The sequence below is a fragment of the Silvibacterium sp. genome (genome assembly GCF_047605705.1).
Lineage (GTDB): Bacteria > Acidobacteriota > Terriglobia > Terriglobales > Acidobacteriaceae > Silvibacterium.
In genome coordinates this window covers 1-115,343 of the sequence record NZ_JASGFD010000002.1, presented here as the reverse complement: position 1 = coordinate 115,343, position 115,343 = coordinate 1, and the positions used below count along the sequence as shown (strand labels likewise).

86 protein-coding genes, 1 tRNA gene and 3 pseudogenes (1 of these 90 running past the window's edge) are annotated in these 115,343 nt (G+C 56.3%); 46 read left to right on the top strand and 44 right to left on the bottom strand.

Annotated elements, in window-relative coordinates:
- The 3 genes from QM649_RS01230 to QM649_RS01220 form a co-directional block, all read left to right on the top strand.
- Positions 1 to 1,928 carry the 3' portion of a two-component regulator propeller domain-containing protein gene (locus QM649_RS01230; protein WP_415197173.1) on the top strand. 952 nt of this gene lie to the left of the window's left edge, so only the last 1,928 of its 2,880 coding nucleotides appear in the window; its start codon lies beyond the left edge, outside the window; it ends in the stop codon at positions 1,926 to 1,928.
- On the top strand, positions 1,921 to 2,607 hold the full coding sequence (locus QM649_RS01225; protein ID WP_415197172.1) for a response regulator: 687 nt from the start codon (positions 1,921 to 1,923) through the stop codon (positions 2,605 to 2,607). Before QM649_RS01230 ends, QM649_RS01225 begins: the two co-directional genes overlap by 8 nt.
- A 530-nt stretch (positions 2,608 to 3,137) precedes the next feature.
- Complete coding sequence (locus QM649_RS01220) at positions 3,138 to 4,010, top strand: bifunctional helix-turn-helix transcriptional regulator/GNAT family N-acetyltransferase (protein ID WP_415197171.1); 873 nt, start codon at positions 3,138 to 3,140, stop codon at positions 4,008 to 4,010.
- Positions 4,011 to 4,154: 144 nt separating this feature from the next.
- Here QM649_RS01220 and QM649_RS01215 read toward each other — a convergent pair whose 3' ends face one another.
- From QM649_RS01215 to QM649_RS01205, 3 genes are all read right to left on the bottom strand, one after another.
- Positions 4,155 to 7,865, bottom strand: a complete 3,711-nt coding sequence (locus QM649_RS01215) for a carboxypeptidase regulatory-like domain-containing protein (protein WP_415197170.1) — start codon at positions 7,863 to 7,865, stop codon at positions 4,155 to 4,157.
- Between the two features lie 410 nt (positions 7,866 to 8,275).
- Positions 8,276 to 9,073 (bottom strand): FadR/GntR family transcriptional regulator, encoded by a 798-nt coding sequence (locus tag QM649_RS01210; RefSeq protein WP_415197169.1) that lies wholly within the window; start codon positions 9,071 to 9,073, stop codon positions 8,276 to 8,278.
- Between the two features lie 158 nt (positions 9,074 to 9,231).
- Entirely contained in the window at positions 9,232 to 10,506 is a 1,275-nt protein-coding gene (locus QM649_RS01205) for a glycoside hydrolase family 28 protein (protein ID WP_415197168.1), read from the bottom strand.
- Positions 10,507 to 10,791: 285 nt separating this feature from the next.
- Here QM649_RS01205 and QM649_RS01200 point away from each other — a divergent pair, with 285 nt between their 5' ends.
- A complete protein-coding gene (locus tag QM649_RS01200; protein WP_415197167.1) occupies positions 10,792 to 13,125 on the top strand; it encodes a pectinesterase family protein in 2,334 nt (777 codons plus the stop codon).
- A gap of 273 nt (positions 13,126 to 13,398) precedes the next feature.
- On the opposite strand, the gene QM649_RS01195 is transcribed toward QM649_RS01200, so the two are convergent.
- The 4 genes from QM649_RS01195 to QM649_RS01180 are packed head-to-tail and all read right to left on the bottom strand — an operon-like array spanning position 13,399 to position 16,478.
- Positions 13,399 to 13,803, bottom strand: a complete 405-nt coding sequence (locus QM649_RS01195) for a DoxX family protein (RefSeq protein WP_415197166.1) — start codon at positions 13,801 to 13,803, stop codon at positions 13,399 to 13,401.
- A gap of 14 nt (positions 13,804 to 13,817) precedes the next feature.
- Complete coding sequence (locus QM649_RS01190) at positions 13,818 to 15,293, bottom strand: alginate export family protein (protein ID WP_415197165.1); 1,476 nt, start codon at positions 15,291 to 15,293, stop codon at positions 13,818 to 13,820.
- On the bottom strand, positions 15,290 to 16,267 hold the full coding sequence (locus QM649_RS01185; RefSeq protein WP_415197164.1) for a quinone oxidoreductase family protein: 978 nt from the start codon (positions 16,265 to 16,267) through the stop codon (positions 15,290 to 15,292). Before QM649_RS01185 ends, QM649_RS01190 begins: the two co-directional genes overlap by 4 nt.
- Positions 16,254 to 16,478: a DUF1427 family protein gene (locus QM649_RS01180; RefSeq protein WP_415197163.1), complete on the bottom strand. Its 225-nt coding sequence runs from the start codon at positions 16,476 to 16,478 to the stop codon at positions 16,254 to 16,256. The genes QM649_RS01185 and QM649_RS01180 overlap by 14 nt, the downstream gene beginning before the upstream one ends.
- Positions 16,479 to 16,630: 152 nt before the next feature.
- On the opposite strand from QM649_RS01180, the gene QM649_RS01175 reads away from it, so the two are divergent.
- Positions 16,631 to 17,596 (top strand): LysR family transcriptional regulator, encoded by a 966-nt coding sequence (locus tag QM649_RS01175; protein ID WP_415197162.1) that lies wholly within the window; start codon positions 16,631 to 16,633, stop codon positions 17,594 to 17,596.
- Here QM649_RS01175 and QM649_RS01170 read toward each other — a convergent pair.
- The 4 genes from QM649_RS01170 to QM649_RS01155 form a co-directional block, all read right to left on the bottom strand.
- A complete protein-coding gene (locus tag QM649_RS01170; RefSeq protein ID WP_415197161.1) occupies positions 17,510 to 19,120 on the bottom strand; it encodes an MFS transporter in 1,611 nt (536 codons plus the stop codon). The genes QM649_RS01175 and QM649_RS01170 overlap by 87 nt on opposite strands.
- A gap of 11 nt (positions 19,121 to 19,131) precedes the next feature.
- The gene (locus QM649_RS01165; RefSeq protein ID WP_415197160.1) at positions 19,132 to 20,322 is read right to left on the bottom strand and encodes an HlyD family secretion protein; all 1,191 of its coding nucleotides are present in this window, start codon (positions 20,320 to 20,322) and stop codon (positions 19,132 to 19,134) included.
- A gap of 121 nt (positions 20,323 to 20,443) precedes the next feature.
- Entirely contained in the window at positions 20,444 to 21,844 is a 1,401-nt protein-coding gene (locus tag QM649_RS01160) for a TolC family protein (protein WP_415197159.1), read from the bottom strand.
- A gap of 846 nt (positions 21,845 to 22,690) precedes the next feature.
- Positions 22,691 to 23,764 (bottom strand): FAD-dependent monooxygenase, encoded by a 1,074-nt coding sequence (locus QM649_RS01155; RefSeq protein WP_415197217.1) that lies wholly within the window; start codon positions 23,762 to 23,764, stop codon positions 22,691 to 22,693.
- Positions 23,765 to 23,913: 149 nt separating this feature from the next.
- On the opposite strand from QM649_RS01155, the gene QM649_RS01150 reads away from it, so the two are divergent.
- Positions 23,914 to 24,555, top strand: a complete 642-nt coding sequence (locus QM649_RS01150; protein ID WP_415197158.1) for a TetR/AcrR family transcriptional regulator — start codon at positions 23,914 to 23,916, stop codon at positions 24,553 to 24,555.
- Positions 24,556 to 25,332: 777 nt separating this feature from the next.
- Here QM649_RS01150 and QM649_RS01145 read toward each other — a convergent pair.
- Positions 25,333 to 25,554, bottom strand: a complete 222-nt coding sequence (locus tag QM649_RS01145; protein WP_415197157.1) for a hypothetical protein — start codon at positions 25,552 to 25,554, stop codon at positions 25,333 to 25,335.
- Positions 25,555 to 26,070: 516 nt separating this feature from the next.
- On the opposite strand from QM649_RS01145, the gene QM649_RS01140 reads away from it, so the two are divergent.
- Together QM649_RS01140 and QM649_RS01135 are read left to right on the top strand one after the other, a co-directional pair.
- Entirely contained in the window at positions 26,071 to 28,800 is a 2,730-nt protein-coding gene (locus tag QM649_RS01140) for a TonB-dependent receptor (RefSeq protein WP_415197156.1), read from the top strand.
- A 763-nt stretch (positions 28,801 to 29,563) separates the two neighbouring features.
- A complete protein-coding gene (locus QM649_RS01135) occupies positions 29,564 to 32,128 on the top strand; it encodes a M16 family metallopeptidase (protein ID WP_415197155.1) in 2,565 nt (854 codons plus the stop codon).
- Between the two features lie 67 nt (positions 32,129 to 32,195).
- On the opposite strand, the pseudogene QM649_RS01130 reads toward QM649_RS01135, so the two are convergent.
- Positions 32,196 to 32,631 (bottom strand): annotated as a pseudogene (locus QM649_RS01130) (superoxide dismutase family protein).
- A 211-nt stretch (positions 32,632 to 32,842) separates the two neighbouring features.
- On the opposite strand from QM649_RS01130, the gene QM649_RS01125 reads away from it, so the two are divergent.
- The gene (locus QM649_RS01125; RefSeq protein WP_415197154.1) at positions 32,843 to 33,670 is read left to right on the top strand and encodes a ZIP family metal transporter; all 828 of its coding nucleotides are present in this window, start codon (positions 32,843 to 32,845) and stop codon (positions 33,668 to 33,670) included.
- A 54-nt stretch (positions 33,671 to 33,724) separates the two neighbouring features.
- Here the strand turns inward: QM649_RS01125 and QM649_RS01120 are convergent, their stop codons facing one another.
- The 3 genes from QM649_RS01120 to QM649_RS01110 all read right to left on the bottom strand — a co-directional run bounded on the left by QM649_RS01120 (position 33,725) and on the right by QM649_RS01110 (position 37,462).
- A complete protein-coding gene (locus tag QM649_RS01120) occupies positions 33,725 to 34,483 on the bottom strand; it encodes an ArsR/SmtB family transcription factor (protein ID WP_415197153.1) in 759 nt (252 codons plus the stop codon).
- A gap of 92 nt (positions 34,484 to 34,575) precedes the next feature.
- Positions 34,576 to 35,247 carry a cation transporter gene (locus tag QM649_RS01115; protein ID WP_415197152.1) on the bottom strand — a complete coding sequence of 224 codons (672 nt, stop codon included), beginning with the start codon at positions 35,245 to 35,247 and terminating at the stop codon, positions 34,576 to 34,578.
- Between the two features lie 955 nt (positions 35,248 to 36,202).
- Positions 36,203 to 37,462: a phospholipase D-like domain-containing protein gene (locus QM649_RS01110; protein ID WP_415197151.1), complete on the bottom strand. Its 1,260-nt coding sequence runs from the start codon at positions 37,460 to 37,462 to the stop codon at positions 36,203 to 36,205.
- A gap of 61 nt (positions 37,463 to 37,523) precedes the next feature.
- Here QM649_RS01110 and QM649_RS01105 point away from each other — a divergent pair, with 61 nt between their 5' ends.
- The 6 genes from QM649_RS01105 (at position 37,524) to QM649_RS01080 (ending at position 43,256) form a co-directional block, all read left to right on the top strand.
- Positions 37,524 to 37,997, top strand: coding sequence for a glycoside hydrolase domain-containing protein (locus QM649_RS01105; protein WP_415197216.1), 474 nt, complete (start codon positions 37,524 to 37,526; stop codon positions 37,995 to 37,997).
- A 572-nt stretch (positions 37,998 to 38,569) separates the two neighbouring features.
- Positions 38,570 to 40,027, top strand: coding sequence for a multicopper oxidase family protein (locus tag QM649_RS01100; RefSeq protein ID WP_415197150.1), 1,458 nt, complete (start codon positions 38,570 to 38,572; stop codon positions 40,025 to 40,027).
- Positions 40,024 to 41,517 (top strand): TolC family protein, encoded by a 1,494-nt coding sequence (locus QM649_RS01095; protein ID WP_415197149.1) that lies wholly within the window; start codon positions 40,024 to 40,026, stop codon positions 41,515 to 41,517. Before QM649_RS01100 ends, QM649_RS01095 begins: the two co-directional genes overlap by 4 nt.
- Positions 41,514 to 42,149: a c-type cytochrome gene (locus tag QM649_RS01090; protein WP_415197148.1), complete on the top strand. Its 636-nt coding sequence runs from the start codon at positions 41,514 to 41,516 to the stop codon at positions 42,147 to 42,149. The genes QM649_RS01095 and QM649_RS01090 overlap by 4 nt, the downstream gene beginning before the upstream one ends.
- Before the next feature lie 80 nt (positions 42,150 to 42,229).
- Positions 42,230 to 42,463 (top strand): DUF5666 domain-containing protein, encoded by a 234-nt coding sequence (locus QM649_RS01085; protein ID WP_415197147.1) that lies wholly within the window; start codon positions 42,230 to 42,232, stop codon positions 42,461 to 42,463.
- A 439-nt stretch (positions 42,464 to 42,902) separates the two neighbouring features.
- Positions 42,903 to 43,256 (top strand): Fur family transcriptional regulator, encoded by a 354-nt coding sequence (locus QM649_RS01080; protein WP_415197146.1) that lies wholly within the window; start codon positions 42,903 to 42,905, stop codon positions 43,254 to 43,256.
- Positions 43,257 to 43,505: 249 nt separating this feature from the next.
- Here the strand turns inward: QM649_RS01080 and QM649_RS01075 are convergent, their stop codons facing one another.
- Complete coding sequence (locus tag QM649_RS01075) at positions 43,506 to 44,213, bottom strand: DNA methyltransferase (protein ID WP_415197145.1); 708 nt, start codon at positions 44,211 to 44,213, stop codon at positions 43,506 to 43,508.
- 564 nt (positions 44,214 to 44,777) lie between these two features.
- A complete protein-coding gene (locus tag QM649_RS01070; RefSeq protein ID WP_415197144.1) occupies positions 44,778 to 45,527 on the bottom strand; it encodes a hypothetical protein in 750 nt (249 codons plus the stop codon).
- An 848-nt stretch (positions 45,528 to 46,375) separates the two neighbouring features.
- On the opposite strand from QM649_RS01070, the gene QM649_RS01065 reads away from it, so the two are divergent.
- Together QM649_RS01065 and QM649_RS01060 are read left to right on the top strand one after the other, a co-directional pair.
- Positions 46,376 to 47,299: a hypothetical protein gene (locus tag QM649_RS01065; protein ID WP_415197143.1), complete on the top strand. Its 924-nt coding sequence runs from the start codon at positions 46,376 to 46,378 to the stop codon at positions 47,297 to 47,299.
- Between the two features lie 78 nt (positions 47,300 to 47,377).
- Positions 47,378 to 47,683 (top strand): hypothetical protein, encoded by a 306-nt coding sequence (locus tag QM649_RS01060; RefSeq protein ID WP_415197142.1) that lies wholly within the window; start codon positions 47,378 to 47,380, stop codon positions 47,681 to 47,683.
- A gap of 1,065 nt (positions 47,684 to 48,748) precedes the next feature.
- Here the strand turns inward: QM649_RS01060 and QM649_RS01055 are convergent.
- Complete coding sequence (locus QM649_RS01055) at positions 48,749 to 52,384, bottom strand: carboxypeptidase regulatory-like domain-containing protein (protein WP_415197141.1); 3,636 nt, start codon at positions 52,382 to 52,384, stop codon at positions 48,749 to 48,751.
- A 582-nt stretch (positions 52,385 to 52,966) separates the two neighbouring features.
- On the opposite strand from QM649_RS01055, the gene QM649_RS01050 reads away from it, so the two are divergent.
- A complete protein-coding gene (locus tag QM649_RS01050) occupies positions 52,967 to 54,184 on the top strand; it encodes an ROK family transcriptional regulator (RefSeq protein WP_415197140.1) in 1,218 nt (405 codons plus the stop codon).
- 965 nt (positions 54,185 to 55,149) lie between these two features.
- On the opposite strand, the gene QM649_RS01045 is transcribed toward QM649_RS01050, so the two are convergent.
- Both QM649_RS01045 and QM649_RS01040 read right to left on the bottom strand, forming a co-directional pair.
- On the bottom strand, positions 55,150 to 56,874 hold the full coding sequence (locus QM649_RS01045; RefSeq protein WP_415197139.1) for a TIGR03435 family protein: 1,725 nt from the start codon (positions 56,872 to 56,874) through the stop codon (positions 55,150 to 55,152).
- Positions 56,871 to 57,257, bottom strand: coding sequence for a BlaI/MecI/CopY family transcriptional regulator (locus QM649_RS01040; RefSeq protein ID WP_415197138.1), 387 nt, complete (start codon positions 57,255 to 57,257; stop codon positions 56,871 to 56,873). Before QM649_RS01040 ends, QM649_RS01045 begins: the two co-directional genes overlap by 4 nt.
- A 969-nt stretch (positions 57,258 to 58,226) precedes the next feature.
- Between QM649_RS01040 and QM649_RS01035 the strand changes: the two genes are divergently transcribed.
- From QM649_RS01035 to QM649_RS01010, 6 genes are all read left to right on the top strand, one after another.
- Complete coding sequence (locus tag QM649_RS01035; RefSeq protein WP_415197137.1) at positions 58,227 to 58,379, top strand: hypothetical protein; 153 nt, start codon at positions 58,227 to 58,229, stop codon at positions 58,377 to 58,379.
- Between the two features lie 73 nt (positions 58,380 to 58,452).
- Entirely contained in the window at positions 58,453 to 60,027 is a 1,575-nt protein-coding gene (locus QM649_RS01030) for a hypothetical protein (RefSeq protein ID WP_415197136.1), read from the top strand.
- Positions 60,028 to 60,159: 132 nt separating this feature from the next.
- Positions 60,160 to 60,468 (top strand): PqqD family protein, encoded by a 309-nt coding sequence (locus QM649_RS01025; RefSeq protein WP_415197135.1) that lies wholly within the window; start codon positions 60,160 to 60,162, stop codon positions 60,466 to 60,468.
- Between the two features lie 16 nt (positions 60,469 to 60,484).
- Positions 60,485 to 61,921: a phosphotransferase gene (locus tag QM649_RS01020; RefSeq protein ID WP_415197134.1), complete on the top strand. Its 1,437-nt coding sequence runs from the start codon at positions 60,485 to 60,487 to the stop codon at positions 61,919 to 61,921.
- A complete protein-coding gene (locus QM649_RS01015; RefSeq protein WP_415197133.1) occupies positions 61,902 to 62,276 on the top strand; it encodes a lasso peptide biosynthesis B2 protein in 375 nt (124 codons plus the stop codon). The genes QM649_RS01020 and QM649_RS01015 overlap by 20 nt, the downstream gene beginning before the upstream one ends.
- 12 nt (positions 62,277 to 62,288) lie before the next feature.
- Positions 62,289 to 64,190: an asparagine synthase-related protein gene (locus QM649_RS01010; protein ID WP_415197132.1), complete on the top strand. Its 1,902-nt coding sequence runs from the start codon at positions 62,289 to 62,291 to the stop codon at positions 64,188 to 64,190.
- 276 nt (positions 64,191 to 64,466) lie between these two features.
- Here QM649_RS01010 and QM649_RS01005 read toward each other — a convergent pair whose 3' ends face one another.
- The 5 genes from QM649_RS01005 to QM649_RS00985 form a co-directional block, all read right to left on the bottom strand.
- Complete coding sequence (locus QM649_RS01005; protein WP_415197131.1) at positions 64,467 to 66,866, bottom strand: hypothetical protein; 2,400 nt, start codon at positions 66,864 to 66,866, stop codon at positions 64,467 to 64,469.
- 52 nt (positions 66,867 to 66,918) lie between these two features.
- Positions 66,919 to 70,029, bottom strand: coding sequence for a TonB-dependent receptor domain-containing protein (locus tag QM649_RS01000; RefSeq protein ID WP_415197130.1), 3,111 nt, complete (start codon positions 70,027 to 70,029; stop codon positions 66,919 to 66,921).
- An 88-nt stretch (positions 70,030 to 70,117) separates the two neighbouring features.
- On the bottom strand, positions 70,118 to 71,365 hold the full coding sequence (locus QM649_RS00995; RefSeq protein ID WP_415197129.1) for an anti-sigma factor domain-containing protein: 1,248 nt from the start codon (positions 71,363 to 71,365) through the stop codon (positions 70,118 to 70,120).
- Positions 71,366 to 71,409: 44 nt separating this feature from the next.
- Entirely contained in the window at positions 71,410 to 72,069 is a 660-nt protein-coding gene (locus QM649_RS00990; RefSeq protein WP_415197128.1) for an RNA polymerase sigma factor, read from the bottom strand.
- A gap of 318 nt (positions 72,070 to 72,387) precedes the next feature.
- Positions 72,388 to 72,648, bottom strand: coding sequence for a helix-turn-helix domain-containing protein (locus QM649_RS00985; protein WP_415197127.1), 261 nt, complete (start codon positions 72,646 to 72,648; stop codon positions 72,388 to 72,390).
- A gap of 178 nt (positions 72,649 to 72,826) precedes the next feature.
- Between QM649_RS00985 and QM649_RS00980 the strand changes: the two genes are divergently transcribed.
- Entirely contained in the window at positions 72,827 to 73,123 is a 297-nt protein-coding gene (locus QM649_RS00980) for a helix-turn-helix domain-containing protein (RefSeq protein ID WP_415197126.1), read from the top strand.
- A gap of 466 nt (positions 73,124 to 73,589) precedes the next feature.
- On the opposite strand, the gene QM649_RS00975 is transcribed toward QM649_RS00980, so the two are convergent.
- The 6 genes from QM649_RS00975 to QM649_RS00950 form a co-directional block, all read right to left on the bottom strand.
- Positions 73,590 to 73,859, bottom strand: coding sequence for a hypothetical protein (locus QM649_RS00975; RefSeq protein ID WP_415197125.1), 270 nt, complete (start codon positions 73,857 to 73,859; stop codon positions 73,590 to 73,592).
- A 113-nt stretch (positions 73,860 to 73,972) separates the two neighbouring features.
- Positions 73,973 to 74,272 carry a hypothetical protein gene (locus tag QM649_RS00970; protein ID WP_415197124.1) on the bottom strand — a complete coding sequence of 100 codons (300 nt, stop codon included), beginning with the start codon at positions 74,270 to 74,272 and terminating at the stop codon, positions 73,973 to 73,975.
- A 137-nt stretch (positions 74,273 to 74,409) separates the two neighbouring features.
- Positions 74,410 to 74,709, bottom strand: a complete 300-nt coding sequence (locus QM649_RS00965) for a hypothetical protein (RefSeq protein WP_415197123.1) — start codon at positions 74,707 to 74,709, stop codon at positions 74,410 to 74,412.
- A 321-nt stretch (positions 74,710 to 75,030) separates the two neighbouring features.
- Positions 75,031 to 76,863, bottom strand: coding sequence for a hypothetical protein (locus QM649_RS00960; protein ID WP_415197122.1), 1,833 nt, complete (start codon positions 76,861 to 76,863; stop codon positions 75,031 to 75,033).
- Between the two features lie 84 nt (positions 76,864 to 76,947).
- Complete coding sequence (araA, locus tag QM649_RS00955) at positions 76,948 to 78,432, bottom strand: L-arabinose isomerase (RefSeq protein WP_415197215.1); 1,485 nt, start codon at positions 78,430 to 78,432, stop codon at positions 76,948 to 76,950.
- Positions 78,433 to 78,512: 80 nt separating this feature from the next.
- Positions 78,513 to 79,592 carry a LacI family DNA-binding transcriptional regulator gene (locus tag QM649_RS00950; protein WP_415197121.1) on the bottom strand — a complete coding sequence of 360 codons (1,080 nt, stop codon included), beginning with the start codon at positions 79,590 to 79,592 and terminating at the stop codon, positions 78,513 to 78,515.
- A gap of 259 nt (positions 79,593 to 79,851) precedes the next feature.
- Here QM649_RS00950 and QM649_RS00945 point away from each other — a divergent pair, with 259 nt between their 5' ends.
- Genes QM649_RS00945 through QM649_RS00935 form a run of 3 tightly spaced genes read left to right on the top strand, consistent with a single transcriptional unit; the run spans position 79,852 to position 83,908 of the window.
- Positions 79,852 to 81,606 carry an alpha-L-arabinofuranosidase C-terminal domain-containing protein gene (locus QM649_RS00945; RefSeq protein ID WP_415197120.1) on the top strand — a complete coding sequence of 585 codons (1,755 nt, stop codon included), beginning with the start codon at positions 79,852 to 79,854 and terminating at the stop codon, positions 81,604 to 81,606.
- A gap of 8 nt (positions 81,607 to 81,614) precedes the next feature.
- On the top strand, positions 81,615 to 82,310 hold the full coding sequence (locus QM649_RS00940) for an L-ribulose-5-phosphate 4-epimerase (RefSeq protein WP_415197119.1): 696 nt from the start codon (positions 81,615 to 81,617) through the stop codon (positions 82,308 to 82,310).
- Positions 82,310 to 83,908, top strand: coding sequence for a ribulokinase (locus QM649_RS00935; RefSeq protein ID WP_415197118.1), 1,599 nt, complete (start codon positions 82,310 to 82,312; stop codon positions 83,906 to 83,908). Before QM649_RS00940 ends, QM649_RS00935 begins: the two co-directional genes overlap by 1 nt.
- A 104-nt stretch (positions 83,909 to 84,012) precedes the next feature.
- Here the strand turns inward: QM649_RS00935 and QM649_RS00930 are convergent, their stop codons facing one another.
- Positions 84,013 to 87,006, bottom strand: a complete 2,994-nt coding sequence (locus QM649_RS00930; RefSeq protein WP_415197117.1) for a glycoside hydrolase family 127 protein — start codon at positions 87,004 to 87,006, stop codon at positions 84,013 to 84,015.
- A 1,176-nt stretch (positions 87,007 to 88,182) separates the two neighbouring features.
- A pseudogene (locus tag QM649_RS00925) lies at positions 88,183 to 89,223 on the bottom strand (IS5 family transposase); the annotation flags it as partial.
- Between the two features lie 1,077 nt (positions 89,224 to 90,300).
- On the opposite strand from QM649_RS00925, the gene QM649_RS00920 reads away from it, so the two are divergent.
- A complete protein-coding gene (locus tag QM649_RS00920; RefSeq protein WP_415197116.1) occupies positions 90,301 to 90,768 on the top strand; it encodes a DUF6176 family protein in 468 nt (155 codons plus the stop codon).
- A 51-nt stretch (positions 90,769 to 90,819) separates the two neighbouring features.
- Positions 90,820 to 93,336, top strand: a complete 2,517-nt coding sequence (locus QM649_RS00915; protein WP_415197115.1) for a phosphocholine-specific phospholipase C — start codon at positions 90,820 to 90,822, stop codon at positions 93,334 to 93,336.
- Here the strand turns inward: QM649_RS00915 and QM649_RS00910 are convergent.
- From QM649_RS00910 to QM649_RS00895, 4 genes are read right to left on the bottom strand one after another with little or no spacing between them, the layout of a single operon-like run.
- The gene (locus QM649_RS00910; RefSeq protein WP_415197114.1) at positions 93,317 to 93,769 is read right to left on the bottom strand and encodes a Fur family transcriptional regulator; all 453 of its coding nucleotides are present in this window, start codon (positions 93,767 to 93,769) and stop codon (positions 93,317 to 93,319) included. The two genes, QM649_RS00915 and QM649_RS00910, sit on opposite strands and share 20 nt — an antisense overlap.
- A gap of 40 nt (positions 93,770 to 93,809) precedes the next feature.
- On the bottom strand, positions 93,810 to 94,853 hold the full coding sequence (locus tag QM649_RS00905) for a WD40 repeat domain-containing protein (protein ID WP_415197113.1): 1,044 nt from the start codon (positions 94,851 to 94,853) through the stop codon (positions 93,810 to 93,812).
- Positions 94,841 to 96,199 (bottom strand): CobW family GTP-binding protein, encoded by a 1,359-nt coding sequence (locus tag QM649_RS00900; protein WP_415197112.1) that lies wholly within the window; start codon positions 96,197 to 96,199, stop codon positions 94,841 to 94,843. Before QM649_RS00900 ends, QM649_RS00905 begins: the two co-directional genes overlap by 13 nt.
- A 15-nt stretch (positions 96,200 to 96,214) precedes the next feature.
- Positions 96,215 to 96,538 (bottom strand): hypothetical protein, encoded by a 324-nt coding sequence (locus QM649_RS00895; protein ID WP_415197111.1) that lies wholly within the window; start codon positions 96,536 to 96,538, stop codon positions 96,215 to 96,217.
- 66 nt (positions 96,539 to 96,604) lie between these two features.
- On the opposite strand from QM649_RS00895, the gene QM649_RS00890 reads away from it, so the two are divergent.
- The 6 genes from QM649_RS00890 (at position 96,605) to QM649_RS00865 (ending at position 100,160) form a co-directional block, all read left to right on the top strand.
- Positions 96,605 to 97,024, top strand: a complete 420-nt coding sequence (locus tag QM649_RS00890) for a hypothetical protein (protein ID WP_415197110.1) — start codon at positions 96,605 to 96,607, stop codon at positions 97,022 to 97,024.
- Complete coding sequence (locus QM649_RS00885) at positions 97,021 to 97,737, top strand: hypothetical protein (RefSeq protein ID WP_415197109.1); 717 nt, start codon at positions 97,021 to 97,023, stop codon at positions 97,735 to 97,737. Before QM649_RS00890 ends, QM649_RS00885 begins: the two co-directional genes overlap by 4 nt.
- Positions 97,738 to 97,750: 13 nt before the next feature.
- Positions 97,751 to 97,820: transfer RNA gene (locus tag QM649_RS00880), tRNA-Ser, on the top strand.
- 40 nt (positions 97,821 to 97,860) lie between these two features.
- Entirely contained in the window at positions 97,861 to 98,139 is a 279-nt protein-coding gene (locus QM649_RS00875; RefSeq protein WP_415197108.1) for a metal/formaldehyde-sensitive transcriptional repressor, read from the top strand.
- A 504-nt stretch (positions 98,140 to 98,643) separates the two neighbouring features.
- Entirely contained in the window at positions 98,644 to 99,321 is a 678-nt protein-coding gene (locus QM649_RS00870; RefSeq protein WP_415197107.1) for a cation transporter, read from the top strand.
- A 74-nt stretch (positions 99,322 to 99,395) separates the two neighbouring features.
- Positions 99,396 to 100,160 carry an ArsR/SmtB family transcription factor gene (locus tag QM649_RS00865; protein WP_415197106.1) on the top strand — a complete coding sequence of 255 codons (765 nt, stop codon included), beginning with the start codon at positions 99,396 to 99,398 and terminating at the stop codon, positions 100,158 to 100,160.
- Between the two features lie 53 nt (positions 100,161 to 100,213).
- Here the strand turns inward: QM649_RS00865 and QM649_RS00860 are convergent, their stop codons facing one another.
- The gene (locus tag QM649_RS00860) at positions 100,214 to 100,954 is read right to left on the bottom strand and encodes a ZIP family metal transporter (RefSeq protein WP_415197105.1); all 741 of its coding nucleotides are present in this window, start codon (positions 100,952 to 100,954) and stop codon (positions 100,214 to 100,216) included.
- A gap of 66 nt (positions 100,955 to 101,020) precedes the next feature.
- Positions 101,021 to 101,539, bottom strand: a complete 519-nt coding sequence (sodC, locus tag QM649_RS00855; RefSeq protein ID WP_415197104.1) for a superoxide dismutase[Cu-Zn] — start codon at positions 101,537 to 101,539, stop codon at positions 101,021 to 101,023.
- Between the two features lie 106 nt (positions 101,540 to 101,645).
- Here sodC and QM649_RS00850 point away from each other — a divergent pair, with 106 nt between their 5' ends.
- Positions 101,646 to 103,655 (top strand): S9 family peptidase, encoded by a 2,010-nt coding sequence (locus tag QM649_RS00850; RefSeq protein ID WP_415197103.1) that lies wholly within the window; start codon positions 101,646 to 101,648, stop codon positions 103,653 to 103,655.
- A gap of 7 nt (positions 103,656 to 103,662) precedes the next feature.
- On the opposite strand, the gene lgt is transcribed toward QM649_RS00850, so the two are convergent.
- Positions 103,663 to 104,502 carry a prolipoprotein diacylglyceryl transferase gene (lgt, locus tag QM649_RS00845; protein ID WP_415197102.1) on the bottom strand — a complete coding sequence of 280 codons (840 nt, stop codon included), beginning with the start codon at positions 104,500 to 104,502 and terminating at the stop codon, positions 103,663 to 103,665.
- Positions 104,503 to 104,637: 135 nt separating this feature from the next.
- Between lgt and QM649_RS00840 the strand changes: the two genes are divergently transcribed.
- Together QM649_RS00840 and QM649_RS00835 are read left to right on the top strand one after the other, a co-directional pair.
- Positions 104,638 to 105,024, top strand: a complete 387-nt coding sequence (locus QM649_RS00840) for a Fur family transcriptional regulator (RefSeq protein WP_415197101.1) — start codon at positions 104,638 to 104,640, stop codon at positions 105,022 to 105,024.
- 526 nt (positions 105,025 to 105,550) lie between these two features.
- A complete protein-coding gene (locus QM649_RS00835) occupies positions 105,551 to 106,123 on the top strand; it encodes a hypothetical protein (RefSeq protein ID WP_415197100.1) in 573 nt (190 codons plus the stop codon).
- Between the two features lie 90 nt (positions 106,124 to 106,213).
- On the opposite strand, the gene QM649_RS00830 is transcribed toward QM649_RS00835, so the two are convergent.
- Positions 106,214 to 106,645, bottom strand: a complete 432-nt coding sequence (locus QM649_RS00830; protein ID WP_415197099.1) for a winged helix-turn-helix transcriptional regulator — start codon at positions 106,643 to 106,645, stop codon at positions 106,214 to 106,216.
- A gap of 122 nt (positions 106,646 to 106,767) precedes the next feature.
- On the opposite strand from QM649_RS00830, the gene QM649_RS00825 reads away from it, so the two are divergent.
- From QM649_RS00825 to QM649_RS00795, 7 genes are all read left to right on the top strand, one after another.
- Complete coding sequence (locus tag QM649_RS00825; protein WP_415197098.1) at positions 106,768 to 107,868, top strand: NADH:flavin oxidoreductase/NADH oxidase; 1,101 nt, start codon at positions 106,768 to 106,770, stop codon at positions 107,866 to 107,868.
- A gap of 114 nt (positions 107,869 to 107,982) precedes the next feature.
- On the top strand, positions 107,983 to 108,678 hold the full coding sequence (locus QM649_RS00820) for a type 1 glutamine amidotransferase domain-containing protein (protein WP_415197097.1): 696 nt from the start codon (positions 107,983 to 107,985) through the stop codon (positions 108,676 to 108,678).
- A 50-nt stretch (positions 108,679 to 108,728) separates the two neighbouring features.
- The gene (locus tag QM649_RS00815) at positions 108,729 to 109,706 is read left to right on the top strand and encodes a zinc-binding dehydrogenase (protein ID WP_415197096.1); all 978 of its coding nucleotides are present in this window, start codon (positions 108,729 to 108,731) and stop codon (positions 109,704 to 109,706) included.
- A gap of 17 nt (positions 109,707 to 109,723) precedes the next feature.
- A complete protein-coding gene (locus QM649_RS00810; RefSeq protein WP_415197095.1) occupies positions 109,724 to 110,236 on the top strand; it encodes an SRPBCC domain-containing protein in 513 nt (170 codons plus the stop codon).
- Positions 110,237 to 110,252: 16 nt separating this feature from the next.
- Positions 110,253 to 110,525, top strand: coding sequence for an NAD(P)-binding domain-containing protein (locus QM649_RS00805; protein WP_415197214.1), 273 nt, complete (start codon positions 110,253 to 110,255; stop codon positions 110,523 to 110,525).
- Positions 110,489 to 111,124 carry an NAD(P)-dependent oxidoreductase gene (locus tag QM649_RS00800; RefSeq protein ID WP_415197094.1) on the top strand — a complete coding sequence of 212 codons (636 nt, stop codon included), beginning with the start codon at positions 110,489 to 110,491 and terminating at the stop codon, positions 111,122 to 111,124. The genes QM649_RS00805 and QM649_RS00800 overlap by 37 nt, the downstream gene beginning before the upstream one ends.
- A 498-nt stretch (positions 111,125 to 111,622) precedes the next feature.
- Entirely contained in the window at positions 111,623 to 112,126 is a 504-nt protein-coding gene (locus QM649_RS00795; protein WP_415197213.1) for an IS630 transposase-related protein, read from the top strand.
- On the opposite strand, the pseudogene QM649_RS00790 reads toward QM649_RS00795, so the two are convergent.
- Positions 112,118 to 112,276: pseudogene (locus QM649_RS00790) on the bottom strand (permease); the annotation flags it as partial. The gene QM649_RS00795 and the pseudogene QM649_RS00790 overlap by 9 nt on opposite strands.
- 56 nt (positions 112,277 to 112,332) lie before the next feature.
- A partial coding sequence (locus QM649_RS00785; RefSeq protein WP_415197093.1) for an efflux RND transporter permease subunit occupies positions 112,333 to 115,343 on the bottom strand: 3,011 nt, incomplete at its 5' end.

The following is a 115,343-nucleotide window of genomic DNA, read 5'->3' as shown; positions in this document are numbered from 1 at the left end:
TGTGGTTTGGCGTCTGGGAGCTCGGCATCAGCCGCATGAATGGGAAAGGGGTGCGCACTTACACCTTTGCAGATGGCCTGCACGATCTCCTCGTAACCTCTCTCTACGAGGATCGCGCTCAGCACATCTGGGCCGGCTCCCAGGGCGCGCTCTCGCAGCTGCAGGGAGATCGCTTCGTCCGGTATCCACTCCCTCTGCAACACGACTACACCGTGCAGGTGATTCGTGAAGACAGCCGCGGCACGCTCTGGGTGGGTACGACCGCGGGCCTGGTCGCTATCGCCGGCGGGAAGCAGGCTGTGTATACCGCTCACGATGGCCTGGCATCCGACGATGTGCGTGCAATCGTCGAAGCGCCGGACGGTGATCTCTGGATTGCAGGCTACGGCGGCCTGACGCGCATGCGCAACGGCCATTTCACGCGATGGACTGAGCGCGACGGTCTGCCCAGTAACAACATCCGTAGCCTCTATCTCGACGGTGAAAACGTTCTGTGGATCGGCACATATGACGGCGGGATCGGCAGGATGGCCGACGGCCATATCCGCAGCATCACCCGCAAGGATGGGCTCTTCGACAATGGCGCCTTCGCGATCCTCGAAGACGGTGAGCACAATCTCTGGTTCAGCTGCAATCGCGGCATCTACCGTGTGGCGCGTCGCGACCTGAGTGACTTTGCGGAGGGGAAGCGAAGCAGTGTCACTTCCATTGCCTATGGCCGCGCCGATGGCCTGCTGAATGTCGAGTGCAATGGCGGCGTCTCGCCGGCAGGTGTACGCACGACAGATGGCCGCCTCTGGTTTCCCACGCAGGAAGGTGTGGCCGTGATGGATCCGGCTGCGATGCATCAGAACCCGCGTCCTCCCGGCGTGGCAATTGAGTCCTATGCGATCGATCATCTCGATGTCGCGGGCTCCGGTCCTATCCTTCTACGGCCCGGAGCGGAAAATCTTACGATCGACTACACCGCGCTGAGCCTCATCGATTCCGCGCAGATTCATTTCCGTTATCGCCTCCAGGGCCTCGACTCCGACTGGGTCGACGCGGGTACACGCCGCAGTGCTTACTACTCGCACCTGCCGCCGGGCCGGTATCGGTTTCAGGTCATCGCAGCGAACAGCGACGGCGTGTGGAATAGGAGAGGCACAAGCGTGGACGTTGTCGTGCGCGCACGCTATTTCCAGACGTTATGGTTTCGTGGCCTCGTTGTTCTGTGCATCGCTGCAATACCGGCAAGCCTTTGGCTGCGCCGCGCCAAACGCGCCCGGGAGCGCGAGCGCGCCCAGCGGCTCTTCGCCGGGCAGCTCATCGCGTCGCAGGAATACGAACGCAAGCGCATCGCCTCGGAGCTGCACGATGCCATCGTGCAACGGCTCGTGGTCATTCGCAACCTCGGTTTCCGCCATCTTCAGGGACTGGAGAGCCATTCGAATCTCGTGGAGAGAATTACAGAGGAGGCTGCGATTGGAATCGAGGAGACCCGTGCGATCTCCTATAACCTTCGCCCGATTCAGCTCGACCGCCTGGGCCTCACGCGCGCCGTTACCGCCGCAATTCGGAATGCCGCCGAGGGCACGGTGCTGCTTGTCCATACGAAAATCGACAACATTGACGACGCCTTTGTCGAGGACCTGCGCATCAACTTCTATCGCATCGTGCAGGAGTCGTTTAACAACGTGTTGAAGCACTCCGGCGCATCCGAGGTCGAGGTGAATATTCTGCGCGAGGCGGCCTCGGTCTACCTTATGATTCGGGACAACGGGCATGGCTTCAGCAGCTCGCCGCCGCGCACGGGCTTCGGTTTCACCGGCATGTCGGAGCGGGCGCAGCTGCTCGGCGGCGAGCTGTCATACGATTCGGGCCCCTCCGGAACCACCATTACCGCAACCTTTCCGGTTTTACCCCGGCACATGGAGAAGCATGGCTGATCCGATCCGCATTCTCATCGCCGATGACCATCCCATCGTTCGTGATGGCCTGCGCACCGTGCTCGAGCGGAGCAGGGGAATTCATATTGTCGGAGAGGCGTCGGACGGACAACAGGCCCTGGCGCTCGCGATCGAACACGCCCCCGACATCGCACTGCTCGACATGGAAATGCCCGGCCATAGCGGCTTCGAGGTGGCCAGGGCCATCCGGCAGACGGGCCAGTCAACCCGCGTGATCTTTCTTACGCTCTACAAAGATCGCGATTTCTTTGAGGCGGCCCTCGAGGTGGGAGCCAACGGCTATTTGCTCAAAGAGGATCCGCCGGAGACCGTGCTCGACGCGATCCATGCCGTCGCATCGGGCCGCAGATACTTCAGTCCCGCCCTCACGCTCATGCTTGCGGCCATGGCCCCCGTCAACCAGGTTGGTATCGAAGAGAGGTTTGACGCGCTTACTCCTACCGAGAAGCGCATCCTGCGCCTCATCGGAATGGGAAAAACAAGCAAGGAGATCGGCGCGGAACTTTCGCTGCACTATCGCACCATCGAGAACAACCGGACGCAGATATGCAGGAAGCTGGATCTGGCCGGTCCGCACGCGCTTCTGCGTTTTGCGATGCAGCAGGCGCAGCTCCCTGAAATACCGTCCGAGGCGCATCTCAGGATAAGAAAGCACTGAGACAAAATCGTTGAGACCGTCCCTGGCACATGAGCCGACCACGGCACTAGATACCTGCGCGAAGGTAAGTGCGGAACCGCACGCATATTTCGTGTAGATATCAATCTTTTTTCATGGTGTGAAATCGGTAGACTCCAGCAGAGTACGTGCCTCAGTGGTTGGCCGGCGTAGCTTTTCGCGCCTGCCCGCACTGCTTTTCTTTGTTGTGATTTCTGCCTCGTGGCTCTTCGTGGAACCTCCGGTTCTCAAGAGCCGCGTGCTGCTCGCCGTAGCCGGAGGTTTCATGCCTGACTCACTGCTCGCAAGCATCCGTTCTCTCGTGTCTTTCTTCGCTCGAATCCCGGTAATCAGCCCGAGCGGCGGCGCAGATCCATACCTGCGCCGCTGGACGCAGTTCTGGACGTAATCCTCCAGGAGCGTTTCTGCGGATGGGAATCATGAATGGAATATAGTTGCTTTTAGCAACTATATTCGGATAATTTGATCCTATGGGCCAGGGCAGTTCCGGTTTTGCGGATCAGATTTTTGCAGTGCGTGAATTCAATCGCTTCTACACGGCAAGGCTTGGGCTCTTGCGCAGGCGTTACCTTGAAGGCGAATTTGCGCTCACGGAAGCGCGTATTCTCTTCGAGATCGGGGCGCAGCCGGGCATGCGGGCCTCCGACCTGTGCAGTGCGCTGGAGCTCGACGCTGGCTATGTGAGCCGTCTGCTCGCATCGCTCACAAAGCGCAGGCTCGTGCGCCAGCAATCCTCCGCGCGGGATCGAAGAGAGAAGCTGCTCGCGCTTACGGCTTCCGGAGAAAAGGCAGTGGCGCGCCTCAACGCCAGCTCGAACGCTCAGATCGAGACGCTGCTTGCGAAGTTAAGTGTCAAAGATCGCGAAGCGGTCGTCGCATCGCTCCTCAAAGTAAGAAGCTTGCTGGGTCCGCCGCAGGAGCCGGTGATCCGCATCGAGCGCTTGATGAAGATCACCCCGGAAGCGGTCGCCATCCTTCACGAGTATTACGAAGCGATCGAAGTCGTGGTGCGGGATAAGGCCGGCGACCTGCAGAAGCTGGTCGACGCTCCCGCGTCCGGCATCTGGATCGCCTATTTGGATGATGCTGTCGTCGGCTGCGTGGTCCTGCGCGAGTTGCCGTCGATCGCAAAGGCCGGCGAGTGCAAGCGCCTCTACGTCCGTCCTGCCGCGCGCGGCCATCGCATCGCGAGCCTGCTTCTCGATGCGATGGAGGAATTCGCCAGCGGCTGCGGCCTGCGCTGGATCTATCTCGATAGCCATGACGGCCTGAAGGCTGCAATCTCGCTCTATGAGAAGCGCGAATACAAGCGCTGCAAGCGGTATAACGACAACCCACAGGCCACCATCTTCATGCGCAGGCGGATCACCGCACAGGCTTCGTAGAGAGCGACACGAAAACGTAAACGGCCGGGAGCATTGCTCCCGGCCGTTTCTGTTTTGTTGTATCGATCAAGTGCTCATTTTCTTCTTACCGCGCCCTATCGATCGAGCGCGGCCTGGGGGCAAGAGCTTGTTGAGGCATTCCCGCTAGAAGACAATACGTCCGCCAATCTGGATCTGACGAGGTTTGCTGCTGCTGGCTACCGCGGTCACGTATCCGAACTCGCTCGATGTCGCGCTGGCGACGTAGGGCGCGGAAAAGACCGGGTGATTCAGCGTGTTGAAGGTCTCGAAGCGCAGTTGGAAGTAGGTGGTTCGCGTGAAGTTGAAATTCTTCAGGATGGAAGCGTCGAGGTTGTTGTAGCCGTCCTGACGCACCCAGGACATGGTCTGCGGCAGGGTGCGGTAGTGGTCCACATACTGGCCGTCGAGGTAGCCCGAACCATTGCAGGAGCCGGTCGTGGGGCAACTGGTGGAGTTGCCGGTAACGAAGGCCTTGGTGTTCAGGGCCGGATTGCCGGAGCCCACAGGTGAGGTGTTGCGCCCGTTGGCGTGAATGTCGCGGAGCGTATAACCGGGAGCGAGTGGAATGTCGGCCGAGAACTCAATGGGAGCGCCGCTCTGGAACTGATAGATCGAGTTGATGACGAAGCCGCCTGCAACCAGGTCCCACAGCCGGCTGCCGCCGAAGTTGAACTGCTTGTCCCGCCCGAAGGGCAGCTCGTAGGTGCCGCCAACGGTGAAGTGATGCGTGTGGTCGAAGGGAGAGATGCGGCGGGTAAGATGCGCGTCTTCGTCGTTCAGGAAGGTGTCGGCTTCGATCATCTTCGAGAAGCTGTAGTTGGCGGTGAGCGTGAGGCCGTGCGAGGCCCGCTGCTCGATGTGCAGGATCGCGTCCTCGAAGTTGGAGGAGCCGATGGTCATGTTCTCCTCCGTCACCGAATCGTCATAGAACTGCGGATAGGGATAGAGCAGATCGCCGAAGGCCGTCGTCTTCGAATCGTTGAGCGTCGTGGTGTTGGTGCTGCCCAGCGTGCCGTAGAAGGGGTTGGTCACGCTCTTGCCGTATGCGCTGGAAAGTGCCTGATTGCGATATGGCGTGTAGGAGAGGTATTGGGCCTCCATCGCGTTCAGATTGTGCGAGGCTACCGGCAGGTGCAGCGAGTGGTTGCCGACGTAGATAGCTTCCACCATGGTGGTCGGTGTGACGGAGCGTTGTATGTCGAAGTTCCAGCGTTCGGAGTAGGGATCGTGTTCGTAAGGCGCGAGAAAGCTGATCGTCTGTCCAAGGAAGGTGTTCGCACCCAGGCTCTTGCCTGCCGGCTGGTTGAAGCCGCTGGGGAAAGGGTTGCTGAGCGTGTTCGCGTACGTCAGGTAGTTATTGGTCGAGGCGACATAGGAGGTCGAGGCGCTGAAGCCTTCCTGATTGGAAAGCGGTGTCGAGGAGTAAGTGCCGGTGGCGGCAAGGGTCGCGAGCGTCTCCGGCTGCACGAAGATGCCGAAGCCGCCGCGGACCACCGTCTTGTTATCCGCCGCGAAGGAGAAGCCGAAGCGCGGGCTGAAGAAGCCGCTGTTGTTCTTGTAGACGGCGCCGTCCGTTGCGCTGGTGGGATAGGTGAGGCCGCCCAGCGTGTTGATGGAGGAGACGGTGAAGGTCTCGCCGTCGACGGTCTCGCTTGCGCCGCTGAAGTCTGGCGTGCTGGTGTAGTTGATGGCCGCCGTCGGATTGAAGCCGTTGACGGTGCGGCTCTGCTTCTCGCGGAAGGGCGTATCGATGTCGAAGCGTAGGCCGAGGTTGAGGGTGAGGCGGTTGTTGATATGCCAGTCATCCTGCACGAAAGTGCCGATGTAGTACTGGTAGTAGTCGCCGCGGGCTTCCAGGTCGTACTCGCCCGCCGTGGGCAGGCCGAACATGAAGCTGGCCATATCGCCGCCGAAGGTCTGGGTCGCGCCGGTGGTGCCGGAGGTGACGAAGTTTGAGGCAAAGGTAAAACTGCCCGAGGAGTCGCCGAAGCTCTGCACGCTCATCAGGTAGCGGCGGCCATCAAAGCCGATCTTGAGCGAATGGTTGCCGATCGTCTTCACCATGTCGGTAAAGAACTGGTAGCTGGTTGTCGGATCGAGCGCCGATGAGGTATCGCCGAAGCACTGGTAGCTGGTGAAGCTGCCGCAGCTGCCACCGGTATTGAAGTTGATGTAGGGCAGCTGGAGCAGCTTGCTGGCTGTGTTCATGTAGCCGGGGAAGCCGACGCTCTCCGGCGTGTATTTCTGCGCCTGCGAACCATGCACCTCGTTGAAGTGGACCCAGTTGACGCGCGTATCGATGAAGGTGGTGGGGTTCAGCGTGAAGACGTTATCGAGCGTGGCGCCGTGGTTCTCGCGCACCAGCGTTTCGCCGGTTGAGTCGTTGCCGAAATAGTTCTCTTCGATTTCGGTGCGGTAGTTGTGGCGGAAGTCGAAGAAGATGTGGTCGCGGGCGTTGAGGTTGTAGTCCAGGCGGCCGAACTCGTTGTTGTAGGTGTCCGTGGCGGGTGCTTCGCTGATGTAGTTGTTTTCGCCGTTGACGCCGACGCCGCTCTTGGCGTTGGGCGAGGGATAGAAGTTGAGGTAGTTCAGTGCGATGGGATTGAACGAGGAGACAGCGCTGGTCAGCTGGTTGTTCGCAATCGGCGCACGGGTGACGTTGCTGCCTGAAGTGGACGCCGTGAACGGATTGTAGAGCTGGTTCGCATCGTTCGCGCCTGTGCTGTCGCAGACGGCAACATTGCTGGCGTTCACGGTATAGGTGCCGCCGTTGCAGCCGCCCGTCAGTGTCTCGGAAAAGTCACCGGCCTTTTCCGCCGCGGTGGGCACGGTGGTGGTGGTCGTCGTCGGGGTGCTGTCCTTCAAGCCTTCCCAGGCAAAGAAGAAGAAGAGCTTGTCCTTGCCGTTGTAGGCCTTGGGAATGATGACCGGCCCTCCAAAGGTGAGGCCATACTGGTTGAAGTGGAAGACCGGTGTGGCGATGCTGTTGCGGTCGTTGAAGTACGTGTTGGCGTCGATGCCCGAGATCTGTCCGAACTCGTAGGCCGTACCGTGGAAGGCATTGGTGCCGCTCTTGGTGACCTGGTTGATGACGCCGCCGATGGTGTGGCCGAAGCTGGCATCGGTGTCGAAGGGACGGATGGATACTTCGGAGACCGAATCCTGCGTGGGTGCATAGGCCAGGGCGCCAAGCAGCGTGAGGTCGGGCGAGCCGTCGAGCAGGACTTCCGAGACCTGGTTGGGCGTGCCGCCCATCGACCAGGCATTGCCTGCGTTGTTATCGAAGGGGCGGACCATCTCGGGTGCAGCGGTAGTGATGACGCCGGCCGCCAGTTCGGTCAGTGTTGTCGGTGTGCGGCCGTTGAGAGGCAGCGTGGCGACGGATTCCGTCGAAATGACCTGCCCCACAGCGCCGTTCGCAAGGTTGAGCTGGGGAGGCGCGGCGGTGACCACCACGGTGTCCGTAGCCGAGCCCACCTGCAGCGTGAGGCTCACGACCGGATGGCCCTGGGCTTCAAGGCTGATGCCGGTCTGCTTCGTGTCCCGGAATCCGGGCGCCGTCACCGTGATGGTGTAGGTGCCGGGGAGCAGAAACGGGATGACGTACTGTCCGTCCTTGTCGCTGGTGGTGTGGGTGGCGGTGCCGGTGCTGTTCTCCGTTGCAATCACCTGGGCATTGGGCACGATCGCTCCCCGCGGGTCGGAGACGATGCCGGAGATCGTGCCGCGAAACTCCTGAGCGGTGGCTGCGAGGGCGGAAAGCGCCAGGCAGAGGAAAATGGCTGCGAGCCGGAAGGCGGGTACACGGCGGGCGCAAGGAGCAACCTTAGGCAAGTACCTCTCGGTAGGTGGTCCTACCAGTTTCGTTATGCATGTGCTGTTGCGGAGCATGTCACTGGCATCCTTTGAATTCAGCTATCGCGGATTCAATTGTCGCGAATGGGCGGAATTCTCTGGTGTCGGAGCGATAACTGTCAACTACGGAAAGTATGACTTTGCTGCGCTGCATGGTGGGATTCAGAAAGGAAATTGGTTCCCTTTTGGTTCGATAATTTGGCTTCTGGTATGACCACAATGCGCGGCAGCGCTCGCACTGGTTCGAGCGCAGGGAAAATGTTCGGAGGCACGGCCGGGCGGCAGAGAGACAGATACACCCGCGCTCCCATCCCGGCGGAATACGGGATGGGAGCGGCAGGGCTTCGGTCTTTCCTGGGGGTGGCTTTAGATCTGGCTCTAGGCTGGCTTTAGGGCTGGGGGGCTTTGGCTTTGCTGCCTGGCTTGCTGTCGCTGGATTTCGCTGCGCGCCGCGGCTGGCTTTTTGCCGGTGCGCGTCCCACGCCGTTGGCCCGCTCGGTGTCCTGGCTCGCGCGGGCATTTTCCAGATGCTTCTGCATGAGGCGGCTTGCCTCTTCTGGCTTGCGGCTGCGGATGGCGCGGTAGATCTCGCGATGCATCTCCGCCGATTCACGCAGATCGACCGCGTGCTCCACGGTATCGCGACGGGCATCGTACATCGACGAGCTGACCGTCTCCATGATGGCGGCGAGGATAGGATTGCCTGCGGCCTTCGCGATGATGCGATGAAAGAGCACATCGTGGATGAGGTATTCGGCGGGCATCTCGACCGAGGCGAACATCTCGGCAACCTCTTCGGCCAGGGCCGCATGATGCTGCTCGCTGGCGCGTTCGGCGGCCAGGGCGGCCAGCCCGCTTTCGAGCAGATTGCGAGCCTCGAAGAGATGCCACGTCTGGAAACCATGGAGCGCGCCGATGAGCGAGAGCTGCCCTTGAGCGAACTCCGGCGGCCCATCGGCGACAAAGGTGCCGACGCCGTGCTTGATCTTCATCACGCCGAGCGCGGCCAGGTAGCCGATGCCGGCGCGAAGGCTCACGCGTGAGATGCGCAGCGAGTGAGCCAGATCGCGTTCCGGCGGAATCTTGTCACCGGGTTTGAGCGTGCCGTTCTCGATCAGCGCCCGGATGTGGTTGACGACCTGCCGGGTGCGATCGTTTTCCGCGCTATGGATCGTAGGTTCGGTCATGGATATGGGTCCGTTTGTTGGCCGGTGTGAAGAACGCGGAGCAAAGGAGCTTATCGCCGCGCAGCGGAGGCTGAGGCAATCTTCGCCATGCCCGGGAACGGACTGCATCCCCACACCACACGCTCATCGTTCTCGTGTGGTGCGGGCATGCAGTCCTTCTATCGGAGCGTAACATGAGCCCCCGGGCCTTCGACGATGCCCTGTCCCTTCGGTGTGACCACCTGCACATTTGTGCCAGTGACGGTGGCATAGCCGATGGTGAGCGGCGTCTCGGCGGAGAGGTGAACGTTCTTTAACGTAAGGTTGAGCACGGGCGACTCCGGCAGGCCGACGAGGGCGCCTGCCGATTTTGTATCTGTTGCGGTTACGTTTTCAAGCGTAATGTCGTGAAAGTGCGGGGTCAGGTGGGTGACGGGCTGCGGGACTTCGACGCCGGCAGCGGGCAGCACGTTGGGGTAGTACTCGCTGACGATGATGGCGTTCTTCACGTGCTTCATATCGATATCGAGGAAGACGAGATCGCTGACGTCGTTGCCGCGATCGCGGTTGGCTTTGACGCGAATGCCATTGTCGGTGCCGTCGAAATGGATGCGCTCGGCGCGGATGCGCTGCGCGCCGCCCGCGATCTCGCTGCCGATCGACAGGCCGTGGCCGTGGAGAAAGGTCGAGTCGGTAATGGTGATGTCCTGGCTGGGGGAGTCCGGACCGGGAGAGTTAATCTCGCCGGACTTGATAGCGATGTCATCGTCGCCGACATCGGCCACCACGTGATCGATGACCACATGCGTCGACGAGAAGGGATCGATGGCATCTGTGTTCGGCGAGTGCTGCGGCGCAAGCACATGCACATTGCGGATCGTGATGTCGTCCGAGTAGTAAGGGACGACCTGCCACATCGGAGAATTCTGGATCGTGACGCCCTCGATGCGGATGTGCCAGCAGTGGTCAAAGACCACCAGGCGCGGGCGGGTGTGCTCGGCGCCCAGGATGCCGCTGTCCTTGTACTTGTGCGCCTCCTCCCACCAGCTCTCGCCATTGCCGTCGATGATGCCCTCGCCGGTGATGGCGAGATTGTCGGCATTGGTGGCGGAGACAAGCGATTGGATCCCGGGGGCGCGGAATTCGGTTTTCGCCGGATACGCGGTGTGGTCCGGGGTGCCCAGCAGCGTGGCGCCCTTGTCGAGCTGCAGGGTGATGTTGCTGCGCAGGACAATGGGCGCGGAAAGATAGGTTCCGGCAGTGAGCCGGACGGTGCCTCCGCCCGACTGTGCGCAGTGGTCGATGGCAGCCTGGATAGCGGCAGTGTCGAGGGTGGTGCCGTCGGCCTTGGCGCCGAATCCTCGGACATCGCAGACAGCAGGATCGGCCAGCGCGGCGGGCGCGAGGGCAAGAGTGGAGGCGAGGGCTAGCGCTGACAGAAACAAGGATGGCATCGATATCAACCTGGGCGGGATTGTAAGCCGATAGAGGTTAGACCACCAAGAGAGCAGAAAAAATCTTTTCATCGGACGAGGCGTGCACGCCTTGGCCGCCGAAGTTTCTCCGGGCCAAGGAACAGGCAGGTTTGCGCCTGGTGATGCGTAGATGAGCCGAAATTCACAGGCACGCAGGGGTTGATGCCAGAATGGTGGAGGATGGGGTAGGATGGCGGCGTGGTCTGTCCACTTCATTCTATGAAACTGCGAATCCTTCGGGCCGCTGCCCTCAACCTCCTCCTGATGGCAACCGCCTTCAGCCTCGTCCACGGGCAGGATAGCCGGAACGTAACCGAGCCGCGTATCCCCGCAACCTGCGCGGTGGTGCAGGCCGGGCTTGCTGCGCCGGGCGGCCTGATTGCGGAGGCCGACGAGGCGCGTCTGGACACGCAGCGCATCCAGGCGGCGATGGATGACTGTAAGGGTGGCGGCGCAGTGCTGCTCAAAGCCGACGGGGCGCGGAATATCTTTCTCTCCGGTCCATTGGAGCTGCGGTCGAAGGTATGGCTGGTGGTGCAGGCGGGCGTGGCGCTGGTAGCCTCACGCGATCCCCGCGTGTACGACCTGGCTCCGGGAAGCTGCGGAGTGGTCAACGAGAAGGGCCACGGATGCCGGCCGCTGATACACGGCGAAAACCTGGCCGACGCAGGCGTCGCGGGAGAAGGAGTGATCGAAGGGCGCGGCGGCGCGACGCTCCTGGGCGAAGCTCCCGGCGCGAAGACCAGCTGGTGGGACCTGGCACACCAGGCGAAGATCGAGGACAAGCAGCAGAGCGTGCCCTGGCTGATCGTAGTGAATGGGGCGCGCAACTTCACGCTGTATGGGATTACGCTGAGGAACTCGCCCGGCTTCCATGTAGCGGTGAATCAGGCCGATGGCTTCACGGCGTGGGGTGTGAAGATTGACACCCCGAAGACAGCGCGCAACACGGATGGAATCGACCCGGGCTCATCGCGCAATGTGACAATTGCGCACTGCTGGATCCATGCAGGCGACGACGATGTGGCGATCAAGGCAGGCAAGGCGGGTGCGACGGCGAACGTCTCGATCCTCGACAACCACTTCTTCACCGGGCACGGCATGTCGATCGGTAGCGAGACGAACGGCGGCGTGAGCCACGTGCTGGTGCGCGATCTCTCGATAGACGGTGCGGATAACGGCATCCGCATCAAGAGCGACCGCAGCCGCGGCGGACTGGTGCAGGACGTCACCTATGAGAATGTGTGTATCCGGAATACGAAGGACCCTCTGGTCTTTACGCCCGCATACACGAAGAAGAGTGGCGATCTGCTGCCGGTCTATCGTGGTATCACGCTGCGCGATGTGCATATCGAATCGCCCGGGCAGTATACCTTCGACGGACTTGACGACGCGCACCCCCTGGAGCTGCGCTTCGACAACGTATGGGCTGATGGGCTGGCGCAGTCGAAGTTCGAGATGCAGGCGGCGAAGATCGTGCGCGGGCCTCGGCTGGGAAACCTGACGTTATCTGGCGCGGATGGAACAACGAGCGATGACGCGAACAGCGTGGCGGGAACGCCGCCGCGCTGCACGGAGCGGTATGCGGAGTTTCCGCACACAAATGCGCCGGAGATCGCGGGCGTATCCGCTCCGGAAGAAGATCATGCGATCTATGTGGCGGCGGATGGCACCGGCGAGTACACCAGAGTAGAGCAGGCGGTGGAGGTCGCTCCGGATACAGGCGCCACGATACTAATTGCGCCGGGCGTGTATCGCGAGATCGTCACAGTGACGAAGCCGCATGTGACGCTGCGTGGCACCGGCGCGGACCCCGCGGCGGTTGTGATCGTGAACGACCACAACGCAGGCGAGAACGGTGGCACGCTGCACTCGGCGACGGTGAACGTGCGAGCGGACGACTTCACTGCCGAGAACCTGACCATGGAGAACGACTTCAATCGCACGCACCAGCAGGTTTCACAGGGGTCGCAGGCGCTGGCGCTGCTGGTGACGGGCGATCGCGCCATCTTCCGGCGTGTGCACCTGCTCGGCAACCAGGACACGGTGTACGCGGGGAGCCGCAACTGTTCGCCCGACGGGCCGGCGTGCGTGCCCTCGCGGCAGTACTTCTCCGATTGTGTGATCGCGGGCAATGTGGATTTCATCTTCGGCGATGGGAAGGCGGTCTTCGAGGGCTGCGAGATTCGCAGCACCGCACACAAAGGTGGCTTTCTGACTGCACAGGCAAAGCATTATCCGGACGAGGATTCGGGCTTTGTACTGGACCATTGCAAGCTGACGGCGGATGCTGGAGCCGAGGCGCCGATCTACCTGGGGCGGCCGTGGCGTCCCTATGCGACGGTGGTCTATCTGCATACGTGGATGGGCGCGCACATTGCACCGGATGGCTGGCGGGAGTGGAAGCCCGGCGAGACGCATTCCCTCGATACGGCCTACTACGCCGAGTATGACTCGTCCGGCCCGGGCGCGCGCATGAAAGAACGCGAACCGCAGGCGCACGCGTTGACCGCAGCGGAAGCCGCACGATGGGAGCCGCAGGCATTCCTTCATGGATCCGACGGCTGGAACCCGGTCGGCGCGAAGGATCAAAGATGAGGGGCTGAAGGTGGTTGCGGAAGAGGCCTCAGCAGAGGAAGAGAAAGATGCTGCGTTCTCTCCAGCCCACGATTGGATGAAGCTGGTTCGAAGCCCGACAAAACGCGGGCCCCTTCCGACCTCTTGACGTAGCCGATATAGCTGGAGGCGATCGGCTACACCACGTTCCACACTCGATTTTTGTGCAGGTGAATCCTTGCAGGACTTCTCGCAATTCGTCACCAGGGAATGGTCATATGTTTTCTGAGATGAGGGTTATGACGAGATCTTGTCTCAACCCTTTTGGTTCTGGAGGCCTCGGAAGCCTTTGCTGCAAGCCACCATCAGCAGTCCTCCAACAATCGAGACATTCTTGAAGAAGTTGATGAGCTGCACCTGATACATCGGCGACGGTGCAGACCAGACAGCATGTGCGATCAGGGTGGCAGGAATCAGGAACAGAATGAGTCCAATCGCACAAACCCTCGGGTAGATCCCCGCTACAAACCCAACGCCACAAAGAACGTCGATCACGCGGCCGGCAAGCGAGAGCAATATGGCTGTGTGCTCTGGGATTCCCTTCACCACCATGTCGTGGACAGCCATTGCGGGACTAACGATACCGATGCCGTTGATCAGAAAGACAAGCGCGATCAGAAGGCGCGCAGCAAAGAAGAGATACGGACGAGTTTTATGCATGACAAATTTCCTTTTCAGAAGCGATAGGTAACGCCGAGGTTTGCGGTGATCGGAGAACGATGATGAGGAGTGGTGTTCAGGAATCCACTTGGCGCGAAGCCTGCCACATTGAACGCCGTGACGATATGCGCCACCGGGGACCAGCGCAGCTCCATGTCGCCCTGCGACCCGAGAAAACGCGCATGGTTTGCGCTCGATGGAGCGAGCAAAGCCTCACTGCCGAAGGCGTAGACTCCGTCCTGTGTGGACTCGCGCCAGTACCAGCTTCCGCCCACCTCACCTGTCAGATTGGGCCGCAGGTGGAACTGCACCTGCGGGTGAAGATCGACAAGGTTCTGATTCCCGAGAAACGGAACGGCCTTTGGGCTGAAATAAGCTCCGCGTGGAAAGTAAGTGTTGTAGGTCCCCAACGATCGTCCAGCAGGGTTCTGATCCCCGCTATAGGCATCCACTCGGAGCAGAGGACGAGGGGAGAAGCGAAGGTTCGCGAAGGTATACCCGCTTTCGGTCGAGATACTCCAGGCGCGCACGCGATCCGAGCCGAAAGAGCCGAATTGATAGTTCCATTCCCAGTTGTAGTCGACGCCGGAGTGAGCATCGCGGAAGGCCCGTATTCCCACGGTGTGCCGCAGCTCGTTCGCGGAGCCACGGTTATACGAGGCATTCGCAGTTGCCAGGCCCAGGTAATAAAGATCAAGTCCATCTCTGCGAAGCACAGGTGAATGGGTGGTCAGATAGCTGCCCCAGGTCGTCTGAGCGTGGTTGGGCACGTCATCAAAGAATCCCGTATTGTTCTGCACGGGCTTTGCGATGAAGTTGTCCCAACGCATCTGCTCCGTTTGCGTGATCGAGCGAGCCCCGTCGAAGCTCAACTTTACGTTTGGTCCCTCGTTGTTATCGAACAGGCGCCCCGAACCCAACACGATCTCCTGACGACCGAGGCGAACACTCGAGCCGTCTTCGCGGCTGGTGTGTGGCCCGATTTCGAGAAAGCCCTGGTGGAAGTCTCCTTTGTCCTCGTCGAGATTCGGACGGGCACCACCATTTCGACCGGGCACGTAGTTGAAGGTCATCTCCGTGAACAATCGCAGATCTGGCCCGTCGTGTACGTCGAGGTGCGGCATCAGGCGAATAAGGCCGTAGCCATTGGGATCCTGTGGCCCTGCGCCGAACATCCAGTTGTCGAAGTACTCATACTCCTCGCGGGATTCGAAACCCAGCGAGACGTATTGCTGCTTGCTCGCACCCCATTGCAGATACTTCAGCTTGTCCAGTGGATCGGTCCGCATACTGCCATCCGCAAGGAAGCTCCAGTTCTGCTCCGCAGGGAAAGGATCGAGGTGAGGACGCAACGGAGAGGCCTGGACTCCGGGATAGCTGGGCTCGGGCGTCTGGGCCATGCAGCCAAGGGCTCCGAGCACCAGAAAGAAGAGTGCAAGAATGCAATCCCGCCGGCGCTCGGAGCGTGACGTTTTGGGCGTCGGGTTCACACATGCTCCATCGTTAGAACGGCACGACCGGCACAGCCCTGGCGCACGTGCTCGTACCCCTCCCAAACCTTCACATGGGGAAAGCTTCGGATGTCGGAGTGAGGACGCAAGTCGCCGGATTCAAACGCGGCCGAAAGTTCGCGCAGAATGCAGGCCGCATCAACCAGGTCGCGCTTCAACGAGTCGACGCCGAGTAACTGCGACTCGTTATGATAAAAATCCGCGAGGTCGAAGCTGACCCGGCGCTCTGCTCCGGCACTGATCTCCACGAGACGGCCTCGCCGCGCCAGCATATGCAGCGCCTTCTCGAACATCGTCGGTCCAGCCGTGTTGAGGACAACATCGGCGCCGCGGCCGCCCTGCAGGATGCGCAGCAGGCTGGCTACTTCCGGGTTAGCGGAATCGAGGATCTGATCCTCGCCATCGATCTCTTCCCGCGTAAGTACACCGTTCAGGCGGTTGACCCCGATGACGTACGCGCCGAGGTATTTGGCGATCTGCTTGGCTGCGCTCCCCACGCCACCGCGGCTGCCAATGATCGCGACGATCTCGCCCGGCTGGACCTTGGCATACTCCTTGACCGCGCACCACGCTGTCACAAACGTGACGCCGATGCTTGCAGCCTGCTCATGGGTGAGGCACTCCGGCTTGCGCACCAGGCTCGAACGCGGAACAGAGATGAACTCGGCGTGCGTCCCGTCGCGGGTAAAGCCCGCATCGCCGCCCGTGCCCCACACTTCCACCCCGATCCATTCTTCGGGGCCATCTACGACCACACCGGAATAGTCACGTCCGGGTACCCGAGGCAGGGTCGTCTGCTCCATCCGTCCGGCGACGTTCTTGACGTCACTCGGATTGATCGATGCTGCAACGATCCGCACGATGGCCGTCGATTCCGTGGCCTGACAATCCGGACGCTCTACAACTTCGAGCTGGTTTGGTTCACCGAAAGAACGAAATTCAATTGCGCGCATGTGCATCCTCCTGGTTGGAATGGAAGGGTTGTTGTGCGACCTGATTGCCGCTCAGGCGCTCCACGAAACGGTCGGCGGCGACGAAGCCAACGCTCATAGCAACCACGAGTAGCGAGCCGATGATCGCCTGAGGTGCCGGAGACGGAATCCGGCAAAGACGACAGAAGATACCGATCCCAAATGCGAGCAGAAATCCTGCGACTAATCTCATGAATCCTGGGCTCCTCTCTTCCCATGACTTGAGACTAGGTTCGTTAGCCTGTACTGAGTAGCCGGAAAAGCCGCAAGTCAGCTTTGCGGAATGTGCAAAGATGGAGGGGCTCGCGTGCAGAGGTCAGGCTACGTGGATGCGCAAGGCGGCTTATGGCAGATGAAGTCTCGGAATTGATGCTGTTCGTAAAGATCGTGCAGGCCGGAAACCTTTCGGCTGCAGCCCGCACGTTGAATGCCTCGACCGCAGCCATGAGTCGAACTCTGAGCTCGCTTGAGTCGAGGCTGGGAGTTCGCCTTGTCACCCGCACATCGCGAACATTTCAACTCACGGAGGAAGGCGATCGCTTTTATGAGCGCTGTCAACGGATTGTGGCGGACATCAAAGCCGCCGAAGCGGAAGCCTCTGAAAAGACGGAACGGGTGCGCGGTACGCTTCATGTCGGAGCACCCAGTGAAATCGGCCGGCGCCTCGTAGCTCCTCTCATCGGCGAGTTCACAAGCAAATTTCCGGAAGTGGAAGCGAGAATGATCCTGTCGGATGCCGGGCTTGACGTCATCGACGACGGCCTTGATGTCGCATTGCGCATCGGCCTGCCAAACGACACCAGCGTCATCGCTCGAAAGATCCTGACGGCCAAACGGATCGTCTGCGCATCGCCCGCGTACTTCAAGCGGCATGGCACACCGGCGCACCCGGATGATCTCAGGCGCCATAACTGCATCCGGCTCATGCGTGGCAAACGGGTGATGGACTCGTGGCTATTTCAGGAAGACGGCAAGCCATTCGAGGTGAAGGTCAACGGAACGCTCACCACATCAAGCGGCGAGGTGGTCCACGATTGGGTGCGGGCCGGGAGAGGCATCGCGCTCAAGGCGAATTGGGACCTGGGGCCGGAGTTGGAGGAAGGTTCAATTGTGCAGTGTCTGGAACAGTTTTGGTGCGATCCGATTGACCTCTTTGCCATCACGGCCAATCGGATGCACCAGCCTCATCGCATCCGGCTTTTCCTGGATTTCATCGCGAAGAAATTACCGCTTCGCGCGGTTCGAGAGGTTGGACGGCGCGATAAAGGGCGACATGACCGGGATCAGACACATCGCGATGACGCCAGCTAGGGCCATGAAGAGAAAGCAGTCCGCATAACTCAACACCTCGACCTGGTGCCTGCTGGAATGCGACAGAAGATCGACGGATGTCATATACGCCCCGGAAGGAGAAACACCAGCCTGCGACACCAGATACGCTCCCGTATGCTGCAAAGCTCCGCTGGTGGAGATATTCCCGGCATTCAGATGTTCGTAGAGGCGAGACGAATGGAGCGTCTGCCGGCGCTCGATCAGGATCGTGAGAAGCGCTACGCCTAGCGCTGCGCCGAGCTGACGAAAAGTCATGTAGAGGGACACGCCGTCGAGCAGATTCGCCTGATCGAGTTTTGCGACGGTTCCCGAGCCGACGGATGGAAGAAGCGCAGCCAGGCATCCGGCATACATCGCGAGCGGGAGAAAGAAATACCCGTCCGAGGTAGAAGTCGTCAGCCAGCGGTACAGGAGCAGCATCGCTCCAATCATCATGGTTAACGCCACAGCCATGAGTTTTCGCGGTCCGAAGCGTGCGATTAGCCATGTGATCGAAGGGCGAACTGTCGCCGCCGCAAGCGCATAGAAAGCAAGAATCCTCCCCGTTTGCGTAGCACTATGGGTCTGCGCGTCGACGTTTCTGAGAAATTCCGGAAGCACGAAGAGACTCCCCGAGAGAATCATTCCCAGAAAAATGCCGATCAGCATCGCGGCGACTACGTTCCTATTCTTGAGGAGGGCCAGATTGAACAGCGGATAGTGGTTATCGCTACTCGTTTGCCAATGAAGAAACGCGAGGAAAGCAGCAGCACTCACAAGGCTCAGTATGCGAATTCTCGGCGAGCTGAACCAGTCATCAATATGCCCGCGGCTGAGCACGATCTGTAGGCAAATGACTCCTGTTGCCAGAAGAATGAGTCCCCAGCGATCGGTGTGGCGAAGACGTGAGGATTCGGATTTCGGAAGCTCCGGGAAATTACGCCGAAGCAGCCATATTGCCCCGGTGGCCAGAAAGATATTCGGAATGCAGATGAGACGCCAGTTCAGGCGGTCCGTGAGAAAGCCGCTCAGCAATAATCCCATTGCACTGGCAAGGTAGAGCCCTACGGAGACACGCATGAGCGACGGACTTCTTCGTTGCTTTGGCATGAGGACATAAATCGACGCCCTCCACCAGACAGTAAGACCTGCCCCTGCAAGTCCAGACAGCGCCCGCCAAATGAGCATCGAGTCCAAAGTCGGGGAGAGCGCAGCCCCCACCGTCGCGAAGGCGAACAAAGCCGTCGTTCCGATGAGGAATCGCTTGTAGCCGAGGTGCCCTGCAAGCCAGATGGAAATCGGCACACCAAGGAAGAGCGCGCAGCTGTATACCGTCAGCAACCAGCTCGCCTCATCGAAGGACACGCCGAGTGTCCCGGTGATGTCGGGCAGCACGAGGTTCATGCTTTCGAATGTGTAGAACTCCATCCCGGTTGCAAAGGCTAGTCCGAGTAACAGAAGCCGGCTCTGCACGGGTGTCGGCCCGATGGACGCGTCATAGGTTGTGTTCAGCTCTGCTGGCATGGACGACTCTCTTAGAAGAACCACTTCGTTGTTCGGATCTTGGCTTCGACATTCATTCCGGGCCGTAGGATCTCCGAAGAGCCCTGCTTCTGGTGAACGAGAATCTTGACGGGAATGCGCTGCACCACTTTCACGAAGTTTCCAGTCGCGTTCTCCGGCGGAAGCAGTGCCTCTCGTGAACCTGTCGAACTGGCAATCGAGTCGACAACGCCATCGAAGGTTTTCCCGTCGTAGGCATCCACGCTGATCCGGACATGCTGGCCGGGGCGAACGTGCGCCAGTTGCGTTTCCTTGAAATTTGCCGTCACCCAGACGTTATCCAGCGGCACGAGTTGAAACATGGCCTGGCCGATGGCAAATTGCTGACCGGGCTCGACGGTGCGTCGAGTGACTACTCCGTGCATGGGCGCTCGCAGTGTGGTGTAGCTCAGATTCAGGGTCGCCTGTTCCAACTCTGCTTTCGCTTGCTGCACGTCGGCCAAGGCGGACTCGTAATCTGCTTTCCGCACGCCGGACTGCATTTCCTGCGCACGGCTCTCGCGCAATTGCGCCTTCGCCCGAAGGACGCTCGCGCTCGCTGTTTCTTCCGCGGCCTTCGCGGCGGAAGCGTCCTGGCGTACCGCTTCCAACCTTTGCTGCGCGGCAAGCCAGTCATTCCTGGTGACCTGGGCCGCGGCGACATAGGCATCATATTGCTGCCGGGAGATCTCCGATTGTTGTGCGAGAGAATCCGTCCTCTTCACATCCATCTCCGCTTTCTCCATCTCGGCTTTTCGCGCCGCCACGTTGGCCTCGGCGAACCCCAGCTCCGAAGTGGCCACCCTGTTGTAGGTCGTGGTCGCGCGATCCAGGTCGGCAGTAGCTCCGGCAACCTGAGCGTCAGCAGCAGCCGTCGCGCTCGTCGTTGTCCCGATGGTGAATGGAACCGTGATCTTCAACGATGCAGCGCGGGCCTCCGCGACCCCAAGCGCGGCGCGCGCCTGGTCAACACGTGCTTGATAATCTGCCGGGTCAAGCTGGATCATCACATCGCCGGGCGAGACCACGGTGTTGTCGTCGATATTCATCTTGGACACATATCCAGCGACGCGCGGCGACACCACGATCGAGTGTCCGTCCACCTGGGCGTCGTCCGTGGTGGGATTCAGGTCCTGCGTGAAAGCCCACAGTAGCGACACACCGACAACGACGATCAGCAACACCGCGTAAAACGCATTGCGCTTGTTCCACGAGAGGCCGAGTACGCTCTTTGGGCCTTCACTCGATGGGGCTACCGCTTCGACCGGCTTTTCCTGTCCTGTCATTTTCCTGATCCTTTCTGCTTTACTTTGCGTAGTCTTCCGCGATGCGTCCGCGCGCTTGAGACAGGTCTGCGTTGGCCTGTTGTAAGCGGTACATCGCGCCGATCTGGCTGTCCGTCGATTGCGCGAGAGAGTTCTGCGCCGTGATGACTTCAATGTTGTTGGTCACGCCCGCGGCAAAGCGGTCGCGGGATTCCTTCAGTTCGCGGGTGGAAAGAGCGACCGCGTCTGTCGAGAGTTGGAGTTCCTGCCGTGCAGCCTGGAGATTGGTTAGAGCTGTTCGCACTTCCTGGGTCACCACGTTTCGCCGATCATCGACAAGCCGGGACGATCTGTCCGCTGCAAGTGCCGACTCTTTGATCTCGGCGGATACTCTGCCGCCCGTAAAGATCGGGACACGCATCTCGGCTTGATAGGAATAGACCGGAAGGCCGCGGCCCGGCGCTCGTCCGCTTTCAGCCCAATAGCCGTCAAAGTGAAATTCAGGGAGTCGCTCCGCTCGCGCGGATTGATGATCGAACGTGGCGGCCCTTTGTCTCTCCTGCGCCGCAAGCAAATCTGGACGGGTCTTAAGCGCCTCTTGCAGGGAAGAATTTTCATCGGGCTGCGTTTCCGTCTCGCTGCTCAGCTCCTCAGTGGCGATTACCTGCTGATTAGCCGCGAATCCGAGTAGCTGTGCCAGGCCATAACCGTAAGCGCTGGTCTGCGCCTGGGCCTCCACGAGATTCTGCTGTTCGACCTTCAGCTCGACACTGGCGCGAAGGGCGTCCGTATTTGTACCCGTACCTTGCTGGAGGGCATCGGCGGCCAACTTCTGTAAACTCTCGGCAAGATCGATCCGGCTCTGTACAGCCTTCTCGGTGGCTTTTGAACGCTGCACGGATAGGTACTGCGCGACGACGAGTCCAACAATCCGTTCGCGAAAATCCTGATCGTCCGATGCCGCCGCGTTCGAGCGTTGCTTCGCTGCCTGGTACCCTTTCCAGGCTGAAACAGCAATGACAGGCACATCGAAGGTAGATCCCACCTGAAGATTGCCGTAAGGGCCCACCGAGTAGGGCGGGGCTTCTTGACCAATCAGGGTGGCAAGATTCAAGCGATTCATCTGCTCCTCCAGCTGCAAGCCAGACTTAGGCAGAAACGCGGAACGGGCAACGTTGACCTGCTGCTTGCTTTCGAGAGCTTCGAGACGGGAGGCAAACAGCAGGGGGTTTTGCTTGAGTGCTAGGCGTACCGCCTCATGCATGGAGAGCGGAACAGAACTAGCCAATGAACGATCACCCGTCCCGGCAGCTTCTCCGGTCGGGCTCTGGGCACCCGCGAACGGTCCGAAGCTCAGACCGAGAAAAATCCACGCGGCAAGAACTCGCGATCCCCGGAAACGACACACTGATGATTGCTTCAGATCTGTCTGTGCGAACAAAGGGCCACCTCCTGGCTTCCTTTTAACGATTCGACGACGAGAGCTAACATCTTCAGAACTTGCAAACTACTTGTAAAGTCCGATCCGCTGTCTGCATCTCGATGCTGATACTAGTGGCGGGGCTTCGGATTCGGTCCCCCCAAGTCCGCAAACGAACTTTGCAGTTTTCGCAAGGATGGGCGACTGCCCGGCCGGCAAGATCAGAGGTATCTGATTGCCATTGAGGTTCGACTCATGCAACTCACAGCGCGGACGCATGCGTTCGGTCAAGAAGCTGCAGGCTAGAGCCTGTTATGCCTTTTCGCGCGGTTGTCGCTGGGAGCCAACTTTTCTGAGATCGAGGAGCGCGTCGTGACGGATATTGAACATATCCGAACGATGCGCGACGAAGAGATCGGGCCCGATAAACGAAAGACGGGTGGCCCCAGCCCTCCGGGTTGCGGGGCAAATCGGCCCATACTTCGTTGTCGTCCTTGCCTTGGAATCGCCAAAGCCTTCGTCCTCCGCCTCGTCTGGACCGATTTGCCCCAGCAACGACGGCCACGCGAAAAGGCATAACAGGCTCTAGGCAAGGATGGCGCAGGACGGGGAGAGTCGTCCCGCCGCGCGGAGGGTCGAGCGGTGGCCGGGAGCCAGGGCGGGAGGATGGATGTAGGGAGAAACTAAAGAGGATTCTCGCTATCCGGTTTAGGGCGTCAAGAGAGGAAATACGGCGTGGATCACAAGGCGTAGGCTGTCTTCTCAGACCACCCGCCATCGAGCCCTGCTTCAGTCGAACAAGGCAGCTTTGCTGCCTGGCCGGGAACGACGATAGTCCCAAAGAATCCCTTGCGAGAATCGCGTTTTTTAGGACCTGGCCAACGATCCTCCAGCTCCATTCAGGATGTCGTTTCTTTCTCGGATCGCTTCTTCTGAGGTCGGAGCAAACATCCTCAGGCCGAAGTCAATAGCCGCAGTCTGAATCTCGTTCACCACAGGGCGGAGGCTCTGGTCATATTCCTGGAAGGCCAAACGGAAATCGTCAGGGTGCTTCTCGAACGCCTCTGCCAGGGCGGCTGCGCCAAGAATGGCCATGGAACCTCCCATGCCCGCAGCGGGTGATGGGCAATAGCCTGCGTCTCCAACCAGAGCAACACGGCCCTTGCTCCACGGAGACATTCTGATCTGGCAAAGCTTGTCGAAATAGAAGTTATCGCAATTCCAAATCTCGCCAAGTAATTCGGGCACCCTCCAGCTTTCGCCTGCAAAACGATCCAGGATCATCTGCTTTTGCTGGTTGCGGTCACGGCGGTCATAGGCCAGCTCTTCGGCGGAGAAAAAACAAAACGCGATATCTGTTTTGCCGTTATACGCATTGAGCATCACTGTCTTGCCAGGACGATTGAACATCTGGGAAGAATTTTCCGGAATCAGCAGTTTGTCCACGATCGTGAGTGAAAAGTAATTCTGAAGAAACAGCGAAAAATCCGCTTCCTCACCGAAGCACATCCTTCTCACGGCGGAGTGAGTTCCGTCGCACCCGAGCAGAAGTGAGAAAGAGCGCTGTATTCCGCTTGCCAGGCCGACGGCCACCTCGTCGACCTGTTCTTCCACGCTGATGACGCTGTCTGCGAAGAGAAACTCCACATCGTGCTTCACTCGGTCATAGAGCAGGTCAAGCAGTACGTCTCTCTCGATCTCCCATCCAGGCTCTTCGTCCTGCGCGTCCTCGTATCGTGCCGGCCTCCGGGCGAGCGGCGTTCCATCCGTGTCGAGGAACTCGGTCGGCCTCGGTGGCAGGCTGCGCGCAGATATCTCCTCGAGCAGGCCCATGCGTCTCACTACATCGATGACGCCTTCGCGGATGTCTACGGGCGTGCCGCCCCTGCGAATGCTCTGTGCCACTTCCACCACCGTTACGGCGTAGCCGAGTTTGTGCATCCACCACGCCGAAGATAGCCCGGCGAAGCTTGCTCCTGAGATGAGGACGGTCGGGCGAGGTGAGGAGGTGTGAGGGCTATGCATCGAGTCTCTTTCTTATACTCGGTATAATTATACTGAGTATAAGATGGAGTCAAGGTGCATAAACGATGCAGGATTCCACGGACCGGCGAACACAAAAGCGCTTTGCCACTCGGCAAAAAATTTCCGATACCGCCACGCTGTTGTTCATGGATCGCGGCTTCGACGAAGTAACTGTGGACCAGATTGCGGAGGCGGCCGGTGTCTCACGGATGACGGTCTTCAATCATTTCTCTCGTAAAGAGGACATGATCTTTGACCTCGATGACGTCGGGCGGCATGACGTACTTGCGGCATTGGAGAATCGCGCCGCCGGGGTCGCGCCCCTCGAAGCGCTACGATTGTTTGCGCACCGGGCCGTGGAAGAGGGCCGTCCATATGTTCTTTTTTGTGACGCGGGGAGCGACCGGTTCGTAAAAACGGTCCAGGCCAGCGACGTTCTGATGGCTCGCGCTCGGGCGATACGCGACGAATTGACTGATCTGCTGGCAGGCGCAATGGCGAAAGCGGTTCGGCGTCCTCTTACAGATCCTGCTGCACGCTTAGCTGCGTCGCTCGTGGTAGCGACATGGACGGTGGCATTCGTCGAAGCACATAGCATCTTCCACCAGGCTCAGGAGGCGAAGAAAGCATACAAAATCTTTCTTGCCATCATTGATCAGGGCAGCATCGGAGCGAAGGCAGCCGTTCAGGGAACCCGCTACGCCTAACAGTCCGCACGCAGACAAGAGTGTCCATGGTTTGAGAACCCGAGATGGGACGAGGCTAGTCCAAAGCCGGATAAAACACGGAACCCTTCCAACCTCTCAACATAGCTGACACAGCTAAAGGCGATCGGCTAGAGCCAATGAGGTGGATGAGATTGAAGGGCTGATTGGTGGACCTGATCGGGATCGGAGTATCCGGCCCGTTGATTCCACGTAAGTTATTGATTTCATAATGCCGAGATTTCTAAAATTTACTCTATTCCCGACTCGGCTGTACGTTTTTGTACGAAACATTTGAGAAAACTTTCCAGGGGACACACTTCTGTGGAACGCCTGTCTGAAATTGGGAGCAAGAGCGAAGAGAGAAAATTTCTATTTGCGGCTAACGACCGCGAACGCCCCCCTGCAAATGCGATGCCGGAATACGGTGGAGCCTCTTCAGAAGGAGAAAGTGCGCAGCTAGCACTAAACTGCGAAAGCAGAATCGGCGTGAGGATGCAATAGCCACGCAGGCGTCTGCGGCGAAGATGTCGAGCCGATCGCTCCAGTTCATGCGATTGATTTCGCTGTTTCTCGTTACAGGGGTGTCATAGATGCATGTCCTTGATTTACACTAACGCAAGCACGTTCTCATTAGTAGATATGGAAGGGCTTCAGCGCGAATTCCGTCTCATCTCGGGATGTATTGCGTAGAAATGATCCATTACCCGCCCGTCGCTTATCCTTGACATGGGCGGTGAAACCTAGGAAGCTGATACGACTATCATGTTTGCTCGAGTCTCAAAGCAGATCACGCGTAGGCACATGCTTGTGTGCATGCTGCTGCTGGTTGCACTTCTGAGCATGAGCATTGCGATGGCTTCCCACTTCCATACCAATCAGGATGGACATGAAGGGCAGTGCGCCCTGTGCATGTCCTGTGCCCAGATGGTAGCGGTCAGTGTTGCAGCAATCCTTCTCTTCTTCATTTCCCTGAAGACCCATGAAGCAGTCTCTGAGCATGATTCCGTGCTCCTGCTCACCTGGATTCCGCCTTCTCAGCGGGTCCGGCCTCCGCCTGTCCTTTAGTCCCTTTTAAAGGTGGATACCTCATACCGCGTTTTAGGTATGAATGCAGGTCGAATCCACCTACCGGACTTCTCTCTAGCAATCAGGAAGGTTCTATGCCCAGCATGCTTGCGGCATAGAGACGGTATCTCAACTCGCATTCGCGTGTTGGGATACTCGCCGGTTTCGCTACTGCCTGGAGGGATGACATGTCGGGCTCCTTGCTGTTTAGCTCGCAGAAGCGAAGTCCGTGTGCTCTGTGCTGATTTAGTCCTTGTTTCACTGCCACTCCTACGACTCGGGCAGGAGGGCTTTCGCTTGGAGAGAGTGAGGAATTTCCTCGACCAGGCCCTTAGAGGCTCATCGGGAATTCGACTTTCTCCGTAATCGGGATATGTCCGCCGTCGTGGCGATCCCCTCATCGTTTCACTCCTTCTCGTAAGGGGACAGAACATAACAGGAGATGCATTTATGAAGAGGCCGAACCACTTGCGGTTCTTTCTCGTCCTCGTCGTCGGGTTCTTGAGCAGCTTTGCCCCAGGGCTGCTGTATGGGCAAAGCACATCGGGCTTGGTTACAGGAACAGTCAAAGATCCGTCGGGCGCTGCGATTGTTGGGGCGACAGTCCAGATTCAGAACGTCGCCAGCGGTTATACGCGCGATACGATCACTGATCAGCAGGGCAACTATCGCTTTTCCAATGTGCCATTCAATCCGTATCAGGTCGTGGTGCATGCAAGGGGATTCAATGTAGCCAGTGAAGCGCTGGATGTATCGAACCCAGTGCCCGTGGTCGTGCCCTTCAGCCTGACTATCGGCTCGAGTACGGAGGTCACCGTCAAGTCGGGCCCGGAGATGGTCGAAAACGATCCGACGTTCCATGCGGATATCGACCGCTCACTGATCGATCGTTTGCCGACGGAAAGTGCCTCGAGCTCGCTGATCTCGATCGTGACGCTGGCTTCTCCGGGTGTGGCAGCTGACTCGAACGGATTGATGCATGGTCTGGGCGATCACGCGGAAAACTCCTTCAGCCTTGACGGCCAGCCGATCACCGACCAGCAAAGCAAGGTCTTTTCCAACGAGGTTCCAGCTGATGCAGTGCAATCGATGGAAGTGATCGATGGCGCGCCCCCGGCCGAGTATGGTGATAAGACTTCGTTGGTGGTGAAGATCACCACCCGCTCGGGACAGGGTGTCAAGACGCCAACCGGTGACATTCGTTTGTCGTATGGTTCGTTTGGCACCAGTCATCTGGGCTTCAACACGGCGGTGGGCGGCGACAGGTGGGGTAACTTCATCACGGCAAGTGGCCTTGAGAGCGGACGCTTCCTCGACGGACCAGAGCACGCTGTATTTCACGACAAGGGCAACGAAGAGAATGTCTTCGATCGCTTGGACTATAACTTCACTCCCCGCGACTTCATCCACATCAACGCGCAATACACGCGCTCCTGGTTCCAGACTCCGAACGATTTCGAGAACCTGAACGTCACGGATGAGAACGGCAATGTGGTCGGCAACACCGATCAGAAGTCGAAGATCGGCACCTTCAACATCGCCCCGGACTACACGCACCTGATCAGCGACAAGACGGTCTTCAATCTCGGCTTCTATGTCCGCCGCGACGCCTACAACTACTATCCAAGCTCGAACCCGCTGGCGGACTTCGCCGTCGATCAGCAGCAGGAGAGTATTCAGCAGGATCGCTCGCTGACCAACTCGGGCCTGCATGCCGACGTGACTTCGCAGCAGGGCATCAACAGCATCAAGTTTGGTGCGGTCTATGAGCAGACCTTCCTTCGCGAGAATGACTACATCGGCATCGTGGATCCCACGATCACGCCTTCGTGTGTGGATACAACCGGGGCACCGGTAGCCTGCACAGCCACTGGTGCGACGGCGAATCCGAATGTGAATCCGATTCTGCTACCGTATGACCTGACCCAAGGCGGCAACTACTACGGATGGCATGGCCGGGCGGACGTAAAGCAGCTTGCCCTCTATGGCGAAGACGAGATTAAGGCTGGCAACTGGCTGTTTAACCTTGGCCTTCGCGGCGATTTCTATAACGGCCTCACCACGCAGCGTCAAGCTGAGCCGCGCGCAGGCATTTCCTATAATGTGAAGCAAACCGGCACCGTACTGCGTGTTTCGTACGCGCGCACCCAGGAGACGCCGTTCAACGAGAATTTGGTCCTGTCGTCGAATGGCTGCGCCAACACGGTGCTGTTCAATATCTTCGCCACTCTTTCCGATGGTGCCTGCGCTACCGATACGCCCAAGGCCACGCCGTTCGATCCTGGCTTCCGCAACGAATTCCATGCAGGCTTCGGTCAGGCGATCGGTTCGCACTTTGCCTTCAACGGCGAGTACATTTGGAAGTACACCCATAACGCGTATGACTTCAGTGTGCTGGGTACAACACCGATCACCTTCCCGATCGAATGGCACAATTCGAAAATCCCCGGTTATGCGCTCAGCGCAACCCTGCGCGATGTTCATGGCTTGAACGCAACCTTCAATGCTTCGTCGGTGGCAGCCCGCTTCTTCACGCCGCAACTTGGCGGCGTGGGTGCGACCCCCTACAGCACCAATACGGAAGCCATCCTGCCGTTCCGCATCGATCACGATGAGAAGTTCAACCAAACAACACACGTCGAGTACCATATGCCGTTCCGCAAGAGCCTCTGGTATGGCTTTAACTGGCGCTATGACTCCGGTCTGGTAGCCGGTGCTGCACCATGCTACAACCCGAACGGTGCAAATACCGATTGCGATCCCAGCACTGCAATCACGATGCCGAACGGGCAGCCGGGCATCGATCTATCCGGCCTCTCATATGACCAGCAATTTCAGGCTGGCTTGACCTGCGACGGCGTAGCCGCCACGCCGTACAAGGGCTTCGTGTCCTGCGATGTTGCAGGTCTCAAGTCCAAGCTGCTCTCCCTTCCTGCTCCGAACACAGAAGATGCGGACAAGAATCCCTCCCGTATCGCTCCGCGCAACCTTTTCGATATGTCTCTAGGGGATGAGAACATCTATCACCTTGGCAGTAGTGGCCGCTATCGATTCGGAGCGACTGTCACTGCCATCAATGTGACGGATAAGTATGCTCTCTACAACTTTCTCTCTACGTTCTCCGGCACGCACTACGTGACGCCGAGAACCATTACCGGCGAACTCGTATTTCATTTCTAATCACTAATTCCGCGGCTGCACCGCTCTTGGCGCAGCCGCGGAGGACTTTGGGTGATGAGACAGGCTCGGCTTGCGCACGTCCTATCGTACTGGAGGCTAAAGCTGAAGAGTCTTCAGCAGCAAATCTACCTGGAAGCCAATCTCTATGGGCGCCAAAGAGATCATCAACGTCTGCGGCACATACGGATGTCGCGCGTAGAACGGTTGACGGTCCCGCTTCTCATTATCTTCATGTTGCTTATCACCATCGTTGCCGGATATCTGGGCTACGAGTACAAGGACTAGAACGGTACAGAACGCGCACTACGGTCGTCAGGCTGGAGCGTTAGCCCGAAGATGAACGCACACGGCTCGTCTTCGTCGTTCGGGGTCTCTTCCCTTTGACATTCGCATGATCTTTCGGATCAATGGTCGAGGCTGTCGACGAAGTTACGGATGGAGAAGAAATAAAAGATGCCGGCCTTTCGGAGACACCGTTTTACGCGGCGTCGAATCAAGAATTCCTATGCCAACTTCCTGGTATGGAACGGACCGCCCGTAGGTCCTCGGGTTGGTTCGCAGTGACCGCCGTCTCGTGTGCACCACCGATGACATTGGCATAGTGCTATTTAGGTTGCATTAGTAATTGACCACCCGGTGCAACAAACCCCAGGAGCAGACTCGAGTGCGTAGAAGCCATTTTTTTTACTTTGTACTGTTTTCGCTTTTGCTGGCGGTGAATGCTGTCGCTGCCCCTGAGACGGGTGCAACGCTGCGGGAAACGTTGCCGAACGGCTTACACGTTGTTGTCATCCGCAACATCTTGGCTCCCGTTGTAACCGTGGAGATGAACTTCCGCGTTGGAGGCGACGAGACTCCGGAGGGGTTCCCTGGAATGGCGCACGCCCAGGAGCACATGGCCTTTCGCGGTTGCACGGGAATGACCGCGGATCAGACCGCAGCGATCTATGCACAATTGGGTGGCCGGAATAATGCCGACACTCAGCAGACGATTACGCAGTACTTCGCCACTGTCCCGGCGGCGGATCTCGACGTCACGCTTCAGGCGCAGGCTGCCTGCCTGCACGGAATCGACGACACGCAAGAGCAGTGGGCGGAGGAACGAGGCGCGATCGAGCAGGAGGTCGCTCGCGATCTCTCTAATCCCACCTACAAATTCATCAACCGCCTGAATGAAGAGATGTTCGTGGGGACCCCCTACGCGCACGATCCCCTTGGGACCAAGAGCTCCTTTGACGCCACGACTGGAGAGATGCTGAAAGATTTCTATAAGAAGTGGTACAGCCCGAGCAACGCGATCCTGGTCGTCGTGGGGGATATCGACGCGGAGAGAATCTTGGCCAATATCCGGAAGTGGTTCGGAGACGTGCCAGACCACCCATTGCCACCACGGCCGGCAGTCGATCTCAAACCCTTCAAGTCAGAGAGCTTCACTCTCGACAGCAATTTGCCTTACCTGCTCGGCTTCATTGCCTACCGCTTTCCGGGAACCGACTCCCCGGACTATGCAGCGGCACAGGTTCTGGCCGATGTTCTGGCGAGTCAGCGCGCCGATCTCTACGGAATGGTGCCCGCCGGTAAGGCACTTGGAACAGAGTTCGGACTGGCGGAGACCTACTCGAAAGCAAGCGTTGCCTATGGGCTTGTTGCACTGCCCTCGAGCGGCAATGCGTCGGGCGGCATCGCGGCGATGCGGCAGATCCTAACCCGCTATGCTCGGGAGGGCGTTCCTGAGGACCTGGTCAAGGCAGCGGTTCGGAGCGAGGTAGCTTCCGCTGAATTTCAGCGCAACTCAATTCCGGGGCTTGCGGATGCATGGTCGAATGCACTGGCTGCCGAGGGACGCAATTCTCCCGATGAGGATGTCGAGGCGATCCGCCGCGTGACACTTGCCGATGTAAATCGGGTGGCGAAGCAATACCTCACCGACGATAACTCCATCACGGCGACTCTGAAGCCTGTTCCCAGTGGACAACCGGTTTCAGGCAAGGGGTATGGTGGGGCGGAGGAAGTCACCTCGGCGCCCACCAAGCCAGTCGAACTCCCGGCCTGGGCATCAGCCACTCTTTCCCAGCTCAAAGTCCCGACCGACAATCTCACGACCTCGGACATGCGGCTGGCGAATGGTCTTCGCCTGATCGTCAGGACGGATCCCACCAGTCCGACCATTTCTGTCATGGGTTCCGTAAAGCATAATGCGGACCTCGAAACACCGCCGGGGCAGGAAGGCGTGTCGCAGGTTCTTGGAGAGCTTTTCTCTTACGGAACCCAGAGTCTTGACAGGCTTGCATTTCAAAAGGCGCTCGATGATATCGCCGCGAATGAAAATGCTGGATACAGCTTCTCGCTGAAGGTGCTGAAAGAGCACTTTTCGCGAGGCGTTGAATTGCTGGCCGATAACGAGTTGCACCCGGCGCTTCCAGCTTCGGCCTTTGCGGTCGTGAAGCAGCAGGCTTCGCAGTTTGGCGCCGGCAATCTCCAGAGCCCGGGCTACCGCACCTCGCGCGCGCTCGATCTCGCGCTATTGCCCGCTGGTGATCCAGTGTTGCGGGAGACGACTCCAGCGACGTTGGCACGGGTGACGTTGGATCAGGTGAAGCAGTACGCCGCCGCAACGATCCGCCCCGATCTGACCACGATCGTTGTCATCGGAGATGTCTCCGCAGACGAAGCGAAGACCGCGATTGGCAAATACTTCGGGGATTGGAAGGCTCAAGGTCCAAAGCCTATGACTACTCTGGCCGCAGTTCCTCCTAATAAGCCCTCGACTGCAAACGTAGCCGATGCGGAAGCTGTCCAGGATACCGTGACCCTCGCCGAGCAGCTTCCGCTGAACCGCTTCGATCCCGATTATTATCCCTTGCAGCTCGGGAACCACGTTCTCGGCGGCGGCTTCTATGCGACCCGGCTTTACCACGATCTTCGCCAGGTCTCGGGATATGTCTACTTCGTCGATGTGAATCTTGGCGCTTCGGAAACGAGAGCCAGTTACTCGATCGTCTATGGCTGCAATCCGGAGAATGTTTCGAAGGCGAGGGCGCTGGTCGAGCGCGATCTCAACCAGATGCGAACTGAGGATGTATCGGCTGCAGAGCTGCACCAGGCCAAGGCCCTGCTGTTGCGCCAGATTCCGTTGGGCGAATCAAGCGAAGACGCGGTTGCCGAAGGGTTGTTGCGTCGAGCTGAGATCGGCCTGCCTCTTAATGAGCCGGTTCATGCCGCCAAACGCTATTTTGAGCTCAATGCCGATGAGGTGAAGCAGGCCTTTGCAAAACACATCCGAACCGGCGACCTGGTTCAGATAGTGCGCGGCCCATCGCCGCAATGAGGACTCGGAACACTCCCGGGGCAAGTCTTCCAGAAGAGCGGAGGCCTCCGTTCTCAGTTTTTTGCCCTCACTGAATCGGGGCGCAGGCAATACGCGCTCTCGCTCCACCGATCGGCTGCGATTTATAGTCATCAGGGTTCGCGTGAATGACTAACGCCGAACCGTCAGCATCGAGAAGCGCCGGGTGAGTACCGCCGGCATTCAAAGAAACCAACGTCGAATAGAACTCTACGGTCGCTGAGCCATCGGCATTGACATAGAGGTTCGGAAGATCTCCGTCGTCATTCGCGTCCGCATTGAGCAGCCCATGAATAACCGGCGTCTTTGAAGGCCGCATCGCTGCAATCGGCCTTCTCATGAAAATGCATGCCGTGCCATCCCGGTGGGAGTCCCTTGGCTTCGACACGAAGAATGACACCATTGGGGGCTGCTGTCACCGTGATCTGACCGGTCACCTGGCCATTCGCTCCCTTGAGACTGCTGGTGCGGGTTTCCGGAGCCATCTGAGCAGAAATGATTCCTGTCCAGACCAAGAATGAAAGAGCTACTACCAGCGATTTTCGTGACATGAGAAATCTCCCTTCTGGCTGTGAACCTGCAGGCGCCCAGCACTACCCAATGCGGTACTGCTCGGGTTATGGCAGTTGCGACAACGAAATCGTATCACTGCTCTTCCGATCCAGAACCAATAGGCACAGCGTGAGAGCCACAGCGTTGTATCGCTGGATGGACCTGTCTGTGCCAATCCTGCTTCAAGCGTTTACTATTGAGAATATAGTTGCAATAACTAAGGACAGGTCAATTTTGCTATTCCCCGGTCTGCTGCTCACTCTCCCCGTTGCTTCGACGCTTGTCGGCGGTCTGGTTGCCGTGCGTTTTCGGCGTTATACCAACATGTTGATCGCAGGCGGAGCGGGGCTTCTGCTTGGGGCTGCCTTTCTCGACCTGATGCCGGAAGCGATCATGCTGGCTGGTCCAGCGGGGTCCTCCCCCGCAAAGGTTTTGTCCCTGACGCTGGTCTCGCTGCTCTTGTTCTTCGGTATTGAAAACTGCCTGGACGCGTTGAGTGTGAGACACGGAAGTCGCGCAGCGCGCAAGAGCGCTGGCCGGGTTGCCGGCGCCATGCTGATCTTTCACAGCTTCCGGGATGGCATGGCGATCGGAGCGTCATATGTAGCATCGCATCCCGCCGGGTACGCGGTGGCAATGGGCATTGCGGCTCATGACCTGGGAGATGGGATGAACACTGTTCTGCTGACGACGGGCGGCGAGAAACCGACCAGAACGGACCATCTCTTTCTCATTCTGGACGCAATTGCACCCTTGGCGGGCGGGCTTGCCGCAGTATGGTGGTTCTCTTCGCTTCAGAATTCGGTTCTGCTTCTGGCGCTCGCTTCCGGATTCTTCATTCAGATGGCTGCGAGCGACTTCCTGCCGGAGGTCCGACACTGCAAGGGGTCGCGCAGAATTCTGCTTCTTCTAGTGGCGCTTGGGGCTGCGATCATCTATGGCGCAAACCTGCTGATTGGCCGCTGGCAATAAAAAGAGGTGAAAGCCTTGAAGCTTTCACCTCTATCAAGCCTGCTTGGGCCTTTTTTAGTTGGCGAGCTGAACCTTGCCGTGATTGTCGCAGTGGTCGCCATCGGGATGATGAAGATGCCCGTTCACCAGGTAGTCGACGTGATCGCCGTGGGGAATCGCCTCGTGGCCGCAATTCTCGCCATGCTTGTGCTGGGCATCGTGCCCATCGCATTTGTGGCCGTTCGTGCAGTCTGCTGGGTTGGTAGCACTCACGTCGAGCGTATGTTCATCGACATGTCCTTCGTGTAGTGAATGCATGTGTCCGTCGTGAAGGTAGTCGGTATGGTCGTTATGCACGATTGCTGTGTGGCCGCAATCCTTGCCATGCTGATGCGTATGGTCTTCGTGGATCTTGTGATTCGACATAGATAATTTCCCTCGAAAGAGCGCCAGAAGGCGCGAATTGGGTGTTGCAGGTATGGAGCGTGGCTGCTCGGAGGCGTGTGCCAGACCATTGAAGACAAGGTCGAGGACATGCTGGTCAGCCAGGTAGTACAGGATGTGCTTTCCATCCCGCCGGCGGCCGACGATGTTGTCGGCACGGAGGACGCGAAGCCGTTGTGAGATGACGGTGATGGACTCACCTTCGAGCTCCGCCAGTTCCGTCACACAGGCCTCTCCCTGGGTTAACCGGGCGAGCAGGCGAATTCGCGCTGCCTCTCCGAGCGCCCGAAAGATCCGGGCGGTGCGCTCGATGGCCGGGTCGTTCACCGGGAGATGAAGTCGCCGTGGGGAATGGCTTTCGTGAGAACAGGCGGGTTTCGTCTCAATCATCACAAGAGAAATATAGCAACACTTGCACAATCGTGCAAGTGTTTAATTGATATTTGCCATATTCACACAAGGCATGGCTCAATCCACTGATTCTATGTAGCTTGCACCTTATTTTCATGGTGGTGCGGGTGAGAGTGGTGCATGCAGCAGGCCTCACCTTTCAGCGACAAAATGCCGGATCGCACCAAAAATGGGACCATCACCAGAGCAGCGGCGCTGTCAGCCCGCGCGATGCCAAACACTGTGTGAACCGCCAGTCCGAACAGGACGATGACCGCCTGGTACATGCAGAAGTCCGTCTGGCGCGCATCCGTCATCATCGCGGCGCTATCAAGCGCCTCGCCGACCTTCCGTTTGGCCCGGGAGAGCAACGGCATGAAGATCACGGCTGCCGCCGTGATCCCGATACCGCTCCAGCTTGTCTCCTGAAGCCGGTGTTGGACCAGATTGAAGACAGCTTCCGCACCGACATATGCAGCGAGAGCAAAAAGACAGGCTCCCGCAATACGCAGGCTGATGTGTTCGGCCTGGTGACGGCGCTGGGGCTCCATCTCATGTGACATTCGCCACATCAGGGTGGCGCCCGAAACTACCTCGATCAGCGAATCGAAACCAAAACCGGCAAGCGAAATACTGCCGGACCGCCAGGCAGAGACCAGCGCAACCGACGACTCAGCAATCGCCCAGACAATCGTAAGGATTTCGAGGTAACTCCCACGCCGCGCCAGCGATGCGCGATCCGAATGGGGCGAAACTTCAGCCATGACGCTTCCTTTATGCCCATCAGTATGGGAAAACCCTCGCGCCTGGAGCATCTGCGCAAGAAGGATGAAAATGGAAACCCTGTCGTCGATAGATTAGCTCAGCGTTGCGAGAGGGCAGGCTGAAGAAAGAAACCGCTCTGGGGGTGGCGGTCGAATCGATTGGACGACGAATCGGATGGACTGAAGGCGCGGGACGCCAGGCGATGCGATGAGGAAGGTACGTCGCCAGGAGAAAACCAGGCTAACAGCTGATACGACAGCTACCAGCGTTGTTCCCAGCAGACACAGAGCGCAGTGCGACTCACTGGAACCTTCCGACGGCAGATGGACATGAATGACCACGACGGTCATCGCGCACAGGATTGCAAGCAGCAGAATCGTCGCCGTCAACAAACCTGCCCATCGGCGATGACGCATCCTTCGCTGCATAGCATCGATTATTCTGTCACTTCCCTTGGACGTCAATTGCAGCCAAATCGATGTTCCGCCCAAATTACCAAGATCGTCCGCGCGAACCTGGAAAACTACCGCTGCCATCGCTCGCACTCAGAATGCAAATGTGCCCGCAGTTCGAAATGGTGATTTCCGGCACCCGCATGCGGACTGGGCAGCGGGCCAGCACTATTGAGTGAAAATGAGCGAAACGGGTCTCCCGAAGTAGGGCGAGCTGGGGTTGGCCATCGGTGCAGCTGAATTCACGTTATTCAGCGGGTTACGAGGCTGCGCCCTTCGATGAGGAAATTTGCAACGAATACAATATTCTGCGATATGAATCGCAGGCAGTGCCAGAAGGTCAGCCCCCAAGGCGACATGGTCGAGCGAGGCCAGATCTGGCAAGTGGTACTCATGCTTTGCCTGGCGGTCGCTGGGCTTTTTCTCGTTGGCTGGCTGCGCGCTGATAAAGAGATCGCCGGATAGACCAGAGGATCATGTTCATTGCAGGATGCATTCCTGCTCAATGCGTATGAGGCTCGGTGTACTGCTTTCCCGGCTCAAGTGTTGTGACATATGTACCGTTCCAATCGCGGTCGAAGATGTCAGTGAGTGTTTTTGCCGGCCCTGCGCCCTGCACGAAGACCGAAGCATCCACGGTGGTATGGAAGTAGCTCCACTCCCAGTTGCCGGTCCCGATGTAGACGGTGCGGCCATCCGCGACCGCATATTTGGCGTGCTCGACGCGGGCATAAGGAATGAACCCCTCAGGAGCCTCGGGGATATGGCTGAATTTGACTGTAATGTTCGGCAATGCAGCGAGGCTCTTCAGATACGATTGCATCGGCTCGCGCAGCGCCCAGTCGGCAACGATGATGTGAACCTGAACCCCGCGCGCGGCGGCATCGCGTATCGCACCGTCGAGTTCCGTCCACCATCCTTTTGGACCGTACTGATGAAACGCCGAAAAAGCCATAACCTGGATGCGAAGCTCCCTGCGGCTGGCATGAATCATCTGCACCAGGGCCGCTTCCTCCGAGGTCAGCCAGTTCGGCATTAATGAGGGCGGACTGAAGGCGGGAAAGGCAATCAGAGGCTCGGCACTTTTGCTGTCCAGCAGAACCGGATCTTCTTCGGTCACCGGCGCAAACGAAGGAGGCTTCACAGCCGCTGAGGCCGCTTTGGGAAGGCTGGGGTCGCCGGCGATCTGCCAGTCAAAATCAAAAGCCGATGCAAAAGTCTCGGCAAAGCGCGTGTTGTCGATGCGTGCGCCAATCTCATGAATCTGCTCAAGGGCCCTCCAGTCCCAGTTCTGGCTGCCGACAAAGACGCTCCGGTCATCGACAATCATGTACTTCGCGTGCAGCACTCCGCCGGTCAGAGTATCGGCCGGAAGCACGCGCACTTCGATTCCTGGCACCTTGCGCAGACGGTCAACATCCACATGATCGGTCTTCAGAAAGCTCTGGTCGACCAGGAGGCGAACCTTCACACCGCTGGCTGCACGCTCAGTGAGCGCATCGAGTACCGGGGCAAGCGCACTGCCCGGCTTGTCGGTAATGTAAAAAGCGGCGACGTCGATGGAAGTCTTCGCGCCCTTGATCATTTCGAGCCATACGGTCGGCGTCCGCCGAATGCCGGGCTCTCCATAGCTTGTTGCCTGCGGCACACTCTCCACGATCTCGAACTCCCTTAACGCGCCTGGACCATGAGTCTGGGCGCGCGCCATGGAGAATCCCAGCGAAAGGACACTGACCGGCAAATATAGCCAACGCAGAAACATCTCGTATCTCCTGGTGGTTTGATGTTCTAATACTAACGCTCTGCCATTAGCGTTACTATGAATTTGGAGCTGCAGTTACAGGGAGCCGGGATGGTACGGCCAGTACCACAATCCCTACAACGAAACCGGCCTTGAGGCGCCCTTCGGGTTCAACTTTTCAGACGAGTCGTGGGTGACCCACCGAGTGGTGTGTCGCGTCCTTGAGGAGAACTATCTGGACACTCCGGATGGTATCCCCGGAAACGATGACTGCGACGAAATGTCATCCTGGGCGGTCCTGAGCATGATGGGCTTCTACTCCGTCGATCCGGCCAGCTTGGCGTATGAATTGGTCAGCCCGGTCTTTTCGAGTGTAACCATCCATCTGCATGCCCCATACTCGGGCGTGATCTTTACATTTGAGGGAGCAGGAGCACGCTCGCAATTTCGGAAGGTGTCGAGGGGTCTCTGTTTGCTCCCTCCTGGAAAGCCAATTCCTCCGGAACACTTCAGAGTCCAAGGTCGGTGGCAAATTCGAGTTATGATGACGGCATGAGGCTGAAAGGCGTATTGGCGGTGTTGCTGGGGCTCCTCTTCATGGCGGGGACGTCGTGGGCTGAGGTCTGCGACCTTGCCTGCGCCAGCTCAGTCCAGCATCATGTGTGCCCAATTTGCGGTTCTACAGAACACACTGCAACAGAGCACATGCACATGCACTGCGCCCAGATGGACCGACAGGACGATTCAAGTTCCATCCACGCCAATTTGACGGCATCCTCACGCTGCGCACACCTGCTCTGCAAGCAGACAGTCGATGCGAATCTCCCGACCAGTCAGCTGAGACTTCTTCTGGAATGGAGTGTCATTCAGCCCGTTCCAGTGTTTGAAACTGGTGCGGTTTCCGTCCACTCGATCGACAGAGCCCTGCCGCCGCGTCTCACTGAATCTGGCCCTCCCCTCTTCCTGGCCCTCCGTATCTAGTCCTCGGTCCTCCGTGCCCATGCCTTAGAACATTGGCAGCTTGTGCTGTTTTCTTTCCGCTATCGGATCACAGTGCGGGCTTCCGTCGTTCTGCTGACGTGGCTGCTTTCGCCTTATGTTGCGGAAGCCTCTCGAACCGAGGACATCATGAACAATCGTCGTACCTTTCTCCATAGCACTCTGGGGCTGGGCGCTGCTTGGCTGGCTTCCGCTAGGGCCTTTGGCCAGGCTGGACAACGCGCAAGTGCCTCCCATCCGCTGCGCCATTTTCTATCCGGACCGGTATTCAATGTACCGGTAGTGACTACGGATATTGGTGATCTGCCGTACACGATGGACGGCAATACCAAGGTCTTCCACCTTGTTGCTGAGCCGATCAAACGGCAGATTCATCCGACAAAGACCATCGACCTCTGGGGCTTCAACGGCAGCGCGCCGGGGCCAACCATCCAGGTCCATCAGGGCGATCACATCCGCATCATCTTCGATAACCACCTGCCAGAATCAACCTCGATGCACTGGCATGGTTTTGAGGACACCATTGCCAACGATGGAATGCCAGGTATCAGCCAGACCACAACGAAACCTGGAGGGCGCTTCGTCTACGAGTTCGACATTCACCAGTCAGGCACGTACTTCTACCACTCTCACATGGCGATGCAGGAGATGGCGGGGCTACTAGGCGCAGTCATCATGCACCCCAAAGACCCATATCAGCCGCACTGCGACAAGGATTTCCTGATTCATCTTCAGGAGTATGCGGTCCTGCCAAACAACACCGTTCCGAACACGATGAACATGGAGTACAACTGGCTGCTCCTTAACGGCAAGGCAGGCCCGGCGAACACCCCGCTCATTGTGAAGCTTGGAGATCGCGTCCGGATTCGCTTCGTGAACATGGGTATGGATCATCATCCTATGCACCTGCATGGACATACCTTCTACACAACGGGCACAGAGGGCGGCCGCATTCAGGAGTCGGCGTGGTGGCCGGGCAACACTGTGCTGGTTGGTGTTGGCCAGGCTCGCGACGTTGAGTTTGTCGCCAACAATCCCGGTGATTGGATGCTTCACTGCCATCTGCCTCATCACATGATGAACCAGATGTCCTCAGTCGCAGGAAAGATGACGCGCACGGCAGGCATTCCTGCGAGCACCGATATGGATACAGCGATGGGCATGCCCCAGGGAAACGCGGGAGCTCCAACCGGTGACGAATACGGCCCCGCTCTCGGACACGGCCTCGGCGGTGTCGGCAATGACAGCAATACGGCAACCACCAACGGTCCTTTCTCTCCGCAGATGGCGACGCAGGCGATGCCCGGAATGGACATGTCCGATATGCACGGAGAGATTGCCAAGAATGCCGGTCGCGTTCCCAACTTCCCGCAGGACGCCTACATGGAAGGTCCGATGATGGCGATGGATCGTGCTGTCGAACGGCCTGAGAATTATGGCCTTCGGTCCGGCTGGAGCGGTTACATGCAAGGCATGATGACCTTCGTTCGCGTGCTGCCGCCCGACAAATACAACGAGGTGATTCGTCGCATGAAGACCGCCAATCGCCCCCACGATCCCTACGCAAGCATACTGGAGCGCGCATGAAGCCGAGAGACGCTTTTGTTTTCCTTGTGAGCACCCTGGGCCTTTCTATCTCGATGGCGCTGGGGCAGAGTTCCGCAGCATCCGGAGACCAGAATCAAGCTATGCCCTGCATGGAAGGCATGGTCATGCCCGGATGCACTCCGACGGATCAGCAACCACCTAAAGAGTCGCAACAGGCACCCTCGCAAATGCAGACGAGCATGCCTGCACCAGAATTACTGAAACAGGTTGTCGGACGGCCAGCCATGGGCTTGGAAGACTTCCTCAAGCTGGGAGACGCGAATAATCCAACGCTGAAACAGGCGAAGGAACAGGTCGAGCTCACACAGCAACAGGCGCGGCAGGCTGCCCTTTATCCGAATCCCTCCATCGGCTATGAGGGCGACCAGATCCGAGGCGGCTCTTATGGCGGTGGTGAGCAGGGCGGTTTCGTTCAGCAGACCATTATCCTCGGTGGCAAGCTCGGATTGCGCCGCGACATCTATCAGCAACAACAGAAAACGGACCAGATCGGCATCGCGGAACAGACCTATCGTGTGCACGGCGACATCGAACAAGCCTTCTACGATGCGTTGACCGCGCAGGAAGCCGTTCGCATACGTCAACAACTCCTTGGCATTGCGCTAGATGCTGTTCAGACGGTCCACCAACTTGCGAACGTAGGACAGGCAGACGAGCCGGACATTCTTCAGACCGAAGTTGAAGCGGAACAGGCGAAGGTCGATTATGCCAAGGCGCAGAGGAACTACCTTCAGGCATTCCAAATTCTCGCTGCAACCTCCGGCAGGCCGGAAGTTCCTATCTGTCCTTTGCAGGGCGATCTTGAAAAAACGCCTGACCTGAACGCCGTGCAGATGGTTGAGGCGATTGTTGCCAACAGTCCCACCATCAAGCGCTCACAGCAGGAGGTCGCGGTCGCCGAGGCACGCCTGAAGGATGCGAAGCGGGAAACTATTCCGGATCTTCAGCTTCGCGCCGGCGAGCAGTACAACGGAGAGCAGGTCAGTACAAACCCGATGAAGCCGGTCGGAGCCCAGAGCTTTGCCAGCGCCGGCATCGATCTTCCGCTTTGGAATCGTAATCAGGGTAATGTTGGCGCAGCCACTGTAGACGTTGAGCGCGCTCGCCAAGACGTATTGCGCGAACAGCTTGCTCTGCGGCAACAGGCAGCGCCGTTTGCGCAGTCGTTCGAGAGTGCGCGGTTCGAGGCCGATCGCTACAAGAAGGAGCTTCTGCCCCGGGCCGACAAGGCCTATCGACTCTATTTACAGAAGTATCAAGAGATGGCTCAGGCCTATCCGCAGGTACTGGTCTCACAGCGCACCTTCTTCCAGCTGAGGATGGCATACCTAATGGCGCTACACGACGTTTGGCGCAGCGCGGTCGCCCTTCAGAACTTCACGTTGAGCGGCGGACTCGGTGTGCCCGCTCCGAGCGGCACTGCGGGGACTATTCCCAGTCCGCACGGCACAGGGGAGGGACAAGAATGAGTCAATCCCATCATAGGATATTTACGGCTTTCTCCGTCATCCTTATGCTCTTGCTACTCGGCGGCCTGGTGTTCTTTAACCGGATGATCCGCCGCGGATTCAGCGCCCGCGACAGGCCATCGATAGCCGAAACCTCGCTTGCGACCTCCATGCGTGAGATGGCGATCCCGTCGCGCTACAAGGCCATGAAAAATCCGATTGCTGCAACGCCGGATGCGCTCCATGAAGCGATGGCGCACTGGGCAGACCATTGCGCCGTCTGCCATGCAAACAACGGAAGCGGCGACACAATGTTCGGGAGAGGCTTATACCCACGTCCGCCCGATATGCGCTTGCAGAATACACAGCGCATGTCGGACGGTGAACTCTACTACACCATTCAGAACGGTGTGAGGCTGAGTGGAATGCCCGCCTTCGGAGAGCCGAGCGATAACGACCTTGCCACATGGAAACTCGTGGTCTTCATCCGTCATCTTCCAGCGCTTATCGAGAACGAGGAACTGGAGATGAAAAAACTCAACCCTAAAACGCCGGACGAAATCGAGGAGGAACAGCAGGAGGATGACTTCCTCAATGGCGGATCTTCTTCACAGTCACAATCTCACAACCATCCGAAAGGAACAGATCAATAATGAAACGGCGCACTCTGCTTCTGACTCTTGCAGCTTTGCTTCTCACCGGCATCCCTTCGATTGCTCGCGCACATGAAGGAATGATTCATGTCATTGGAGTGATTACAACCCTTACGGACAAGTCGGTCACCGTCAAGACTACGGACAACAAGAGTGTGGCAGTTGTGCTAGCCGACACTACAACCTACGAGAAGAATAAAACGGCCGCTGCACGATCCGACCTGAAGGTGGGCGATCGTGTCGTCATTCATGCCATGAAGATGAGCGGCGCTCTACAGGCGCACACGGTCGAATTCAGCGAGGTGACGCACTGAGTCCGATGTGGAGCCGGAAACGATCTGGTCCATCCGCATGACGGGCTTGGCGGACCGACGGTGAGGGCCTCTCTTGAATTACGACTCTTCCACGACCTGCCTTCGCTCGATCTGGCTATTCGATAGCATCAATATGTGAGCCGGACAAGTCTGCATTTCGGTAAGCTGCTAACCGCGATGCTTTGCGTCATGCTGCTCGCTTTTATGACCGTCGAGGCCGGCCCAGCCACCACGCTTCTGATACCCAGCATCATTTTGTCTGCATTTTATTTTTTGTGGCGTACACGGCGACGGTTTCTCCGGACGCGGTTCTGGCTATATCTCCCAACAGCCTTCAAGATCTCGTCGTCTTTCAGCTATCACATCGGCAGGCACTGTTTATGATTCGCCTCGAACTTGTCCGCCCGCCGCCCCTGCCTCAACGAAAGGAAATCTCAGAATGAAATCCGAGGCAAAAGTAGAAACAAGAAATACCCCTCAGAAGGATGCCATTCGCGCGGCCTTTGTCGAGACGGATCGTCCCATCTCGGCGGAGGAGATTCTCTCCTACGCTAAACGCAGCGTTCCTGATCTCAGCATTGCAACTGTCTACCGCAACCTCAAGATACTGACGGAGGATGGATGGCTAGAGGTCGTGCAGTTGCCTGGCGAAACGCCGCGCTACGAGCGCTCTGGCAAGGAACACCACCATCATTTCCTCTGTCAGGCCTGCCGCAAGGTCTATGAGTTAGAAGGATGCGTTCCGAAGATTCTACCGAAAATCCCGCGTGGCTTTCCTCGTTGTCGGCCATGAACTGCTTCTGCATGGTTTTTGCGCGGCGTGTGTTCCCAAACATACCTGAGAGGAAGGGCATCGCCTGCCAGCACGAGCCGGAGTAAAGTGGAATCTTCCGGGCGGCGATCTGGACCGTACTCACTGGATTAAGATACGTGGGAACAGTAGAGGCGATGATTGCTCGCCTTGAGGCAGAGCGTGCCCGCGCATATGCTCGCATCAGGCAGAATGCCAGCAGGATCTATAACGATTTTTTCGACTGTTTCTTTATGAGGGAGCAAGGGACGGGTCAGAGGATCGCCTTGCGGCGATCCTCTGATGAATGCGAGCCATACGCAGAGTGGCTTCGCGATGGTATTCGCTGTCGAGTTCAATGCCAACATATTTGCGTCCTGTGAGTAGTGCTCCCGCGCATGTCGATCCGCTTCCTGCGAAGCAATCCAGAACGCACTCTCCGGGGAGTGAGAAGCAGCGGATCAACTGCACTAATGCCGTTACAGGTTTCTGAGTAGGATGAAGTTTGTTGCCACTATAGGGCATCTCCATGACATCCATGAGCGGCTGCTTCGGTAATGGCGGCTTGCCCTTCGCCAACAGGAACGCCTGCTCGTGGGTATAGCGCAGATAGCTATTTTTCGAACTGTACGACTTACGAAATACAATGTGCCCGACCGGCTGAAAGCCTGCTTCTTTCCATGCCGCGAAGAACGCATCGACTTTACTCCAGCCGTAGAAAAATACCGCGACCCGATTCTGCTTGAGCACGCGATAGGCTTCCATCATTGCGGGTTTGAGCCAGTTGGCCTTCGAGTCATTCTGGATGCTACGCCCTGTGCGGTCACGATAGTTCACGAGGTAGGGCGGGTCGCTGAGGATGAAATCGATGCTTTCGGCCTGCATGTCGCGCATGATGTGGATGCAGTCGCCGTGAACGATATTATTTGAGAGTCGCTGTGTCTGGGTTGTAGTTGCCATGATTTGAATCTCCTTGTGGTCCGAAGGCCTCTGAAATCGGCCGGGACACACCGGGCAAAGCTATGCGAGGGTCCCGCCTCCCCAGGCGAGCGGCTGCTTTTCCGGAAGGTTCAAAAAATCTTTTTTGCGTCTGCTGCAGAAAAGATTTTCTGAAAGCCGGAACCTGTCATGGCAGGAAGCAGAAGCCGCGAAGTCCGCAGAGTCTCCCCGTTCTGGCGGGGTGACGTGGCGGCGGTTCAGACCCGAAGCAGTGTCCGGGCGATGCGCAGAGACCGATGGACCAACGCTTAGGAGTGAAATGGCAAGAACGGTAGATGAGCAGAGCTATCGAATCCTCGGCTCTTCATCGCTCGATTACGTCGTGGTCCCAGCGATAACAGAAACCACACGATCCTTCGGCAATACCTTCGCGATAGGACGAGCCGCTTCGATCTCTCAGGAACGCACTTGATGATCTCCTCTTCTTCGCAGGCGATTAGGCGGTTGGGTGGTTGGCCCGATCAGCTATAGCAACTTCTGCTTGTTTCACGGAGAGCCGAAGGAGAAGAGCAGCAAACATATGATTTAGGCAGATGCTGCCTCAGTACCTACGGACCGTGTTGCCGTAGGCGGGTCGATACATTGTCCTGTCAAAATGGCGCTGGCTATGCGTTGGCGGTCGCCGAGCAAGATCCGGTAGTGTACGTCTGGAATCCGGGTAATCTGATCCCATTCATGCAGGCTAAGAGCGCGGGAGCGTGCTCGAAGTACACGAAAGACCTCCATCCTGGGCCAAGATATCCAATCCATCGTGTTGTTGAAATGCGTTCCTCGCCGAACCGCGAGTTTCCGACGAGCATTGCACCACTCTTCGAGCTTTGCCTTGTCTGTTACCTTCGGTTCAAGCTCGATGGCGATATTCACGTCGCCCAACCGGTCGGCATCCGCAAGCATACTGCCAAAGAGCACCGCGCTCTCGACACGGTAGACATATTCCCTGCTTGCATTGAGGCGCGCCAGCCGGGTCATGAATAGATCCAAAGCGAGGTGCGCAGTGGCGCGGCGGATGGGTTTTGCCGCCGAAGCATTCGCCAGGGCATTCCCTTTGATCGTGATGGAATAGGTAGGCTCGTATGCCGGGCTATGTTCTTTGGAGGTTTCGATCAGGCCAAGCGACTCCATAGCGAGTAGGAAGTTCCGCGCCTCGGACTCATCAATATGCAGTTCCTCGATGGCAGCTGCGAGATCCAGATCGAAGAAGCGATAGCGCCGCAGGAATGCACGCACGGTGAGCGCCGGATGGCCGGCAATTGTTTGGTCCTTAGAAATTTGCACTACCTAACAGTTTAAAGCCGTGGGCCAATTTGGAGAGAATCCAAAAGTCGGGAATGAGTATCACCCGATCTTGTGCCCGAGCGCTCGGAGCAAAACTATGGATTTGATCAACGTTCTGATCGTCTGTTCTCCGGGGGCAAATTCACTCATGCATCGCGTGGTAAAACGTAGTTCGCAGGTGGTTTTCCGAATATCAACTTTTCCCAACTGAATGGTTCTGCCGTCCCCATTACTGTTGCCCGTCTCCGCTATCTCAGGATATGGAGTTTAAAGGGACTGCCGGTTGAGCGGACTGAAGACCGTGAACTGAGATTGCAGCCTCGAGCAGCAGTCGACATGATTTGTGTTCAGCGTCATCTTGAATCTTTTGCTGACCCCAAAAACCGAACAGAAGCCTAACAGGCCTGGGCGAATGCAAAGAATTTTTCGAGGACACCTGTTCTAATCCTTTAGGCGACATGAAGCTTCCATGAAGTCAGAACAACAGCAAAAGTCAGTACTGTTTACAGTCGGCTGTACCCTCGTGCTCTTTCTCGGAACTATCGTAATTGCATTGCTGACACGTGATTCAGCACGGCTCTTTGTTGGCAGGGAGCTCCGAATCATCCATACTCTTTCTTTTATATGCATGGTCGTGATGCCCGGGTTTCTTTTTCTGATAATCTCCGTGCTCATAGCTCTGTCTTTACTCGCTCGGAATCGAAATAGAAGAAAGACATCAAACCATAGGAGTCCTAAACTTGCTGAACAAAAAAAGATTGGGAAACTCGGAGAGAATCCAAATTCACGGATAAATTCTTATTGTGAGAAGCGCGTATCGAATCTGCACCTTGGAGGTACGGGACGCTTTGGATAAAACGGAGAAGCAAATCAGCGAATTACTTGACCGTGCAGGAGCGACGGTTCTCCGCCGTAAGGGGCATATTGTCTATCGCTTATCTGACGGGCGGCGATTTGTGCGCCCCAAAACCCCAAGTGATTGGCGCGCTTCTCGTAACGCTCTTTCCGACCTTCGCCGATTACTTTTAGAACAATCACCACCATCGATCGATCCGATCGAAGCGCACTCCCCTGATGCCAATGCACCACAGAAAGCACTTCGGATGAAGACGCCGAACAGAGAGCCGCGCGAGCCGGGCGTGGTTGTGTTTCCGGCGGGAACGGGCGGCCCCAGGGCCGCGATAGCGAAGCCTGCATATGATAGGCAGTTTTGCTCCATCTTTGAATTGCTGGATGCAGTTGACAAGACAGAGTCCTATTGGGGACTGGATATCAGCGGACGTGTGCGGGTTCTGATGAAATTGGCCAGCCGATTCGCAAAGCTGGAAGTCATCCCCATGCGGTTTTGTCGCATTCCCCACGAGGAGTTTGAAGATACTGATGAAGGTGCGGAAAAGGTCTGGGAGCGCCTGGATGTCGAGTTTGGAGGCAAATGGGCTCCGTCCCTCTTGCTTCATGATCGAAAATTAGGTCCGCTTCATATCGAGACCAGCGCCGCAGGTTTACTCGGTGGCAGAGATCAGACAATCGTCGCGAAGGCGAACTTTAGACCGTTTCATTCGATGATCGATTGGCCAACATGGAAGGCTGGCACATCGCCGCATGATCCATGGGATGAGTCCGTGCCGGACGGATATATCTATTGTGTATTTATGAGCACTCAATTCACACGCAAGGTTGGCCTTCCTCTGGAGACCTCTTCGGCGTGGACCGATGCGAAGATCATCCGATCGGCGATCCGGGAAATTCTCAACGCACACAACTCTGCGTAGCAAGATTCATGGGGTCATTTTTCAAACAGCATTCGGACGGAAATGTAAGCTGCCCCTCATTACATAGGATGAACCATCATGATGACTGCACTCGACATCACCGGCATTGAGAAGCTTCGTTTTTTAATTGAGGAACTTGGTTTCGCGTTTCACACCTGGCGAGACAGCGATGGTGCTCTCTGGGCCTGCGTCATGCCGTCGGCAGGACAGGCGGAAATGTTGCGACGTCTGCGAAGATTTCTTCCTTCACGTAGTCGCTTCGGCAATCTCGAAGAATGGATGCCGATAGCGACAGGCAAACGCCTGGCGGAACTTCTGACAAAGCTGGAATGGATACTTGCCGGTCTGCCTTCCGATTTGCTGAAGCGTGATTCTGAATGGTAGCGCGCTGTGATTGACGCTGTGCGTATTGCCATGAACACCAGTCATGATGAGAATCTACGTATCATAGGCAAGCCGCGCCGCTGACGGTCGGAAGAGCTTCCCGATTCGCAGTACAACTCCAGGCGACGCGGGGAAGGTAGATGTGCCACCCGGCACTGAATTCTGAACGGAAGTCCGCTATCGGCGTAGCAACCAGGAAATTCCATGAAGGATGTTGGGCTTTGTTCTATTTCTTTGCCTTGCTTGCCTTCTTTGTAGCTGCCCACCGCTTCTTTTGCGCCTGTCGAATGCGTTCCCGCGCTTCTGGGCTAAGAACATGTTGTGGCGGTTGAGCCGTGTTTGTTACGAAGTTGAAAGACTTCGCTTTTCCGGTCCGTGATCTGTATTTTCGGGATGAACACCTAATAGTTTCAATTCCGCTAAGGAACAGACGTACTTGTTGATGCCGTGCGATCTCGGCGTCAACTGCGGCCACAACAGATGAGATGTCCATCAATCGTTGTAACCTCCGGCGCTATTAAAGCTTGCCTCATCCTACAGCGCAATTCGTGCAAGTTGTTCTTGGCGCCGTCATCGCCGAAGACAAGAAGGTTCCTCTTTCTGGCAGGGCAAGAGGCAGGCGGCGAGTTTGCCGACCAGCTCATACTGCAATCCGATGTGCGACGAATGATTCGGCGATCGGAATCGAGACGCAGATACCGTCACACCTTCGGCTCCGCCGGCATTCCGGAGTATTTGAAAGAGAGCGGACACCTAGAAGCGACCGAGCAGATGTCGCTTACGAATCCTCGGGTAACTCCGGCTTTCATGACCGGCGCAGCGATGAAGTCCCGCTTGATAAGGTCGAGCGCGCATCACCATCTAAAACTAGATGGGGGCTCGTACAAGAAATTGCATATCTAATGATATCGATCCTCAATCAATACCGCATCTTTGCCTGAGAAAGGGCCGATGCAAGCAGCTTTATTGAGTTCGAAAGAGAAGCTTTCGGGAAAGCTTCTCTTTCAGGGTGGATGTTTACCGCTCGGGTCACTTCATTCGTGGAGATTTAACTACAGTGAAGCACTAAAAGCGATATTTCAACGACATCTGCATGGTGCGTACATAGCTGCTCCAGTTCTGAAGCATGCCGGATTGCTGCGCTTCCTGGAGATACTGGCCAGCGGAGTTTGTCTGGAGAGTCACCAGTGAAGAGAAGTTTCCGGAGTTCAAAGTGGAAGAAGGAGCAAGTGAGGTCTGGCCATGCCAGGGAGAGAACATGTTGTAAATCTCCAGGCGATAGGTCAGAACGTGCTCGTCATGAATCGGGATGTTCTTCATGAATGTCATATCGCCACGCATGAAGAAGGGACCGCGCAGGCTGTTGCGTCTTACGTCACCGTAGGTGTTGCCTGCGCCGGCTTCGTACGCAGCCGGGTTGAACCAGTGGTAGATCTTGTTCTTGAACTGCGCAACCGGATACTTGGTTGTATCGAGTTCACCATAGACTGCGTCGTGCGGATTGCCTACCTGGTTGGGACGGCGGAGATCACCACGTACGCCATCCTGTCCAAGCGAGCTATCCGAGGTGTTGTTCAGAGTGAACGGGTTGCCAGAGGCGACTGTGAAGATGCCTGAAAGCTCCCAGTTGCCGAGGATGTAGTTGCCGATTCTGCCCGTAGAGTACTTTTTGCCTTTACCTACAGGGAGTTCATAGGATCCGCTGCTGACCAAGCGTTGCGTCTGGTCAAAAGCCGCAGGTCCCCATTCACAGCTTATGCAGTTATTGTTCTGTGCGGTTAGTGTAGAGCCAACGATGTTATTGATGGCAGACACTTCATCGAGTGCGCGCGAGTAGGTGTAGTTCGTCTGCAGATCCAGTCCCTGAGAATAGCGCTTATCGAGACGAACCTGCAGAGCGTTGTAGCTGCTGCTGAAGATATTCGCAATAGCATACGCATTGGAGCGGATGTGGGAGAAGTTTGCGCGGTCGAGAACCGGAACGAAGTTCGGATCGGTCAAGCAGGAGGGATTTGATTCCTCTGCTTCTTCGACGCTACGGTTCGTGTTGCAGGCATCATCGACGCCTGTCATTCTGCCTGCGTTGTAGTACCAGTAGCCAGGCTGATGCACGGCGTGGGCCCCGACATAGGTTACGTCAAGCAACAATGTTTCCGTAATGGCATACTGCGTGCCCAGGGACCATTGTTGGTTGTAGGGCGAGCGGTTTTTCGGCCAATTAACCTGCGGTCCAGCTTCCCAGTATGGTTCCTGGAAATACGAGGCATCGCTGCCGGCGGTCCACAGATCATCCAGCTTGGTGGGTGCCGCTGCGGTATAACCGGTTGAAGTGGGATAGGCGAACGATCCGTAGTACGTGCTGATGTCGTCATAGCTTGTCAGCGAGTACCACTGGTTTTGCAGGTCATAAAAGAGACCGTAACCACCGCGTACATCCATGCGAGGCAGGTTCGTGGGGCGCCACGCGAAGCCGATACGGGGCGAGAAGTTTGTAAAGTTATTCTGAATCAGTTTGTTGTTGCTGCTGTAGCCGGTCAGGTAAGGGTTGACTCCGGAGATGGCGCTGACAGTAGCCTGGTTGGCCTTGCTGGCCCAGTCAAAGCTGCCGCCATTGGAGGTGTCCAACACGAGACCGCTGTTGTTTACGCTATGGAACGAAGGGGGAATTTCATAGCGCAGTCCGAAGTTCATCGTCAGGTTGGGAGTGACGCGAACATCATCCTGTGCGAAGAAATTCCAGTTCGTTGCACGAACGTTGAAGAGATCCGATCCGCCCGGAGTTGGTCCAGAGATGCTTGTTGGATTGCCCATGAGCAAGTCGGCAACCGCGTTACCAGAGCCGGCAACGCCGATAGAGGCTTCCGAAGTAGTGGGGTTGGTGCCGGAGTAAGCACCGTTGAAGCCCAGCGAACCGTCAGCCGAATAACCGGCCGTCATATCAAGCATGATACGGCGGATATCCAACCCGAGGGTGATGGTGTGGCGTCCATGAATGTACTTCAGGTTATCGACAACCTGATAGATGTTTTCTTTCTGGTGCCAGTTTCCATTGCCATTGCCAAGCCCCTCATAGCCGCTGAGCGTAAGAATCGGCAGTGCCCAAAGGTTAGGATCGCTGGGAGTGTTGGCAAAGCCAAGCTGTTGACCATAGTTGACCTGTTCAGAGTTTAGGCCATCGATCCAGTACTGCTGGTTATAGCCAACGCGGAACTGGTTGAACATGGTCGGCGTAATGGCGCGCTGCCAGTTGAATGCAAGCAGGTGGTTGTTCTGTGAAGTGATCGAGCCGCTCAAAGGCATCAGGCTTGGGCTTACATACTTCTGATCGCCAAGAATGGCAGAGAAGTAAAGCTGGTCGCGATCGCTGAGGTTGTGATCGATACGGAAGGTACTGTTATCCGTATCAAGTGGCTTTTCTAGGCTGGCAATATAATTTACGCAGCCTCCGCCCTTGGCGCAGCCAGCAATATTCGGCTGGGTCACGTTTGGGGTTGGGTAAAGAGCCAGCATGTTTTTTGCAATCGGGCTTAACGCGCTGGTGATCTGGTTATTCGCAAAAGCTTTGCGCGTCGACGGGTCGTCGTTGACCTCGGTACTCGGATCGTAAATCGGAATCAGATTCCCGCTGGAGTCACGCCAGTCCGAAAAATCTCCCGAGCGTTCTGCCGTAGTCGGTACTAGGCCGGAAGACTGCGTGCCCTGCCTTTTTCTACCTGCTTCATAACCGTAGAAGAAGAAGGTCTTACCTTTGCTATAAATTTTAGGGATCCAGACAGGACCACCCAGTGAAAAGCCATACTGGTTTTGTACCAGTCGGTCTTTTGCCTCGGATACATCTTCACCCAACACCTCGTTTTCGTACTTGTAATACGGATTATGTGGTTGGAAGGCACTGTTCTGCATGTAGTCATAAGCCGTGCCATGGTACTGCAGCGTGCCTGATTTGATGGCAACGTTGATCTGTGCAGAGCCCTGTCCATACTCGGCTCCGTACATGCCATTCTGCACTTTGAACTCTGCAATCGAGTCGGAAGTCGGGATATTGTTCGCAGTGGAGAAAAACTGGTCATTATCCATGATTCCATCGACGAGGTAGCTAACCGATTCGGTTCGCGCACCGTTGACGCTTACCGAATTGAAGTCGGTATTGAGCCCATGTTGTGCCCAATATAACTGCGAGCTGCCCTGTACCTGGGTAACGCCAGCCTGCAGCTTAAGCAGGTTGGTAAAGTCACGGCCAATAATCGGAAGGTCGGAGATAAGCTTGCTGCCGACGACGGTACCAAGACTGGCATTGTCCGTCTGGAGCATCTGCATGTCTGAGCTAACCGTGACCTGCTGTGCCTGAGAGCCGACTGCCATTGCAAAGTTCTGACGCAACGTCGCATCAACGTTCAGAATTAGTCCTGTTGCTTCAGAAGTTTGGAATCCATCCCGTTCGACTGAAACGTCGTAGGTGCCGGGCGTGATGTTGACAAAGACATAGTCGCCGACACCACTGCTTTTCGTGGTTTGCGTGAGGTGGGTATCCTCGTTGGTCAGGGTTACTGTCGCGCCGGGAACCATCGCGCCTGACGGATCGGTTACGTGGCCAAGGATGGTGCCTTGCGCGCTTTGTCCGTAACCTAAGGCGGGACAAATGGCGGAGCCACCGGCCACGAGGAAAGCAAACACAATGTTGCTAAGGTTGTGAAGCTTCATGGCTTCCTTTCAAAAAGGTGTAGGAAAAACAGAGAAAACGACGCTTTAGGGGCGCCGCGCAGCAAGCCAGCCGTAAGGGAAAACCGCGGAAGGCCGAATAGGGACGGATATTCAGGAACCGTTCGCGGGTCTCTCGAAACCCTGAAGACGCCTTCGTATGCGCCCATACAGGCTGCACTCGATGACGACGACGTCGTAGGCAATGGAAGACACCTGGGATGGGGGTAGAAGGCAGTGCACGAAATGACGCACTGTACATTAAGAGAGCTAGCGTGCAGGAAATCGCGGCGACGCATATACGGCACTCCTTATGGAAACCGAGCCCTAATTGCTTCAAACCGTGAACATCATGCTACGGCTGCCTCCGCCAGTGCACATTGCCGAGACCGACATGCGCGGGCGGTCAAGCGCGAACGAAAAATAGAAATAGCGCACCGATTTATTTTTGCAGTAGAAATAAATCGGTAGATAATCTGGATTAGATGAAGCAAATACCCATTAAATGCAGGTTAATTTTTAATTCGGTAGTCGAAGCATAAGATCGATCTTTCGCTTGGTCAAGAAAAATCCTTCGCCGGGGTCATGTGTGGCGACAGGTCAAAGTCGGCGTTTGAAGGAAAGGATTACCACGTGTGCCTGGCGAATTATGCCTTGAAGAACGCGCCTCGTTCTGCGAAGACAACTATCGTTTCGGCCTTGCTCAGACACGGCTTGATGTCGCGGCTCGAACTGAGTGAGTGGACATCGATCAGCCCTGGCGCAATCACGGAGATCACCCGTGAGCTTCTCAATCAAGGGCTGATCATCGAAACAGGGGCGGGGAGCACAATAGCCAAGCGCCGGGGTCGCCCTTCGGTCCAACTTGCGCTCAGTCCATCGCATGCATACTTCGTCGGACTGAGCCTGGCCGAGGATCGAACCGTCCTGACGCTTATCGACATGCAGGGTCAGGTGCTCAGCAGCGAGGAGACTGCGGAATGCACTTCGGAGGGAGAGTTATCCCAATTGGTGTCAAATAGTTATCGCCGTCTGTTGGCCCGATCCAAGGCGGATCCGCAACGGGTGGGCGGTATTGGCGTATCGGTGGCCGGCATTGTGGATGCCCAAGCCGGATTGTGCCTCTACTCGGTCGGGCTGGATTGGCGCGATGTACCGGTGGCAAGCATGGTGGCAGAGGCTACAGGAGTGCCAGCCTGGATCGATAACGATGCTAACGCGCTTGCCGTGGGCGAGAAAATCTTTGGCCGGGCGCGAGAGATGGATGACCTTACCGCCGTGATGCTGGGTTCGACCATTGGAGCCGCGCACTACATCCACGGTAGGTTGTACCGAGGGTCGAATAGTGGGGCCGGAGAGATGGGCCACATTATCGTGGACCCAAGTGGCCGGTTGTGTCGGTGCGGCCGGATCGGTTGCCTGGACACGGTTGTCGGCGGATTTGCGATTCGGCAGGCGGCACTCGCCCTGGGGCTAAAGGTGAGCAAGATGAGGGATCTGGAAGAGTTCGCAATCCTTGGCGACGTCAATGCATTCCGCCTCCTGCAGGAGGCGGGAAAAGCACTCGGAGCGACGATCGCCGCGCTGGTTCACTTCAATAACCCTCGTGCAGTGCTTTTCATCGACATGGAAGGCTTTGGGCCAGGAGTTTTTCGGACGGCTACGCGGCAGGCTGTCGAGAATGGCATTCTGCCGAGGTTGCTGGGTGCTACAGAAATTGCGTTTGTCGACGGTACGTCCATGCTGCTTCCGCGGAGCGCCGCCTCGATCGCTTTATTCAACTACCTTATGGCGATTCAATAGATGCAGGTGAAAGTAAAGGCGGTTCTCGGTCCGAAGGTGCTGCAGACCCAAACGTGTTCATGCAGCGACTCCAATAGTTTTCGAGCCAAACTCATCGGCTATCGTTAACGTCTCCCCGAGTGAAGCAGCGATTGGTGCGGCCTCCTTTTATCGGAACGCCTGGGTTGAGAAGCTAAGACATACTTCTTACGTGCATTTCGGATGGTGACGGATGCAGCAAGAGACGAGCTATTCGAACTCGCACTTTTGGGCTGGCGATCATTGGGTATTCGGTGTCCCTTCCATTGAGAAAGAGACCGAGCGAGGTCTCTTTCAATTGAACTTCTAGAGGATGGCGCAGACTGATCGGCCTCGGTATTACTGAGCTGACAAGGATACTATCCTTCGGCAAAACTGAGAGATTTTGTCATGAAGAAAAAGCGCCTCAGTGTGGAACATATCCTTGGCCGTTCAAGTATGCGCAAGCAGGAGTACCTGTCGCCGAAGTAAGACGGAAAGCGGGGATTAGCGAGCAGACGTTTTGCCTCCCGCGAAGAGCCCGGTTAGATATAGGCTGTCTTCGCGCCCGTATCCACAACCCATTTGCGAATAAGATCGCTTGAGTCGCTAGGTACTCCAGTTTCAAAAACCTAAGAAGGAAGAGCGTCGAGATGTCACGGAACTTGATCAGAACCGACGTGCCCTTTGGAGCATAAATTGCGGTTACTGTTCCTTCAGCGCTTCAGCCGGGGGCACGGCCGCAGCGCTAGTAGCGAGATGGCGAAAGAAAGCAGGGCACAGGCGATTGAAATGGCGGCTGCCCCTCTCGTGGATCAAGATAGCCGGCCGAGATAGTCGTTCGACGAAAACCGTGCCATCGCCAGCCACAGTGGAAGTGCAACGAGCACGGCCGCAGGCGCCGCCTGAGTTGCGCGTTCGAGCACAATGCGACGAATCCTCCGCAGTGATTTCGGCGCGCTTGCAGGTTAGTTCGGGGTAGGACGTTCAATGTTGTCGATGACCAGGATGGGCACGGGTTGTTTTTCCGCGACGAGCTTGAGGCCAAGCTGATCGTGGAGAGCTGTGAGCAGGCGCGCTTCAGATTCGGTCTGAGTGTTGGCTGTGGGCTGCGCGTTTGGGTCTGGAGGATACTTCAGCGTAAAAGTGTATTTTCCAGTAAGCCCGGTCCTGTCGATGACGATGCGGTCCAGATTGTTGCCAAGATTGTTGGCTAGGTCGCTCATCGCGAGCGCATGCGCATCGTAGGTGTCGTGACCTATCGTCAGGCCGTATGTCTCAAGGGGGCCAGCCTTTTTCACTTTCGCTCCGCCCTTATCCACTTCGAGTGCGTAGATGGACATTTTTTTCGTCGTCCAGTGGTAGCGAAGGTGAAAACGATCGATCAGCATCGATTGCAACATCAGACTGCACCGCCTCACAAACTCCTCCTGAGGGAGTTTGTCCATGCCCTCCGGCATCTTCGCGTTAATGGTGTAGTGCTGGGAATCGCTCCAGTCCGGTGCACTCTGGACCTGGAAATTCTTCAAATTGAAAGAAGCTTCGACCAGAAACTTCAGGGCTATTCTGTCAATCCTCTCGTAGTTGAAGCCCGTGTACCAAGACATACCGGTCGTATTGTTATCGGGCCGGATGGATACGACCTCAAACGAAGGCCGTTTGTCCGTAAGCTGGGGCTCCGGCTGATCCTGTGCGAAGACCTCGCGAGAATCGACGGCGCCTGCGGCGAAAGGCAGGAGAAGGACGGCAGCCGTGAGCATTGCAAGTGATAGTTTGCCGTTGGTACTGAGCCGCTTGTATCGGCGGTCGCTGGTAATGCGCAGGACGCGCTCCTTCAATTCTCCTCCCGTCACGCCGGTCATGGATTCGGCCGGAGCTTCCAAGTAGAAACGGCAAACATCGAGAAGGCTGTGCGCATAGATTTCGGCATCTTTGCCGGAGGCGATGACCAACTCGTCGCAGGCGCGCTCTCGCTCGTCAAACAGTCGTGCGCGAATAACCCACACCAGCGGATGAAACCAGAAGAAAGCGAGAATCATGGTGTGAAAGGCGGCCGTGAGGTTGTCGCGACGGCGCACGTGGCTCAGCTCATGTTCGAAGATGGTCTCAATCTCGGCTGCGGAGAGGCGCTGGAGGAGTTCGGCGGGCATCAGGATGGCTGGGCGGAGGATGCCGAGGACGCCGGGCTCTAGGATGCCGTCACTCAGTAGTACCGGCACGTCCTCGCGCATGCCCCAGGGCCGCGCACGTTGTCTGAGCAGGCGGAGGGCGAAGCTGGTGCGGAGCCATGAGCCAGTAATGAAGAGTACGCCTGCGGCCCATGCGACGATGCACACAGCAAATAACCATTCGCCCCGATCCGGTGCGGCGGTTGCGCGTGCCGATGTGGTCTTTACTGGCGGCGAGCCGGGCATGTATGGCTGCACGGAGTGCGCAACCCAGGCCTCCAAGGGTTGCCTTGACATGACCGCAGTCGTGGCCGGATGGATAACGTGACCTGCCGCGACCAACAGCGAAAAGGGGATGAGGAACTTTGCTGAGGCAGCCATCCAAATGCGGTAGCGCAGTTGCGCATGGTTATTCCGGAAACATAGCGCGAGCGCCCAGGCGAGCAGAACCACAGCGGTCGTCTGCCAAAGGTGATTGAGGAGCGTCTGCTTGAGTTCAGCTGGGATATACAAACCGATCGTCACTGCTTCTTCCCCTTGTCTCTGGATTTCAGCGCGTCTTCAGCATCTTTCATATCCTTCATGGAAATCCGACCGGAGCTAACGAGGTGCGCCATCACCGGTTCCGAGCGCCCACCGAAGATGGAAAGCAGGTCTTCGATGAGCGCGCGCTGCGCATTCTCGCGTGTGATCAGCGGCTCGAAGAGATAAGCATTACCGGACTGTCCTGCGCGACCCAGGACGCCCTTAGCCTCCATGCGAAAGACGGTGGTCTGGACGGTGGTGTATGCCGGGCGGCGGTTGGTGGGAAGTGCCTGTTGGATGTCCCGGACCGAGCTTGCGCCGCGGTTCCAGAGGATATCCATAAGCTGATATTCAAGCTTTGAAAGCTTTACGAGCTTACTCAAGCAAAACCTCCTACGTATGTAGTTGCAAATCTACTACACACGTAGTCGTATTGCAAAGGGAAGATTCATTCCGGTGTGAGGGACGGCGATTGCGAAAACGGACCCACGCGGCGAGATAGGTTAGCAGAGCGAGCGGGACTCGCACGACAATGAGTATCCACGTGGAACACCTGGGCTGCCTGTGCTAGCGCAGGCTCAAGCACCGCGGATCTCCACAGCAGCCAAGGCGTTCAGCGCATCAGTGCGAAGATCGTAAGGACGGTTTCGGAGCCGGTTCGCGCGCGAAGAATCTAATAAGAGTAAAGGAGCACCGCCGCGCAGAGGGGTGCGCCCCACATGGCGAGACTTTCTTCATCATGAAGTCGGTCGAGAGAGCAGCACCAGTGATGGTGTGAGCAGGCGAGTGAGACTTCGCGGCTCTTCTTCCTACGGTCATAGTCTTGCTGCTTTTCGAAGCACTATCCGTATTGCCTGTTGTTTTTTTGCTAGTGAGAGTTGATGTGGCGCAATTGATATCTGAGACCGGATAGATGCAGGGTATGGCAACGTGGGGAGCTGGGTGTGCGGTCTGAGTCCCCGAAAGGCCTCGTTCCTTGGCCAAAGCACACAATCCATCGTGTTACTGAAATGCGTTCCTCTCCGGGCTGCGAGGTTCGGCTGTAATTTCCATCTTCCTCATGGCTTCATGCTCAACCTAATTGCTGACTGTGGCCTGCCCATGAAAAGGAGTGTTGCAGGCTCAGTCCGGTCTGCCCTTCTCACTGTTCGGTCGCGGCTGCAGGAGCTTTCTTTAACCTTCAAAGATTCACTCTTCATGGCTCGTGAGATTAGTTCCCATCATGAGCGACTTCGCTGCTTTACCAGCAGATGCCAGTCGTGGTGTTCGCCGCATGAACTGAATACCCATTGTGCGCGGGATAGGCCGTGGACAAGAAATTCCCTATCTGGTTTTCATCTTGCGGATGAGCAATGGCAAAGGGCACACTTTTTAAATATCAAGAAATTGCGAGCAGTGGTTTCATCGGGGTGCTCGCGGTGAGCTTGCAGCCTATGAATTCCGGTATCGCCGATACTCCTTTGCCCGGCTCTTTTCCACGCATGCTCTCAGAGATCGTGCGTTGAAAGGAGCCGGCTATTCTCCCCTCAGTTTCTCTAATTTGCATATCCCATGCAGAGCAGTTTTCAAGGAGACGCCATGGGAATTTATCGGGAAGTTTCGATCAATGAGATTGTCGAGCAACTCGAACATATTCGCCAACTGCATCGTGGGGTGCATCCGTCCAGTGAACGGGCGCGGATCATCCACGATAAGCGGGAACAGAAGATCAAGGATTTCTTATCGAATATCCGGCGCACAGGAGTACGAGCCATGGTTCCCATGGTGCATGAGCTGGAAGAACTGTGCGGCCTGACCACTGGTTCCGGGTACCGCTTGCTTGGCTATGAATTGGATGCCATTCGCGAATACGACCATGTTTTAAACGCCGGTCGTACCCACATTGTGGAATCGCATATCTTCGAGCGGGATATCCGCATAGAGCTTCCTCTCGAATTGGCTGAAAATCCGGCAATCGATGCGGATTGTACTCTCCAGAATTTTGTTCGCAGTTGGCAGCGGGATGTGCCGCTTCGCGCATTGGATGGAAGTACCTGGCGCCATAGAAACGTCTTCTATGTGCATGTAGGAACCGAAGACAGCCTGGGCTCATGCCTTCCAGCTGGATCGATGGCACAAGTGGAACTCATCGGAAAGGAAGAAGTGCTGCAGCCTGTTCCGAACACCATCTATCTCATTCAGCTTCGAAATGGATATCGCTTCTCACGCTGCGTCGCTACGCTCGGTCGTATTCAGTTATTGTTGTCGCTTGAGGGCTGTTTCGACAAGGAAGAAATCTATCCTTATCCAAGTGATGCTCTGAGAATTGTTGGGAAGGTGTTATCGTTCGCACTCAATCTTCCGCTCCCCGAGTATCGTGCGATACGTGCGATTCAGCAATATAGCGGCACAGCAGCAATGCTTCTTCCCTGGGAGCATCGGACTCGTGGCAGTTATCTGGCCACCAAGCATCGACGGTTTATCCGGCCCGATGAGGAAGCGGAATTCCTCGCAAAGGTTCTAGCTTCAAAGCTTCCAAAGCTCGCAAGCGAGCGGAGCAAACGACGCCTCAGGAGTGACAACCGCTCGGAACCGCACGTCGATGGGTTAATTCAGACAACGCTCGAAAGCTATGCGCGTTTCAGCGACTCGTTGAGACTCAGTGGATATCTATCCAAGGATGCGAACCTGTTTTCACTCGAAACGTTCTTGCAGGCACGAAACTATGCCGACCTGATGACATTGAAGATGGGTGCACGCCCCCCATTTCCAGAGTCTGCCTGGAAAATGATGCGAGCGGAATTGGTAGATCTGACCCCCTTGCTGCTCCTCAAGTTCCCTCGTCTGAGCCGCGTGGAAGACCGAATTATTCGTGTCTCACAGAAGAGCGAGCTTCCTGCGCTGAACCCTGCAGTCAATGCAGGTTCGTGGATGCTGCTGGAGAATGTTTCCATCGCACCTGACGTACAAGGTGATGCATTGAAGCTGGGCTGGCATCGTCCCTTATATGCATTACGTCGCGGTTTGACAACTCTATGGGGCTATCTGGAGCGTGAGGGAGCTTCTTTCGTGTTCCTTCAACGAGACCAAAATTCTGTTATTCCTATTCGGCTTGGGGCGGCAGATCTGACCCAGTTGCAAAGGGTCTGCGGCGCAGTCGTGCGGGTTTCCTGATTGACAGGGCATTGTCGCCGCGTATTTTTGGCCGCCACCATTGTTATCGCTGTCACATGAGATGTGCATTTCAATTCCGCAAGTTATTGAAAGAAAAAGAACGAGTATATTTGGCCGCACCATCTTTTCCTCTTGCATGGTTGGATATTCGAGCGCAAGCTCTCCATCATCAATGAGCAGAGTAAAGCGATGGGCATATCGGGACAACTTCGAACGATGGAGCACGATGACGGCGCGGCAGTGCTTAACATCCAGACTGGCCATATATCAACTTTGAATCAAACAGGCGCATACATCTGGAATGCGATGCAGCGTGGCGAGCCAACCGAAATGATTGCAGAGAATCTGGCTCGCGAGACGGGTGAAGATATTGCTGTGGTCAAAAATGGCATCGCCGCGTTTCTCGAAGACCTGAGTAAACATCGTTTGCTCGCTTTCTAGGTTCGATGGTGACGGGATGAAGATCAAGGACGAGTTCGAAATTGATAAGGAATACCGGATTGTTCTCTTGCATCCCAGATCATTCGGCGTGTTGGTGACCTCCTATGTAGACACTGCCTCGTATCTCATCCGAGTGAGAATTTCTGGGTTTGCGCGAATCGCACCGCAATTACTCGATGGATTGAAAAAGGATTGGGGGCTCCAAGGGATCATCCTCGATATATTCCCCGAACGAGATCAGCAAGGGCCATGGGCCGTAGTCAAAGTCTTCACCGAGACGATACCTAGCTGCCTGCGAGTTGTCGCGATAGACACGATTGTCGGCAGCGACTTATCAGAGTCAGAGCGCCCCGTGGTATCGAAAATTCAAAACGGGACAGCAGGCAACCAATTTTCCTGGCGAGAATGGATTGAAGAAGCAATCGAGTGGGTCGAGACAGTTACGCAACGCAGAGTAGCTTCGAAGCTGGACATCTCTCAGTACAACGCAGGAGGAGAGTTCACGCTGATCCGGTTCCCTATGAAGGATGGCAATGCTTATTGGCTCAAGGCGACCGGACAGTCGAATTCGCACGAGTTGAGGATTACCTCCCTTCTCGCCCGCTTATGCAGGGATTCCGTTTCTGAAATTATCGCTGTACACCCGCTTTGGAACGCGTGGCTCATGCCTGATCTGGGGCGGGACGTTGAATCCGTAGATGACTCAGCTCAACGGTTGCGGATCTTGGAGCTCGCGGTCAAACAGTTGGCACAGTTGCAACTCAGCACCGCTGGACATGAAGCAGAACTCATAGCCGAAGGCGCATTTGATCAGCGAGTGTCGCGAATGCGTTCCACCTCAGAGCAGCTATTCGATCAGATTCGGGAAGCAATGTGTCTGCAAACCTCAATGAAGGGTCTTCGTCTGGATGAGACGCGATTGCGTCGTTTGCACGACATTTTTGTTGCAGCCTGCGAGGTTGTAGAGCATTCAGGTATCCCGGTTACGGTGATTCACGGTGATATGAACGCCGGGAATGTAGTGTTTCAGAAGCAGCAATGTCGCTTTATCGACTGGTGCGAGGCATACCTGGGATGGCCCTTCGTGACATTGCAACATCTGCTGTTGCTCAATCGACAGGAAAGCAAACAAGTAAAGGTTGCAACAGATAGAGCCCTGATTGATCGATATTGTGCCATATTGAGCGACGTTTCTACCGTGACCGAGCTCAATCGTGCGCGGGCATGCATACCCCTGCTAGCGGCAGCTTCGGCTTTATATGGACGAGGAGAATGGCTCAAACAGCCTCTCAAAGACGCTCCGCAGCTTCAGGTGTACGTGAGAACGATGGCTCGTCATATGGACAGCGCCGCGCAGACGCAGAGATTGCTCGAAACGATAGGCCACAAACGAGCTCAGTATTCCCGCATGAAAAACTGCACGGAGAAACTCTATGTTTCTAAAAGTGCTTGAGAGCTGGAGTCTACTCCTCTACTTCGAATCTCTGATGCGATTTCGCGGATTCGAAGCTATACATCGTGTGGTAAGCAGGAAACAGGTCAGAGAAAGACACGGTACACATGGTTCGTCCGAAGCGATTTGCCAGGCGGTTGATATTGCCTGTGTTCTTTATTTCAAACGAGTATTGTGCCTGCAACGTTCAGCCGCCACGACTCTCTTGCTACGGCGGCATGGGTGGCCAGCCACAATGGTGATCGGAGCACAGTTGTTGCCATTTGAATCCCATGCCTGGGTGGAGATTGATGGATGTGTAGTCAACGATAAACCGTATATCCGAGAGATGTACCAAGAGCTAGAGCGCTGTTAGGTGAGGTCTGCTATGAGCATCCTTTGTGGAATTTTAAAGCAGCGTGGCGCAGTGGTGAAAAATGTGGAATTACACAGGCTCGCTTCGCCAACTCGTCGCTACGCCACGGGAGATGCTTCGATCCATGTCATGCACCGCATAGGGATGGCCCTGCAACCGTATTTCAGTCACGAGCGATCGAAATTGGGGAGTCGCCCATTGGTCGATCCGTATGGAAATCTTCTGTGTTTCGATGGGCGCCTGGACAACTGGTCTGAACTAGCATGCCTCCTCGATCTCAGGCAGCTAGAAATGTCGGACGCGGATATTGTGTTGGCCGCATTTTCGGAATGGGGAACCGACTGCTTCGCGCGACTCACTGGAGACTGGGCAATTGCATTATGGTCCAAAGCGAACGAAACGCTCTTTCTCGCACGCGATCATGCGGGAACGAGAACGCTCTATTTCGAGCAAACCGAAACGGATCTCGTTTGGGCCACGCACCTCGATACATTCATGTCGCGCGAATGTGGGAAGCAGGTGTCGCGGGAGTATGCTCTTTGCTACCTGTCGGGCTTACCACTGCGTGATCGCACTCCTTATGTCGGAATTGCTTCTGTTTTGCCCGGGGACGTGACTGCGATCCGGAATGGCCGCGTGTCGAAGACTGCGCATTGGACCCCGTTTCGCAACAAAACTATCCGCTACGGCAGACTTTTGGACTACGACCAGCGATTCCTCGAAGTCTTCGGTAACGCTATAACGCGGCGTACTGGTGCTGGAGCGCCTGTACTTGCTCAATTAAGCGGCGGTATGGACTCGACCGCGATTGTGTGTATGTCGGATCATTTGCGCCGCAAGGCGGATGCCAATGCTGACATTCTGGATACGCTCTCCTACTACGATGACTCCGAGCGCTCCCTGGACGAGAAGGCATTCTTCACCATCACGGAGCGTCAACGGGCCAAGACAGGGATCCATATCGACACGGCGTACTCGCAGCGCTCCTTCCGGCCACATGAAGGAGAAGCAGGTAGCTACCTTGTTCCGGGAGCGGACAGCTTCACGTTTCAATTCGAGCAGAGGCTAAGAAAGGATGTATGGTCACGAGGCTATCGAAGTATTCTCTCGGGGATTGGTGGGGATGAAGTCACGGGAGGCATCCCAGATGGCCGTCCGGAATTGGCAGACTATTTTGTTGCCGGCCGGCTTCTTGCCTTTCTTGGAAGAGCCTTTGCATGGTCTCTGGTGGATCGCAACCCGCTTGTGGCGACTCTATATTCCGCTACACGCTACTCCATTCGACCCCATGCGGGGCGTACCGCGATCAAGCCGCCATCCTGGCTCGCGCAGTGCTCGTTCCGATGGATAGAGGAGCTTCGAGCTGCATCCATTCCAACCGATTCTGCGCTATCGGCTCGCCCTTCTGAGAGGGATAATGGCTTCTCCTGGTGGTCAGCCATGGAGACCCTCCCACATCTCTTTCCATGCTTATTGTGCCGTCCCGAATATCGCTATCCCTTCCTTGATAAGGATCTGGTTGAGTATCTTTTCGGTATTCCGCGGGATGTGGTTCTGCAGCCAGGACGCCGTCGGACACTTATGCGCCGAGCTTTGGCTGGAATCGTTCCGGGAGAGATCTTGGAACGTCGCAGGAAGGCATATCAGTTTCGAGCTCCACTGAAAGTGTTGAACCGTGAATCACTTCGCTTAATGGCTTTGTTTCAGGACTCACGTCTCGCCGAAATGGGTCTGATAGAGCCGACAACTCTGCAAGTTGAGATCGAGCAGATCGCAAACGGGAGAGAGGGTGCGTGGCAGGCGGTTATCCGAGCAATCGCCTTGGAGCTCTGGCTACGCTCAATTGAGTCGTCAGAAGGCCACAACGCCGATGCATCCGGTTATCGGGATGTTCTTATAGGTTCGACCGCCTAACCTCGGTCAGCAGGTTCCGTACGCTGTGCCGGACATTGGTATGGGATGTACGGAGATTTCAAATCGAGAGGACACAATCATGCTCTACGTTCAACCAAAGGTAACGGCAACATTCCGCGCAGTCTCAACCATTCAAGCAGCAAAGGTCAACCCCATGGATGAAATCTCTGGAGCCACGCTCTCGAGTGGAGCAGCGTATCAGTCGAACGAATAACGCTCTTCTGAGGGCTGTTTGATCCGTGACTCCGTTCCGTCAGAAAGCTCAATGGTATGGGGTCACGGACTTTCTGTGAAATGGCTGTCCACGTTTTCGTGCGAGGTTGCATCGCTATGTCTCCATTGTCTCCAGCGAAGGTATTGGGATTTCTTCGCTGGATCTGGGTCTTCATAATCCTGTAGCCAGAACCGCATCCAGTCGATGTTTCCCTGCTGCGATTCCAATCTTTCCAGGGGGCGCTGATGAATATGTGTGCCGTGCGGGAAATATATGAGGTCGACCGGTTTCCCCTGCAACTGGAGTGATGAGTATGCTTCCCACTCGGTTAAGAGCGCCAAGGGTGCTATCGCCTCAAGACGTACCGGCGTCCTTACCCGGTCCAGATGGAATGCGGGTGCTGTCTTGACCCATTGTTGTAATCCACCGACAAAAGGCATGCCTCCACGAAGTGCTTCGTGCTGCTCCCTTATCTGGTAACTGCCGCCGCCAAACAGCATGTATTCCATATAGCTGTTGGTGTTTCCGTCTGCGATCGTCGCAGCGGCAAATAATCGCGGAGCTTTGATCAGAGCATTCCATACATACCAACAACTCATGCTGAATCCGACGACCCCGACACGTGCGGGATCAATCAGCCCAGCAGCACTGAGCGCATCGATGGCACTCTTATAGCCTTCCAGGCTTCCATCAGCATCAGCTTCTGTCATTGTCGTGGGCTTTTTCTGTATTTCCAGGACAATGAATCCATCGCTGGCGAGATGTCTGGCCGCGAAAGCTGTCGGATCGGTGCCGTCGGTAAGGAAACGATGTTCATCAAAAGAGTACATTTGAAGGATCAGGGGATAGCGTTTCCCGGCGACATATCCGACAGGCTTAATCAAGCCTCCGGTCCATTCATAGCCGGTGGAGTCCTTCCAGCGATACACAGAAGCCTCACCAAAACTGACACGTTCCAACTGCGGATTAGGGTTCCAGATCTCGCGTTTCTGGCCTGTGTCTTTATTCAAAGTCCAGAGCGCCGGCGGCATGTTCAAGCCCTGTTCCACGGACAGTGTGAAATCAGAACTGGGGCTAGTGCGGCTCTTCCTTTGCCGCTTGAATGAGTCGGGATAACCAGCATAGGGAGACGAGGAGAGAAGGATCCAGGTGGTTCCTTCGAATTTGTAGGTATCGACTCTACGCTTGGCTGATGGCTCGCTCATTAAAACTGATACGAGATCTGAGTCTTCCTCCGTTCTAATCTCAAGTATGCTTTGGCCACTCTTCATGAACTCGGGCGTCAAAGAGAACAAACAACGTTTGTTCAAATGTAAGAGATCAACACTTAGGACGGCGCACGGATACGTCGCGCTAGTTGTAGGCGTCGCAGCCGTGCGATCAAGAAATGTATTGGTGAGAAAGACTCGTTTTCCGTCGTGCGACCACACCGCGCGGTTTGCTCCAAGGTATCCCAGCGCTCTGGCGTTTGGAGCATTGAGCAATGGGATTGTCAGTCCAGTATGCAGATCGACGACGGAGTATTGAACCGGAAGCATTAAATTTGACGCTGAAATCCTGTCGCGATCATTGCGTCCAAAGCGAAGGCTTTCGTAGCCGGAGGCAGGAGTATATTCTTGCCACTGTTTCGAAATCGCTTTGACCGGCGTCATCGTTACGAGCTTCTCTGCGTTTGGAGAGATCGAAAATGGAAAGAGGAAGCCTATATATGTGCCCTCTTTGGTCGAGAAACCAGGCACGCGGCTTCGCGTCCATTTCCCGTTTCTTCTGTTCAATGCCCCGAGTGTGTAGTTCCTGATGGTATTGCCTACAACCGCTGACGGGAATAACACCTCCTGGAGCGGCGTCCCGGTGATTACTTCTGCATCGTGAAGACTGTCATAGTGCACGTTTCGAGACGATTTGGTTGGCTTATAGGCCCGGTATACGATGCCGTGATCGTCGACATCATAACGATCGATACTGAGCGTGGTCGGAGTTAAGGGAACCTGACCTCGACCACCGAGAGGGACCATGTAAAGCCGCCATATTCCATTGGGATCTTCACCTCGGAAATAAATGCATGCTCCCCGACACCCCCATTTGAGATCTTCAATCATGGACGCATAAGCATTGGCTCTGACTTCGTGAGGATAAGATACGATCTGGGCGATGGTACGTGGGCGGATTGAAGATGCTGTACCCGAGAGGTAGGCCAGAATGTTTGCCCGATTAAATAGGACAATATCGGATTCAACCATGTCTGAGTCGAGCAGCCCTTTTGTGGTGACGACGGCATAGTGTTTTCCATCAGGAGATGGCTGAACAAGGCCGCCGCCTGGTTCTGTGGACAACTCCGATGGATCACTGAATCGCGCCATCGCGATGTCGTCTTTGACGGAAAAGTTATGCTCTTGGGCGTTCAGAAGCGTAAGAGAGGCAGCCGTTATCGTGATAACGGTGAGCAGTGCGCCGGACCTCATGTCATCTCCTGGAGTGTCGGATGGTGCGAAGCGTCGAAGAACTTCCAGTCCGTCAGAACTTCAAGCGGAGGGCGAATTGCATCGAGCGTGGACCGCCCTGCTGATACTGGGACGCAACTGTGCCGAGGCTGGCCGCGAGGGTTTCTGTAGCTTGTCCAAAGGTCGCATCGCCATAGTCTGGATCGACATACCCGAAGTTGGGATGGTTCAGCAGATTGAAGTTCTCAGCTCGAAATTGAAGGGTGAAAAGATCATGGATGGGAAAGTCGCGACGAATAGCCAGGTTGATCTGAGTCGCACCAAACCCTCGAATGAAGTTGCGCGGCGCACCTCCTTCGCCAGAGACGGGAAGGTAGAAGGCTTCTGGGTTAATGGCCTTGCCTCCTGGATATTGGCTCCCATAGAGATAAAACGGTCGATTGGGGCGGATGTTCAGGCCGCCTGCATATTCTGAACCCGTGGCTGCGTCAATTTCGGTATCACCGCCGAGCATGATCGGAAACGCAGACCGAAGATTAAGCCGCCCATCCAGCCCCCAGCCATTCGAAAGATAGGCAGCTATGTTTCGTCCTGACGTTGTGGGTAGATCCCAGGTGAGTCCGGCCTGGGCGTTGTTCCGAACGTCATAATCCGAGTTGCCTCTTTGCAGTGGAAGTGCGGTAGCGTTCGATCCGTAATCCAGAGAGTGTGACCACGTGTAGGAACCAAGCGCCTGAATTCCCTTCGTGACCGTGCGTTGAAACGAAACCTGAAGAGACTGGTAATTCGAGGTCACGCCACCGGCAAAATAGGTAATGTAGCCGAAATTAGGATTGAGGTTCCCCAGATATAATTCTTGTTCCTGTAGGAGTCGCCGTCCGTTCGAAGCCACATAAGAGAGGGTGAAAGTCTGGTTCTTTCCCAATGCCTGTTGAAGGGCGGCATTCCATTCGAGCGTATAGGGGAGTTGCAGGTGCGTCGGAAACGCGATAATGATCGCGTTCGTATAGGGTGCGGTCGTGGTTATCGGAACCGTAAGCTGCGCCTTGGTAAAGGGCAGCGTGGCTCCGGCTACGACATCGTAGGAGCGGAATCCGAGTTCACTGAATCCCAGTGTGGCCACTTCATCCGGTGAATCGAAGAAGACACCGCCGCCAGCACGAAGAATCGTTTCGAGTCCAGGAGTTGAATGTGCCGTCCACGCAAAACCCAATCGCGGCGCAAAGTTGTACCAGGGAGTCCGCCACAGGGGTGTGCCGCGAGGCGCGACGGTGAGAGAGGATGGATCACTGAAGCTGCCTTGCAGTGTGAAAGCGTCCCCGCCATGTGCTCCGGTAGGAGGAGGATCCGCTTCCCAGCGAATGCCAAAAGAAATATTGAGACGCGGATGGACATGCCATTCATCCTGGGCAAAGAGGGCAAGCTGATTGAGACGAGGTGTTGAGGCAAGATAATTGAAGACGTAAGGGATTGTCGGCGCGCCACTCAGGCTGGAGGAAGAACTCTCGAAGATCGCGTAAGGCTCGACACTCGGAGGAGTGACAGGGGCCACGATATGCCTGTAATCAACTCCAAACTTCAGATTATGGTTTCCATGGGATATGGACACGGTGTCGACCAGATTCCATTGCCTGGATGCATTCTTGCCGTAGTAGGGCATCATCAGTGAGCCTCCGATGCCTGAAAAATAAAAGTACACGGCCGGTTCAACTGGACTGAAGGAGCCCGCACCCATGTCTGCGGCAAGGTCGGTCGGCGTTGCACCTCCAAAGTTGTCGAGTGTGCCGATCTGCGAAGCTCTTACGTTGGAATAGCCGATTCTGAATTCATTCGCCACGGTTGGTTCGAGTTGGGCGTTTGCACCGAACGTGCCTGTCAGGGCATTGCTTTGGGTGACAGTTCTTGCGAAGTCAGATCTGTTTTGACTCGAGCTAGGTGTGTATGCCGCACGAAAAAAGATACTGAGCTTTTGTCCAATCGTTTGATCCAAGCGTACGCTGGTCGCGTTGATGCTGCTCGGTAACGAATAGGTGGCAATGAACTGGGCAAGGCTTGGATTGGAAGTTGTCCCGTAATCGATGCCGTTCGGCAACGGAAAGGCATCCAGGATTGGTCGCATCGTCGAGATTGCCTGTTGCCGCATGAAGAGGTCGGGAACATATTGAATGGCTGCCGCGGTGGGCTGGGTAAGCCTGAGACCTTCATAGGACACAAAGAAGAAGGTATGGTTCTTGCCATCATAGAGCCGTGGTAGCCAAACAGGGCCGCCCAGGGTTCCACCGAAATCGTTCTGATGCAAGGCCGGCTGCGCGTCGCCGTAATGGTCATTGAACCAATCATTAGCATCAAGATCGCCGTTACGAAGATAGTCGTACGCACTCCCGTGAAACATGTTCGTGCCGGATCGAGTTGCGAGGGAGAACTGACCACCCGGTGATCGACCGTATTCGGCAGAGTAGGTCGAGCTCTGTACGCGGAATTCCTGAAGGGCATCCACCGAAACCATAGCTTGCGTTGTGCCCAGAGTAGTGGATCCAGCCAGTGCGCCACCGGTCGCGATGGAAGCTGTCCCTCCTGCATTCCCTGCGCTGATATTGGCCGTTACGCCGTCTACGGTGTAGTAGTTGGATTGTGTTCTCTGTCCGTTGACACTGAAATCTCCCTGAACGCCCACAAGTTGATTGGAACTTTGAGGGCTCTGTGTTACTACCCCGGGAGTCATCGAAATCAAATCCTGAAAGCTTCGTCCGTTCAGGGGAGCGTTTTCCACGAAGTTATGATCCACAACGGTGCTCACTGTTGCATCTGTCGTATTCAAGGCAGGGGTAGAGCTATCCACTGTTACGCTTTCCGATAGGGCTCCGATCGGCAGAGTAAAGTTTAGGGCAACTGCACTTTGCACGTTCAGAACCACATCGGCCTGAATGATGGTCTTGAATCCAGGTTTGGCCACTTGGACGTGATAGTGTCCCGGGGGAAGGATGGGTACGACGTAGATGCCGGCGCTGTTTGTCTGCGAAGAGTAAATGACACCTGTCGCGTCATTTTGAATTTCAATGTCCGCGTTCGCAATCATTCTTCCGGCAGGATCTGCAACCCCTCCGCTGATCGTGGCATTTGTGGACTGAGCAAAGAGAGATACAGAAAAGACACAAAAACTCAGCAAAGAAACCCAACTTCTCATGTAACGGCGCTCCGGCGAGTCGAGGGTAAAAACGAGTACACCTCGTCTACAGATGGACGCCCGAAGGAGTACCAGCCACTCTATTTTTTTATGGATGATTCGGAGGCATTTGCAGCAGAGCCCGGAGCATCTGCTTGCCTGTGGGCTTCCGACTGCCTCCCGGAGGCTCGATGGTGACGAAGACCATATTCAGACGGGCAAGCGTTTTGGAGTCGTTAAAGCGCATGACCCATCGATTATGATTGTCATCCTGGTAGAGGAGACCAAGGCTCACTGGCTTTTGGTCGCTTCCGCTACCCCATACCTGGAATGAGGCATCCTGTTTCAGGCCCGATTGCTTTTCGAGGTCGAAGCCGTAGAAGATTAAGGAGCGATCGCGGGTATAGAAAATGCGGGCGAAGGGTTTAGCGTATCGGCCGGATTCGGTCGAGTCGTAAACGTCGGCAATATATAGATCCCGTGCGCTGATTACATCGCGGACATCACGATCGTGTGCGAGGAAATCCCGGTCGAGAGCGAGCATCCTCTCGCGTTCATTGAGCGCAGTATTCGCATCGTCCAGAGCGGCATCGACATCACGAAGTTTGGTTTCCAGTGAGGCGATTTTCAACAGATTCTGGTTTGCGTCCGCTGCAGAGCTTAGAAGGTGCTCCCGCAATATTTGCGACTCATTTTGGGAGGCAGTGAATTGTTCGGAGAGAGAGTCGAGTTCAGCAGTAAGCTGCTTTATCTGTATTTCATCATTGAGAATCTGGTGCTGCGATGTCTGATCTTTGGTCACGAGGTGGGCGAAGCTGTTCCTGATCATAGACAGTTGCTGGTGAAGATTCTGGATCTCAGCCCGATCTTGTCGCAGCATTTGTTGATCTGTGGTGGAGGCGTCATAGGGGGCAACCGTGTTCGCGGGTGTGGGGCTTTGTAGGGCCCTGGACGATGAAAGGCCTTTGGTTCGCAACAGGTAGACGGAAACGAGTGCCAGACATCCAAGCGAACAAGCAGCGAGCGTCAATCCCAGTTGAGGAAAGATGAGTCGCTTTTTTTTCGTAGTTTCTTGGATCTGTGGAAGATCTTCCAGGTTGTTTATAAGCTGCTCTGCAGCCAGGCGCTGATCCTCTGAGGTTTCGTTCAAGATACCGTCGTGGTCAGAAGCGGCCGCCGCCGCGGCCATCATCGGAATCACATCCGTCGCCAACTTTTGATAGTCGAGGAACCGTTGCTTGCACGGCTCACAATATGCCATATGGACCTGCAACAAAGCCCACTCTTCCTCGGTAATTTCGTCAGAATAGTAGAGTGCGCAGAGGGCAACGAACTGTTCATGAAAGTCAGGATTCACCGACTCAGTTCCTTCGCGGCGTAGACGTTTCCCAATTCTCTCACCTATATGCGCTTTTTCGAGATGAGGTTTGAACGGAGCTTCTCTAACCCGCGGTAGTAGAAGTGTTTTACGTTTCCAACGGTTTGGCCGCTTTTGTTGGCAATTTCCTGAAAAGAATAGCCTTCGAATAGATGGAGTTCGAGTGTTTGCTGTTGCTCTCGGCTGAGTTGGTTTCTAAAGCGCTTCAGGATAGATTGTCCGTCAAGTTGCTCGGTAGATAGATGCGATGCGTGACGTTTGATCCGTTGTTCGCTGAATTCTTCGGTTTTATAGTGGTGCCGTGCGGTAAGGAATCGACGTCGATTAAATGCGCGATGATAAGCGATTTGCATGATCCATGAAATCGCCGATGATTTCCGCGGGTCGTAAAGTTGGGCCCTCTGGAACAAATAAATGAAGACCTCTTGGCGCAGGTCAGCAGCTTCCGACTCGTCATGCAAGATGCGGTACGCAACATTCAATACAACTCTGCCGTGCCGCTCAAAGAGGATGCCGATCGCATCCTTTGATCCTTTTCCGACCGCGACGAGCAAGCTTTCGTCTGACGAGTCGCTGATAGCGGGCACGCCTGGATGTGGGTGCACTTCTGAGTTGCGGGATTGTTCTACTGGGTCGCCAGCTGTGATGATAGGACGGAGTGATAGCGTTCCTTCGGAGTTCATTCCATCCCCCAGGCCATTTTGAGTTGGAGGTCAGCAGCATTCCTCTGCGGGTTCAAGAGAGCGATGAGGGGTTCCGATATGCCGCTTCCAAAGGGATTCTTAATACCGCCCAGCAAGCTGCTCCGCCGCATACTGAAAAACGGCTTGGAGAAACTCTTTGAAGGAGTGGGATCGGATTTTGGGGAGGAGTCTTTCTTCTGCTCGGTGAAATTTAACCGTTTATATCTCGGGATCCCCGGTCGCGATAATGCAGAGCCGGGCAAAGAGATGTACACCTAGTTGTCCTCGCAACTTGGTGTCAAGAGAAGGTAAACAGGTTCACCGGTGTTTGAATTGAATTTGCTCTTGAATATCTTCCATAAGGGCGGACGGCGTCGTGCCAAGAGCCTCGCAAATATTGAAGACGGCGCGCATGGAGGGATATCGGCGCGCCCTTTCGAGCATATTGATATAGACCGGATCGTAGCCCGCACGGTACCCCAACTCCTCTTGAGTAAACTTGCGACGAATACGCGCCTTCGCCAGCGCAGCAGCGATTGCCATCTGCAGGGACACGCGTTTGTCAGGAGATTGAGGCATCTACCTCAATCTTCTGGCGTCGACCACATTTGGTCCCTAAACAATTGTTTAGTTTAAGATCGACTATTTGTCAACAAAACTATCAATGTCATTGGAATGAGACAGATAGGTTTTCCTTGCTGCTGAAATAGTCTGATTTCCACTATTCCTTATTGGACTCCTACCGTTTTTCTTAGCGATGGAGAAGAGACGGCCAGCGATCAAATTCACACCCGAGTACAAGGTTCTCTTGTATACGATGGTGAGTCTTCGAAATCAGGCGGGCCGAACTCAGAATGATATGGCGAAGGCGATGGGTTTAAGCCAGAGCGAAGTCAGCAAGTGCGAACGTGGACGCAGGGTCATCAACCCGGTTGAGCTTCGTCTCTATGCTCAGGGTATAGGAATGGATTTTCCGCGATTTGTCACTATATACGAGGAGAATTTGAAATCCGGAAGTTCCGGAACGTGGATCAAACAAAAAAGGACATATTGATGGTGAAAGCCGTGGGCCAAACCGCAATTGGAACGCATCGCTGAGAACCAGAATGCATCGGTAGAAATCAGAACAACTGCAAGAAACAGCTTTCCTGCTCCGCAATGGTCCGCGAACCAGAACTCTACTAAAAGTGTCACAAAAATGACTGAAGCGACAAGTTCAGGTTCTATGGATAAAGTCTTCGACATTGCATGAAGCAGAAGCTTGGCTCGTAGAAGAGAGTGTGGCCTTGGAGCAGACTAGATGTGTGGTCCTCCGTACGGCCGCAAGGAGAAAGCGAATTGAGAGCGGCAGATCTGCGCAAATTTATTCATGAATAAGGAATAAGGGCGAAGGTGTTATCAAAGGTGGAAATTTCCTTGCCGCTGCGACGAGCAACGCACGAGACCAAAGGAGTTTAGGGACCACGGCAAGAGCGGGCTCTCATCGCATCAACAATACGATGAGTATTCCCCACCAACCATCAATACGGCCAGAACAGCGACCCGCTGGGTGCGAGATCGCCTACCGATTCGGTTCCATAACGACCGACTAAGGAACCTAGATACGTGTCGTTATCGTTCTCATGATCTACAAGGTGCTTATAGCCGAGCACCACGTCCGCTCGCTTGCCTGAGCGATCGGGCGTTTCGATGCTCACAACGTGAGCCCCATAGTTCGTGATGGTCACTGTAAGCGCGTGGTCGATGAGCGTGAAGAGATCGACGGGGTGACCATCTCTCGTGGTTCCCAAAGGCTTCCTGTGCACGCTTGCATCTGCGAGAGAGGCTGTCATGAGTAATACCGCCAGCATTAATCTTGTCTTCATTGTGGTGCTCCTCAGCAGGCCTCGCCGTCTACGTAGTGTTACTCCGAGCGGCCTCCACCAATCGGCGGGCTGGATATGGCTCTGTGCTTCCGTAGGGGCGATCCTGTAACCGCGCATACCGTATAAATCACGTAGAGGTAGCGCACGAACGGGAGGAACAGCGCACGATGGATGCCGTACTTGTCAGCCAGGTGTCCCATCATGACCGGGAACACCGCGCCGCCTACAAACGCCTGCACGACCAGCACCGATCCCCGGCCGGTAAACGGTCCGAGCTCTGCAACGGCGAGTGTGAAGATCGTAGGGAACATGATCGAATTAAACAGTCCCACGGCCAAGATCGTCCACCTTGCCCAGGGAGCGGTTGTCAGGCAGGAAAGCAGTGTCATCAACCCGGCACCGACTCCTACAAAGATCAACAAACGGTTCGGCGCGATGCGCCGCATAACCGCGGATCCGATGAAACGCCCGACCATCATGCCGCCCAGTAGAGAGTTACGAGCTGAGCAGCTTTTTGCAGAGATAAGCCACCGATGGCGGGATCGGCCAGATACTTGGCAAGGAAGCTGCCAACGGATACCTCTGCGCCGACATAGATGAAGATCGCCAGCGCACCTAGCCAAAGATGCGGGTACTTCCAGATGCTGTCGCGGCTGATGTCGAAATCGGTCGGTCGAAAATCTCGTGTGACCTCGAGACGAGGAAACCGGTATAGTGCAATCGCAATCGCCAGAATGATCAGTGTTGCCGCGATCGCAATGTAAGGCAGTTTCACTTTGGCGGCTTCACGGATGCGGTAGGCCGTAAGTCCCGCGTCGTCCGTGGGTATGGTCTTTATCGCGGCCCCCCCGAGCAGAAAGATGCTCCCCAAAAAGGTGCAACAGTGTCTCCGAGGGTATTGAAAGCTTGCGTGAGGTTAAGTCGCCTGGAAGCAGTCTCTGGTGGTCCCAGGATGGTGACATAGGGATTGGCTGCAACCTGCAGTACCGTCACTCCCGCTGCAAGTACGACCTGCGCGGCAAGGAAGAGGCCTTTTCGTGGGATAGTGCGATCGAGTCGAACTTCGAATCGCCTGTTTTCTGCGTGTGCTGCGTCCTCATATGTACTTCGATATAGAAGATGAATCTGCATTCGGATACATCAGGATTTCTTCGGCGAATCGGTGTCCCAACCAGGGAAATTTCCACTTCTTCGCAACCTCGATCACGGCTGTCATCTGCTCGCGATTCTTGCTGAAGGTGTCATCCACCACCGTGAGCGTAGGTATCACTCGCTGCTGTGGGTCCGGTAGCTTCCACCTGTTGGCGAAGCCAAATTCGTGGACTCCTGTGCTGCCCCGGCCCGGGGCCGGCCAGCTCAGATGCTCGAACATTCGTCCATACTTGTAGAAAGCCTCTGGATATTCAGCAGTGACATCGGCCTGATACACAGCGATGTTTCCGAGCAAAGCGTCATAGTGCATTTCGCCCATCGCCAGCCTGTCTGGGAACTTCTCGTGAAGGTCTGCAACAAGCTGGCGGGTCCCAAGGAACATATCGCCTTGGCGGTTGTTCTCTGCGACGCCTACGATGTCAAGGAAGTAGCCGTCCAGGTCGAACCGTCCAAGCGTGTCTGCGATGCGGTCGCGGAGATGTTCACGCCATGATCGAACTCCAAGGTTCATGAAGCCGTAGTTGGAATCTCCGCGACGGTCATTGTCCCAATCGACGTAGTCCAGATTCCATTCATCAGCTCCGGGGCGGATTGTGACCGCATCTCGCACTTCGTCGAATGACGGTATGTCTTTGTTGGCGACGTTGGAGCCGAACATAGCGATGAGGTGGAACCCAAGCTTGTGAGCTCCATCGATCAGGCGCCGGAATCCTTTTTCCCCTCCCATTCGTGGATCCGGCACATAGGCCGGATAGTTCCAGTAGTACCGGCCATCCCATGCGGGAAGGAAGACCACCACCTTGCGGGGATCGATGTTTTCTGCAATCCACTTCAAGATAGTGAGTTGCTTTGCGTAATCGTTGAAGATATAGCCGGTCCAATCAGCTCCGTGCAGGGAAACGATGAGGGATGCCTCCTTCATCCAGAGAGGAACATCAGTCCGTGATTCCCACTCTTTCAAGCCGAATGTTTTCTCAACATGCTCGTATTGTGGCTGCGCAACTTCCGCATAACTGTTTCCTTTGCGGATATGCCACGTGGCTGTTTCGATGGTTTCGCTCTTGCTCCATGCTTCGCGCTCGTAGATGAGTTCCGCGCGATAACCCTTTTCGCCAGGTTGCAGGTAGAACCGCGCAGGACGGGCTTCGTCCCGCTTCGCGGCAAGGGAGATCCCTGTGTACTGCTCTCCCGATCGCAACACAATGATCGGAGAAACCAGCCCGGCATTTAGTTCAGGCCAGGAAGCAAGGACTTCGTCGTCCTTCGGATCGCTGAATTTTCCTCCGGCCCGCGATACTTCGCCCCGTGGCAGCCATCTCACCACGGTAGCGATGGACTTGATCTGCTTGCCGGGCACGGAGGCTTCAGCATGAATCTCAAGGCCGCCTTCGTTTTGTTTTACTGCCGCGATCACCTTGCCAGGATGTTCTTCCTGACCGCCGGCCCATGTCAGACCATCGCAGAGGATTCGTATCCCATTCGAAGACCGCTCCACATGAATGTGATGAGGGGCCATTGCGTAGGTGTTCTCACGCGTGTAGATGCGAACGGAAAACTGATACCCTCCAAATTCAACCGAAGGCTCAGGAAAATCGAAGCTGAACTTTAAGAAAGCCCGGCCCTTGGGTGGGAGAACGATCCCTGAAGTGCTCGACAGTAAGAGCACCTGCGGATCGATGCTGGGAGCTGCGGGTTCGGCCAAGAGCGCAGGATGGAGCGCTGCAGCGCTCAAAAGCGCGGATGTCTTCAGAACTGCCCTTCGCGAGATGTCGGACATGTTGATCGATCCTCAGTACGAGGTGACCGAACCTCGAAGCATCATGATTCGGTCACCTCCGCTTCAATAAGTTTCTGGTGCCTTCTACCGTCCGAGAGAATAGGCAACACTGCTCCAGCGAAGCTCCTGCCGGAAGCGCGGAATATCAGTGGTCTTATCGATGCGGACGAGCTCGATGCCTAGCATCTCCGCCAGATCGGCCATGTGCTCGGTTCTGAGCGCCTGGCTGAAGCCGGTGTGGTGGGCTCCGCCTGCATAAATCCAGGCGGCCGCCGCGACCTTGAGATTGGGACGAGGTAGCCAGACTGCTCTTGCTACTGGCAGTCTGGGCAACTCCTGCTCCGGAGGAATCACATCCACCTCATTGACAATGAGGCGGAATCGGTTTCCCATGTCGATGACGCTGGAGACGATGGCTTCTCCCTGAGGAGCCGTGAACACGAGGCGCACGGGATCCTCCTTCCCTCCAATCCCTAGTGGATGAACCTCAAGTGCTGGCTTCGCTTCAGCAATGGAGGGACAGATCTCCAGCATGTGAGACCCGAGGATCTTCGGCGTGCCGCTGAAATCGTAGGTGTAGTCCTCCATGAAAGAGGTGCCGCCAACGAGTCCGGTGGCCATCGTCTTCATGATCCGCACAAGCGCAGCCGTCTTCCAGTCGCCTTCCCCGGCGAAGCCAAAGCCGTCTCCCATGAGCCGCTGCACGGCGATACCGGGGAGCTGTCTCATCCCGTGTAGATCTTCAAAGGTGTCGGTGAATGCTCCGAAGCCGCCATCGGTCAGGAAGGCTCTCAGACCCAATTCGATACGGGCCGCGGCCGCAAGGGATTCGGGACGATCATGGGCTCCGACGATCGTATAGCGATCGCGATACTCCTCCACGAGTTGGCTCACATCGGTCTCGCTGAATGCGATCATACGGTCGGTCAGATCGCCGATTCCATATCCCGAGACGGAGTAGCCAAAGACCTTCTCTGCCTCTACCTTGTCCCCTTCAGTGACCGCAACCTCTCTCATGTTGTCGCCGAAACGTGCGACCTTCAGGTGGCGCGACTCGTAGAGACCCACCGCGGCGCGTGTCCAGGCGCCGATCTGATCGATCGTCTCGATGTCCTTCCAGTAGCCGACGACCACCTTTCTGGGAAGATCCAGTCGCGCTGTGATGAATCCGAATTCACGATCGCCGTGGGCGGACTGGTTGAGATTCATGAAGTCCATATCGATCGTCGACCAGGGCAATGGTTCATTGAACTGTGTGTGCAGGTGAAGGAAAGGCTTGTTGAGAAGACGCAAACCTTTGATCCACATCTTCGCAGGAGAAAACGTGTGCATCCAGAAGATCAGGCCGATGCATGCAGTCGATTGATTGGCAGCCTCGCAAACCGACTGTATCTCCTCGGATCTGGTCACGATCGGTTTCGTCACCAGTCGGACAGGAATGGCGGGCTGCCCCGCGAAGTATTGGCCGATGACCTGGGCGTTCGCGGAGACCTTACGGAGAGCGTCTTCGCCGTAGAGGTGCTGGCTCCCTGTGACAAACCAAATTTCCAAAGACTTGAGATTGGACATAGGCGGGAAAGTAACTCCTAGTGATCGAGAAATCGTTTTCTCGTTGCACACTCACTATATCCCCATCGGACAAACAGCCGCTAGATTCGCTTGGCTTTTTTCCCCGGCAGGTCCGCCAGGGCCCCCTGCCGTATATCCGTCCTCTGCCGCACTACCAGGGAAGTGAGGAGGGCGGAATTGATCGCTGCGCGCGACCGATCCTCGACCAGCGCATGCAGCGAATCGACTGCGCGCGACCCTATCTCGTTGCAAGACATGCGCACGGTCGTCAGGGGCGGCAGCAGATGGCGTGAAAGGCTGATGTCATCGAACCCGATGACCGAGAGATCCCTCGGAATGCTCAGTTCGGCGTCGAACGCGGCGTGCATTACTCCGATGGCAGTCATGTCGTTCGAGCATATGATCGCGCTGGGAGGCGTCGTAAGCCGCTGAAATGCCTGGAAACCGATCTGACCGCTCTCGATAGTGTAGTTTCCCTCAACGACCATCTCCGCGGAGAGTTTGATGCCCAGCGCACCCATTGACTTCTTGAACGCTTCCAGGCGGGACTGTGCGGAACGGAGGTCTTTCGGGCCTGAAATGAAGCCGATGCGGCGGTGGCCAAGTACCGCTAAATGTTGAATCGCCTGCTGGATTCCGTGATCGTAGTCCACCTTGATCGCAGCGGTGAGCTGTCTCGCCGGAGCCTCGTCGATGAAAACCATAGGTATGCGTTGGGCGGCAAACCGCTCAAGAAGGGGCGTCTCAATGCCGAAAGTCATCACCGCCACCCCATCTACATTTCTTGAAAGCATGCGCTCGACGCACAGTTCCATGCTCTTCGGATCGTAGTTTGTGGATCCGATGAGAGCTTCGTACCCGATTTCTACGGCGCGCGCCTCGAAACCCTGAATCAGTTCCGGGAAGAACGGATTGGTGATATCGGAAATAATCACGCCGAAGAGACGACTACGCCCGGATACCAGCGAACTGGCCTGACGATTCGGAACATACCGAAGCTTCTCAGTCACCGCCAGAACACGTTTACGAAGCTTCTCGTCGACAGTGGATACGTTGTTCAGGACGCGCGAAACCGTAGCCAGGGACACCCCGGCCGCTGTTGCTACCTCCCGGATATCGGGCCGTTTCTCTTTTGACGCAGCCTTACGCTTTCTGGGCAAGATCCCTCCATAGCTTTTGTACGTGGAAGGAACCGAATCTGCCAAGTTCGTTCCGTGTAGAAGTAAGTCCTCTTGACTACCATTGCCCAGAAAACGTATACCCGAAGTGAAACTTCTGAGGACCTATATGCGCTCCCAACTAATTCTGGCCGTGTTTTCTCTTGTGACTCCATGCCTGCTCGCACAGGTAGTAACGCCGACCTTGCATGTCGACGCTACACAGTCGGTCCATGTCGTCAGCCCCAACCTCTACGGACTGATGACCGAGGAGATCAACTACTCCTACGACGGTGGACTCTATGCCGAGATGGTGCGCAACCGCACCTTTCGGAATGCTTGGAAGGGGCAGCAGCATTGGCTGGTAGTGGAACAGGGCGAGAGCAAAGTCGAGATGAAGGCCGGCACAGAGGGACCGAGCGCGGCATTGCCGAACAGCCTTTTGCTTGAGGTAAAAGGCGCAAGCGATAAAGATCAGGCCGGGATCGCCAATGACGGCTACTGGGGAATGGCTTTACAGCCATCGACCGTCTATCAGGGTTCCTTCTATGCCAAGCCGTCGGGAGTGCACGCCGCCCGTTTGAGGCTGGTTGCGAACAGGACCGGTGCAACCTTGGCCGAGACGACTATTCGGACTTCGGATAGTGATTGGAAGAGATTCGCTTTTACGCTCAAGACTGGCCCGGACGTTGGCGTCGGCGCAGCAAATCATCTTGAGTTGACCTTCGATCACGCTGGATCGGTAGAACTGCAGCTTGTTTCCTTGTTCCCGCCCACGTTCCAGGATCGGCCGAATGGGAATAGACCTGATCTCATGAAGATGATGGCTGCCATGCATCCGCATTTCCTGCGCTTGCCAGGAGGCAATTACCTCGAAGGGGACACCGTCAAGGATCGGTTCAATTGGAAGGAGACGATAGGGCCCCTCGTGGACCGGCCGACGCATCGCAGCCCCTGGAATTATCAGTCAAACGATGGAATGGGATTGCTGGAGTTTCTCGAGTGGTGCGAAGACCTTAAGGTTGAACCGGTTCTGGCGGTGTTCGCCGGGTATTCGCTGCACGGAGAACATGTCGTCGGGAAGGATCTCGAACCCTTTATTCAGGAAGACCTCGACGAGGTCGAGTACGTGACCGGGGACAAATCGACGAAGTGGGGTGCGCTGCGCGCTCGGGATGGCCATCCTGAGCCGTTCCCTCTGCACTATATCGAGATCGGAAACGAAGACTGGTTCGATAAGGCAAAAACGTACGACGACCGGTTCGACCAGATCGCGAACGCAATCCGAGGCAAGTACGGCCGCAGATACAGCTTGATTGCGACAATGCCTATCAAGAAGGGCAATCCGGATCTCATCGATGATCACTACTATCAGACGCCAGAAGAGTTCTTTGCCATGGACAAGAAGTACGACACCATGGATCGCAAAGGGCCAAAAATCTTCATTGGAGAATGGGCGACCCGAACAGGCTCACCGACGCCGGACTTTGGGGCGGCGCTCGGTGATGCAGCCTGGATGACGAGCATGGAGCGTAACAGCGATCTCATCGAGCTTGCGAGCTATGCCCCCCTGCTCACCAATGTCAATCCTGGCGGCATGCAGTGGACGACTGACTTGATCGGCTACACCGCCGACAAGGCATACGGCTCTCCGAGCTACTGGGCTCAGGTACTCTTCGGCCAGCATATCGGTGACCATCTCGCAAAGACCGAAGGCAGCGGTCTGAATTCGCGCTTCTTTTGGTCCGCGACCGTGTCCACGGGTCAGAAGATGCTGCACCTTAAGCTGGTCAACGCAAGTGATCGCGAGCAGCCGCTCACGATCGATCTGGTAGGCGCGAGCCAGGGGGCGCCGACTATTTACCGTCTCCACGCGGATTCGCGCTTCGCCACAAACACGATCGATCAGCCGAATACCATTGAGCCTCAAACTAGCAAAGAAACCATTGCTTCGACTTCATGGAAGCATAACGTTGCGGCGAACACCATCGAAGTGATCGACATTCCGCTGAAGTAGGGGATCAAATGCTTGAAAAACTCAAAGAAGCCACACTCGAAGCGAATCTTGAGATCGTGCGTCGAGGTCTGGTGCTCTACACCTTTGGAAATGCCAGCGGCATCGAGCGTGATTCTGGCCTTGTCGTGATCAAACCAAGTGGAGTCGACTACGACGAACTCACGCCTGATCAGATGGTCGTAACGGACATGAATGGGGCGATAGTGGAGGGAAGCCTTAGGCCCTCGAGTGATCTAAAGACACATCTTGCGCTATACGAGGCATTTCCTTCAATCGGAGCCGTTGTCCATACCCATTCCGAACACGCCACAGCATGGGCTCAGGCAGGGTTGGAAATCCCATCTTTCGGAACGACACACGCCGACTACTTTCATGGACCAGTGCCATGCACACGTGAGCTCAGCGATGAAGAGATCAATGGCGACTATGTGCTGAATACCGGTAAGGCAATCATCGAGGAATTTGAGTCACTCGATCCATTGGCGGTTCCTGCCGTCCTGGTCGCGGGCCATGCTCCTTTCGCATGGGGACGTGATCCGCATGAAGCGGCTCACAACGCAGTTGTTCTGGAAGCGGTCGCGAAGATGGCCCTGATGACCATGCAACTGAATCCCACTGCTGGGGTTTCGCAGGCACTTCTGGACCGGCACTACTTTCGCAAACACGGAGCAAACGCAACTTACGGACAGAGCGAGAATTCATAATGGCGATCGTTGCAGGAGCGGATTTCGGAACCCTGAGTGTCAGGGGCAGTCTGGTGGATTCCGAGCGCGGCAGACTAGGAACCAGTGTTGCGGAATATCCGCTTCATCGGAAACGGGAAGACCCGGACTACGCGACCCAATCGCATTCGGATCAGATGGCGGCGTTAAGTAAAGCGACACGTGCCGTGTTGGAGGTCACGGGAGTCAGCGGGGCCGAGGTGCTGGCGCTGGCACTTGATACGACCGGATCGAGCGTGATTGTGGTCGACGATTCGCTCGAGCCGCTCGATGAATATTACTTGTGGTGCGACCATCGAGCCCATCGTGAAGCAAGAGAGATCACCGAACTGGCTCATAAGACTGATCTCGAGGCCATCGAGTGGTGCGGCGGGACGTACTCCCATGAATGGGGCTGGGCAAAGCTGCTTCACTGGCTGCGGCACGCTTCTGCCGAGAAGAGAGCCCGATTCGGCACAGCTCTTGAGCACTGTGACATGGTGGCAGCGACACTGACAGGCGTGCATGAGGCCTCGCAGGTAAAGCGCAGCATTTGTGCCATGGGCCATAAATGGATGTGGAATCCGAAATGGGGAGGTCTGCCTCCGGAACAGTTCTTCATTGCGTTGGACCCTTTGCTGAAGGGAGTGCGCGAGAAGATCGGCGGCGAGTATCTCACTTCAAACAAGATTTACGGACAGCTGGACGCGTACTGGGCAAAGGAACTAGGTCTAGCGCCTGGCATCCCGATACCGGTGGGCGCCTTCGATGCGCACTGGGATGCCCTCGGTGCGGGATGCCGTCCGGGCGACGTGGTCAATGTCGTCGGCACCTCCACTTGCATCATAGCCATGGCAGAGGACGTGGGGCTGATCCCCGGCGTCTGCGGTGTGGTGCCGAGAAGTGTAGATCCCGAGCTGGTTGGAGTGGAGGCCGGATTGTCCGCAGTTGGCGACATCTTCGAGGCAATCGCGCGACGCGCTGGGACCAACGTCAAGACGCTTGCACGGGGTCTGGAAACCTACTGTCCTGGCCAGACGGGCCTCCTTCGGCTCAGTTGGGATAACGGCGATCGAACCGTCTTAGTCAACCCCGAGCTGGGAGGCATCACGCTGGGTTGGAATCTCCTCCATACCGCTCAGGATGAACTGTTCGCGGCGATCGAAGGAACTGCCTTTCACACGCGGATTATCCTCGAACGAATGGGCGAGCATGGAGTGCTAGTAAACCGCGTCATCAATGCGGGAGGCATCCCGCAGAACAATCCCGTGTTGAACCAAGTCTATGCTGACGTATTCAACCGGCCGGTCCTGGTCCCAGATGGAGTCCCCACAAGCCTCGGTTCAGCGATCATCGCTTTCGTAGCTGCAGGGGTGTTTCCCTCTATACGAGCGGCGCAGGAGAGACTTTGTCTTAATTTCAGGACCTACACTCCGCGACCTGAAGCGGTCGCTGTCTACGAAGCTCTCTATCCGTTGTTTCGCGAAGTCTACTTCAGCTTCGGATCGAGTTCAGCTCCTGCTATTCCGCTGGGTAAAGTCCTGCCCGAGCTTCGATTCATCGCAAGTTCGACACGACGAGTTCCTTTATTGCTGGAATAGAGTCTTTCGGCCGTCACGTCTGATCTCTGGCAAGAAGCCCCCGACTCGCTATGTCTGGGGCTCTCTCTTTCGGCTGAATAGGCGTGTGATTCGCCCATGCCGGATTAGATCCAAACCTTGGAATCTACCCGGTGCTTTCGTCCGTACGTTTTCGCCGCCGTCGGCGTCGTATTCCCCGCGCCAGCGTTGCTCGCAACGATGGCCGGTGTGGGTGGTGTCGCGGTCGTAAGTGAACCACTACCGGTCTTCGCGCCTTTGTTCGTGGTAGCTCCGGGTGCGTAATCAACGACACCACCATCCGGCGTGGGATACGGAGGGGGAGCGCCTCCTCGGTTCATGCGGGCGTAATTCGGAATGGCGACCATTGTTGAACCATCCTTCCATTCGCCCTTGATTGCCATGATGCCACCGAGAACATCAGGCCTCCATTCGGCTTCGAGGGGCGCCTCGCCCAAGGGTTGATCAATATGCGGCTGGTCGGCCGTTTCAACGTTGTAGACCAGTGGACCATATCTTAGAGCGACGTCCCCCAGATCTGCCTGAATACGTGAGTCCGCCGTCACCCGCTGAGGAATCATGGGAAGTTCCAGCTCGATACGATCACCAGCCTTCCATTCGCGAGTAACGATGGCATAGCCCTTCTCGATCTGTGGCGTGACTCTCTTTCCATTGACTGAGAAGGATGACATACCAGAGATAGCTGGAGATTCGTTGTACAGGCTGCTCGTCTTACGCTTCGGGATCCGCACGAAGACAGAGAAGGTTTTACTCTCCTTGGGATTGACCGTGATGGCTATTGAGCCCTTCCACGGATAATCCGTAGCCTGTACCATCTCTAATTCTGTGCCCGCGACCTGTCCGACGTTAATCCGACTTCCGACGAACATGTTGACATAAACGCCTTTGGGGCTCTTCACGTACGTCCAGGTCGGAATCATGAGAAGCGTTCGGGAGATGTTCGCGACACAGCACGGACAAACGTGCCAAAGCGCGCGTTGGGTGTTCACAAGCGGGTTCGTGTAGGTGTAACTACCCCCATCGAGTGCTACGCCGCCGAGGAGCGCATTATACATCGTCTCCTCATAGAGATCAGCGAACTTGGCGTCGTGATAGGCGAGGTTGAGTTTGTATTGGAAAAAGATTAGGCCGCAGCTCGAGCAAGACTCACAATAAGCGTTGTTGCGAAGAGAGTAATTTGGCCCGAAGCCTTCCGATGTCTCCCCGCTACCGATCCCGCCTGTCACGTAATACTTGCGGTTGACCATGTTGTCCCACAGCGACAGTACGGCGCTTTGATAGTCAGGATCGTGTGTCTCCGCTGCGATGTCCGCCATGCCCGAATAGAAGTAGGTGGCGCGAACAGCATGGCCGACAGCCTCATATTGCTGTCCCGGGGGGAGATGGCTCTGATCGTATTCCGATCCTCCCCTGCGGGAGTCCAACAGGAACTTGGCTAGCGCGATGTATGCGTCGCCACGACGATTGCCCTCTTGATCGTTCACAAACCTTCCGAAGCGCACCAGAGCTTGTTCCATCTCCTGGTGCCCATCGAACCATTCTTGCTTGCCAGGACCGATATGCGCCACCCAGCAGTCGGCCAGCTTCTTGGCCGCGTTATAGAGTCTAAGATCCTTACCGTCTGTCAGTGTGTAATGATTGATCGCGGATTCGATGAAGTAGCCGGCAACGTATCCCTCGTGATTTCCACGGTGCTCGGGTGACCAGCGTGTCGGCCAGTCTGAGCGGTCGGCAAGGATATACGCCGTCTGGAGATATCCATCCTCCATCTGTGCAGCGAGGATGATCGGAATCCATCGCTCAAGTGTATTTCGCATGTGAGTTTGGGCTGCAAGGATTTCCGGGTCCCCGTTTGCATCGACCATGAGCGCGATGCACATCGATTCCACCGTCTGATGTACCCAGGCGTTTGAAAAGACATACCCCCGGTGCTTTCCATGGGCCTCCCCACGGTTCGCTTTGCCAGCCTCGATGAAGTTGTCGATTCCTCCGTCACCCTTGCCAGCGGGTATATCGGTGCGCTCACAGTAGGCGATGCAGTGAGGAATCCAATTCACGATGAGTGCCTTCGAGCGGGCGCTCCAAAACGGACTATTTACAGAATACGACCGTGTATAGACGACATCGAGTCGTTGCGTTGGAGGCGCAGGTTCTGCGTGGACATGAAGCGTTGAGTTCGCGCTGCGTCCATTTGCGCGGGCCGTCAGGCCGAGCAAATAGTCGCCCGGCTCCGATACCGTCGCCGTCGTCACAGGTGAGGACGTATTCGCAAAACGTATTTTGCCGGGACCGCTCAGCTTAGTCCATCGGATTACGTTACTGGGATCCTCGTGCAGCCAAGCTACATTTGCGGATAAGTAGGTCTTGCCGCCGGTCACAACCGACCTGTCTATCCCGGCGTGAACGAGTGGCGCGATGGCGGGAAGCTCTCCAGAGCTGAAGACGCGCCATTCGAGAATACCGACACGGAGATGATTCTCAGATTGAACGTCTAAGCGCAACTTGTCAGTCTTGATTGGCGCAAATGAGGTCACGTTGAACCCGTCCGCCTTTCTGCCCAGACCTTGCGCATTCTCTACAGGAACGAAGTCTTGTCCGTTCCAATACAAAATGCGATAGGAGGTTGGAAGGCCAATCCCATTGGCAGAGGCGCTACCGGGAGCAACATTGTGGCGCGGAGGGTCAACTGCCCAATAAATCTCTACTCGGTCGATAGGGACTGGAGTGCTCCAGGAGTATTGCACCCAGCTCGTCATGCCTTCGCCGGAAGGTGTCGGATGAATTGCGTAACTGCCGTTGCTCCGATCTGCGGAGTTTTCTGGGTCAATGTCGTCGTTGAGCGCCGAAATCTTGTTCTCGCTCGTAGCGACTGGGCTCGAAGGTACGGCTACGCGGGCGAGGTTAATGTTGCCGCCGGGTGTGCTCGAGGAGAACAGTCCTTCGGCTTGCATCCATGGTGAACTCGCGAGGGATGCAGCTCCCCCGGCCGCAAGCGTCAAGAAATCGCGCCGGTTCACGATCGGAACGAAATCCGACTCAGCCTGGGCACTGTGGCCCGTCTTGTGTTTTTTCCCTAGCATGAATCCTCGCGTATGGTGTCGCCTGTAAATATTGGAGTTCGCGCCCAACTTGGCGGGAAAACGTTTTCGTAGGCATCCGATTCGCCACGCAATTAGCGTACTCGTATCGACTGAGCGAGGTCAACTTACACCTAAGCCGAACGTGGTCCTCCGGATCGACGGGACGAGAATCACCATGCTTTACTCTGTTGGAGGCATTTCTTAGGCGCTCGGCTTTTCTTCGCCGGGTACGCACCTGGAGGCTCTACAATTCTGTGTGCCGCGTCTGCAATTGGATTTGATCGACTCCGGCGGGAGGGCGCTAATCGGCCCCGTCATTTTTTGTACAAGTGGGATTTCAGTCCTCAATCAGGTCAAGGCCATAACCCACCTCCGCGCGCAGCTCCAATTTCGTCGTGAGATCGTAGCAGGTGGCTGGCACAGGCGGTGCGGCACGAAGAATACGTCCCGACCATGGATTCCATACACCCCTGCTCACCAGCCCCATCTGCTGTGAAATTAATGGTTATGGCAAGCCAATTAGTTTTCGCCAAGCCTATAAAGATGCTGCGGACTCGCATCTTTGATCTACGCTAATGCAAGTTCACTCTCATTATCGGACTAATTTTTCCTCCTTCTTGCGCATATTTGAGCGCTTTGGGTTATTTTTTGTCGACCTCATGTCAATAACCGTTCTTACATGAGTCGGTTAGACCTCGGAAGCTGAACTACCATCATGTTTGTTCGACTGCTCAAAGCGGATCACGCCTAGGCACATAATCGTGTGCCTGATGCTGCTGCTAGCGCTTCTGAGCATGAGCATTGTGACGGCTTCCTACTTCCATACCAGTCAAGATATACATGAAGGGCCGTGCACCCTGTGCATGTCCTGTGCGCAGATTGTTGCGGTTTGCGTTGTAGTAATCCTTCTCTTCTTCATCTCCCTGGATCAACCTCTCAGCAGATCCGGCTCCTCCGGCCCTCTAGCTCTCCTCTAGGAGCTTGTTGAACTACGGCTGATTTCCGCGCTGGCTGGCGAACTTGCGTGCTTCGAGCGTGGGTTTGCGTTGTTTTCTGGTCTGGTTGGGTGGCGAGATGGTGGTTGTTGCGCTGGCGTTGGCGGCGGCAACCTGTTTTCAGGTGCACTTCCGCTGAGGGCTTTGCTGGAGTTCGTTTGCGATCAGCCTGGGCAGTCGGAGGCAGTCGGAGCAGGTTGTGGGCGGCACAGCCGAAGACGAACAGCCAGTCGACGTTGGGCAGACCTCGGAGCTTGACCTGGGCCAGCGAGGCGGTCTGTTTCGGCCATCCGAAGGGCTTCTCCACCAGCCAACGTTTGCTCAGCGAGATGGCATAGCCGGGGTGACGCGTGATCCGTGCGTCGATACTGGAGCGGCGGCCGTTCTCATGCTTCTGCACGTGCGGCGTGACGCCGATCGCGCGGGCCGCGACGACGAAGTCCTGTGTATCGTAAGCCTTGTCGGCACCGACGGTGATGCGCCGCGAGTTGCCCTTCTGCCGCTCGTCGAGCATCATCAGGGCGGCATCACGCTCTGCATAGCCATCGGCAGTGGTAGCCATCGCAGAGGCGATCAGGCCGTTGCGGTTCTCCACCAGCACGTGGCCCAGATAGGCCAGCTTCGACTCCTTGCCGTAGCTCTTCTTGTATAGCCGCGCATCCGGATCGGTGCTCGAGCGGTGCGTCTCGTTCGAGCGCTTCTCACCGTGGAAGTTCGAGCCGTCACCATCATCGGAGCCGTCCTTGCGACGGAAGCTCTTCTGCGACGCCCAGGCCTGGATCAGCGTGCCGTCGACGGTGAAGTGCTCGTCGCTCATGAAGCGCCGCGCCAGACGGTTGACCTCGGCGAAGAGGCGCTGCGCCACCTCGGAGGTCAGCAGCCGGTCGCGGTTCTTCGAAAACACCGCGTGGTTCCACACCGCGTCGTCCATGCCCAGGCCGACGAACCAGCGGAACAGCAGGTTGTAGTCCAACTGCTCGACCAGCTGCCGCTCCGAGCGCACCGAGTAAAACGCCTGCAACAGCAGCGCCCGCAACACATACTCCGGCGCAATCGACGGACGGCCCGAAGACGCATAGAGCGCATCGAACGACGTGTCCAGGCTCTTCAGGACAACGTCCGTCAGCCGGCGAATCTCACGCAACGGATGATCCGACGGAACGCGCTGCTCCAACGTCACCACACTAAACAGCTCAGCCTGCTCCCGCTCGTCTCCACGCATAAAACATATGACGAAATAGGCCGGCGCCTGGACGAGTATTTCAACAAGCTCCTAGAGGCAGATACCTCATTTCTTTCGAGATATAACCGCAAGTCGAATTGCATCCGGGACCTTTCTCTAAAGAGTCAGCAGGCATCTGTGCTCTTGTGTATACGGCGCAGATACGGTTCTTCTCTTGCATGCGCGCGTCAGGATATTCGCGTCGCTGTTGCTCTGAGAGACATATACATGCTACTCCCGTCTTGCTCCTAGATAGAGAGGCCGTGTGCTCTGTGCTGGTTTCCGCGTGTAAGTTCACTGCCGCTTTACGGCTCCCATAAGAGCCCCCGCTTGGGGAAATATGGAATTTCTTATCTTGAGTCCTCTCAGGCTCTTGGGAATTTCGCCTTTCTCTGTAATGTGATACGTCCGCTCACGGGGACGATCTCCTTGTCTGTTTCGCTCCTTCTCGTTAGGGGGACCAAGCACAACCGGAGATGCATTGATGAAGAGGCCAAACTATTTGCGGTTCTTTCTTGTTCTTATGCTCGGGTCCTGGGCACATTTGCCCCGGGCTTACTGCGTGGGCAGCGTCTGCTCCATTAGCAGTGCTCCCTCTGGGGAGCAGACATACGAAGGGAAGATGGAAATCTTCTTCTGAAATACGGTTTTGAGCGGAGACGGCCTCCGGCGGATATTACCGGATGCAGTCAATACAATCTCCAGCTTGGCAATCATCGCCGAGTCTGCCTCTGGGGTTTTGGGCTTTATTACGGCGGAATACGCGGTATTCATATCGGTCGATACGAGTTCCGGCCGCGATTGGTCCACCTTAAGACGGATGTGTGGACGCCAGATGATCTCGCAGCCGGACCCATGGTCGCGAATATCTATCTTCTCGAGCGCAGGCGGTCCGCTGGATTGAGAGGTATGAAAGATGGGTTCAGCGCGAGAACATCTGCCGTCAAGGTACGCTTCTCTCCGAGTGGACCACGCTTGCCGACGAGTTGCTGACAATTCGAACGATGGTGGCCTCCTTCAACGCAACCACAATCCTGTAAACAGGAATGGATTACCATTACCACTATTGTGAGAAAAGTGTTTTTGTTTGTTGGCGGCTTGCTCCTTGGCTCCCTGATCACGCTGGGCGTGATGCAGGCCAGACAATACTGCGGCGCCGATGCTTCATCCTCGGTTGCCACAAAGACAGAGTCACCATTCACGGTCACGCTCTACCGCTTCGAATTAAACCAGGACAAGCTAGACCGCTTCGAAGATTGGGTCCAGTTCGAGCATGCTCACCACGCGGAGACAGTCACCACGCTCGAGCGCGAAAAGATGTACTTCGAAGCGATCTTCCGTGATCGGGAGCACCAGCCAAATGTTATCTACTGGCTGGCCGTTCAGGGGCAAGGTGGCGGACATGCGAATGACTCGCCTCTGCCCATCGATAAGCAATATGAGCAATTCATGCAGGAAACGCTAAAAAAGGGCTCGCGAACAACTTTGTCGACGGAGTATTCGCTGGTTCCGCCGTTTGTGGTCCAAACGATCCAGCATCATTGAGTTCGTTTGATTTTCAACTTGTGTCACTAAACTGGTGCCGAGGAAGTAAGGATGCAGACAAGGCGGGATTTTCTCAAGCTTGCGGCGATGCTCTCGGGAGCGGCCGGTGTATCGGGTCTCGTGCCCGAGTCCATTCAACGGGCGTACGCAATCGCACCGGAGCCGGGATCCACCTATCTCGATGCTGAGCACATCGTGATCCTGATGCAGGAAAATCGCTCGTTTGATCATGCACTGGGAACACTCCGCGGGGTCCGAGGCTTCAACGATCCCCGTGCCATGCGCCTTCCCAACGGAAATTCGGTCTTCGTTCAGACCGATGCCTCCGGCGCGTCTTATGCTCCCTGGCGCCTGGACATCAAAGACACCAGGATCACGTGGATGGGATCCATCCCTCACTCCAGGAACAGTCAGGTGGATGCGTGGAATGAGGGAAGGAACGATGGCTGGCTCGAAGCGAAACGTTCCGGCAACCACGAGTATTTCGCTCTGCCCATCACGATGGGCCACTACACGCGCGAGGACCTTCCGTTCTATTACGCCCTGGCCGATGCGTTTACCGTCTGCGATCAGAACTACTGTTCCGTGATGACCAGCACGACGCCGAATCGAAGCGCCTTCTGGACAGGAACGGTCCGCGACAGACAAAGCGCAGACTCGAAGGTCTACATGCGCAATGATGAGCTGTTTCGCCTGAAGATGCCGTGGAAGACTTATCCGGAGCGCCTGCAAGAGGCCGGAATCAGCTGGAAGTTCTACCAGAACGAACTGACATTCTCAGGCCTGACAGGCGAGCAGGACGCGTGGCTTGGAAACTTCGGGACCAATCTGCTGGAGTGCTTCGCAGCCTATAACATCGAAGCCTACTCAGGCTTTCCTCTCGCCATCAAGGCTCAGGTCGCCTCACTCACCGAGCAAAACACCAAGCTTGAAGATCAGGTCGTGAAAGAGAACGATCCGAAAGCTGTCAGCCGGCTTCGCGCACGGATCGAACACAACAAGAGCCGCATTACTGAGCTTGAGGCGCAACTCCCAGGCAGCGGCGAAGAACGATATAACCAGCTTACGGAGCAACAACGCGCGTTGCATCATGCCGCATTTGTAACGAATGCAGCTCATCCCGACTATCACTCGCTGGATGAGCTGTCCTTCACGGACGGAGATAAATCTCAGACGATGTCGGTACCGAAGGGGGATATCTTCTATCAGTTCCGCAAGGACGTGAATGACGGGAAGCTTCCGGCGATCTCCTGGCTGAGCTCACCCGAGAAGTTCTCAGATCATCCGACGTCTCCATGGTATGGCGCGTGGTATGTCTCCGAAGTCATGGACATCCTGACTAAAAACCCGGATGTATGGAAGAAGACAATCTTCATCCTGACTTATGACGAGAACGACGGATACTTCGATCACGCTCCATCCTATGTCGCTGCCGATCCAAAGCGCCCGGAAACAGGTGGCGCGTCGCAGGGCATTGATACTGCTATCGAATACACCTATGCGCAGGATGAAGTGGATCAGGGCGTCCCAGAAAGAGAGGCCCGTTCAGGCCCCATCGGCATGGGCTTCCGCGTTCCGATGGTCATTGCCTCGCCATGGAGCCGGGGTGGCTGGGTCAACTCCCAGCTCTTCGATCACACGTCCACGCTGATGTTCCTGGAGGATTTTGTTCAGAGGAGCTACGGCAAGACGGTGAAGGAAGAAAACATCAGCGCATGGAGGCGTGCCGTCTCCGGTAATCTGACGTCCGTCTTTCGACCTTACGACAAGAAGGAACCGGAGCTCGATTTCCTTAATCGCGATAAATTCGTGGTGAGCATCCAGAAGGCCCGCTACAAGGAGCTTCCGTCGAACTATCGGAAACTGGAAGCGGCGCACGTCGAGGACATCAATCACAACCTTCAGCGCTCCTCGTTTACTTCTCACCAGGAACCAGGCATCTGCCCGGCAAATGCTCTTCCATATGAGTTGTGTGCGGAGGGACAACTCAGCTCGGATGGAAGAACCTTCGAGCTGCAACTGACAGCAGGAAACAACGTGCATGGATTAAGCTCCGCGGGAGCTCCCTTTAATGTTTATCTGCGCAACCTGAAGAACGCCTCGGATAAAGGCTTCCAGGCGGCGACCTTCGCAGTAAAAGCAGGCGACACGCTTCGTCAGCAGTATCCTTTGTCTCTCTTCGCAGATTCCAAGTATTCGATCGAGATCCACGCGCCAAACGGTTTCTATCGCTCGTTCGCCGGCGCCCCCTCGAAAGGGGTGAACCTCCGGACCGAGTATGAAAAGAAAGGTCCGGGGCTGACCGGAAATATCATTCTTCACCTTCATAACCTCGACGGAGTTCCTTCTTCTGTATCGATAGTTGACAACTCCTATGGCGCAGGCGTGGTGAGTCGAACGATTGCGCCGGGTGCGGAGAGTTCTGTCGTCCTGCATCTTCACAAGAGCCACGGTTGGTATGACGTGACCATCAAACCTGCATCGTCGGCGACCGCAATCCACTTGGCCGGTAGGGTTGAGACAGGACGTCCAAGTTTCACTGATCCTGTTATGGGAGGAGCGGTCTAGGGGCAGGACGTCGGATGTCCATTATGGCTTTTTGTTGTGGACCTTCGGAGAGACATTCTGGACATATGCCATAAATGAAGTACTCATGGCCGGAATAAGTGAAACCTGGAGGCAGTTGAGGCTCTGACTTCAGGCAACATCCGTCTAGATCAAAGACTGCTCCACATGTCCCACACTGAAAGTGATGATGATGTTTCTTCCCGGCAATCTCGTAGAGGGGAGCAGCTCTGCCCGGGATATCAATTCGCTGGAGCCAGTGTTCTTCGAGGAAGCAATGAATATTTCGGTAGACAGTAGCGAGGCTGATCGACGCAAGAGAGCGCTGGGTCAGTTCCAGAACCGCTTCTGCGGAGAGAGTCCTCTTCTCGTGAAGAAAGGCTTCTCGGATCGCATTTCGTTGCCTTGTCTGCCGGGAATGGACATTGGTTCCCATGTCGCTCTACCGGTAAAGGTTCTCAAGAATCGCGGAGGGTTTAGGAAGGCAGGCCGCAGTCGAAGGTAATAACTCTCCCGTCTTCCGTGCCGACGGCAAGAAGCCCCCCACCCACTCCCCAGGCAACATCGGTGATAGGAGATCCGACCAGAGCCGTCATGTCAGGAATGTCCCTCTTACTGGGACGCCATATGGCTATCCTCCCCTCCGCGCATCCAGAGGCGAGAAGCGGCCCGTCCTGCTGATAGCGCATCGCGATGATCGGCATCCGGTGATGGACAAGTGTCTGAGGTTTGCGCCCAGCTGGCCCCTTGCCCGAGCAGTCCCACACCGTGATGTGAGGACTCCCTGCGGTGGCCAGATATTTGGATCGCCGCTCCCAGCAAATCTGCGCGACCTTCATCGGGTATCCCGACATCTGAAGCTCTTTGCCGGTTGCGACGATCCAGAAATGCACCGTGGAGTCCTGATTGCCATGGCAGAGGTATCGGCCATCCGGACTCCAGGCAAGGCAGAGCATCGATCCCTTCCATTCAAAGGTCCGTTTCGGAGAGTTCTCGGATGGTCTCCAAAAGACCACCTGACCGTAACAGGCAGAGACCAGCTCTTGCGAATCGTAGCGCCAGTCGATGCCAGCGATGGTGTTCGGTTGCTCGTCAAAGCTCTGCAGCAACTCTCCGGCTTCGGACCAAAGCCGCAGAGTACGCCCGCACGCAGTGGCCAGATACCTACCCGAGGGCGACCAGGCGATGTGTTCGGCCCATCCGCTCCCGCAGTCGAGACTGGCAACGGGCGCATCACTATCCGGCGTCCACAAACAGACCTTACCGTCCTGACCCGCGCTCGCGAGCAGATCGCGCTTCGGGTTCCAGGAGACGGCAATTGCCCCAAGGTGGTGCGCCGGCCACCTCCTCAATTGAGTTCCAGTGTCGGTGGAATAGAGATATACCGCCCCACTGGCAGAGGCGGCAGCCAGCCACCGCTTACTGGAAGCCCCGGAGACCGAGACCGCAGCCTCGTCCAACTCGGCTGCCCATAGCTTAGGCAGAGTGCCCTCGACCGTCAGCTCCGCTACGCCAGGCATGATGTAAATCCTTCATTGAGGGCTGCGCGATCGAGGTTGCGGCCGATAAAGATCAGCTGGTTTCTGCGTGGATGATTGCCCCACGGGCGATCGGGTCTTCCGTCGAAGAGCATGTGAACTCCCTGAAACACAAACCTGCTTGCTTCACCTTTCAGACTGATCACACCCTTCATGCGAAAGATGTCGGTGCCTTGTGTCTGCAGCAGCATGCTCAGCCACATATTGAACTTTCGCTTGTCGAGATCGCCGACGACATCGATGCCAACAGACGAGACCTCTTCGTCATGTTCGTGATCCGGTTTGAACGCCTTTTCGACATAGGGTGTCAGTTCTGCTCCACTGCCATCCACCAGTTTTGCCTGAAACTCTTCCGGATGATGCTCGGTAAAGAGCGCATAGTCACCATCCTTAGGGATATTGATGGTGAAGGAAAGCGGTTCACTTTCGAGAGAGAGCTCTGCCGCTTGGTTGATCAGGAGAGAATCTCCTGGGTTCTTCGGCGTAGTGGGAGCCGAGAACTCGAGAACAGCCTGCATGAGCACAGGTTCAAAAGTTCCCAGATGCCCGTTCGGCGACGGCAACAGGACCGCAGTCATTGTCGGATCAGGGCCAGGATGGAGCTGAAGTGTATACCTACCCGGTTTCAGGGAGTATGCACCTCCCCATTCAAAGGGGTACTCCGGTTCCATGAACTGAGGATCGACCTCCATCGCACGGTCGAGATTAAAGCCGCCCACATTGAGAACGGAGTCCATGTCGATGACAGCGTCCTTCGTGCGGTAGATCTTTGCCGCGGCATTCATGGAGTGGATGCGCCGCTCGAGCTTTTCCAACTCTTCAGACGAGACAAGATCCGTCTTGTTCAGCAGGATCACATCCGCGAATGCGATCTGTTCCTTGACCTCATCTGAATCATCAATGTGCTGCCATACGTGCTTGGCGTCTACTAGCGTGACAATTCCATCGAGCTTAAGACGAGCTTGCATCTCGTCGTCAACAAAGAAGGTCTGCGCCACTGGTCCGGGATCGGCCATGCCCGTGGTCTCAACGAGAATGTAGTCGAACTTCTCTCGACGCTTCATCAGATTGCCGAGGATGCGGATCAGATCACCGCGGACGGTGCAGCATATGCAGCCGTTGTTCATCTCGAAGATCTCTTCCTCGGCGCCGATGACCAGCTCCTGATCGACACCTACTTCGCCGAACTCGTTCTCGATCACGGCAATGCGCTTGCCGTGCTGCTCGGTCAGAATGCGATTTAGGAGCGTCGTCTTGCCTGAACCAAGAAATCCGGTCAAAACGGTAACAGGAACACGTTTATCTTCATGGATCACTGCGGTTGCCATCGGTTGAATCTCCTTTTAGAGGGGTAGGTCATTCACTTCTTCCAGGTTGGTTGGAGTGGTCTGAGCGAGTACCTTGGCTCGCACACTCTGGCAGAGGTTCTGGATATCTTCTTCCGAAATCTCTTCAATCGAAGAGTGCAGCGTGGACTTGATCTCGGCGACGCCTGGACGAAAGAGAGCAATCACGGTTTCTACCTCGGGGCAATCCTCGTCCTGACAGTTCAGCTCCGTGACCATGACTGTCGCATCATCGTTCAATTCGAGCAGCTCAATGACTCGCCGTTTGATGACTTGGGTTTGTTGCATCTTTTCCGGATTTTTCTTCGCAAAGAGGTTCACAGCAGGCCGACTCCTGTAATGTATAACGAGAATACAATATCAGTAACGCAAAGTATAGGGGAGTATATGAGCGAGACGGCAAGGATCACACCCAAGCGGCTGATGCTTGGACAAGTGAGTATCTGCGATGGATGTTGTTGCGGGAAGATTGAGAAGGGACACCCAGCCGTTCCTGTGCAATGGCTCAAGCAGGAGTGGAAGGTTCGAGGGCTCCTCAAGCGGGTCCATCTAACGATCTGCGGATGCCTTGGCCCCTGCGATGTGCCGAATGTCGTGATGATTACGAGCTCGGAAGGAACGCAGTGGCTCGCGCGACTAAGCACACAACGGCACTACACGATGCTGGCTGATTGGGCGGAGCAGTCGAAAGATGCTGATGAACTTCTTCCCCTGCCGAAAGAGCTAAGCGAGTTTTCGCTCATGCCTTACCGGGAACAATCTCCCCTTTCATTTGAAGGACAACTGGTATTTGAAGGACATCGATGAACGGCTCCGCTCTCATAAGTGTCGTCGCCGCTCTCGGCATGAGGCATGGCGTCGATCCAGACCATCTCTCGGTCATCGACGGGCTGTCACGGTTTCATCCGTCGCGCTGGAATGGTGTGCTCTTCGCGATGGGCCACGGAATCATCGTGACCGTACTCGCAGTAGGGTTTGGCAAACTCCTTGCCGGATACGTTGAGCCCTATACTCCATGGATCCTGCTTCTGCTGGGAGTCGCCAATCTGTGGCGGCTCTTGCGTCCGAGACCACACAAACATCCGAAGCCACCGAAGATCTTCAGGGCGAGTCCGTTATTGCTTGGAGTTCTCTTTGGAATGGGGTTTGAGACGGCTAGCCAGTTATCGGCAATCCTTCTCGCCGGTGAACTGAATCCGTGGATACTCGGCCTGGTCTTCTCGATCGGGATGATGCTGGTCGATGGTACGGATGGCTTGCTCGCTGCCAGAACGCAACAACTCGCCAGGACCGGCCATACTCGCTCGCTCCAGTCCTCGCGTGCGTTAGGAGTTCTGGTTGTTGTTGTCTCCTTCACACTCGCTGCCGGCGAGTTCGCAGGAGTCGATCTCAACCGCTTTGCGCTTCCCTTGGGTCTGATCCTGTTCGCAGCAGTTATAGGGCTTCGCCTTTGGAGTGGAAGGGGACGGAGTGTTCCGCCTATGGCGGCGAGTGAACACTTACAGGGCAGACGCGTCTGAGTGTTTCATCGATGGCGCGGTACCCAAGAGGTAAGGGAGGGGCCAGAAGCCCTTATGCGCCGGTTCGAGTCCGGCCCGCGCCGCTCATCCCGTCGCAGAAACATTGTCTACTGAGGTTACAGTTTGTCTCATACCACGAAGGATTTGAAGAAACGACTGGGCAGGATTCGGCGGATAAAAGGACAGGTCGAAGCAATCGAACGCGCTCTCCAGGGAGACCGGAACAGCGAAGATATTTTGCAACTGGTCGCGTCGTGCCGCGGTGCACTGAACGGTCTTATGGCTGGCCTGATCGAAGGCCACGTTCGGTATCACCTGTTACCTCCTCCGGGAAAGGTAGAACCAGGCCAGGCGGAGGCTGCGGAGGAGCTTGTGGCTGTCGTGAGACGGTATTTCAGTTAACACCGGGAATCCTCAAAACTCAATTAGCTCAATTCGAACCGATCCTTTTGGGCGTATTTGACGTCGAAAGGAAAGGGACCGACAATCGGGCATAATGCAACGACTCACGCAGCACCGCGGATGGATGAGCTCGATTCTTATATCGATCCTGCTTGTGTGCGTCCTGTGCGCGACGGTCGTGGCTGTTAGCCACATCCATCCGCTCGGCGAACGGTCGAACGAAAGCCATTGCAGTCTCTGCCTGGTTGGAGCGGCGATGGTTGCGGTCGTAAGCACTTTCGTTCTGGTCTTCCGGTCATTGCGCTTCATGATCGCACCAATCCTGGAGCCCGGACTTATCTCTCTGATCTCCATCTGTCTTTACTTTATTCGGCCTCCCCCCGAGACTGTCTGCTTCCACTAAGTTAGCTCTGGCCCTCATCACAGGGTTCTCCGCTCGTGGCTGTGCGAGCGCTCCATCCCCAGAGACGTTTGCCCAAACTTTTTGGGCGCAAAGGAAGCTCTATGGCTACATCTCTCCCTTCTTACACTGACCGCGAAGCTATCGCCCGCCGTGGGCACTATCTTGAAGTCATCACGATTATCTGGGCGATCTGCGAAGCAACGATTGCTCTCGTTACGGCGCAGCGTTCGGGTAGTCTCTCGCTTGCCGGTTTCGGCTTTGACTCGCTCATCGAAGTCGTCTCCGGTGCGGCGCTCATGTGGCGCATGTCGCACGAGATGGACCCGGATCGCCGGCACCGCGCAGAGCAGGTCAGCTTGCGTATCGCCGGGGCTTGCCTCTTGGCCCTGGCAGCCTATGTTTTTATCGAAGCGATTATCCATCTTGTCGGCCGCAGAAGCGCCGAAACGACGTGGGCCGGAATCGGAGTGACGGCGGCGGCCGTGACCTTCATGCCATTGCTCGCACGGGCGAAACGAAATGTGGGCCGCGCGTTGAATAGCGATGCAATGATGACGGATGCCAGACAGACTGACTTCTGTATGTACCAGGCCGCGATCGTTCTCGTGGGCCTGATCGTTCACGCGGCCTTCGGGATTGCGTGGATGGATAGCGCGGCGGCTCTTGTCCTTGTTCCATTTCTTCTCAGGGCAGGAACTCTTTCTCTGAAAGGCGAGGCCTGCTGCGCTCACCATTCGCACCAGCACCACCATCATCATCGAGAGTTACCAACCACTTAGCTCGCCCTAGTATGGGTTCATTCCACTTCAAGTAAACACTTGCACGATTGTGCAAGTGTTGTTATATTCATTTTGTGAAGATCGAGAAAAAGCCCGCTTGTTCCCATGAAGGCCATCCTTCGCAGCGACTCGAGATTCCGGTCACCGAGCCGGCGATCGAGCGTACGGCCCGGATCTTCCGAGCTCTGGGAGAGCCTGCGCGTATCCGCTTGCTCGCACGATTAGCGCAGGGCGAAGCCTGTGTGACGGAGCTGGCTGAACTCGAAGGTGAGTCGATCACCGTCATCTCACAACGTCTTCGCGTCCTTCGCGCCGACAACATCGTCGGACGTCGCCGCGATGGAAAACACATTCTTTATTACCTGGCTGATCAACATGTGCTCGATCTTGTCTTCAATGGTCTGGCCCACGCGTCCGAACAGCCGATGTTTGTTCCCGCAATACAAAACTCGCGCTTCCTGGCGCTCTTTAGAGGAAACCGATCCATGTCGAAACAGCATGAAGTCCACGAGAACCATGATCACCAGCACGGCAAGGATTGCGGGCATACCGCGATCGTTCACAACGACCACGTCGATTACCTGCACGACGGACACCTGCATTCGCTACACGAGGGCCATGTCGACGAGCATCAGCTCGACGTGAACGCTGCCAATCCCGCGAACTGCACCAACGGCCACGAGTGCAATGGACACGACGCTCAGCACAAGCATGGCGAGAACTGCGGACACGAGGCGGTTCCCCACGGCGACCACGTCGACTATCTGGTCGAGGGACATCTTCACCATCCCGATGGCGACCACTGCGACAACCACGGCGCGGTTGAGCTCGCAAGCTAATCAACTAACGCGGTATATGAGAACGGCGGGAACCCATCTGGTTCCCGCCGTTTTCATTGCCAGCGACCAATCAACAGATTCGCACCATAGATGATTGCGGCGCCGAGCAGCACAAGAGGAAGAAGCACTCTTCGCGATCCCTTGCAGTGGCGAACCTCCGGCAGGAAATCACTTGCAGCCATCTGAATGAAGAAGCCAGCTGCCAGGGCCAGAAGCAGAACGGAATTCTTCAGCGAGGAGAACCACCACATGGCCGCAATGCCGCCAACAAGTGGTGCGATCGCGTCCAGGCCAAGGAAGAGGTAGTCACTTTTCGTCGGCTTGTCGCCTCCGGTCGTCAACAAAACAGTATTCATTCCGTCGCCAAGATCGTGCGCGGCGATACCAAGCGCCACCGCGTAGCCGGCTGGATGCGAGGCCACGTAGGACGCGCCGATGGCCATCCCGTCGCGAAAGCTGTGAAAGATTAGCATTGATCCGGCGATCTTTCCGACCGTCTTCCGAGCGCCGTCGGTTCCATGCTTTGCGCTGAGTGCGTCCAGGCAGTTCTCAATCCCAAAGAACAGAAGTAGTGAAACGAGTGTCATCGTCAGCACGGATGCAGGCGAGATGCCCGCAGGGGCGGCGAGTGTGATCGCCTCAGGCAAGAGGTCGAGAAAAGCCGCGCCCAGCAAGAGTCCTGCGCCGCCGGCCACGAGCATGTTCGTAAACCGCCGGAACCGAACAGCGATAAGGCCTCCGACCAGCGTCGAGGCCACCGGGATGATCAGCAGCAGACCGGGAATAGGCAACAAACGAGATCCTTGTTATTGATAAATAAATATCAATAATACCTGATGGCAGGTCTATGCCTGCTCGCATTATTGAATGACCGCACAGGCCACTCTTGCTCCCGCGCCACCAATCGGCTGACTTCTGTAATCGTCGGGACTGGCATGGATAACAAGAGCGGAACCATCCGCATCAAGCAGCGCAGGACGTCCGCCCTCACCCTTGATGCTTACCAGCGTGGAGTTGAGCTCAACTATGGCCGTGCCGTCGGCTGTCACATACAGGTTCGGCAGGTCGCCTGCGTCGTTCGCATCCGCATTGAGCAGTCCGTGTACGACCGGCGTCTTTGCATGCACATGGTCGCCTGCGTTCTTAAATGCTGCGTCGCTGCAATCTGCCTTCTCGTGGAAGTGCATGCCATGCCAGCCCGGCGTAAGTCCTTTTACTTCGACTCGCAGCAGAACACCATTCGGCGCCGGAGTAACGGTGATCTGGCCGATCGAAGTACCGTTCGAGCCTTTCAGTTCGCTGGTATGAGGAGCCGTCTGCGAGAGCGCAGATGCCGCAACTAATAGCGCGGGAATTACCAAAATAAATTTAGGTCTCATACTGATCTCCTTCGCAGGCTTTGCAGATCGGGTTGTCCGGAGGCCGCAAAATAATGATACTGATAATACTCTCGCAACAAAAGGCGGCCGAGTATTGGAGGAAACCATGAACAGATTTTTACGTGTTCTTGTTCTATTGATGTTTGTGCCTATTTTGAATCTGAAGGCACAAACGCCTCCGATTCTCGATCGGAATCTTTTCTTCGGCGAGGTTCAGATCAGCGGCGCACAGATCTCTCCGGATGGAGAATGGATTTCGTTCCTTAAGCCCTACAAGGGAACCCGCAACATCTGGGTCAAAAAGATAAGTGAACCTTTTAGCGCGGCAAAGCCGGTCAGTTCAGAATCTCCCAGGCCGATCTCGAGCTACTTCTGGAGCCGCGATAGCAGATTCATCCTCTATGCTCAGGACAAAGGTGGAGATGAGAACTTTAACGTCTACGCCATCGATCCGAGAGCAGCGGCGGATCCTGCGACTGGAGTGCCGGCCACCAGAAACCTCACGCACGCCGATGGCGTCCAGACAGAGATTTATGCGGTTCCGAAGGCGACACCAGACATCGTCTACATCGGCTTAAACGATCGTGACAAATCCTGGCACGACCTCTATAAGCTGACGATCTCGACCGGCGAACGTCAGCTGCTGCGGAAGAATACGGAGCAGATTGCCGACTGGATCTTCGACCACGATGGCCGATTAAAGCTGGCCGCGAAAACAACCGCTGCCGGCGACACGGAAATCCTCCGCGTCGACCCAAACGACTTTCACGCCATCTACCAGTGCTCAGTTCTTGAGAGCTGCGAGACCATCGCCTTCACGGCAGACAACAAGCAGGTCTATCTCTCATCGAACAGGGGCGAGCACGATCTTACCGAACTCGAGCTCCTCGATCCGGAAACGTCGAAGGTCACGACGGTAGAGAGTGACCCGGAAAAGCGCGTCGACCTGAGCGACGCTATGTTGTCGGATGTGGACCATCGGCTTCTTGCGACCATCTACGAGGACGACAAACCGCGCTGGTACTGGAAAGACAAAGCGTTCGAGGCAGATTACAGGTGGTTGCAGAACAAGCTGCCGAACCAAGAGATTCACTTCGGCTCCCACAGCAGCGATGAGCAGCAGTGGATCGTGAGCGCGTCGAGTGATACCGAGCCGGGCGAGACATATGTCTTTGACCGGAAGGAAAAGACATTGCTTCTGCAATACCGGATCCGTGAGGAAATCCCTCGGGAGGCTCTTGCCTCCATGAGTACCATTCGTTATTCGTCGTCCGATGGAATCGAGATCTCAGCGTATCTCACTCTGCCAAAAGGCGTGAAGGCTAAGAGTCTTCCTCTGCTCGTCTTTCCGCATGGTGGCCCATGGGCGCGCGATTCCTGGGGATACGATACTTTCGCGCAGTTTTTTGCTAACCGCGGCTATGCCGTTCTGCAGCCGAACTTCCGCGGTTCGACCGGATTTGGAAAGAGGTTCCTCAACGCCGGGAACGGAGAGTGGGGCCGTAAGATGCAGGATGACCTCACGTGGGGCGTGAAGTACCTGATAGCGCAAGGTACGATTGACCCGAAACGCGTCGGCATTTCAGGCGGATCCTATGGAGGCTATGCCACCCTGGCAGGTGTGGCGTTCACGCCCGATCTCTACGCAGGGGCCGTTTCGATTGTCGGCCCATCCAACCTGATTACACTGCTCCATTCGATTCCTCCCTATTGGGAGGCGGGACGGAAGCAGATGTATACGCGTATGGCTGACCCGACGACACCTGCCGGAAAAGCTCTTCTCGAAGCAGAGAGTCCGCTGAATGCAGCAAGCAGGATTCGGACTCCTTTGATGGTCGTTCAGGGAGCGAATGATCCTCGCGTGAACAAGCGCGAGAGCGACCAGATCGTTGCGGCTGTGCGCGATCACGGCGTCCCGGTCGAGTATCTCGTTGCGCCGGATGAGGGCCATGGGTTTCATCGTCCAATCAACAATCTCGCGATGATCGCAGCGATGGAGAAGTTCCTGGCCTCACAGCTCAATGGGCGCTATCAGCAAGAGGTCCCCACCGATGTGGCGAAGCGTCTCGCTGAGATCACGGTAGACCCGAAGACGGTGAAGGTGGCACAGAAGTAAGTGTCCGTTAGTTTGAAGCATCACCCACTGCTGGGAAACCCGATCTCATTGCTTTTGATCGCCAGACGGCTAGAAGAATGCCCGCTAGAATCATGGGGACGGTGAGCAGTTGCCCCTTGCTCATCCATCCCCAAAAGACAGGCTGACCGAGATCCGGCTGCCGCCAACACTCATCGATGAAGCGGCCGGCTCCATAGACGATGCAGACAGCCGCGGTGGTCATGCCGGAATGTCTTTGTCTATGGAAGACCCGAATGGCGACAGCGAAGACAAGCAGGCCTTCTATGCCGGCTGCATAGATCTGGCTGGGATGCCGGGGGACATTGATTCCGCCGACCAGCGGAGCGTCCGGAAAGATTACCGCCCATGGGACGGTTGATGGTCTTCCCCAGAGCTCGCCGTTGACGAAGTTTGCGATTCGCCCCAAGGCGATGCCGAGCGGCCCCACCGCCGCGGCGGCGTCGAGTAATAACCAGCAATCTGCGTGTTGTACTCGAGCGTATAGGTAAATCGCGAGAACTAGGCCGAGAATTCCGCCGTGGCTCGACATCCCTCCATGCCAGATGGCGAATATCTCGAGAGGCTGGGCGATCACCGCGTCGAGATTGTAGAACAGACAGTAACCGAGTCTGCCACCTACAACGACGCCTGCTGCCGCATAAACAAGAAGCGTCGAAACATCCTCAGGTGCCAGAGGAATCCGCTCCTGTTTCGCCCATCGGGTCCAGAGTGCGAGGGCGATGAGGAAGCCAAGAATATAGGCCAGGCCGTACCAGCGTACTCCGACCCCATTCGAAAGATGAAAGATCCAGGGATTGAGATCATCGACCCAGTATTGGTCCTGCACACGTCCTCCCTCCTTTATTGAGAAAGGAGTATCATTATAAGTGAGACGTGACGACTGCCGGATTGGATACAGAATCTTTTCGGTGGTGACGAAGCTCCTTGAATTCCGAATGATGAGAACCTAATCTTATTAGCGATGGACAAGAGAAATACCAAACAGAAGGCCGCCATACGGGACGCGTTCTCAGAAGCTGACCGCCCCTTGTCGCCGGAAGAAGCGCTTTCCTGCGCTCTGGAGTTTCATCCGACGATCGGAATCGCGACTGTCTACCGGAACATTCAGACACTCGTCCAGGAGGGGTGGCTGACTCCAGTTGTAATTCCGGGGCAACCGCCCCGATATGAGCTTTCGGGGAAAGAACACCACCATCATTTCCAGTGCAACAAATGCGGGAAGCTCTATGACCTGAAGGGCTGCTTTGCGCAAACAAAGCAGCGACTGCCAAAGGGATTCAGCACCACGGGACACGAGTTCTTTCTATATGGAAACTGCGCCAACTGTAATGCCGGCGTCCACGCCTAGCCTCTCGATTGCACTTCGTTGCGTCATCATTGTAGGGGCTGGAGCCTCGGAAAGAGGCTGCGATGTCTTGCGCAAGGATCTTGGCGTACACCGTTTTCTCATCCTTGACCAGTAGCGTACTCTCCGTCATCATCTGTCGAAGCAGCGTGAGCGATGCGCACAGAGCGCGAAACGGATTACCGTGTCCCGCTCGCGTATGCTGGCGCACACCAGCAACAGGTTGGCGACATTCACACAGACCAGAAGAAGGACGAGCCCTGCACGCCCTAGAAAGAAAATTGAGGCCAATTCGATCCCCTTGATATCAAGGTCACCCATGTTGCCGGCATAATAGCGGAGCTCTAAAAAGCTTGGAGATCAGATGCCGAAAAGGACTTTTTCCGTGGAGCAGATCGTAGAGGGTGTTGAAGCAGGCAGTGGTAGAAGTTCCTGTGGCGGAGTTAATTTGGAAGGTCGGGATCACGGAGCAGACTTTTTATCGTTGGAAGGCCAAGTATGTCGGCATGGTAGGGATCATGTGCGCCAGATGAAGCAGCTTCGAGAAGAGAACGCGAAGCTAAAGCAAGTATCGGCCGAGCAGACGTTAAATAAGACCATGTCGCAGGATGGTCTACGAAAAGTTGTAAAGCCTTTGCTGCGTCGTCCGTTGGTGGAGTATCTGGAACAGGGCTACGAGGTGAGTGAGCGACATGTCTGCTGTATTCTGGAAGTTGCCCGCGCGACGTATCGCTACGAAGGCCATGGTGAGCAGTGGACGGAGTTACGAATGCGTATCTGGGAGATTGCTCAGACTCGGGTGCGCTACGGCGACCGGATGATCCGCGTGCCGCTGAACCGTGAAAGCTGGCAGGTGGGTAAAGACCTGGTCTATCGGCATTACAAGGAAGAAGGACTGGGTCTACGCAAACGGCCTGCAGGGCGGCGGCGAGCTGTCGTGCATCGGCAGGAGCGGTTCAAGCCTACTGGTCCGAACCAGGTATGGGCCATGGACTTCGCCTCCGATCAACTTAGACGGCAGGAGGTTCCGTTCGCTGACGGTGGTAGATCTCTTTACGCGGGAGGCGCTGGCGATCGAATCGAGCCAGAGTCTGCGCGGTGAGGATGTCGTGCGTGTTCTGAATCGATTGCTACAGCACCTTGGCAGGCCAGGGTCATCAAAAGTGCGATAATCAATAGTCCAAAACTCTTTTTAAGACCGCACGCTTTCCGCGGTCCTCAATTTCCGAGCAGCCGATTCTTCCTTGCTCTGTTCGGCGCGGATGCGGCGACCAATCGGCGCATTGGTACGCATGATGTGTTCATCGCCCCACTGCTGCATGGCTTTGATCAGCGGCTTGAGCGATTCCCCGGCCTTCGAGAGCGAGTATTCCACCTTCGGCGGAACAACCGGATGCACTTTGCGAACGATCACGCCATCTGCTTCCAGCTCTCGCAGTTGCGCGGTAAGAATGCGAGGACTAAGTTCGGGCTTCAATTTCTGAATCTCATTAAAGCGCAGGACGCCGGATGTCATCAGGTGGTACAAGATAACTCCCTTCCATTTGCCGCCAATGACCTCCAGGCACGCTTCGACCGAACAGCCGGTGTTTAAGTCATATACATTGAATCGTCTTCGCCTCATCTCACTATCCTTTATGTGAGTATACGACAATATTGTAAGTATAACAAAATGTGAAACTTGTGAACTAAGATGACATCTGTAAGGGAGAAGTGCTGAGAGCAATACCTGATAGGAGTTGGTGAATGCCCGGTCTGTTCGACCCATACAGTTTGAAAGATGTGACACTGCGCAACCGCATCGTTGTTTCTCCAATGTGCCAGTACATGGCGCAGGAAGGTGAAGTCAATGAATGGCATCGGGTCCACTACGCATCGCTCGCACGCGGAGGCGCGGGGCTGGTGATTGTGGAAGCAACTGCCGTTTCGCCGGAGGGACGTATCACCTGGGGTGATCTTGGACTGTGGAACGATACACAGGCCGCGTTACTCGCGCCGATTGTGGCCGAGATGAAGAAAGCCGGCGCTGTTCCCGGCATCCAGATTGCACATGCCGGACGCAAAGCATCCGCGAACCGTCCATGGGAAGGCGATGACCATATTCCAGAAGGCCAGCCGCATTCGTGGAAAACGATTGCTCCATCAGCGATTCCTTTTGGAGATGGCCTGCCGCGTGTCCCTGAAGAGATGAGCCTTGCGGAGATTGCTCGCGTACAAGCCGATACGGTAAAAGCCGTCACATGCGCCCGCGACATCGGCTTTGAGTGGTTGCAACTTCATTTCGCGCATGGCTACCTGGCGCAGAACTTTTTCTCTCCCCTCTCGAACAAGCGCACCGATGCTTATGGCGGCAGCGCGGAGAACCGTGCCCGCTACCTGCTGGAAACCTTTATTGCCGTGCGTAAGGTATGGCCGGAAGACCGTCCCTTGACGATCCGCTTCAGCGTAGTCGAGTTCGCGGGTGAAGAGCAGGACAAGACCATGCTTGCGGAGGCGATTGAACTGCTCAAAAAGATGAAGCAGGAAGGACTCGATCTGGTAGATGTGTCCGTTGGCTTCAATACGCCGAATGCAAAGATTCCGTGGGCCCCTCACTTTCTTGCCGACACCGCCCAGACTGTTCTCCGCGAAACCGGTCTGCCCGGCACGACCAGTTGGTATATCTCCGAACCGGAAGAGGCCGATACGCTGATTCGTGAGGGCAAGATCGACCTCGTTTCTCTTGGCCGTCCGTTGCTGGCCGAACCGCATTGGCCATATCGCGCTGCCAAGACACTAGGAATTGAAAACCCGGCATGGGCGACCCTGCCGCCACCCTATGCCCATTGGCTGGCCCGGTATCGCTGATCGATCTTTGGACCTTGCTGCATGAGAAAACAAACCTCTTCTCATGCAGCCCAACCTTTCAGAAAGATTCGCAATGCAGGCACGATCTTCCTAACACTCTGCGCGATGGTGTTTATGACAACTCCGAACGTTGCTCAATCCCATGCGCCTCGTGTTCTGATACTGGTCACGAGCGCAGATAAATTCTCTGATGGCCGCCCTACCGGAGCATGGCTTGAAGAGTTTGCTACGCCCTATAACGCACTCGTTCGCGGCGGAGCGAAGGTCACGGTCGTCAGTCCGAAAGGCGGACAGGCTCCCGTCGATCCTCATAGCAAGGGAACGACTGAACAGGACGAGCAGTGGAAGGATGCGTCACTGGCCCTCAGGAATACGGTTGCGCTTTCTCCCGCAATCCATGCGGCAGACTACGACGCCATCTTCATTCCCGGTGGACACGGCCCTCTATTTGATCTTGCTGTCGATCCGAATGTGGCGCATCTGATCTCAGAGTTTGCGCGCACGGGAAAGCCGGTTGCTTCTGTATGCCACGGTCCGGCGGCCCTGCTCGGAGTAACGCTTGCAGATGGTAAGCCTTTCGTGAGCGGAAAGAAGCTGACAGCATTCAGCGACGCGGAAGAAAAGGCCGCCGGTCTTGATGCCGAGGTTCCGTTATCGGTCCAGCAGAAACTCATCTCGCTGGGAGGTGAATACTCGCAGGGGAAGAACTTTGCGGCCTACACCGTCGAAGACGGCACGTTGATTACCGGGCAGAATCCTGCTTCCAGCGAAGGCGTCGCAAAGCTGCTTCTGAAGCAATTGCAAAAGTAAACGTCCTGCATGACGATGGCGTACCATCACGCGTCGAGAAGGAAGTAAGTATGGACATGAAAACCTGGGCCTGGCAAGGGGCGCCTGAACCAACAGATTTGAAACTGATCAAGAAACAACTTCCTTCTCCGAAGGGAGAGGATGTTCTTATTGCCAATAAAGCCGTGGCCCTCAACCCCGTGGATTGGAAGGCGCTTGTATGGAAGGCCCTCGGCTGGCAGCCGGGACACGTTCCGGGAGTTGATGGCGCGGGCGTGGCCGTGGCCTGCGGGCCGGATGCAAGAGTTCCCATCGGTACGCGCGTTGCTTATCATCAGGATTTGCAGCGTGACGGCAGCTTTGCAACGCATACTTTGGTTGCAGCCAAAGCACTGCATCCTGTTCCTGAGGAAGTTTCCTTCCTCGATACCGCCACGGTTCCATGCCCCGGACTCACGGCCTGGCATGCTGTAAACAAGATTCCAGTCGCGGATGGAGCCGATCTCCTGATCATTGGTGGCGGGGCCGCGGTGGGCACCTTTCTTGTCCAGTTGGCACTGAAGCGAGGGTATCGGGTCTGGACGACGGCCTCTCCGAAACATCACGCTGCACTCTTCCAGTCTGGTGTGGCTGGTGTCTTCGACTACCGTACTCCTGCATGGCAGGATGAGCTGTTGAAGGCTCTCAAGGGCGAACGCTTGTATGCGGCCATCGACACCGTGAATGAAGCCCACGCGCGATCGCTGGCGCCACTGATTGGTTATAACGGGCATCTGGTCTGCATCCAGGACCGCCTGAATACTCCTGCGGCTCCTGCATTTTCCACCGTGATTTCACAACACGAGGTAGCGCTGGGAGCCATTTACCGCCACGGAGCCGGACGAGATTGGGAAGAACTCCACAAAGCAAGCGCTGAACTTCTTCGTGGAATTGCCAGTGGCACCATGAAGGCTCCCGCGGTTTCGACCATCCGCTTTGATGAACTTCCCCATGCGCTTGCCACTCTAAAATCTGGCGGGCAAAGCGGAAAATTGATAGCAGAACTCTGAAGGAAAGGAACTGAATCATGAGTGAAATTTACTGGCCGAAGAAATACCTTCCTGGAACAACAGATAACTTCGTCTCGAATGAGGTGATCGTCAAGGAGCTTTCCACCTCAGACGTGTGGCCCTATTTGAACGACACCACCTTCTGGCCGACTTATTACAGCAACGCCTCGAACATCGGCTTCGATGGAGGAGCAGGGCCTGAGCTAAGCTCTGGCGTGCGTTTTCGCTTCACCACCTTCGGTTTGAACGTAGAGGCGGAAGTCACCGAATATGTGCCGCCCGTTGCAGGACAAGCCGCCCGTGTCGCGTGGCGTGCGTGGGTCGATGGCCCGGAAGATCAGGCTCTCGATGTTCTGCACGCATGGCTCATTGAGGATTTGCCGGGCGGGCGTGTCCGCGTGCTCACGCAGGAATCGCAGATTGGCAAACCCGCGCAGGCAATGGCCCTCGCCAAGCCGAATCCGATGCTGAACGCCCATCAGGACTGGCTCGAAGGGCTGATCCACGCGGTGAAATCGTCAAAGGCGTAGTTGAGTGCTTAAGGAGATGAGAGAGCATGAGATGAAGAAAGTTGCATTTCTTGGCCTGGGCATCATGGGGTCGCGGATGGCAAAGAACATCCTCGCGGCAGGTTTTGATCTGACGGTGTGGAATCGCACGGAGGCCGCCGCGCGTCCTCTGGAAGCACTTGGGGCACGGCTGACGAAGACGCCAAGGGAAGCTGCAGACGGCGCGGAAGCCGTCATCGTGATGGTGACGGATGATAAGGCGTCGGAAAAGATATGGCCGATCCGGTCGATGGGGCGTTATTGGGGATGAGTGCGAACAGCATCGCCATCGAGTCGAGCACGGTCACTCCGGCATGGATTGCCACATTGTCGCAACTCACCAGCAAACGTAATATAAATCTCCTTGACGCTCCCGTATCGGGCTCACTTCCACAGGCAGAAGCACGCCAGCTCATAGCAATGGTTGGCGGAGATCCCGATGCATTTGAAGCTGCTCAGCCGATACTTGCTGCCAGCGGCATGGCTCAACACGTTGGCCCAGTTGGCAACGGAGCGATCTTCAAACTTGCGGTAAATGCACTTCTCGGCATCCAGATTGCCGGATGGGCGGAGATTCTTGGGTTCCTTCAGAAGAACGGCGTGGATACTACGCAGGCTCTCAGCCTTCTGACAACGTTTCCGATCAGCAGCCCTGCCGGAACGGGCATGGCGAAGCTGATGGTTGCCCATGACTTTACACCTCGTTTTACGAATGCCCTGTTGGCGAAAGATTTCCGGTACTTACAGCAAACGGCCGAACAAGCTGGAAGTAGAACGCCGCTTTCAAATGCCGCATCCAGCGTGTTTGAGTCAGCCTCCGAGGAAATGGGCGGAGAGAACGTTACATCAGTCATTCGCTTTTACGAATGACGCTCGACATCATGGAACAAAACTATCCGCCCACTGCTGAGTGCAGGAGAAAGAAAGATGGATCTCGGTTTGCACGGAAAACGCGCCGTCGTCACAGGATCAACAACCGGCATCGGACTGAAAACGAATGAACATCACGTCACATTTTGATCCACCCCTCCGCATCTATCGCTGTGTAACCCCGGAAACCTATTTTTTAACCTACATCGCGGTGGCCCGTATGCCCCGCCGCATACTCGCGCGTATCGCGATTGGTCCACAAACAGAAACGCCACCACGCCTCCGAGGCTCAAGCCTCCGTTCCAGAGAGCACCGCTGCAAGAGGAATATTGCCGAAAGAGCGCACGAAGGAGAGGATAGTGACGGCGGAACCCACAAGCGCCCCTGAGCTATGTCAGGATGGACGACTTAGAGGGAAGAATGCTTGCTAGAGCATTTCTCTGTGGGGTATAGAGCTAGATTCTTTGCGTGGCATTCTTTTTGTCCGACAGTGATTGGATGGCGCGAGCTTATAGCGATGATCTGCGGAAGAAGTTGTTGGATGCCCATAGTGCTGGCGAAGGAACGTTGCGGGAGTTGTCCGATCGGTTTGGTGTGAGCGTTGGCTGGGCGTTCAAGGTATCTGCGGCGAAGCGGCAGACCGGTTCAGCAGAACGTATCCCGCAGCGGCGTGCTCCCAGCCGGATCGATGGCGAGCGAGTGCGCAGGCTGGTTGAGAACAAGCCGGATATTATCCTGCGCGAACTGCAGGCCGAACTCGCGCGTGCGGGCCAGTCGATCAGCCTCGCGTACATGGCGCGGGTGGTCAAGCAGTTGGGTCTGCGGCTGAAAAAAAAGTCGATCCACGCCACCGAGCGCGGCACGCAAGCCAACCGGATCAGGCGCGAAGCGTTTATCCAAAGGCTGGGCGAGATCGCGCCCGAAGATCTGATCTACCGTGAAATCCTTTCCATTGTGGAACATGGAGCGAGCCAATGCCACGGCGGCATACGAGCAGGGTGAGGACGCCGGGTCTAACCCGGACGCTACCGCAATGGCTTTCGGCGAGTTGTCCGGCAGCAGGCGGCTTATTTTTTCTCTTGAAACGACAGTCTGCACGATTGCCGAGAGAGAGAATCCAAGGATCAGATTCCAGAGAATCTCCCGCGCCATGAACGACATCCAGTGGGTGCGCACCACCGCTGCCGGCGTCCTAATAGCTTCTCTGCCTACTGACTTGGATGCATAGCGGAATCGTTGGCCGTTCGACGAATCAGTGTCCCTCGCCTGAGCGCCCGCTCCTTCATCATGACGAAGAAGACGGGCACCAGGATGAGCACATGGATCGTGGAGGTAATCATGCCGCCGACGAGCGGCGCCGCGATCGGCTTCATCACATCGGAACCGATACCGGACTCCCAGAGGATCGGGACCAGGCTGGCGAGGACGGCGCAGACCGTCATCAGTTTCGGCCGGAGACGATGGACGGCGCCTTCGATTGCCGCTGCTTCCACGTCCGCATTGGTGAGCGGTTCTCCGGCTTCCACTCTTCGCTCGAGCGATTCATGGAGGTAGACCACCATGACCACGCCGGTTTCTACTGCAATGCCAAACAGAGCGATGTAGCCCACCGCTACCGCGACGCTGAAGTTATACTTCAGCAGCCATTGCAACAGCAGACCGCCGCTTATGGCATAGATCGTAGGAAAGATGAGCACGAGCGCTTCGGCAACGGATTTGAAGATCAGGTACAGCAAAAAGAAGATGGCGAAAAAGACGATCGGAAGGATGAGTTGTAACCGCTGCTTGGCGCGCAATTCCGATTCGTACTCTCCCGACCATTGGTAGGAGTAGTTCGGGGGCAAAGTTAGTTTGTCATGCAGCAGTTTGTTCGCCTTGCCGACGAAGCCCCCATAGTCCGTATTCTTCAGGTCGATGTAGATGTAACCCGTGAGCGCGCCGTCTTCATCTCGAATCATCGCCGGACCGCGGCTGAAAGAGATACGGGCTACCTGTCCGAGTGGAATCTGCGCGCCCGCAGGAGTGCCGATCAGAACGCCGCGCAGCTTCTCGATGTTGTCGCGGAAATCGCGCTGATAGCGGACATTGATGGGGTACCGTTCTCGGCCCTCGACGTTCTCGGCAATATTCTCGCCGCCGATGCCCGACGCCACTGCCGTTTGAACGTGCGCGACGGTGAGGCCGTAGCGAGCGGCTTCTGGCCGGTTGATCTCGACATTGACGTAGAATCCCTGCGCGACCTTCTCGGCAAAGGCCGAACGTATCTCCGGAATACCTGAAAGCAGGTTCTGGATCTGCGAGGCGATCTGCTGGATGCCGCATACGTCCGGCCCCTGCACCTTGAGTCCGAGCGGCGTCTTGATGCCGGTGAGTTCCATATCCAGGCGGTTCTCGACGGGCATCGTCCAGGTATTCGAGAGGCCGGGAAACTGGAGCCTGTCGTCCATCTGTTGAATGAGTTTGGCGTAGGTCACGCCGGTCGGCCACTGCTCGCGCGGCTTCAACATGACGGTGGTGTCGTACATGTCGAGCGGAGCGTTGTCCGTCGCGCTGTCGGAGCGGCCGACAGCGCCGAAGACGCTGGCCACCTCCGGAAAGCCGCGAAGAATCCGGTCCTGCAACTGGAGCAGGGTCTTCGCCTGCTCGATCGAAATTCCGGGAAGGGCCGTGGGCATGTACAAAGTGGAGCCCTCAAAGAGCGGCGGCATGAACTGGCTGCCCAGCCTGGCGGCAAGCGGAAGGGTCGCCACCAGGAAGACCAGGTTGGCCGCGATGGTGATCCAGCGGTGGCGCAGGCACCAGCGAAGAACCGGCAGATAGATCGCCTGGGTGCCACGCGAAATGGGATTCTCCCGCTCCGGGCGCAGCTTTCCCCGGATCAGCGTCACCATCAGCACCGGAACCAGCGTGATGGCGAGAATGGAAGACGAGCCGACGGCCAGCGTCTTCGTCCATGCCAGCGGGCGGAACATGCGGCCCTCCTGGGCTTCCAGCAGGAAGACCGGCAGGAACGACACGACGATGATCAGCAGCGAAAAGAACAACGCGGGCCCGACCTGTTTCGCCGCATGGATCAGGATCGCTCTGCGCTCCGGCTCGGGCAGCGGCTCCGGGCTGTGCTCCTGGCGCTCGGAGAGATGACGATAGCCGTTTTCGACCATAACGATCGAGGCATCGACGAGCACCCCGATTGCCAGAGCAATGCCTCCGAGAGACATGATGTTCGAGGTCACGCCAAGCCAATACATCGGGATGAAAGAAACCAGCACGGCGATGGGCAGAGCGAGGATGGCAATCAGCGCGGAGCGGAAGTGGAAGAGGAACACTACGATGACGACGCTGACGATGATTGCCTCTTCAAGCAGGTCGCGCTGCAGCGTCCGGATCGAAGCGTCGATCAGGCTGGAGCGGTCGTATCCCGGCATGATGACGACACCCGCGGGAAGCGACGGCGCAATCTCCTGGAGCTTCCGCCTGACGCCGCGAATAACCTCCAGCGCGTTCATGCCCTGGCGCATCACGATGATGCCGCCGACGGTTTCTCCATCGCCATTCCATTCGGCTACTCCTTCGCGGATGTCCGGACCGAAGCTCACCGTTCCCAGGTCGCGCAGCAGAACCGGCGTGCCCTCTCTGCTGCCGACGGCGATTGCTGCAAGGTCATCCAGTGAGCGCAGATAGCCGAGGCCGCGAATCATGTATTCCGCACCACTCAGGTCGAGCACGCGGCCTCCCACCTCGTTGGTGCTCGCCTTCACGCGGTCGATGACGGTAGAAAGGGGAATGCCGTAGGCGAGCAGCTTATTAGGGTCGAGCTGTACCTGGTACTGGCGGACATAGCCACCGATGCTGCCCACCTCGGCGACACCGGGAACGGTTTCGAGCGCGTAGCGCAGATGCCAGTCCTGCAGGCTGCGCAGGTCCGCAAGGCTATGCCGACCGCTCTTGTCGACAATGGCATACTCGTAGACCCAGCCGGCGCCCGTGGCATCCGGGCCGATCGAAGGATGCACGTTCCCGGGTAGCCGCCCGCTGATCTGCTGAAGGTATTCGAGGACGCGGGAGCGCGCCCAGTAAAGGTCCGTGCCGTCCTGAAAGACCACATAGACGTAGGAGTCTCCGAACATGGTCTGCGCGCGCACCGCTTTCACGTGCGGCGCGGCAAGGACCTTTACTGGGCGCGCTCCCGCGTCCTCGAATACCTTCAGCAGATCAGCGG

Excerpts from the sequence above, each read along its gene's own strand:
- QM649_RS01095 (WP_415197149.1), top strand. The coding sequence starts at position 40,024 with ATGAAGCCGAGAGACGCTTTTGTTTTCCTTGTGAGCACCCTGGGCCTT.
- QM649_RS00910 (WP_415197114.1), bottom strand. The coding sequence starts at position 93,769 with ATGGGAACCAATGTCCATTCCCGGCAGACAAGGCAACGAAATGCGATC.
- QM649_RS00945 (WP_415197120.1), top strand. The coding sequence starts at position 79,852 with ATGACCGAGGAGATCAACTACTCCTACGACGGTGGACTCTATGCCGAG.
- QM649_RS00815 (WP_415197096.1), top strand. The coding sequence starts at position 108,729 with ATGGACATGAAAACCTGGGCCTGGCAAGGGGCGCCTGAACCAACAGAT.
- QM649_RS00905 (WP_415197113.1), bottom strand. The coding sequence starts at position 94,853 with ATGCCTGGCGTAGCGGAGCTGACGGTCGAGGGCACTCTGCCTAAGCTA.
- QM649_RS01000 (WP_415197130.1), bottom strand. The coding sequence starts at position 70,029 with ATGAGAAGTTGGGTTTCTTTGCTGAGTTTTTGTGTCTTTTCTGTATCT.
- sodC (WP_415197104.1), bottom strand. The coding sequence starts at position 101,539 with ATGAGACCTAAATTTATTTTGGTAATTCCCGCGCTATTAGTTGCGGCA.
- QM649_RS01080 (WP_415197146.1), top strand. The coding sequence starts at position 42,903 with ATGAAATCCGAGGCAAAAGTAGAAACAAGAAATACCCCTCAGAAGGAT.
- QM649_RS00805 (WP_415197214.1), top strand. The coding sequence starts at position 110,253 with ATGAGAGAGCATGAGATGAAGAAAGTTGCATTTCTTGGCCTGGGCATC.
- QM649_RS01030 (WP_415197136.1), top strand. The coding sequence starts at position 58,453 with ATGGGAATTTATCGGGAAGTTTCGATCAATGAGATTGTCGAGCAACTC.
- QM649_RS00810 (WP_415197095.1), top strand. The coding sequence starts at position 109,724 with ATGAGTGAAATTTACTGGCCGAAGAAATACCTTCCTGGAACAACAGAT.
- QM649_RS01050 (WP_415197140.1), top strand. The coding sequence starts at position 52,967 with ATGTGTGGCGACAGGTCAAAGTCGGCGTTTGAAGGAAAGGATTACCAC.
- QM649_RS00825 (WP_415197098.1), top strand. The coding sequence starts at position 106,768 with ATGCCCGGTCTGTTCGACCCATACAGTTTGAAAGATGTGACACTGCGC.
- QM649_RS00940 (WP_415197119.1), top strand. The coding sequence starts at position 81,615 with ATGCTTGAAAAACTCAAAGAAGCCACACTCGAAGCGAATCTTGAGATC.
- QM649_RS01185 (WP_415197164.1), bottom strand. The coding sequence starts at position 16,267 with ATGCGCGCAATTGAATTTCGTTCTTTCGGTGAACCAAACCAGCTCGAA.
- QM649_RS00795 (WP_415197213.1), top strand. The coding sequence starts at position 111,623 with ATGGCGCGAGCTTATAGCGATGATCTGCGGAAGAAGTTGTTGGATGCC.
- QM649_RS01020 (WP_415197134.1), top strand. The coding sequence starts at position 60,485 with ATGAAGATCAAGGACGAGTTCGAAATTGATAAGGAATACCGGATTGTT.
- QM649_RS01035 (WP_415197137.1), top strand. The coding sequence starts at position 58,227 with ATGGCAAAGGGCACACTTTTTAAATATCAAGAAATTGCGAGCAGTGGT.
- QM649_RS00840 (WP_415197101.1), top strand. The coding sequence starts at position 104,638 with ATGGACAAGAGAAATACCAAACAGAAGGCCGCCATACGGGACGCGTTC.
- QM649_RS00990 (WP_415197128.1), bottom strand. The coding sequence starts at position 72,069 with ATGAACTCCGAAGGAACGCTATCACTCCGTCCTATCATCACAGCTGGC.
- QM649_RS01010 (WP_415197132.1), top strand. The coding sequence starts at position 62,289 with ATGAGCATCCTTTGTGGAATTTTAAAGCAGCGTGGCGCAGTGGTGAAA.
- QM649_RS01090 (WP_415197148.1), top strand. The coding sequence starts at position 41,514 with ATGAGTCAATCCCATCATAGGATATTTACGGCTTTCTCCGTCATCCTT.
- QM649_RS00960 (WP_415197122.1), bottom strand. The coding sequence starts at position 76,863 with ATGTCCGACATCTCGCGAAGGGCAGTTCTGAAGACATCCGCGCTTTTG.
- QM649_RS00820 (WP_415197097.1), top strand. The coding sequence starts at position 107,983 with ATGACAACTCCGAACGTTGCTCAATCCCATGCGCCTCGTGTTCTGATA.
- QM649_RS01115 (WP_415197152.1), bottom strand. The coding sequence starts at position 35,247 with ATGGCTGAAGTTTCGCCCCATTCGGATCGCGCATCGCTGGCGCGGCGT.
- QM649_RS01225 (WP_415197172.1), top strand. The coding sequence starts at position 1,921 with ATGGCTGATCCGATCCGCATTCTCATCGCCGATGACCATCCCATCGTT.
- QM649_RS01170 (WP_415197161.1), bottom strand. The coding sequence starts at position 19,120 with ATGCCAGCAGAGCTGAACACAACCTATGACGCGTCCATCGGGCCGACA.
- QM649_RS01180 (WP_415197163.1), bottom strand. The coding sequence starts at position 16,478 with ATGAGATTAGTCGCAGGATTTCTGCTCGCATTTGGGATCGGTATCTTC.
- QM649_RS01195 (WP_415197166.1), bottom strand. The coding sequence starts at position 13,803 with ATGCATAAAACTCGTCCGTATCTCTTCTTTGCTGCGCGCCTTCTGATC.
- QM649_RS00885 (WP_415197109.1), top strand. The coding sequence starts at position 97,021 with ATGAACGGCTCCGCTCTCATAAGTGTCGTCGCCGCTCTCGGCATGAGG.
- QM649_RS00850 (WP_415197103.1), top strand. The coding sequence starts at position 101,646 with ATGAACAGATTTTTACGTGTTCTTGTTCTATTGATGTTTGTGCCTATT.
- QM649_RS01060 (WP_415197142.1), top strand. The coding sequence starts at position 47,378 with ATGATGACTGCACTCGACATCACCGGCATTGAGAAGCTTCGTTTTTTA.
- QM649_RS00930 (WP_415197117.1), bottom strand. The coding sequence starts at position 87,006 with ATGCTAGGGAAAAAACACAAGACGGGCCACAGTGCCCAGGCTGAGTCG.
- QM649_RS00835 (WP_415197100.1), top strand. The coding sequence starts at position 105,551 with ATGAAGCAGCTTCGAGAAGAGAACGCGAAGCTAAAGCAAGTATCGGCC.
- QM649_RS01005 (WP_415197131.1), bottom strand. The coding sequence starts at position 66,866 with ATGAGGTCCGGCGCACTGCTCACCGTTATCACGATAACGGCTGCCTCT.
- QM649_RS00830 (WP_415197099.1), bottom strand. The coding sequence starts at position 106,645 with ATGAGGCGAAGACGATTCAATGTATATGACTTAAACACCGGCTGTTCG.
- QM649_RS01145 (WP_415197157.1), bottom strand. The coding sequence starts at position 25,554 with ATGCTCAGAGACTGCTTCATGGGTCTTCAGGGAAATGAAGAAGAGAAG.
- QM649_RS00915 (WP_415197115.1), top strand. The coding sequence starts at position 90,820 with ATGCAGACAAGGCGGGATTTTCTCAAGCTTGCGGCGATGCTCTCGGGA.
- QM649_RS01150 (WP_415197158.1), top strand. The coding sequence starts at position 23,914 with ATGCAGGATTCCACGGACCGGCGAACACAAAAGCGCTTTGCCACTCGG.
- QM649_RS01155 (WP_415197217.1), bottom strand. The coding sequence starts at position 23,764 with ATGCACAAACTCGGCTACGCCGTAACGGTGGTGGAAGTGGCACAGAGC.
- QM649_RS00935 (WP_415197118.1), top strand. The coding sequence starts at position 82,310 with ATGGCGATCGTTGCAGGAGCGGATTTCGGAACCCTGAGTGTCAGGGGC.
- QM649_RS01140 (WP_415197156.1), top strand. The coding sequence starts at position 26,071 with ATGAAGAGGCCGAACCACTTGCGGTTCTTTCTCGTCCTCGTCGTCGGG.
- QM649_RS00890 (WP_415197110.1), top strand. The coding sequence starts at position 96,605 with ATGAGCGAGACGGCAAGGATCACACCCAAGCGGCTGATGCTTGGACAA.
- QM649_RS00980 (WP_415197126.1), top strand. The coding sequence starts at position 72,827 with ATGGAGAAGAGACGGCCAGCGATCAAATTCACACCCGAGTACAAGGTT.
- araA (WP_415197215.1), bottom strand. The coding sequence starts at position 78,432 with ATGTCCAATCTCAAGTCTTTGGAAATTTGGTTTGTCACAGGGAGCCAG.
- QM649_RS00870 (WP_415197107.1), top strand. The coding sequence starts at position 98,644 with ATGGCTACATCTCTCCCTTCTTACACTGACCGCGAAGCTATCGCCCGC.
- QM649_RS01085 (WP_415197147.1), top strand. The coding sequence starts at position 42,230 with ATGATTCATGTCATTGGAGTGATTACAACCCTTACGGACAAGTCGGTC.
- QM649_RS01100 (WP_415197150.1), top strand. The coding sequence starts at position 38,570 with ATGAACAATCGTCGTACCTTTCTCCATAGCACTCTGGGGCTGGGCGCT.
- QM649_RS01110 (WP_415197151.1), bottom strand. The coding sequence starts at position 37,462 with ATGTTTCTGCGTTGGCTATATTTGCCGGTCAGTGTCCTTTCGCTGGGA.
- QM649_RS01015 (WP_415197133.1), top strand. The coding sequence starts at position 61,902 with ATGTTTCTAAAAGTGCTTGAGAGCTGGAGTCTACTCCTCTACTTCGAA.
- QM649_RS01120 (WP_415197153.1), bottom strand. The coding sequence starts at position 34,483 with ATGATTGAGACGAAACCCGCCTGTTCTCACGAAAGCCATTCCCCACGG.
- QM649_RS01205 (WP_415197168.1), bottom strand. The coding sequence starts at position 10,506 with ATGCCATCCTTGTTTCTGTCAGCGCTAGCCCTCGCCTCCACTCTTGCC.
- QM649_RS00900 (WP_415197112.1), bottom strand. The coding sequence starts at position 96,199 with ATGGCAACCGCAGTGATCCATGAAGATAAACGTGTTCCTGTTACCGTT.
- QM649_RS01055 (WP_415197141.1), bottom strand. The coding sequence starts at position 52,384 with ATGAAGCTTCACAACCTTAGCAACATTGTGTTTGCTTTCCTCGTGGCC.
- QM649_RS00985 (WP_415197127.1), bottom strand. The coding sequence starts at position 72,648 with ATGCCTCAATCTCCTGACAAACGCGTGTCCCTGCAGATGGCAATCGCT.
- QM649_RS01210 (WP_415197169.1), bottom strand. The coding sequence starts at position 9,073 with ATGACCGAACCTACGATCCATAGCGCGGAAAACGATCGCACCCGGCAG.
- QM649_RS00800 (WP_415197094.1), top strand. The coding sequence starts at position 110,489 with ATGGCCGATCCGGTCGATGGGGCGTTATTGGGGATGAGTGCGAACAGC.
- QM649_RS01075 (WP_415197145.1), bottom strand. The coding sequence starts at position 44,213 with ATGGCAACTACAACCCAGACACAGCGACTCTCAAATAATATCGTTCAC.
- QM649_RS01175 (WP_415197162.1), top strand. The coding sequence starts at position 16,631 with ATGGCAGATGAAGTCTCGGAATTGATGCTGTTCGTAAAGATCGTGCAG.
- QM649_RS01200 (WP_415197167.1), top strand. The coding sequence starts at position 10,792 with ATGGCAACCGCCTTCAGCCTCGTCCACGGGCAGGATAGCCGGAACGTA.